Below are 112807 nucleotides of genomic sequence, written 5' to 3'. Positions count from 1 at the left end.
GAGATCGCCCAGGGTGCCTCCGGGGTGGGACCGAAGCTGGCCCTGGCCATTGTGTCGGTGCTGGGGTCGGGCGACTTCCGGCGCGCCGTCCAGAGCGAGGACCTCAAGCGGCTGACGTCGGTGCCCGGGGTCGGTCTCAAAGGCGCGCAGAAGATGGTCATCGAGCTGCGCGAGAAGGTGCTGGTCCTCGAGGATTCGGCGGGCGGCGACCGCGAAGCGCCCGAACGCGCCGACGACGCCTGGCGGGCCCAGGTGTCCGAGGGCCTGCAGGGGCTCGGGTGGTCGGTGCGTGACGCGGACGCCGCGTGCGACAACGTCGCCCACCTCGTCGAGGAGGATCCCTCGATCGGCATGGGCACCCTGCTGCGGGCTGCTCTCAATTCGCTGGCGAGGCGGTAGTGGAGCACTCCGACGTCGACCCGACCGCGCAGGTCGAGGACCGGGACTACGAGGCCGCGCTGAGGCCCAAGAGGCTCACCGAGTTCGAGGGTCAGCCCCGCGTGCGCGAGCAGCTGGGGCTCGTCCTCGACGCGGCGCGGCACCGGGGTACGTCGCCCGACCACGTCCTCCTGTCGGGCCCGCCCGGCCTCGGCAAGACCACGCTCGCGATGATCATTGCCGCCGAACTCGGCGTCAACCTGCGGATCTCATCTGGGCCCGCGATCCAGCACGCCGGGGACCTGGCCGCCATCCTGTCCGGGCTGGACGAGGGCGAGGTGCTGTTCCTCGACGAGATCCACCGCCTCTCCAGGCCGGCCGAGGAGATGCTCTACCTCGCGATGGAGGACTTCCGGGTCGACGTCATCGTCGGCAAGGGCCCGGGCGCCACCGCCATCCCCATCGAGCTGCCGCCCTTCACCCTGGTCGGAGCCACGACCCGCGCGGGCCTGCTGCCGGGCCCGCTCCGGGACCGGTTCGGCTTCACAGCCCAGCTCGACTTCTACGACGCGGCGGACCTGGCCGGCATCGTGGCCGGCTCGGCCGCCAAGCTCGGGGTGCCCATCGACTCCCACTCGCAGGGCGAGATCGCGCGCCGTTCCCGCGGCACCCCGCGCATCGCGAACCGGCTGCTGAGGCGCGTGCGTGACTTCTCCCAGGTGAAGGGACACCCGGAGGTGACGCGCGACGTCGCCAGGGCCGCGCTCGAACTCTACGAGGTCGACGAACGCGGGCTCGACCGGTTGGACCGGGCGGTCCTCGACGTGCTCACGCGGCTCTTCGACGGCGGCCCGGTGGGGTTGTCCACGCTGGCGCTCAGCGTGGGCGAGGAGATCGAGACCGTCGCGGAGGTCGCAGAGCCGTTCCTCATCCGCGAGGGACTGCTGGTTCGCACCCCCCGCGGACGGGTCGCCACCCGCGCTGGCTACGCCCACCTCGGCCGGCGCCCGCCGGCTGCGAATCCGGCCCTGTTCGACTAGGCGCGCTGATCGTCTCCTCCGCCGGGTTCGGCTCTCGCCAGCGGCTCCGCTATCCTGAGCGGTGCTTCACTGACTTGTCGGAAGATTGACCCATGCTTGAAATGCTCCTGATGATGGCCGCGCTGTTCGCGGTCATGTACTTCCTGCTGATCCGTCCCCAGAAGAAACGGATGGAACAACACCAACAGATGCAGGCTGCCCTGCAGCCGGGGGAGCGCGTGCTGCTCACCTCCGGCATCTTCGCCACCATCGTGCACACCGGAGAGAAGCAGCTCATCGTCGAGCTGGCCCCCGGCCTCGAGGTGACGGTGCTGAAGGGCAACGTGGCCCAGCGGGTGACGCCGGACGACGAGGAGTTCGAGTTCACCGAGGACACGGTCCCTGCCTCCTCCGTGGAGGACGCACCGCAGACGACCGACGGCGACTTCTCCGGCCAGTTCGACGACCTGCGCCCCGAGGACTTCCAGCGCCCCGACACCCCGGACGATCACCGCGCGGGTGATAAGTAGTGGCGACAACAGCTCGCCGGGGCCGTCCCGGCGTCGTCCTCGCCGTCTTCCTTCTCGTCATCGCGGGCCTCTACACCCTCATGGCGGCGACCAGCTCATGGACCCCGAAACTGGGCCTTGACCTTCAGGGCGGGCAGACCATCACCCTGACCGCCACCAACGAGACAGTCCCGATCGATTCACTCGAACTGGCCAAGGACATCATCCAGCAGCGGGTCGACGGCCTCGGCGTCGGCGAAGCGACGGTCGCCGTCTCCGGTGACCGCAACATCGTGGTGTCCGCGCCGAACGTCGACCGGGACGACCTCGTCGAGCTCGTTGGTGCCACCGCCCAGCTGGCGTTCCGTCCAGTCCTCACCGTCGGGGCGGGCACCGGACCGGGCGCACCCGAAACGACTCCCTCCGCGGGCGAATCCGAGGCGCCGCTGCCCGGTCTTCCCACGGCCCCCGCGTCGCCTGCCCCCTCCACGGAGGCAACCGCCGGCGCCGGCGACGAGGTCATGCCGATCCAGGAGGTGCTGGCCTACCAGCCCACCCAGGAGGATCTCGACGCCTTCAACGCCTACCAGTGCGGCGATCCGATGGAGGAGTCGCCGCGCAGCGCCATCGTCGCCTGCGACGACCAGGGCCTGCAGAAGTTCCTCCTCGGACCCACCGCGGTGCGCGGCCAGGACCTGGAGACCGCCTCGTTCGGCATCCCGCAGGGTGAACTCGCCTACGCCGTGACGCTGTCGTTCAACTCCACGGGCACCGCCCAGATGTCGGAGCTGACCGGGGCCCTCGTCGGCCAGGCGGAGCCCCGCAACATGTTCGCGATCGTGCTCGACGGGATCGTCGAATCGGCCGCCACGGCCCAGGACCGCATCCTCAACGGCGAAGCGATCATCCGCGGGGGATTCACTGCTGACACCGCCGCCGCGCTGTCCAACGTGCTGAAGTTCGGTTCGCTCCCGCTGTCCTTCGAACCGTCCCAGGTGGAGACGGTCTCCGCGACCCTGGGCGGCGAGCAGCTGCGCGTCGGCATCATCGCCGGCATCATCGGGCTTCTCGTCGTCGCGCTCTACGCGTTCGTGTACTACCGCGCGATGGGCATCGTGGTCGTCGCCTCCCTGGCCGTTGCGGCCGCGGCGACCTACTCGCTCATGGTGCTGCTGGGCCAGGCCGTCGGCTTCGCCCTCAACCTGCCCGGCATCGCCGGAGCCATCGTGGGTATCGCCGTGACGGCCGACTCGTTCGTCATCTACTTCGAGCGCATCCGAGACGAGATCCGGGAAGGGCGCAGCCTCAAGTCGGCGCTCCAGGCAGGCTGGGAGAAGGCGCGCGGCACGATCATCATCTCCGACATGGTGTCGCTGCTCTCGGCGCTCATCCTGTTCTTCCTCGCCTTCGGCGGGGTCAAGGGGTTCGCCTTCACGCTGGGGCTCACCACCCTGCTGGACCTCGCGGTGGTGTTCTTCTTCACCAAGCCGCTCGTTGAGCTGATGGGCCGCACCAAGTTCTTCGGACAGGGCCACAAGCTCTCCGGTCTCGACGCCGAACACATGGGGGTCAGCCGCGACTCCCTGCTCGGCCGGAGGCTTCGGCGCAGGCCCACCACCCTCACCACCCCGCAGGAGGCCTGATGTCGACGACGAAGCGATCGATCGCCGAGCGGCTGTACACCGGCCAGCTCAGCTACGACTTCATCAAGAACCGCAAGCTGTGGTTCATCATCTCGGCCGTCCTGTTGTCGGCGTCGCTGCTCCTCATCCTCGTGCGGGGGCTGACCCTCGGCATCGAGTTCCGCGGCGGCACCGACTTCCAGGCGCCCATGCAGGTCCAGTCCACCACTGTCGATGACGTGCGAGCCCAGGTCGGCGACTTCGAGATCGAGGACCTCGACGCGCAGGTCTTCGCCGTCGGCGACGACGCGATCCGCGTCCAGACGCGATCGCTCAATCCGGAGGAGACGACCACAACGCGGGCCGACATCGGCGAGTTGGCCGGTGTCGCACCAGAAGAGGTGACCTACAACGCCATCGGCCCGTCCTGGGGCGAGCAGATCTCCCGCCAGGGGCTGGTGGCGCTGGTGGTCTTCCTCGTAGCGGTCATGCTGCTGATCGCGGCGTACTTCCGTGACTGGAAAATGTCGATCGCCGCCATCGTCGCCGTGTTCCACGACCTCATCATCACGGTCGGGGTCTACGCGCTGGTGGGCTTCACCGTCACGCCGGCCACCGTCATCGGCGTCCTGACGATCCTCGGCTACTCCCTGTATGACACCGTCGTTGTGTTCGACAAGATCCGCGAGAACGTCAAGGGCATCGGGCACACGAACAAGACCTACTCCCAGCAGGCCAACTATGCGGTGAACCAGGTCATCGTCCGCTCGATCAACACGACGATCATCGGCGTCCTGCCCGTGTTGGCGCTGTTCATCGCCGGTGCCACCCTGCAGAGCGGGCCGCTGGCGGACCTTGGGCTGGCGCTGCTCGTCGGCATGATCGCCGGCGCGTACTCGTCGCTGTTCATCGCGGCCCCGTTGCTCGCCTGGCTGCGCGAGCGTGAGCCCCGGATGATCGAGCACCGCGAGCAGATCGCGCGGCGCGCGGCCCGCGCTGAGCAGAAGCACGCGCGCTCCGCCGCAAAGGCTGAGCCCGCCTTCGCCGCGGCCGGCAGCCCCGCTGCTCCGCCGACCACCGAGCCGACCGGCCCGGTGGTCCGCAACCAGCGCCGCACCGCCTCGACCCGCGCCGAGCGACGGGGACGCAAGTGATGTCCGAAGCGGCCTACCGGCGCGAGTTGGTGGGCAGCCTCATCCACGATGTACCCGACTTCCCCAAGCCGGGGGTCGTGTTCAAGGACATCACCCCGCTGTTGGCGTCCCCGCACGGGTTCCAGGCGGCGGTCACCGAGCTCGTCACCACCGCGCCGCGCCAGATCGACATCGTGGTGGGAATGGAGGCGCGGGGCTTCATCTTCGCCGCCCCCGTGGCCCTGGCGCTTGGCGCCGGCTTTGTGCCGGTGCGCAAGCCGGGGAAGCTTCCGGGGGAGACGATCAGCGAGTCGTTCGAGCTGGAGTACGGCTTCGAGACCCTGACCATGCACCGCAACGCGATCCCCGCCGATGCGCGTGTGCTCGTCGTCGATGATGTCCTGGCCACGGGCGGCACGGTCGGGGCCACCGCCGCGCTGCTCCAGCAGATGGGGGCCGAGCTGGTCCACGTCAGCGTCGTCATGGAACTGGGCTTCCTCGGGGGTCGGGCGCGACTCGCCGAGCAGGGGATCGACAACTTCTCCGCAATTTTGACAGTCTGAGCGCATGGCCAAGATGCAGCCTGGAGGGCGGGGCGGAGCTGTCTCGCTCGTCAGCCTGCCCCGGATCGAGATCTCCCCGTTCAAGGAGCTCGCCCGGCGCGCGGTCATCGCCCTGGCGCTGCTGGGTCTCACCACGCTGATCGTCTGGCTCGACCGCGACGCCTACATCGACAACACGGGCCAGGACGGGGTCAGTCTCATCGACGCGCTCTACTACGCGACGGTGACCGTCACCACCACCGGCTACGGCGACATCACGCCGATCGCTCCGCACGCGCGGCTGCTCAACGCGTTGATCATCACACCGTTGCGCGTCAGCTTCCTGGTGGTGTTGGTCGGCACGACCATCGAGGTGCTGGCCAACCAGGGCAGCCGCAGCATCAAAGACTCAATGTGGAGGAAGCGCATGCGCAACCACGTCGTCGTCATCGGGTACGGCACCAAGGGCCGCAGCGCTGTCAACACGCTGAGGCGCCAGGGCACGCCCGCCGACAAGATCGTCGTCATCGACACCGACCCCAACTCCATCTCCGACGCCAACTTCGACGGGCTGGCCGCCTTCCAGGGCGACGCAACGCGCCGCGACCTGCTCCGCCGAGCGGAGATCAGCAAGGCCAAGGGCGTCATCATTTCGCTGGACAAGGACGGCACCTCGATCCTCGCGACGCTGACCGTGCGCCAGCTCAACCCCACCGCCGGCGTGGTCGTCTCGGTGAGGGAGCACGAGAACGTCCCGTTGGTGCGCCAGTCGGGCGCGTCGTCGGTGGTGACCAGCTCCGAGACGGTCGGCCGGTTGCTGGGTCTGTCCGCCATCGGCCCGGACCTCGGCGCGATCATGCAGGACATGCTCACCGGCGGCGAGGGTCTCGAGGTGCACCAGCGTCAGGCGGAGCCACACGAGGCCGGGCAGCCGCCGTCCGCGGTGCAGGGGGAGCGGGTGATCGGGCTCATCCGGAACGGGACTCTTCGACGGTTCTACGACCAGACGGCCTCCCGGATCGAGCTCGGCGACGAACTCATCGTCGTGCGCCGGGCGCAGGCCCCCACGTCGAAGGATCTGCTGCGCTTCGCCGCCGAAGAATAGTTGCCGCGAAGCACTAGCATGGGTGCCGAGGGTGAAGGGAGACCGCGATGACCGACGAGCAGCTCATCGGTGCCTCCCGGCTTGTCACCGGACCGGAGCAGCCGCGCCTCAGGATGCGCCACCGCATCGCGCGCCTCGGTGCGGTACGACCTAAGTCGGCGGTGCTGGATCCGCTGTTTAGGATCGTGAAGTCGAACCATCCCAAGGCGGATCTCGACGTCATCGAGCGGGCCTACCGGATCGCCGAGCACCACCACCAGGGGCAGACGCGCAAGTCGGGTGACCCCTACATCACGCACCCGTTGGCCGTGGCCACCATCCTCGCCGAACTGGGCATGACCGAGCCCGTCCTGGTGGCCGCGCTGCTGCACGACACGGTCGAGGACACCGAGTACACCATCGAGCAGCTGCGCGCCGACTTCTCCGACGAGGTCGCGCACATGGTCGACGGCGTCACCAAGCTCGACAAGCTGACGTACGGAGAGACGGCCAAGGCCGAGACCATCCGCAAGATGATCATGGCCACCAGCGAGGAGGTTCGGGTCCTCGTCATCAAGCTGGCGGACCGCCTCCACAACATGCGCACGATCAGCTTCCTGCGGCCCGAGAAGCAGGTGCGGATCGCCACCGAGACCCTCAACATCTTCGCGCCCCTGGCGCACCGCCTCGGCATGAACACGATCAAGTGGGAGCTCGAGGATCTCTCGTTCTCCTGCATCGAGCCGAAGGTCTACGCCGAGATCGTCGAGATGGTCGCCCAGCAGGCCCCCTTCCGCGAGCGCTACCTGCGTGAGCTCATCGCGGAGTTCCAGCAGCTGCTGGCGGAGTCCAAGATCACCGCGACGGTCTACGGCCGCCCCAAGCACTACTACTCGATCTACCAGAAGATGATGGTGCGGGGCCGCGACTTCAAGGACATCTACGACCTCATCGGGCTGCGCGTCCTCGTCGACACGCCCGCGGACTGCTACGCGGTGCTCGGCGTCGCGCACGCCGCCTGGAAGCCGATCCCCGGTCGGTTCAAGGACTACATCGCGGGCCCGAAGTTCAACATGTACCAGTCGCTGCACACGACCGTCATGGGCGCCAACAACGAGCCGGTCGAGCTGCAGATCCGCACGCATGAGATGCACCGTCGCGCCGAGTACGGCGTCGCGGCGCACTGGAAGTACAAGCAGGACCTGCGCGACGGCGTGACCCCTGAGCAGGCGGGCCTGCGGGCGATCCACCAACTGGGGGTGATGAGCAAGGAGACCGAGGATCCCAGCGAGTTCCTCGACTCGGTGCTGTTCGAGATCAACGCCGACGAGATCTACGTGTTCACCCCCAAGGGCGAGGTCATCGCGCTGCCCGTCGGTGCCACCCCGGTCGACTTCGCCTTCGCGGTGCACACCGAGGTGGGCTACCGCTGCATCGGGGCGCGCGTCAACGGGCGGCTCGTGGCGCTCAGCACCAAGCTGGTGCAGGGCGACAAGGTCGAGGTGCTGACGTCCAAGGCGCAGGGGGCCGGCCCCAGCCGCGACTGGTTGGGCTTCGTCGTGTCCAGCCGGGCCCGGCAGAAGATCCGCCAGTACTTCTCGCGCGAACGCCGCGACGAGGCCATCGAGCAGGGCAAGGAGACACTGGCCAAGGATCTGCGCCGCACCGGCATCCCGCTGCAGCGCCTGCTGACCCTGGAGAACCTCACGGCGGTGGCGAACGAGCTGGGGCACAAGGACGTCCCGAACCTCTACAACGCGATCGGCGAGGGGCACCTCGGCGCCCAGGGTGTGGTGGAGAAGCTCATCGCGCTCCACGGGGGCGAGGACGAGACCGTCGACACCGTGACCGAGGATGTCGTCGTCAGGCAGCGGCGCCGTCCGGTCGACGACGGTGCCCAGGTATTGGTCGACGGAGACAACTCCGTCGTGGCGAAGTTCGCCAAGTGCTGCTATCCGCTGCCTGGCGACGAGATCGTCGGGTTCGTGACCCGCGGCGACGGCGTGTCGGTGCACCGGGCGGACTGCACCAACGTGCCCGCGCTGCTCAAGGAACCCGACCGGATGGTCCCGGTGGCCTGGTCGGCCCGCACGCCGGGGGCGTCGTTCCTGGTCACCGTCCAAGTCGAAGGCATCGACCGAGCCCGCCTGCTGTCCGACGTCTCCTCGGTGCTGTCCGAGCAGCACGTTGACATCGTCAGCGTCAACATCAACACGAACAAGCAGCGGCAGTTCAGCGGCAAGATCACGTTCGAATCGGCAGACCCCACGCACCTGCAGCATGTGATGGCGCAGGTGCGCAAGGTGCCCGGTGTCTACGACGTCTTCCGAGTAGCCGGCTGAGCCGGCCGTCGCTGGCTACTTGCTGAAGTCGGCGAGGGTCTCGCGGGCCTGCTCCAACCAGCTCTCATACGTGGCGATGGACTGCTCGGCATCCTTGACGCGCTTGGCGTCGCCGCGCTCCTGCGCGGTGGCCAGATCCTCGCGGAGCCGGCCGATCTGACCCTCGAACAGCTGGACCGTCTCCTCGGCGCGTCGGCGCGCCTCCGGATCGGTGCGGCGCCATTCCGCGGCCTCCATCTCGGCGACCTTGTCGGAGATGGACCGCACCCGGGCGTCCAGGTCGCGCATCGCGTTCCTCGGGACGTGGCCGACCTCGTTGAACTTGGCCAGGAAGTCGCGGTGGGTGGCCTTGGCCGTCTCGACGTCGGTGACGCCCTGGAGGTCGGCCTCCACCTGTTCGACGAGCTTCTGCTTCGCGGCGAGGTTCTCCGACTGCTCGCCGTCGACGGCGCTCTGAGCCGCCGTGCGGGCATCGAAGAACTTGTCCTGGATGGCGCGGAAGCGCGTCCACAGCGCGTCGTCGTCCTGGCGGCGGGCGCTGCCGGCTGCCTTCCACCGCTGCATGAGGTCGCGGAAGGCCCCGGAGGTGGGTCCCCACTCGGTGGAGTCGGCGAGAGGCTCGGCCTCCGCGATGATCGCCTCCTTGAGTGCCTTCGCCTCATCGCGGCGCTGGTTGAGATCGGAGAAGTGGGCCTTGCGTCGCCTGGTGTACTGCGTGCGTGCGCTGGAGAAGCGGTGCCACAGCTCGTTGTCGGTGGTGCGGTCGATGCGCGGGAGCGCCTTCCACTCGTCGAGCAGGGTCCGGAAACGGTCCACCCCGCCGCGCCAGTCGTCGCCCTGGGCGAGCTGCTCGGCCTCCTGGACCATCGCCTCCTTCGCGGCGACGGTGGCCGCGTTCTGCTCGGCGCGCTGAGCCTTGCGTGCCTCGATCTGGGCGGGCAGCAGTTCCGCGATGGCGTCGAGGCGCGCGGTCAGGGCCGCGAGATCGCCCACCGCGTTGGCCTCATCGACGTTGGTCCTGGCCGTCGCGATCGCAGCCTTGGCCTCCTCGGGCGACATCGCCTGAGCCTTGACCCTCGATTCGAGCAGGGTCACCTCGGCCGCGAGGTTCTCGAATCGGCGGACGTAGAACGCCATGGCGTCTTCTGGGGTGGAATCGGGGATCTGCCCGACACTTCGCTCTGTGTCACCCACACGGACGTAGACGGTGCCGTCGGGGTCGACGCGGCCGAAGTCTGCGGGCGCTTGCTGTTCGCTCATGCCCCTAATCTATCCCGATAGGGTGGTCGGGTGCTCATCCAGCCCATCCAGGTATCTCCCTGGCAAGCCAACTGTTATCTCGTGGCCGCACGCGAGGATGCTGATCAGTGCATCGTGGTGGACCCCGGCATCACCGGGGCCGACGCGATCAACGCCGCTCTCGCGGAGCGGAGCTGGCTGCCAGCGGCCATCTTCTGCACCCACGGCCACATCGACCACGTCGGTGACGCCCACGTGCTGGCGGGGGACCGGCGGGTTCCCGTTTATCTCGCGCAGGCAGATCAGCACCTGCTGACGCGACCAGCCGACGGGCTGGGTGACCAGAGCGTCGGGTTGTTGCAGCAGCTGCTCGGCTCGGAGGTCCTGCCCCGATCGCCGATGTGCGCAACCTCGACGAGCGAGTGGACGTTGCGGGGCTCACCATCGTGCCCACCAGCGCCCCCGGCCACACCAAGGGGTCCACCCTGCTCACGGTCAGCACCGCGGCCGGGTCGGTCGTCTTCACCGGGGACGTCCTGTTCGCCGGCACGATCGGGCGCACGGATCTACCCGGCGGTAGCATGGCCGAGATGCGCGAAACGCTGCGGCGCATCGTCGCGAACTTCCCGGAGGGCACACCCCTGCTGCCGGGGCACGGCCAGCCGACCATCCTGGCCGACGAGATCGCCGGCAACCCGTATCTGCAGCCTGAATCTCTGTGAGGTCCCGTGTCCCGACCCAAGCCGCTCAGCGGTTTCCCCGAGTTCCTCCCCGCGGGGAGGATCGTCGAGAACCGCGTCCTCGAGATCGTCACCTCCACCTTTGAACTCCACGGCTTCGCTCCCATCGAGACCAGGGCCGTCGAGCCGCTCAGCCAGCTGGCGCGCAAGGGCGACATCGCCAAGGAGGTCTACGTCGTGCGCCGCCTCCACGCGGACGCCGCGGATGCCGACGAACTCGGCCTCCACTTCGACCTGACCGTCCCCTTCGCGCGCTACGTGCTGGAGAACGCGGGACACCTGGCGTTCCCCTTCCGCCGCTACCAGGTACAGAAGGTGTGGCGCGGCGAGCGACCCCAGGAGGGCCGATACCGCGAGTTCACCCAGGCCGACATCGACATCGTCGGACAGGATGCGCTGGCGGGCCACCACGACGTCGAGATCCCGCTGGTCGCGCTCGACGTCTTCGAGAAGCTGCACCGCGACCTGGGCCTGCCGCCCGTCCAACTCCACGTCAACAACCGCAAACTGGCCGAGGGGTTCTACCGGGGTCTCGGCATCGAGGACACCGCCGGGGTCCTTCAGCGGGTGGACAAGTTCGACAAGGTCGGGCCCGACGCCGTGACCCAGCTGCTCACCGCAGAGATGGGTCTCAGCGAGGCGCAGGCGCGCGCATGTGTGTCACTGGCGGGCATCTCGGCCACGGACGAGTCGTTCGTCGACGACGTGCGTGCGCTCGGCGTCGAGGATCCACTGCTGGACGCAGGTCTCGAGGAGCTGTCCGCGTTGGTGCGCGTGGCGCGCCGCAGCGTCCCCGACCGTGTCGTGGCGGACCTCAAGATCGCCCGCGGGCTCGACTACTACACAGGAACTGTGTACGAGTCCTTCCTGGTGGGCTCGGAGAAGTTGGGGTCGGTGGCCTCCGGCGGTCGCTACGACTCGCTGGCCTCCGACGGGCGCCTCACGTTCCCGGGCGTCGGGTACTCGTTCGGTATCACCCGGATCCTCGCGCCGCTGATCTCGAAGGGACGCATCACCGCCTCGCGCAGCGTCCCCAGCGCAGTCCTCGTCGCCGTCGACGCCGAAGAGTCGCGCGATCAGGCGATCGCCGTCGCGGGTGCGTTGCGCAGCCGTGACATTCCCGTGGAGGTGGCGCCGAAGGCAGACAAGTTCGGCAAACAGATCCGCTACGCGGAGCGTCGAGGCATCCCGTTCGTCTGGTTCGGTGCCGGCTACGACGACTCTGTCAAGGACATCCGCACGGGGGCTCAGACTGCGGCCGATCCAGCCATCTGGTCCCCGCCCGACGGCGATCTCAGAGCATCCGTGAGCATGGACGGAAACGAGCGCTGATCAGGCGTTATCCCTCAGAACGAAGCGGGGGACCTGCGCGGCTGCGGTGCTGAGCAGCTGGAGATGGCCGTTCAACTCGGCGGCGGACACATCCGCGTCGGCCCAGGAGATGACCCAACCGTCGGCGAAGTCCACCCGGTGAATATCCGGGGAGGACTGCACGAACAGCTCCATGAGTGAGGCGTGCACCATCTGGGAGGCGTACCTGGGGTCCTTGGCGATCACGCGCCACCGCTCGTTGAAGTGCACGGATTCGAACTGCTGACCGGGACGCACCCAGAGTTCGTCATTGTGGCGATCCGTGACCGATAGTGCTGGCAGCCGGTGGCCGGACCGCAGTGCAACGAAGCGGCTCCGCAGGACCGGCGCCGGAAGCCCGCTTGCCGTGGCGACGACGACGTCACCAGCCCCCTCGAGCCGACCCAGGACGACGTCGTCGAACCGCTTACCGTGCGGCGAGGAGTCCCGCCAGAGCTCCAGTCCAAGCTCGGCGTCGTGGGCGATCAGTGCGGCCAACAGTCCGTTCACCGGAAGCGTGTCATCCCCGAAGATCCCGTCGACCTTGGGCAGGAACCGGAACCCCTGTGCGCTGGCCCACAGCTGCAGTTCGGGGCGGGACCGCGCGGCGGCGGCGGCGAACGACGCAGTCCGCACGCCCTTCGCGACGAGGAAGGGCACCCCGAACACGATCACCCCCACGAGACCGGCCACGGCGAGCCATACGATCGCATTGCCGACGTGGGGCATCGCCAGGTGATCGCTCAGCCCGAATGCCGCCACCAGCATCATGAGCGAGCCGGTGGTTGTCGTCGCCAGGACCTTGGTGATGGTCCGTTCGCTCCGCCGGATCGCCACAGAGAGGGAGTTCCGACGCGTGGGGACGTCCGCGTGGATCACGCGTGGGGCGGGGGCGCTCAAGCTGCGGGGACGCCGAGGTCGTCGATGTGGGCCAGGACCTCCGCCGAGCCCTCGAGGACGAGCGAGTGGAGGACGACCGTCGCCTTCTCTTCCGAGGCTCCGGTCGCCAGCGCGATCTCGGCGAGCAGGGGAGCGGAGGCTTCCTTGAGCAGGTCGCGCTCGGCGAGCGACATCCCCTTCTCTTCGCGGCGGCGGATGAGGTCGCGCACGACGGCGGCGATGCGGAGCGGGTCGCCGGTGGCGGCCTCCATCCGCTGCGCCTTGTACCGGCGCGCCCACTGGTTCTCGATCTGACCGGTGGGGGCGGTGAGGACGGCGCAGATGTCGGCGAGCATCGAGCTGCCGGCGACTGCGCGGATGCCGACCGTCTCGCATTTCGTCAGCGGAATGCTGACGGTGAGCCCGGTATCGCACACCGTCAACTCGAGGTACTCGATGACCTTGCCCTTGATGGTCCGGCTCAACAACCCGGTGACCGTGGCCGGCCCATGATGAGGATGGATGACGGTCTGACCCTGGTTGAATTGCATGTGCGCTCCGCTCGTATCGTCCGTCTTAGTTTTCCTTGCGTCAGCGCGCGCCCGGCGAACGGGCGGGGTGTGACACGGTCTGTCTAGTCTATCATCCGGGCGCCCGGTGCCCATGGTCTAGAGTTGGTCCGCCGAACGAGCGCTGCACCGTCTATGCAGTGCCGAAGAAAGGAATATGCCGTGATCCGCACTCACGACGCTGGCGCGCTCCGCGCCGAGCACGCCGGCCGGGAAGTGGTCCTCGCCGGTTGGGTGGCCAAACGCCGCGACCACGGGGGACTCGCCTTCATCGACCTGCGCGACGCCTCGGGCCGCGTCCAGGTGGTCATCCGGGACGAACTCCTCGACGCCACCGGGGCGCACGACCTGCGCAACGAGTACTGCATCAAGGTGACCGGCGTCGTTGAGGTGCGACCCGACGGCAACGAGAACCCCGATCTGCCGACCGGCGAGATCGAGGTGGCCATCTCCGAGCTCGAGGTGCTCAACACGTCGGCCCCGCTGCCGTTCCAGATTGACGAGCGGGTCACCGTGGGCGAGGAGGCCCGCCTCAAGTACCGCTACCTCGACCTGCGCCGCCCCGCGCCCGGCGCCGCGATCCGTCTCCGGTCGAAGGTCAACCAGGCCGCACGCACCGTGCTGGCCGAGCGCGACTTCGTCGAGATCGAGACGCCGACGCTGACCCGGTCGACCCCCGAGGGCGCTCGCGACTTCGTCGTGCCAGCGCGCCTGTCGCCGGGCTCCTGGTACGCCCTGCCGCAGTCGCCCCAGCTGTTCAAGCAGCTGCTCATGGTGGCGGGCATGGAGCGCTACTACCAGATCGCCCGCTGCTACCGCGACGAGGACTTCCGGGCCGATCGGCAGCCGGAGTTCACCCAGCTCGACATCGAGATGAGTTTCGTGGACCAGGACGACGTCATCGAGCTGGGCGAGGCTCTGGTCACCGAGATCTGGAAACTGATCGGGGTTGAGCTCAGCACCCCGTTCGAGCGGATCACCTACCTCGACGCGATGGACCGCTACGGCTCGGACAAGCCTGACCTGCGCTTCGACCTCGAGCTCACCGAACTCACCGACTACTTCCAGGACACCTCGTTCCGGGTGTTCCAGGCCCCCTACGTGGGCGCGATCGTCATGCCGGGCGGGGGTTCTCAGCCCAGGCGGACCTTCGACGCGTGGCAGGAGTGGGCGAAGCAGCGCGGCGCCAAGGGGCTCGCGTACGTGACCCTCGACGACAGCGGGGAACTCGGCGGTCCGGTCGCCAAGAACCTGACCGACGCCGAGCGGGCCGGCCTCGCGGCCGCGACCGGGGCCAAGCCCGGCGACTGCATCTTCTTCGCCGCCGGTGGCCGCGCCCCCTCGCAGGCGCTGCTGGGGGCCGCCCGCAACGAGATCGCCGAGCGATGCTCGCTCATCGACGAGGATGCCTGGAGCTTCCTGTGGGTGGTCGACGCCCCGCTGTTCAAGCCCACGTCCGAGGCGACGGCCGAAGGCGACGTCGCGGTGGGGGGCGGCGCGTGGACGGCAGTGCACCACGCGTTCACCTCGCCGAAGCCCGAGCACCTCGACACGTTCGACACGGATCCGGGCAGCGCGCTCGCCTACGCCTACGACCTCGTCTGCAACGGCAACGAGATCGGGGGCGGATCCATCCGTATCCACCGACGCGACGTCCAGGAGCGGGTGTTCAAGGTGATGGGGATCGGTGCCGACGAGGCCCAGGAGAAGTTCGGCTTCCTCCTCGACGCCTTCCAGTACGGCGCGCCGCCGCACGGCGGCATCGCGTTCGGGTGGGACCGCATCGTCGCGCTGCTCAGCCGCTCGGAGTCGATCCGCGACGTCATCGCGTTCCCCAAGAGCGGCGGCGGGTATGACCCGCTGACCCAGGCACCTGCCCCGATCTCCGCGCAGCAGCGCCGGGAGGCCGGAGTGGACTTCAAGCCCGAAGCGAAGAAGGACGCCGCGGGGGCGTGACCGGGGCGCGCGCCGCCTCGGGGATCAGAGGAGGACCTCGTCCCCGAGGCGGTGCGGCCGCACGACGAGCCACAGCATCGCCACTGCCAGGACGGCGCAGGCGAGCATCACCGCACCCACCGGCAGCGCGCTGGTGACGTGGAAGACGCCGATGAGCGGACCGACGACGCTGCCCACCACCTGGTTGCTGGCTCCCAGCAGGGAGGCCGCAACCCCCGAGTTCTCGCGGTGGTGCTGCAGCCCGAGCACACTCACGCACGGCGCGCCCAGCCCGAACGCCAGCGTGTAGGAGAAGAACGCGGGCACCAGGGCCCGATAGGGCAGCGAGGCGGCGTAGACGAGCAGCACTCCGAGCGAGCCCACCACCAAGAGCGCGGTGGAGTAGGCCAGCACCCGGTGGGGGCCGTAGCGTGCGGCGAGCCTGCCGCCGGCCTGGACCCCGACGAAGACGCCCACCGAGCAGATTGCGAAGACCGCTCCGAAGCCCCGCGGCGTGAGCCCGTAGACCTCCTGGAGCAGCACCGACGAGCTCGACACGTAGCTCAGCAGCCCGCCGAAGGAGAAGGCCGAGACCAGCAGCACCCCCACGTACAGGCGGTCGCCGACGACGTGGCGGTAGGCAGCCCGCAGCCGTCCGCGCCCGGCAGGGGCGCGTTCGCTCGCCGGGCGGGTCTCCACCGTGAGCGTGACCACCAACAGCACGACCCCGACGCCGTAGACCGCGAGCCCCCAGAAGATGCCGCGCCAGTCCATGACCAGCACCATCCACGACCCGACGATCGGCGCGACGATCGGCGCCAGCCCAGAGATGAGCGCGAGCCGGGACAACATGATCACGAGCGGCTTACCCCCGAACAGATCGCGAGCCATGGCCATCGCGACGACCGCTCCGCCCGCCGCGCCGATGCCCTGCAATGCCCGCATGGCGGTGAGGAAGACGAGGGAGGGTGCCACCGCCACCAGCACGCTCGCCACGACGTGGAGCAGCGTCATCGCCACCAGTGGAAGCCGCCTCCCGACCCGGTCGCTCAGCGGCCCGACGACCAACTGCCCGACGGCGAAGCCGAGGGTGGTCGCCGACAGGGTCAGCTGCACCTGGGCGTCGTTGATGCCCAGGTCGGACTTCAACGCCGGGAAGGCAGGCAGATACAGATCAATGGTGAACGGTCCAAGACCGGTGAGCAGGCCCAGCGTGACGATGATCGCGATCCGGCGGCGCCTGCTGTAGCGATTGCCGAGATGTTCCATGGGGCTCCAATGGGGGCAGAGTTCGAGCCGAAGAAAAGCCCGCGGCTCACACTGTGGAGCGGCGGGCGTCGGTGCACCGCAAATAGTACGCCCAGACGACCAACTCGGGCCAGCGCAGGCACGCGGCTAGAGTGGTCCGCGTGTCGTACGACCTCTTCGGTACCCCGGACCCGGCGCCTCCAACGCGCGGCGGATCGCTGAGCGACGCCACGAACCCGCAGGCACCACTGGCCGTCCGCCTCAGGCCGCGTACCCTCGATGAGATCGTCGGACAGCAGCACCTGCTGGCCCCCGGGTCCCCGCTGCGCAGGCTCGCCGACGGTCAACCGATGTCGGTCTTCCTATGGGGACCGCCCGGCGTGGGCAAGACCACCATCGCGTCGGTTGTGTCCCAGGCCACCCAGCGCCGATTCGTCGAGCTCTCCGCCGTGACCGCGGGGGTGAAGGAGGTGCGCGCCGAGCTCGAGGAGGCGCGGCGCGAACTCGCCAGGGGCCAGGCCACGGTGCTGTTCGTCGACGAGGTCCACCGCTTCTCCAAGGCGCAACAGGACGTGTTGCTGCCCGCGGTCGAGAACCGTCTCGTCACGCTCATCGCGGCGACGACCGAGAACCCCTCCTTCTCGGTGATCTCCCCCCTGCTCAGCCGCTCCCTCCTCCTGCGCCTCGTGCCGCTGACCGACGAGGATCTGGGCGGCCTCCTGGACCGGGCCCTGACCGACGACCGCGGCCTCATCAACGCCGACGGTCAGCGGTTCACCCTCGACGCGCAGGCCCGCGACCTCATCGTGCGGCTCGCCGGCGGCGACGCGCGGCGGGCGCTCACGTACCTCGAGGAGTCCGCCGCGGCCGCCGAATCCCTGGGTGCCACCGCAATCGATCAGGCCGCCGTCGAGTCGTCGGCGGACCGCGCGGCGGTGCGCTACGACAAGGACGGCGATCAGCACTACGACGTCATCAGCGCGTTCATCAAGTCGATCCGGGGATCCGACGTGGACGCGGCTCTGCACTACCTGGCCCGAATGCTGGAGGCCGGGGAGGATCCGAGGTTCATCGCAAGGCGTCTCATGATCTCGGCGTCCGAGGACATCGGCATGGCCGCCAGCGGAGTCCTCCAGACCTGCGTGGCCGCGGCGCAGGCCGTGCAGCTCCTCGGCATGCCGGAGGCCCGCCTCACCCTGGCCCACGCGACCGTTGCGGCGGCGACGGCTCCGAAGTCCAACGCCGCCTACCTCGCGATCACCGACGCCGTGGCCGATGTCAGGCGTGGCAAGGGTGGGCTCGTACCGGCCCACCTGCGCGATGCCCACTACTCCGGGGCGCAGGCGCTGGGGCACGGCGAGGGCTACAAGTACGCGCACGACTACCCGCACGGCGTCGCGCAACAGACCTACCTGCCCGACGACCTGACCGACGCCCGGTACTACCGGCCGACCGACCACGGGCAGGAGGCCGCCATCGCGGATCGGGTAGCGGTGCTGCGCAGGCTGCTTGGTCGGGAGCCGTCGGCTAGAGTTGCGCCGTCAAAGTCTACGGAAGGCCCCACACATGACCCCAGGTGAGATCGCAGGCCTCATCGCCGCCATTGCGCTGTGCGTGTTCGTCGCGCTCGCGGCCGTTCCCCTCCTGAAGCTCGGCCGCGTGCTGGACGAGGCGCGCATCGCGGTGCGCGACCTCGGCCACAACGCCGTCCCCGTGCTGCAGGAGCTCAAGGGCACCGTCGGGCTGACCAACGAGGAACTGGCCAAGCTGAGCGTCGTCACCGACGACGTGAGCCGCGTCTCGGGCCACGCCACCGTGGTCAGCGAGAACGCCGCCCAGATGTCGACCCTGTTCGCCGCCACCCTCGGTGGCCCGCTGGTCAAGACGGCCGCGTTCAGCTACGGCGTCCGCAAGGCGCTGAAGGGTCGGAAGAACCGATGAGGCGGCTGTTCTGGATGATGGTCGGGGCCGGGCTGGCCGTGTACCTCGTGCTTCGCGGGCGCGATCTGCTGCACCGCCTGACACCCCGCGGGGTCCAGGAGCAGGTCGCGGCGAAGGGACATCAGGCAGCCGCGGGCTTCGGCGACTTCGCCGCCACGTTCCGCGCCGCCATGGCCGAGCGCGAAGCCGAGCTGCGGCGTGAGCTGAACATCCCCGCCACGACCACCACCTGAGGACCACCATGAAGACCTCCGAGATCCGGAGCCGTTTCGTCGACTTCTTCGCCCGCGAGGGCCACACGGTCGTGCCGAGCGCCTCGCTGCTCTACAACGACCCGACTCTCCTGTTCGTCAACGCGGGCATGGTGCCGTTCAAGCCCTACTTCCTCGGCGACGAGCCTGCCCCCTTCCCGCGGGCCGTCTCCTCCCAGAAGTGCGTCCGCACCCTCGACATCGAGGAGGTGGGCAAGACCACCCGCCATGGCACCTTCTTCCAGATGCTCGGCAACTTCGCCTTCGGCGACTACTTCAAGGAAGGCGCGATCGACTACGCCTGGCGCCTCGTCACCGGCGCGGAGTCCGACGGCGGCTGGGGCTTCGATCCGGACAAGGTCTGGGTGACCGCGCTGCACGGCGACCAGGAGACGATCGATCTGTGGCAGTCGGTGGGCGTACCGCGTGAGCGGATCCAGGAGAGAGGTCTCAAGGACAACTACTGGCACATGGGCGTGCCCGGCCCGGGCGGCCCCTGCTCCGAGATCTACATCGACCGCGGTCCCGAGTTCGGCGCCGACGGTGGCCCGGAGGCCGACGAGGACCGGTTCCTGGAGATCTGGAATCTGGTGTTCCAGCAGGAGGAGCTCTCCGCGGTGCGCGCGAAGGACGACTTCGACGTGCTGCGGCCGCTGCCGAGCCGCAACATCGACACCGGCTCCGGCCTCGAACGCGTCGCGCTGCTCAAGCAGGGCGTGGCCAACATGTACGAGATCGACGAGGTGTACCCCGTCATCGCGAAGGCGTCGGAGCTCTCCGGGCGGCGCTACGGTGCCGACGCCGCCGACGACATCCGGTTCCGCGTCGTCGCCGACCACGTCCGCTCCTCGCTGATGCTCATGAGTGACGGGGTCACCCCCGGCAACGAGGCCCGCGGCTACGTGCTGCGCCGCCTCCTGCGTCGCGTGATCAGGTCGATGCGACTGCTCGGCGTCGGCGACCCCGTGCTCGGGGAACTCCTCCCCGTGTCGAAGGAACAGATGACGGCCTCCTACCCCGAGATCGAGGAGAGTTGGTCGCGCGTGTCCCAGGCGGCCGCTGCGGAGGAGGAGTCGTTCAGACGCACCCTCCAGGCCGGAACGGTGATGTTCGACACTGCGGCGGGCGAGGCGAAGGCCGCGAAGGCGTCGAGCTTCGGCGGGGCCCAGGCCTTCCAGTTGCACGACACCTACGGCTTCCCGATCGACCTGACCATGGAGATGGCCGCCGAGCAGGGGCTGAGCGTCGACCGGGCGAAGTTCGACGAGCTCATGAAGGAGCAGAAGGACCGGGCGCGGGCCGACGCGAAGGCGAAGAAGGGTGGCGCCGCCAGCATGGAGGCCTACCGCCAGCTGCGCGACACCGGGGAGGTTCCCTTCCTCGGCTACACGGACCTCTCGGTCGCGACCGCCGTGCGCGGGATCATCGCCGACGGCGCGGCGGTCGACCGGGCCTCCGACGGCAGCGTCGTCGAGATCGTGCTGCGCGAAACGCCCTTCTACGCCGAGGCGGGCGGTCAGGACGCGGACCGGGGGACCATCACCGGGGACGGCTTCTCGCTCGAGGTCCTGGACGTGCAGCGTCCGGTGCCCGGGCTGATCGTCCACCGCGTCTCGGTGCTCGGCGAGCTGGGTCTCGGCGCTGCGGCGCAGGCTGAGGTCGACGCCGTCGCCAGGCGCGGCGCGTGCCAGGCCCACACCGCCACCCACATCGTGCACGCCGCGCTGCGGGAACTCGTCGGGTCCAACGCCACCCAGGCGGGGTCGTACAACAAGCCGGGCTACATGCGGTTCGACTTCTCGTCCCCCCACGGGCTCTCGGACCAGCTGAAGGCGGAGGTCGAGGCGCGCGCCAACGAGGCGATCGCGACGAACTTCGAGGTCACGGCCACCGAGATGAAGCTCGAGGACGCCAAGGCACTGGGCGCCATGGCGATGTTCGGCGAAAAGTACCCGCCGATCGTGCGCATGGTCGAGCTGGGGGGCCCCTGGTCCAGGGAGCTCTGCGGCGGCACCCACGTATCGGGCACAGCCGAGATCGGCGTGCTCAACCTCATCAGCGAGGCCTCGATCGGGTCCGGTGTGCGACGGGTCGAGGCGCTGGTCTCCGGCGACGCCTTCGCCAAGTTCGCCGCCGAGCGGGCGCTCGTCTCCGAACTCACCGACACCCTGCGCGTGCAGCCCGACCAACTCGTCGGACGGGTCGAGCGGCTCGTGGCGCAGCTCAAGGAGGCGGAGAAGCAGATCGCGGCCCTCAACTCCGAGAAGGTGCTCGGCAGCGCGGCAACGCTCGCGGCCCAGGCTGTGGACGTGGCCGGAGTCCGGTACCTGGGGGCGGAGGTCCCGGGCGTGTCGGGCGGAGACCTGCGGACGCTGGCGCTCGACCTGCGGGAAAGGCTCGGCTCCCACCCCGCCGTCGTGGCGCTGGTCGGTGGCGTCGACAAACCGGCCGCCATCGTCGCCACCAACGACGGCGCCCGCGGACTGGGGCTGAGCGCCGGCTCGCTCATCGGCATCGCGTGCGCCGAACTCGGCGGCAAGGGCGGCGGCAAGGCTGACCTGGCCCAAGGCGGGGGTACGGACCCGTCCGCCGCCCCGCAGGCCCTCGCGGCGGTGCGCCAGGCGCTGGCTGCGCGTGGCTGATGGGGTGCGCCTCGGCGTCGACTGGGGCAAAGCTCGCATCGGCGTGGCCGCCTGCAACGCCGGCACGACGTTCGCGTACCCCGTTGAGACGGTCCCGGCCGGTCGCGATGAGATGCGCTCTCTGACCGCCATCGTGAAGGAGTACGCCCCGGACATCGTGTACGTGGGCCTGCCGCTGACGCTGGCGGGGGAGCGGGGAATCGCGGCCGGCCAGGTGACCGCACGGGCAGCTGCGCTGGCAACGGCGATCGCTCCGGTGGAGGTGCGACTCATCGACGAGAGGATGAGCACCGCCTCAGCATCACGTAGCCTTGGAGATGCCGGGCGCAGGTCGCGGCAGCAGCGTCGGGTCATCGATCAGGCCGCTGCGGTGGAGATCCTGCAGCGGGCAATCGACGCCGAGGCGCGTGAGAACGCGCCCGTCGGTGAGCCCGTACCGGCGAAGGAGGAGGATCTGTGAGCCCCGCGTTCATCGACAATGACGGCCGACTCGACTGGCGGAAGGTCGGCTACCACGCGCGCAGCGCGTTCGCCGTCCTGCTGTCGCTGAGCATCATCATCGGCGGCGGCTGGTTCGTCTACGACAGGGCCAACGACGCCTACGTCGCGTGGCGCACAGCCGACGACTACGCCGGCGAGGGCACCGGCGAGGAGGTCCAGGTCCTCATCCCGAGAGGCGCGGGCGTCAACCAGATCGGCGACATCCTCGTCGAGGCGGGCGTCGTCAAGTCGATCAAGGCGTTCCGCAAGGCGGCCCAGGAGAGCGGCGAGTCGGATCAGCTGTCCTACGGTCGCTTCAACCTGACCAAGGAACTGCCGGCCCAGACGGCGTTCGAGATGCTGCTGGACCCGGAGAACATGGTGGTCCTGACGGTGACCTTCCCCGAGGGCACGCCCAACTCGCAGCAGTGGGACATCATCACGCGCGATCTCGAGGTCCCTGCCGACGCGATTGCTGCCGCTGCCGCCAACATCGACTACTTCGACCTTCCCGAGTACGCCGAGGGCAACCTCGAGGGGTTCCTCTTCCCCTCCACCTACAACGTGGCTGAGCCTCCGAACCCGTCCTGGATCATGGCGTCCCAGGTGCGCCAGTTCAAGACGGTGGCCGAACGGTTGAGCCTCGAGGGCCGGGCGGAGGAGCTTGGCTACACGCCGCTGGAGGTGGTGACGATCGCCTCCATCGTGGCGCGTGAAGTATCCACCCCCACCGACCAGCCGATGGTCGCGGGAGTGATCTACAACCGTCTGGCGCAGGGCATGAAACTCCAGATGGACTCCACCGTCCACTACGCGCTGGGCAAGTACGGCAAGGTCACCACCACCGCGGAGGACCGGGCGAACCCGTCGCCGTACAACACCTACTACCACGAGGGTCTGCCGCCGGCCCCCATCAGCAACCCCGGGCTGACGGCGCTCGAGGCCGCCATCACACCGGCCACGACCGACGCACTGTTCTTCGTCACGGTCGACCTCGACACGGGGGAGACGCGCTTCGCCGCCACGGCCGAGGAGCACGCGGCCAACGTCGCGCTCTTCCAGCAGTGGTGCCAGGCGAACACCGGCCGGTGCTGAGGCGCGCCGGCGTCGTCGGCGACCCGGCTGCGCACTCGCTCTCGCCCGCGATCCACCGGGCGGGGTACGAGGCGCACGGGCTCTCCTGGGCCTACGACGCCTTCACGGTGCCGCCCGACGAGCTGGAACCCTTCATCGCCCAGCGGGCCGGCGACCCCGCCTGGGCGGGCCTCAGCGTGACGGCCCCCCACAAGGAGGCGGCGCTCTCTTTCGGGGAGGCCGACGAGCCCACCCGGCTGGTCGGGGCGGGCAACACGATCGTCTTCGGGCCGGGACCGCGCGTCTACAACACCGACGTACCCGGGTTCGTGCGCGCGTGGCGGGCCCGGGGCCTCGAGCCTCCCCGCACCGCCGCGGTGGTCGGCAACGGAGCCACGGCGCGGTCGATCGTCCTCGCGCTCGCCGGACTCGGTACCCGCGAGGTCACCGTGATCGCCCGAGATCCGGGGCGGGCCTCGGCGTTGGTGGAACTGATCCGCGCCCTCGGCCTGGCGGCGGCGGTGTCGCTCCTGGGCGAGCCCGTGGAGAGCGTGGATCTGGTGGCCAACACCATCCCCGCCGCGGCCACCGAGCCCCACGCCCAGTCCCTGGCCGGCGCGGGCCGCGTCGTGTTCGACGTCGTCTACGACCCGTGGCCGACCCCGCTCGGCAGGGCCGCGTCGGCCGAGGGCGTCGTGGCGCTCAACGGGCTGGACCTCCTGGCCGGGCAGGCGGTCGACCAGTTCTACCTGCTCACGGGCCACACGGTCACCTTCGACGCATGCCGCTCGGCTGCTGAGCGTGAACTGAGGCGCCGCGGCGCTCTCTGACACAATGGCGGTCATGCTTCGATACCTCACGGCCGGGGAGTCCCACGGCCAAGCGTTGATCGCCACGATGGAGGGGATCCCCGCCCACGTGCGCGTCGGTGTGCCCGAGATCTCCACCAACCTGGCGCGCCGTCGCCTCGGGGTGGGACGCGGGGCCCGCATGAAGTTCGAGGCCGACGAGGTCACGCTACTCGGTGGATTCCGTCACGGCGAGACGCTCGGGTCGCCGATCGCCATCATGATCGGCAACACCGAGTGGCCGAAGTGGGAGCAGGTCATGGCGCCCGGTGAGGTGGACGCCGAGGAGGTCGGCAAGCTGGCACGCAACGCCCCGCTGACCCGCCCGCGCCCCGGACACGCCGACCTCGCCGGCATGCAGAAGTACGACTTCGACGAGGCCCGTCCCATCCTCGAGCGCGCCTCGGCGAGAGAGACGGCCGCCCGCGTGGCGCTGGGTACGGTGGCGCAGGCGTTTCTGCGGCAGGCGTTCGGCATCACGGTGCTGAGCCACGTGGTGGAACTCGGCCAGATCAGAGCCGACCGGGCGGAACTGCCCACGATCGAGGATCTCGACGCCATCGACGCCGACCCCGCCCGGTGCTTCGACCCCGGGGCGTCGGCCGCGATGCAGGCTGAGGTCGACGCCTGCCGGCGCGACGGTGACACGCTCGGGGGAGTCGTCGAGGTTGTGGCGTGGGGGCTCCCTCCCGGCCTGGGATCGCACAGCCAGGGCGACCGGAGACTGGACGGACGCCTCGCGGGCGCGCTCATGGGGATCCAGGCGATCAAGGGCGTCGAGATCGGCGACGGCTTCGACCTGGCCCGCAGCCGCGGCTCCGCCGCCCACGACGAGATCGTGCCTGGCGACGCGGGAATCGCCCGTGCCTCGCACCGCTCCGGCGGCACCGAGGGTGGCATGTCCACCGGCGAGGTGCTTCGCGTGCGAGCGGCGATGAAGCCGATCGCCACGGTCCCGCGAGCGCTGCGCACCGTCGATACGGCCACGGGCGACGCGGCGACCGCGCACCACCAGCGCAGCGACGTCTGCGCGGTGCCCGCGGCCGGCGTCGTCGCCGAGGCGATGGTCGCCCTCGTGCTGGCGGAAGCTGCACTCGAGAAGTTCGGCGGCGATTCGGTGGCCGAGAGCCGCCGCAACCACGCCGCCTACCTCGCCGATGTCGAGGCTCGAGGACTGAGGATCGGCCGATGACGATCGTGCTCATGGGGGCCCCCGGGGCGGGCAAGACCTCCACCGGCAAGCGTCTCGCCCGCAGGCTCGGGAAGACCTTCGTCGACGTCGATCAGCGGATCGAGGAGGTCATGGGCAAGCCCGTGGCCGAGATCTTCGCCGACGAGGGCGAGGCCCACTTCAGGGAGTTGGAGGAGGAGGCCACCCTCGAGCTGCTCGAGAGTCACGACGTCGTCGCGCTCGGGGGCGGCGCGGTGATGAACCCGTCCATCCAGGAGGCCCTCCGCGGGCACGACGTCATCTGGCTCAAGGTGTCGATCGGGCAGGCCACCCGCCGGGTGGGCATGAACAAGGCGCGGCCCCTCTTGCTCGGAAACGTCCGCGGGAAGCTCATCGAACTCCTGCGCGAGCGCACCCCGGTCTACGAACGCCTCGCCACCCAGGTGATCGACACCGACGGCCGCGGCAGCGTGGAGGTGGCGGACCAGTTGGCCGCCGAGCGGGGCGCGTCATGAGCGTCCGCGTGGAGTCCGCGCAGGGCCCCTACGAAGTCCACATCGAGTCGGGAGCTCTCGCCCGCCTCCCGCACCTGGCTGCCGGCGCTGACCAGGTGGCCATCATCCATCCGGCCTCGCTGAGGGCGCTCGCCGAGCGGACCGCGGGTCTCCTCCACCGGCCCCCGACGCTCATCGAGGTGCCCGACGCTGAGGCGGCCAAGACGGCGTCGGTGCTGACGCGCTGCTGGGATGCGCTCGCCGCAGCGGGATTCACGCGCAGCGACCTCGTCGTCGGCCTGGGCGGCGGCACCACCACGGACCTGGCCGGCTTCGTCGCCGCGTCCTGGCTCCGCGGGGTCGCCTACGTGTCGGTGCCGACCACCGTGCTGGGGATGGTCGACGCCGCCGTCGGCGGCAAGACCGGCATCAACCTGGGTGCCGGCAAGAACCTCGTCGGGGCGTTCTACGAGCCGGTCGCCGTGCTGTGCGACCTGGACCTCCTGGCGTCCCTCCCTGCGCGCGACGCCCGTGCGGGTCTGGCGGAGGTGATCAAGTGCGGGTTCATCGCCGACCCCCGCATCCTGGAGCTGGCCGGGGAGAGCCTCAGCGAGTCTGTTGACTCCACCACGCTTCGATTCGCAGAGCTCGTCGAGCGGGCCGTCCGGGTCAAGGCCGAGGTCGTCGCCGCGGACTTCCGGGAAGCGACGAGCACGGGCGCGAAGGTCGGACGGGAGGCACTCAACTACGGCCACACCCTCGGCCATGCCATCGAGGCCCACGCGGGCTACACCTGGCGCCACGGGGACGCCATCGCCGTCGGCATGGCGTGGATCGCACGCGTGTCGAGGGACCTGCTGGGGCTCGACCGCGACACCGTCGAGCTGCACGACGAGCTTCTGGGCGGCCTGGGGCTCCCGCTGCGCTACGACGCGCGCTTCGAGGAGCTGAGGCCGATCATGAGCCTCGACAAGAAGGCGCGGGGCAACGCCCTTCGGCTGGTCGGGCTCGCCGGGATCGGGCGCCCCGTCATCCTTGACGCGCCGGACGAGCGCACGCTGGCGCTCGTCTACGACGAGCTGTGATCCGGTCCTTCTCCGGCTCGATTGCGCGCTCGCCCGGACAGGGCGGGCCTGGTTCGGCATAGTAGGGGCCCATGAGCAACCCTGAGCAGCCCCCCGCCCGACCCGCGAAACCGCCGCGGGAGCCGGGACGCCTCCGAAAGGGCCTCGCCTCCGGCAGGAAGCTGCTCCAGGAGGTCAACTACCCCCACAACATTCACCCGGCCCTCGTACCAGGCGTCTCGATCGAGGACCAGCGGGTGAAGTACCGGGTGGACACCCCGATCGTGGCGGTCGTCGGGGTGCTGATCCTCAGCTTCATCGTGTGGGGGATCGTTCGCCCCGACAACGTGCTCGAGGTCTCCAGCGCCGCGCTCACCTGGGTGATGTCGAACCTCGGCTGGGTGTTCACCGCCATGGCCGCCGGGCTGGTCGTCTTCCTACTCATCATCGCCTTCTCCCGCTACGGACGCATCCCGCTGGGGCTCGACGACGAGACCCCCCAGTACTCGACTCCCTCGTGGGCCGCGATGCTGTTCGCCGCCGGCATCGGGATCGGCATCATCTTCTTCGGCGCCTACGAGCCGCTCACGTACTACCTCGCGCCGCGGCCCGGCGCCTATGAGCCGGGCTCCATGGACGCGATCACCGGGGCGATGGCCCAGGGCGCCATGCACTGGGGGATCAACGCCTGGGCCTTCTACGCCGTCGTGGGGCTGGCCGTCGCCTACGTGTCCTACCGCAGGGGCCGGGTGCCGCTGATGAGCTCGATCCTCGCGTCGATCACCGGCGGGGATTCCAGCAGCCCCGCCGCCCGCACCATCGACGGGCTGGCCATCATCGCCACGCTGTTCGGAACCGCCTCGTCGCTGGGGATCGGCGCGCTCCAGATCGGGCGCGGGGTGGAGATCGTCTCAGGGTGGAGCTTCGCCGGCAACACCATGGCGATCCTCATCATCGTCGTGCTCACCATCGGCACGATCATCTCCGCGGTCTCCGGCGTCGCGAAGGGGATCCGGAAACTGTCGAACATCAACATGTTCCTGTCGATGGGACTCGCGTTGTTCTTCTTCGTCGTAGGGCCCACCGCGTTCCTGCTCAACGTCATCCCCGCCGTGATGATCGACTACCTCGGCAGCATGCCCGAGATGCTCAGCGCCAACATGTCGCAGGGCCCGGAGATGCAGGCGTTCCTGTCGTCCTGGACCATCTTCTACTGGGCGTGGTGGGTGAGCTGGGCGCCGTTCGTGGGCGTGTTCGTCGCCAAGATCTCCCGGGGCCGCACCATCCGGCAGTTCATCCTCGGGGTGCTGTTCATCCCGTCGACCATCATCATCGTCGCCTTCACCGTCCTGGGCGGGACGGCGATCTGGCTGCAGCGCGAGACGGGTGCGCTCGCACCCGACGGCACCGCCGCCTCGCTGCCCGCACCCGCCGAGATCTTCTACGCGGTGCTGGAGATGCTGCCCGGCGCCAGCATCGTCGCGCCGCTCGTGATCCTCATGCTCGCCATCTTCTTCATCACGAGCGCCGACTCGGCGTCACTGGTCAACTCGCAGTTGTCGCAGGGCGGCAACCCCGAGCCGAACCGGTTGGTGACCGCGTTCTGGGCCATCTGCATGGCGGGGATCGCGGTGGTGATGCTGCTGACCGGCGGCAACAGCTCGCTGCAGGGCCTGCAGAACCTCGTCACCGTCACGGCACTGCCGTTCTCCGTCATCATCGTGCTCATGTGCCTGTCGCTCTACCGCGAGCTGCGCCACGACCCGCTGGCCATTCGCGACCAGTACGGCCGCTGGGCCCTGGAGAAGGCCGTGCGGCGCGGCGTCAGGCAGGAGGGGGACAACTTCGCCCTCGCGATCGTGCCCACCCAGCCCGATTCCGAGTACGCGACCGGCGCCGCCTTCGACTCCACCGCCGAGGAGGTCACCGGCTGGTACGCCCGCACCGACGAGGAGGGGGAACCGGTGGAGTACGACTACACCACCGGCGAGTACCTGGAGCCCGGGGCGGAAGTGGAGCCGCCGCCGATCGACCGGCTCGAGGAGGCGCTGCTCGGACCGGACACGGACGAGCCCTTGGACAAGCCCCATCGGGAGTAGGAACAACGGGGCTACGTCGGGTAAAGTGCCACGTTGGCCGCACCTGGCCACGACACCCGAAGACCGAGGAGTGCCAGCATGGCGTCAACCAATGATCTGAAGAACGGAATGGTGCTCGACCTGGACGGTCAGCTCTGGCAGGTGCTGTGGTTCCAGCACCACAAGCCGGGCAAGGGCAACACCGTCGTGCGCTCGAAGCTCAAGCACGTGCTGTCGGGCAAGATCATCGACAAGACGTTCAACTCCGACACCAAGGTCGACACCGCCACCGTCGACCGGCGCGAGATGCAGTACCTGTACATGGACGGCGACGACTTCGTGTTCATGGACAACTCCACCTTCGAGCAGTTCCACGTGAGCGCCGAGACCGTCGGCGAGGCGAAGGACTACATGCTGGAGAACCAGAACGCGATCGTCGCCACGCACGAGGGGAACCCGCTGTTCATCGAGCTCCCCGCCAGCGTTGAGCTCGAGGTCACCTACACCGAGCCGGGCCTACAGGGCGACCGTTCGACCGGTGGCACCAAGCCCGCCACGCTCGAGACCGGGAAGCTCATCCAGGTGCCCCTGTTCATCACCACCGGCGAGCGCATCAAGGTCGACACCCGCGACGGCTCCTACCAGGGCCGCGTCAACTAAATGGGCGTCGCCCCGCACTACAGCGCGCAGACGAAGGCCCGCAAGGCCGCCTTGGACATCCTGTTCCAGGCCGAGCTGCGCGGGGATTCGCTCGCCGAGACGTTCGCCGAGCAGCGGACGTTGGCCGGCGGTACCGTGCGCGAGCTCACCAGCCGCATCGTGCTGGGGGTCGCGCAGCACCAGCTCGCCATCGATCAGCGCATCGCGGAATCCACGTCCCAGACCTGGCCGCTGGAACGCATGCCCGCGGTCGATCGCAATCTCGCCCGGATCGCCGTCTATGAGATGGACTACACGGACGTACCGGCCGAGGCCGTAATCTCTGAGGCCGTCCGGCTCGCCGGCGACCTCTCCACCGACGATTCTCCGTCCTTCCTCAACGGACTCCTGTCCAAGGCCCTGGCCGCCAGGCCCACCACACACTGACCCGAAAGAGGTACGCATGAGTTCCCTTCCTGCGATTTTGGTATTGGAGGATGGGCGCGTATTTCGTGGCCGGTCCTTCGGCGCGGCCGGAGAGACCTTCGGCGAACTGGTGTTCTCCACCGGCATGTCGGGCTACCAGGAGACCCTCACCGATCCCAGCTACCGCGGGCAGGTGGTCCTCATGACCGCCCCCCACATCGGCAACACGGGCTGGAACGACGAGGACGACGAGTCCGGCCGCATCTGGGTGCAGGGGCTGATCGTCCGCGACCCCGCACCCCGGCCCTCCAACTGGCGCTCCCGGCGCTCCCTCGACGAGGAACTCGCGCGCCAGGACGTCGTGGGGATCAGCGACATCGACACCCGCGCGCTGACCCGCCACGTCCGTGACCGTGGCGTGATGCGGGTCGGTATCTCGACCGAGACCCAGGACCCGGCGCTGCTGTTGGCGCGCGTGCTCGAGCAGCCGACGATGGCCGGAGCCGACCTCGTCGGCGACGTCACCACCGACTCCCACTACCTCGTGCCCGCCGTGGGCCAGAGGCGCGCGACCGTGGTGGCCGTCGACCTGGGCATCAAATCCATGACGCCCGTCCAGTTGGCCGCGCGCGGCTTGGACGTGCACGTGGTGCCCGCCCACACCACCTTCGAGCAGATCAAGGGCTACGCCCCGGACGGCGTGTTCTTCAGCAACGGCCCCGGCGATCCGGCGTCGGCCACGGGGCCGATCGCCGTGCTGGAGGAGGTGCTGGCCTCGGGACTGCCGTACTTCGGTATCTGCTTCGGCAACCAGCTCTTCGGTCGCGCCCTCGGCCTCGACACCTACAAGCTGAAGTTCGGCCACCGCGGCATCAACCAGCCCGTGATCGACCGCACCACCGGGAAGGTCGAGATCACCGCGCACAACCACGGGTTCGCCGTCGACGCGCCGCTGGACCGGGCCACGTCCACCCGCTTCGGGGAGGTGACCGTCAGCCACGTCTGCCTCAACGACGACGTGGTGGAGGGCCTCGAGCTGCACCGCGACGGGCGCCTGCTCGGCTTCTCCGTCCAATACCACCCCGAGGCGGCCGCAGGGCCCCACGACGCCAACTACCTGTTTGACCGCTTCGCCGACATGCTCTCGGCCGGAAAGGACGCCTGATGCCCCGTCGCACAGACATCTCCTCGATCCTCGTCATCGGTTCTGGCCCGATCGTCATCGGCCAGGCGTGCGAGTTCGACTACTCCGGCACGCAGGCGTGCCGGGTGCTGCGGGAGGAGGGGTACCGCGTCGTCCTGGTCAACTCCAACCCGGCCACCATCATGACCGACCCTGACTTCGCCGACGCCACCTACGTCGAGCCAATCACGCCGGAGTTCGTCGAGCGCGTCATCGCGAAGGAACGACCCGACGCGGTGCTCGCCACGCTGGGTGGGCAGACCGCGCTCAACGCCGCGGTCCGGTTGCACGAGTCCGGCGTGTTGGAGAAGTACGGCGTCGAGCTCATCGGCGCCTCCATCGAGGCGATCCAGCGCGGCGAGGACCGCGAGCAGTTCAAGCAGATTGTGCTCGGCATGCGCGGTATCCCGGGCGGAGACCCCGAAGTGGCCCGATCGGCCATCTGCCACACGATGGACGAGGTGCTGGCCGCAGCCGACACGCTCGGGTACCCCGTCGTCGTGCGCCCCAGCTTCACGATGGGCGGTGTCGGCTCGGGTTTCGCCCACGACGAGGCCGAGCTCCGCAACATCGCGGGCGCGGGGCTGAGCGCCTCGCCGACCACCGAAGTCCTCATCGAGGAGTCCATCCTCGGTTGGAAGGAGTTCGAGCTGGAGGTGATGCGCGACAAGGCCGATAACGTCGTGGTCATCTGTTCCATCGAGAACTTCGACCCGATGGGCGTCCACACCGGAGACTCCATCACCGTGGCCCCGGCCATGACGCTGACCGACCGGGAGTTGCAGCGGATGCGCGACGTCGGGATCGGCATCATCCGCGCCGTCGGGGTCGACACCGGAGGCTGCAACATCCAGTTCGCCATCAACCCCGACGACGGCCGCATGATCGTCATCGAGATGAACCCGCGTGTCTCGCGGTCCTCCGCGCTCGCCTCGAAGGCCACGGGCTTCCCGATCGCTAAGATCGCCGCCAAGGTCGCCGTCGGCTACACGCTCGACGAGATCCCCAACGACATCACGAAGCAGACCCCGGCGAGCTTCGAGCCGTCCCTGGACTACGTGATCGTGAAGCTGCCGAGGTTCGCGTTCGAGAAGTTCCCGGCCGCCGAGAGCACGCTGACCACCCACATGAAGTCCGTGGGCGAGGCGATGGGCATCGGCCGCAACTTCACCGAGGCGCTGGGTAAGGCCCTGCGCTCGCTCGAGGACCCGAAGGCGCCCTTCGACTTCACCAGCGGCGTGACGGCCCCCGTCGAGGAGATCCTCGCCGAAGCAGCCCGCCCACACGACGGCCGCCTGCAGCTCGTCATGCAGGCGCTGCGCGCCGGGGCGAGCGTCGAGCAGGTGTTCGACGCCACGAAGATCGACCCCTGGTTCCTCGATCAGCTCGTCCTCATCCTCGAGATGGCCAGGGAGGTACAGGAGGCGCCCGAGCTCACCGCGGAGGTGCTGAGGCGTGCCAAGCGGCACGGGCTCTCCGATGCGCAGATCGCCGGCCTGAGGTCGCTGTCGACCGACGTCGTGCGCGGCGTGCGGTGGGCGCTCGGGATCCGCCCCGTCTACAAGGCGGTCGACACGTGCGCCGCGGAGTTCGAGGCGTCGACTCCATACCTCTACTCGTCGTACGACGACGAGACTGAGGTGCCCACCCGGACGAAGGAGGCTGTGCTCATCCTGGGCTCGGGTCCCAACCGGATCGGCCAGGGCATCGAGTTCGACTACTCCTGCGTGCACGCCACGATGGCGCTGCGGGAGGCCGGGTACGAGACCATCATGGTCAACTGCAACCCGGAGACGGTCTCCACGGACTACGACACGGCCGATCGCCTCTACTTCGAGCCGTTGACCGCCGAGGATGTGCTGGAGATCTACCACGCGGAGCTGAAGGCCGGCCCAGTCGCCGGCGTCATCTGCCAGCTCGGTGGGCAGACCCCGCTCAAGCTGGCGCAGACCCTGAAGGACGCCGGCGTCCCCATCGTCGGCACGTCCCCGGAGGCGATCAACCACGCCGAGGAGCGCGGCGCGTTCGGTCGGGTGCTGGCCCGCGCGGGACTCCCCGCGCCGAAGCACGGCATGGCCGCTTCGGCCGAAGAGGCGACGCTCATCGCCGGCGAGATCGGCTACCCGGTGCTCGTGCGGCCCAGCTACGTGCTGGGTGGACGAGGGATGCAGATCGTCTACAACGACGAGGCGCTCGAGACCTACGTCACGAAGGCCACCGAGATCAGCGAGGACCAGCCGGTCCTGGTCGACCGGTTCCTCGACGACGCCGTGGAGATCGACGTGGACGCCCTTTACGACGGCGAGGAGCTGTACGTCGGCGGCATCATGGAGCACATCGAGGAGGCAGGGATCCATTCCGGCGACTCCGCCTGCGCCCTGCCTCCGATCACGCTGGGCGACGCGGTGATCGAGCAGATCCGCCACTACACCCGCGAGATCGCAGAGGGGGTGGGCGTCCGCGGGCTGCTGAACATCCAGTACGCGCTGCACAGCGACACGCTCTACGTGCTCGAGGCCAACCCTCGGGCCTCGCGGACGGTCCCGTTCGTGTCCAAGGCCACCGCACGTCCATTGGCGAAGGCTGCCGCCCTCATCATGCTGGGCAGATCCATCGCGGATCTGCGCGCCTCCGGGATGTTGGAGGCCGTCGGCGACGGCTCCACGCCCCGGCCGGGCAGCCCCGTCGCGGTCAAGGAAGCGGTGATGCCGTTCAACCGGTTCCGCACGTCGACCGGTGCCTTCGTCGATACTCTGCTGGGGCCAGAGATGCGCTCCACCGGCGAGGTGATGGGGCTCTCCGACAATTTCGGGACCGCCTACGCGAAGTCGCAGGCCGCCGGGGGCGGGCCGCTGCCGACGTCGGGCACCCTGTTCGTGTCGATCGCGGACCGGGACAAGCGCCACGCCATCTGGCCGATCAAGCGGCTCGTCGATCTGGGATTCAAGGTCCTGGCGACCAGCGGCACCGCGTCGGTGCTCCGGCGCAACGGGGTGGAGGCGCAGGTGGTCCACAAGCTGTCCGAGATGACCGATGATTCTGAGCCCAGCATCGTCGACCTCATCAAGTCCGGCGGAATCGATCTCATCTTCAACACGCCGGAGGGTTCCAGCTCGGGTGAGAGCACCCGCGAGGACGGCTACCTCATCCGTACCGCGGCGGTCCTGGCCGACATCCCGCTGGTCACCACGGTCCCCGGCCTCGGTGCGGCCACCCAGGGGATCGAGGCACTCCAGCGCGGCGAGGTGGAGGTGCGCAGCCTCCAGGACTGGGCCGCCCAGTGATCACCTCCGGCCTGCGAACGGGCTACCACCTCGTGCGGTCCGGGCTCTTCCGCTACGGCGGGGGAGACCCCGAGCGGGCTCACGAGGCGATGATCGGCTGGTTGGGGCGCCTGCCGGCCACCACCCGGGCCACGGTCCGCGCTCCGGTCGACGTCGCCGGCATCCGATTCCCCAACCGGGTCGGGCTGGCCGCGGGGATGGACAAGGACGGCACCGCGGCAGCGGCCTGGACGAGGTTCGGGTTCGGCTTCGCCGAACTGGGCACCGTCACGGCGCTGCCCCAGCCGGGCAACCCCAAACCCCGCATCTTCCGCGCGGTGGCCTCACAGGGCATCGTCAACCGGATGGGGTTCAACAACCACGGCGCCGGCGCGCTCGCGGAGACGCTCCGCGCCAAGGGCGTGGCCCGTGGGAACAGGGCGCTCGGCATCCCGCTGGGCATCTCGATCGGAAAGTCCAAGGTCACCCCGTTGGAGGGCGCCGTCGACGACTACCTGACGTCGCTGCGCGCGCTGGCACCCCTGGCGGACTACGTCGCGGTCAACGTCTCGAGCCCCAACACCCCCGGACTTCGAGCCCTGCAGTCCGCGCGCGAACTGGCCCAGCTGCTCAGTGCGCTGACGAGCGAGGCCGCCGCGCTCTCACCGCGGCCCGTTCCCATCTTCGTCAAGCTCGCCCCCGATCTGGTGGGAGACGACTTCGCCGAAACCATGGCGGCGATCAACCACTCAGCGGTCGCCGGCGTCATCGCCACGAACACCACGCTCGCCCGCGACGGGCTTGCGCCCAGCGACCGGGGCCTGGTCGACGAGCCGGGCGGCCTGAGCGGGCGCCCCCTGACGCGACGCGCGCTCGAGTTCGTCGAGGCAGTGGCGGGCGCCACCGACCGGCCGGTCATGGGCGTCGGCGGCATCATGAGTCCGGCTGACGGCGCGCGCATGTTCGGTGCCGGGGCCACCCTGCTGCAGATCTACACCGGCTTCATCTACGAAGGCCCGGCCCTGGTGAGGGGCCTCAATGAGTTGGAGGGCAACCCGTGAGCACCTACGCCGAGAGGCTGAACGCCGTCACGTCCAAGCGGGGCAGGCTCTGCGTCGGCATCGACCCGATGCCGTCGGTGGTGGAGGCCTGGGGCCTCCCGAACTCCGTGGCCGGCCTCGAGGCGTGCGCGCGCGGGATCGTCGAGGAGCTCGGCGGGCTGGTCGCAGTGTTCAAGCCACAGTCCGCCTTCTTCGAGGCGTTCGGCTCACGCGGCGTCGCCGTCCTCGAACGCGTTCTCGCCGACATTCGGCAGGCCGGTGCCCTCAGCATCCTCGACGTCAAGCGCGGCGACATCGGCTCGTCGATGGCGGGCTACGCGAGTGCCTTCCTCGGCGATGATGCGCCGCTGCGCGCGGACGCCATCACCGTCAGCCCCTACCTGGGCGTCGGGGCGCTCCGGCCTGCGATCGACGCGGCCGTCGCCGGGGGACAGGGCCTCTACGTGCTGGCCCGCACCTCAAACCCGGAGGGAGCCCCGATTCAGCTCGCCACGTCCGGGTCCGCGACGGTCGCCCAGCACGTCGTCGACGAGGCGGCACGCATCAACCTCAGGGCGGATCGCGCGGTCGGCCTGGTCGTCGGTGGCACCCACAGCGACGTCGGGTGCTCCTTGGAGTCGTTCAACGCGTCGATCCTGGTGCCGGGCATCGGTGCCCAGGGCGGCTCGATCGCGGGCCTCGCCGACGTCTTCGGCCCGGCTCTCGCCCACGTGCTCCCGACGGCGAGCCGCGACGTCATCGGCGCCGGCGCCGCTGAACTGTCGAGCAGGGCCCATCGGTTGCTGGATGAGGCGAGGGTCCTGGGCTGAGCCGACACGCCCAATGCTCATTTCCGGACCCGAATGGGGTCTGGTAACGCCGTCAGGTATTGTTTCCCACACTAAAGGGTGTAGTAAACGACCCTTCCCCTGGTTTGGAGGAAACTGATGGCAATTCCGCAGTTGAGCAGCGCACAGCTCGAGGCCGCCCGCTCGGCGGCTACCGAGGCACGGCGTCAGCGCGCCGACCTCAAGGACCGGGTGAAATCCGGCGAGCTGTCGTTCACCGACGCACTGGACAAGGCGGTCGATGACGACTCGCTGTCGCGCATCAAGGTCGTGGACCTGCTGCGCGCCATCCCGCGAGTCGGCATCACGCGCGCGACCGAGATCATGGAGAATCTCGACATCGCGCCCAACCGCCGTATCCGCGGCCTCGGCCGGCACCAGATCTCCCGGCTGAACGAGCTGCTCAAGTAGCCTGCGCTAGGCTCCCTCGGTGGCTTCCTCCGATGTCTGGGTGATCTCTGGTCCGAGTGGTGTGGGCAAGGGCACTGTCTGTGCCCGCCTCCGCGAACTCCATCCCGAACCGTTCTACTCGGTCTCGATGACCACGCGCCCCCCGAGACCGGGGGAGCGTGAGGCTGGCAGCTACCACTTCGTCAGCCCCGAGGACTTCCGGCGGCTCATCGAGACGGACCAGTTGCTGGAATGGGCCGTTGTCCACGGCACCCACTACTACGGCACGCCGAAGCAGCCGGTTGTGGACGCCGTTGAATCGGGTCGTCCAGTCGTCCTCGAAATCGACCTCCAGGGCGCTCGGCAGGTGAAGCAGAACCTGCCGAGCTCGAAGCTCGTGTTCCTGCTGCCGCCCACCTGGGACGAGCTGGTCTCCCGGCTGAAGGGCCGCGGCACCGAAGACGAGGAGGCTCAACGCCGGCGCCTCGATACCGCGAAGGTGGAGCTCGACGCGGTCGCGGAGGCGGACCACGCAATCGAGAATGTCGAAATCGAGGAAACCGTGGCTGCTTTGGTAGGCTTGATGGGCTTGTGACTTCCGAGCCACCTCTCACCAAAGGAACACCTTGAGCATCCATCCCGAAGGCATCACGAACCCGCCGATCGACTCCCTCCTGGAGAACATCGACTCCAAGTACCGTCTGGTCCTGTTCGCCGCCAAGCGCGCCCGCCAGATCAACGCGTACTACTCCCAGCTCGGCGAGGGGCTCCTGGAGAACGTCGGCCCCATGGTGGCCGCGGCCCCAGAGGAGAAGCCGCTGTCCATCGCCCTTCGCGAGATGAGCGAAGGTCTCCTCCAGTACACCGAGATCGATCCCGCCGTCGAAGAGGCGCAGCGCACGGCCGACATCGACCCCGCATTCACGTTCGTGGACCCGTTCGCCGAGTCCACCGACGACGCAGAGGCCGATCCGGCTTCCTGACCCCACCCCCAGGGGGCGGCTTGTTGCCGCCACTGATTCCCTGCCGATGCGGCTTGTCGCCGCGCTAGGAGCTCCTCATGAGCCGTTTGTTCACGTCCGAGTCCGTCACCGAGGGCCACCCGGACAAGATTGCCGATTCCATCTCCGACGCCGTCCTCGACTCGCTGTTGGCGCAGGACCCCAACGCGCGGGTGGCGGTCGAGACCCTCATCACAACCGGAATGGTGGTCGTCGCCGGCGAGGTGTCGACCGTCGGTTACGTCGACGTCGCGAGCCTGGCCCGCCAGCGCATCCTCGACATCGGGTACGACTCCTCCCGGAAGGGCTTCGACGGGGCGTCCTGCGGTGTCGCGATCGCCATCGGGGCGCAGTCTCCCGACATCGCGCAGGGCGTTGACGACGCCTACGAGCACCGCGTCGAGTCCGACGGTGACGCCGCGAGCCACCAGGGTGCCGGCGACCAGGGGCTGATGTTCGGGTACGCGTGCAACGAGACGCCCCACCTCATGCCGCTCCCGATCGACCTCGCGCACCGCCTCGCCGAACGGCTGAGCGCGGTTCGCAAGGACGCCACGCTCGACTACCTGCGGCCCGACGGCAAGACCCAGGTGACGGTTCGCTACGACGACGAGGGCCGGCCCGAGGGCATCGACACGGTCGTCGTGTCGACCCAGCACCGCGACGACGTCGACCTCGAACAGATCGTCCCCGACCTCAAGCGCGAGGTCATCGCACCCGTCCTCGAGCGCTACGGCCTCAGCGCCCCCAACCGGGTTCTGGTCAACCCGACGGGGAAGTTCGTCATCGGCGGACCGATGGGCGACGCGGGCCTGACCGGGCGCAAGATCATCGTCGATACCTACGGCGGCATGGCCCGCCACGGCGGCGGGGCCTTCTCCGGCAAGGACCCCTCCAAGGTTGACCGATCGGCGGCCTACGCCATGCGCTGGGTGGCCAAGAACGTCGTGGCCGCCGGGCTGGCGGACCGCTGCGAGGTGCAGGTGGCCTACGCGATCGGCAAGGCGCACCCCGTCGGGTTCTACCTGGACACCTTCGGCACCGGCGCCGTGCCCGAGGACCAGATCCGCGACGCCGTGCTGGCGACGTTCGACCTTCGACCCGGCGCGATCATCCGCGACCTCGACCTGCTGCGGCCGATCTACAGCGAGGTGACCGTCTACGGCCACTTCGGCCGGGATCTGCCCAACGCCACGTGGGAGCGCACCGATCGGGCCGAGGCACTGGCAGCCGCAGTCCGGGGCTGACCATGGTGGCCCGGGTCGCCGTCGACGTGCCGCTGGCCCATCTGGACCGGCTGTTCGACTACGCCGTGCCCGAGCCGCTGGCCGACGCCGCCGTCGTCGGGGCGCGCGTCAAGGTCCGCTTCGCCGGGACGACCCGGGACGGGTGGATCGTCGAGATCGCCGACCACAGCGAGCTGGACAGGCTCGCGGACCTGTCGAAGGTCGTCTCGAGCGAGCCGGTCGTTACGCCCGAGGTGTACTCGCTCATCCGCGCGGTGGCCGACCACTACGCGGGCACGTGGTCCGACGTGGCCCGGTTGGCCATCCCGCCGCGGCACGCCACCACCGAGAAGGCCCCCCAGCGCGAATGGCCCGCGCCGAAACCCGCTGGCGAAGCGCGCGTGCTGCCGGCCTACCCCCACGGTGAAGAGCTGCTCAGCGCGCTGGCTGCCGGGCACTCGCCACGCGTCCTGTGGCAGGCCGCCGCCGTGCACGGCGGCCCGGGCGACCTCATCGGCGGGGTGATCGAGGCGGTGTCCGCGACGGTGAGCTCGGGGCGGTCCGCCGTCGTCGTGGTGCCGACGGTGCGCGAACTCGACCCCACGGTCACGCGGTTCAGGGCTGTCTTCGGTCATGGGGCCGTCGGCTCGCTCGCGGCGGAGGCGGGCCGCTCGGCGCGTTACCGCACCTACCTGGCCGCCTCCCGCGGCGAGGCCCGGATCATCGTCGGCACCCGCAGCGCGGTGTTCGCTCCGGTGCGGGATCTCGGCCTCGTGGTGGTGGTCGACGACGGTCACGACGCGCTGGAGGAGCCCCGCAGCCCGCACCCCCATGCGCGCGCGGTGGCGGTTCTCCGCGCGGCGCGGCAGAACTGCGCCATCATCCTGGCCGGTCACGGCCGCAGCACCGAGGCCCAGGCGCTCGTCGAGCGGGGGTGGCTGCGCGATCTGTCGCTCACCCCGGCCGCGGCGCGCCGGGTCTCGGTCCCCGTGCGAGCGGTGAGCGAGGACGACCGGGAGCGGGACCCCACCGCCGCCCGGCTGCGGATCCCGTCCCTGGCCTTCCGTTTCCTCCGCGACCACCTGAGCGCCGGCCCGGTGCTGGTCCAGGTGCCGATGGTCGGGCACTCGGCCTCGCTGACCTGCCAGCGCTGCCGCAACCGTGCCCTGTGCGCCAAGTGCTCCGGGCCCATGCGTGAGCGCACCAAGGGCGTGCCGGAGTGCGCGCTCTGCGGGCACCGGCCCGTCCGGTGGAGTTGTCCCCATTGCCACACCTCGGCCCTCAGCACACCGTTGCCGGGGGCGGCCCGCACCGCGGAGGAGCTCGCGCGGGCCTTCCCGGGGGTCCTGGCCGTCAACAGCTCGGCCGACCGGATCCGGGACGCGGTCCCGGACGAGCCGGCCATCGTGGTCGCCACCCCCGGTGCGGAACCTGCTTCGCCTTCGGGGTATGCGGGGGCGCTCGTCCTGGACGGGGAGGTCACGCTCCAGCGCGCGGATCTGAGGGCGGCCGAGGAAGCCGTCCGACGGTGGTCCAATGCGGCGTCGCTGGTGCGCGCTCCGGCCGACGGCGGCTCCGTCCTCATCGTGGGTCCGTCGGCACACCCCGCCGTGCAGGCTCTCCTGCGCGCCGACCTCGCCGGGTTCAGCAGCAGAGAACTCGCGGATCGGGCGGCCGCCGGCCTGGCACCAGCGGTGAAGCTGGCCCGGCTCGTCGGCGACGCCGAGGCGCTACGCGAGTTCCTCGACAACGACGACTGGGCGGGCATTGAGATCCTCGGCCCCACGGAGGTCGGCCCCGACCGCTGGGCCGCGCTGTTGCGGACGCCGGTCGAGAACGGCCGCGAGCTCGCACGTCGGGTCAAGAGCGCGTCGGCCATCCGCTCAGCGCGCAAGGAGCGCGGACTGCTCAGCATCCACATCGACCCGGAATCCTTGGAGGACCGATGAAGCTCGTATTTGCAGGCACCCCGGACGTGGCGGTGCCGTCCCTGGAGGCGCTGGTCGAGTCGCACCACGAGGTGCTGGCCGTCATCACCCGCCCGGACGCGCCTGCCGGGCGCGGCCGCCGTCTGACACCGTCCCCGGTCGCAGCCCGCGCGGAGGAACTGGGCCTGCACGTGCTGAAGCCCGCCCATCCGCGCGATGAGGACTTCCAGGCTCAGCTCCGCGCGCTGGCTCCCGACGCCTGCGCCGTCGTGGCCTACGGTGCGCTCCTACCGCAGTCCGCGCTCGATATCCCGCGCCACGGATGGATCAACCTGCACTTCTCGCTCCTCCCACGCTGGCGGGGCGCAGCGCCGGTGCAGCGGGCCATCATGGCGGGCGATCCGGCGATCGGCACCGCGACGTTTCGCATCGTCAAGGAACTGGACGCGGGCGACGTCTATCTGAGCCAATCCATGGCGACCCCCGAGGAGACCGCCGGCGAACTCTTCGGGCGGCTCGCCCGCTCCGGCGCCACGCAGCTGGTCCAGACGATGGATCTGGTGGAGGCAGGGCAGACACCGACGCCCCAGCGTGAGGATGGCATCACCGTGGCCCCGAAGATCACGGTCCCCGAGGCGCGCATCGACTGGACGCGGGGCTCCGAAGAACTGCGCAACCACATCCTGGGGTGCTCGCCCGACCCGGGAGCCTGGTGTGAGCTGGCGGGGGAGCGGTTCAAGATCTACCGGGCGCGCCTGGCGGAGTATGCCGACCTGGCACCGGGCGAGGTGGCTGCGACGAAGCGGCAGGTGTTCGTCGGCACTGGTCAGGGGGCGCTCGAACTCCTCGAGGTCCAGGCTCCCGGCAAGCGGCGCATGTCGGCCATCGATTGGGCGCGGGCTGGAGTCAGTGGGAGGGTGTTGTCATGAACGCCCGCCGAACAGCCTTCGACGTCCTCCGCCAGGTCACGGCTGAGGACTCCTACGCCAACCTCGCTCTCGCCAAGCGCCTCGCCACCGCCGGCCTCGACGCCCGCGACGCCGGCCTGGTGACCGAGCTGGTGGCGGGGACCTGCCGCTCGATGGGCACCTACGACGCCATCCTGGAGGAGGCCGCCGGGCGGAAGCTCAGCTCGCTGCAGCCGGCCGTGGTGGACCTGCTCCGGTTGGGCGCCCACCAGATCCTCGGCATGCGGCTGAAGAAGTACGCCGCGGTCGGAGCCACCGTCGACCTGGCCCGCGCGACCGTCGGCCAGCGGGTGACCGGCGTCGTCAACGCGGTGCTGCGGAAGGTGGCCGCCAGAGACCTTGACGGATGGCTGGACCTCCTCGCCGAGGGCGAGGACCGGATCGGGGCGTTGGCGGTGCGCGGGCGCCATCCCCACTGGATCGTGGAGGCCTACGCCGAGGTGCTTCCGGCCGACGAGTTGGAGGCGGCGCTGACCGCCAACAACGTCTCCCCGCAGCCCACCCTGGTGGTGCGGCCCGGTCTGGCCGATCTGGGTGACCTCGACGGGGCCACCCCCACCCGGTTCTCACCGTTCGGTGCCACCGTCGCCGGCAGCCCCGCCGATCAGGAGGCGGTGCGCCAGGGGCGGGTTGGCGTGCAGGACGAGGGATCGCAGTTGGTGGCGTGGGCGCTGGCGCGGACCCCGGCGCCCGAGGGCCCGTGGCTCGACACCTGCGCAGGACCCGGCGGAAAGGCCGCCCTGCTGACGGGGCTCGCCCGCGAGGCCGGCACCTGGCTGCTGGCGAGCGAGGCGCAGGAGCACCGCGCCCGTCTCGTCCGGCAGGCACTGGCCGGTTACCCGGACGGCGCCGCCGTCATCGCGGCCGACGGCACCGCTCCGGCCTGGGACCGCGCGTTCGCCCGGGTGATGGTGGACGTGCCCTGCTCAGGGCTCGGCGCCCTTCGCCGTCGCCCGGAGTCGCGGTGGAGGCGGAGCCCCGCCGACGTCGCGGCGCTCGGCCAGCTGCAGCGCGACCTCCTGCGCCGCGCCATCGACTCCACCGTCGATGGGGGAGTGGTCGCCTACGTGACGTGTTCACCGCACCGGGCCGAGACCGTCGACGTGGTCGACGACGTCCTGGCCGAACGGCCCCAAGCCCGACGGTTGCACGCCCCCGACGCCCTGCCCGACGTGCCGGACTGCTCGTTGGGCGACGACGTCCAGCTCTGGACGCACCGCCACGGCACCGACGCGATGTACATGTCGCTCATCCGCTGCTAAGCTCCTATTCAGCCGGGACGGGCTCCACCCCGTCCCGGTCTTTTCATGCCCGAACGCTAGGGTTGGCTCATGCGCATCACGCCGAGCATCCTCAACGCAGACTTCGCGAACCTGGCCGCCGAGATCTCCCGCATCCCCGACGCCGACGCGGTGCACGTCGACGTGATGGACAACCACTTTGTCCCCAACCTCACGCTCGGGCTGCCCGTGGTCGAGTCCCTCCGACGCGCCACGGACAAGATCCTGGACATCCACCTCATGATCGAGGAGCCCGACCGGTGGGCACCCGCGTACGCCGAGGCAGGGGCCGAATCGGTGACCTTCCACGTCGAGGCGTGCGCCGCGCCCATCCGGCTCGCGAGGGAGCTCCGCCGGCTTGGCGCCCGCGCCGCGATGGCCCTCAAGCCCGCCACCCCCATCGACGGTTTCGCCGACATGCTCGACGAGGTCGACATGGTGCTCCTGATGACCGTCGAGCCTGGCTTCGGCGGCCAGTCGTTCCTCGACCTGGTGCTGCCGAAGATCCGCCGCACCCGCGAGCTGCTGGGGGACCGGCCCATCTGGCTGCAGGTCGACGGCGGCGTCAGCCCGGACACGATCGAGCGCTGCGCCGAGGCCGGCGCGGACACGTTCGTGGCGGGGTCGGCCGTCTACTCCGCCGACGATCCCAACGCCATGGTCAACCGGTTGCGCACGCTCGCGGTTGCGGCCTGTCGGCACTGAACCCTAGGGCTGCGGCTCGTCGTCGCCCTGCTTGCGGAGGAACTTCTCCAACTCGGCGGCGATCGTGTCGCCCGTGGCACCCTCGACCTCCTCGGCGTCGCGCGCCTCCTCGAGTTGCTCGATGTACTCGGCGATGTCGGGGTCCTGCTGGCTCAGCTGGTCCACGGCGGTCGCCCACCGCTCCGCGTCCTCCGGGATGCTCGCGTGGTCGAGGCTGATCTTCAGCAGCGTCTCCAGCTCCGTCAGCAGGGCGTCCTGCGCCTTCGGGTTGGGCGGCGTCGACACGTAGTGGGGCACCGACACCCACACCGAGGCCGCCGGGACCCGCTCGTGGAGCATCAACTGCGACACCACGCCGATCATCCCTGTGGGCCCGGCGTAGTCGCTGATCTCCATGCCGAAGCGACGCTCGACGTGCGGGTCGGAGGTGTAGGTGCCCACGGGGAGCGGGCGCGAATGGGGGGTGTCACTCAGCATCGCCCCGAGGAACACGACGAGTTCGGGGGAGAACTCCTTGATCTTCCCGACAATCTCGGCGGAGAACGTGCGCCACAGCAGGTTCGGCTCGGGCCCGACCACGACGACGAGGTCCCGATCGGGGTGCTGCACGACACGGAAGCGGATGGCGGGCCACTCTATCCAGGGGCCGTCCGCGGCCCGGTGGAGCATCGGGCGGGCGGCCTGGAAGTCGTAGTACCGCTCGCCGTCGATCGTGCCGACGTCGAAGCCGGGGTAGGCGGCGATGAGGTGCGCGACGATGTCGCTGGCAGCGTTTCCAGCGTCGTTCCAGCCGGAAAACGCAACCACGACGGCGGGGTTGCGAAGAGCGTCTGGAGAGGAGTGCTGCATGCGTCCAGTCTATCCGGGCCGGACGCGCGTTCGCTGATGGCGGGTGGTCACGGCGCGGTCGCCGCGGCGGAGCCCGGTAGCCTGACCTGGTGCCTATCACCTTGTCTGAACTGCTGAACACCCGTGTCCTCGTCGCCGATGGGGCGATGGGGACCATGCTTCAGTCCTTCGGCGAGCTCTCGCTGGAGGACGACTTCCAGGGGCTCGAGGGATGCAACGAGATCCTCAACGTCACGCGACCCGACGTCGTGGCGCAGGTCCACCGCGCCTACTTCGAGGCGGGGTCAGACGCCGTCGAGACCAACTCGTTCGGCACCAACCTCGCCGCCCTGGCCGAGTACGACATCGTCGATCGGCTCGAGGAGTTGGCAGAGGCAGCGGCCCGCATCGCGAGGGGAGTGGCCGACGAGTTCTCGACCGATGAGCGGCCGCGGTTCGTGCTGGGTTCGGTCGGCCCGGGGACCAAGCTGCCGACCCTCGGCCACGTGTCCTTCGCCCAGATCCGCGACGCCTACCAGGCGCAGATCGAGGCCATGGTCCGCGGCGGGATCGACGGCGTCCAGATCGAGACCTGCCAGGACCTGCTGCAGGCCAAGGCGGCGGTCATCGCCGCCAAGCGGGCCCGCACAGCGCTCGGGGTCGACCTGCCGATCCTCGTCAACGTGACGGTCGAGACCACCGGCACGATGCTGCTGGGGTCCGAGATCGGCGCGGCCCTGACGACCCTCGAAGCCCTCGGCGTGGACTGCATCGGGCTGAACTGCGCCACCGGGCCCGCGGAGATGAGCGAGCACCTGCGCCATCTCGCGCGCCGCGCCGGGGTCGCGATCGGCGCCATGCCCAACGCCGGACTTCCCGAACTCACCGCCGACGGTGCCCGCTACCCGCTGGGGCCCGAGGGGCTCGCCGACGCACTCGGCACCTTCATCGACGACTACGGCCTCGCCGTCATCGGCGGCTGCTGCGGGACCACCCCCGAGCACATCCGCCTGCTCGCCGATCGGTTCGGCGGCCGCGAGGTGGTGGCACGCGAGCCACAGGACGAGCGCTCGTGCTCGAGCCTCTACATCGAGGTGCCCTTCGAACAGGATCTCAGCTATCTCAGCATCGGGGAGCGGACCAACGCCAACGGATCGAAGGCGTTCCGCGAGGCCATGCTCGCGGAGAACTGGGACGAGTGCGTCGACATCGCGAAGGCGCAGGCCCGCGACGGCGCCCACGTCCTCGACCTCTGCGTCGACTACGTGGGCCGCGACGGAGTGGCGGACATGTCGGTGCTCGCCCATCGACTGGCCACCGCGGTCACGCTGCCTGTGGTCCTGGACTCGACCGAGCCCCCGGTCCTGCAGGCCGGCCTGGAGCGCCTGGCTGGGCGCTGCGTCATCAACTCGGTCAACTACGAAGACGGCGATGGGCCCGAGTCCCGGTTCGGCCGGATCATGCCCATGGTGCGTGAGCACGGGGCCGCCGTCGTCGCACTCACCATCGACGAGGAGGGCCAGGCCCGCACCGCCGACTGGAAGGTGCGCGTCGCGTCGCGGCTCATCGACGACCTCGTCGGTAACTGGGGCATGCACGTCGGCGACATCCTCGTCGACTGCCTCACGTTCCCGATCGCCACCGGCCAGGAGGAAACCCGGCGCGACGGTATCGAGACGATCGAGGCCATCCGCGAACTCAAGCAGCGCTACCCCGGTGTGCGCACGACGCTGGGTGTCAGCAACGTCTCGTTCGGCCTCAATCCCGCGGCCCGCATCGTCCTGAACTCGGTGTTCCTGCACGAGTGCGTCCAGGCCGGACTCGACTCGGCCATCGTGCACAGCGCCAAGATCCTGCCGATGGACCGCATCCCCGACGAGCAGAAGAACGTAGCGCTCGATCTGGTCTACGACCGGCGCTCCGACGGCTACGACCCGCTGCAGCGGTTCCTCGAGCTCTTCGAGGGCGTGACGGCCGCCTCCGCCCGGGCTACCCGCGCAGCCGAGCTCGCCGCCCTGCCGCTGGCCGAGCGGCTCGGCCGCCGGATCATCGACGGCGAGGCCAAGGGTCTGGAGGCCGACCTTGACGAGGCGCTGGCGGACAAGCCCGCCCTCGACATCATCAACGACGACCTGCTGGCCGGCATGAAGGTGGTCGGCGAACTCTTCGGCTCCGGCCAGATGCAGCTGCCGTTCGTGCTTCAGTCGGCCGAGGTGATGAAGACGGCCGTCGCCTACCTCGAGCCCCACATGGAGAAGAGCGAGTCGAGCAGCGGCAAGGGCACGCTGGTGCTCGCCACCGTCCGCGGCGACGTCCACGACATCGGCAAGAACCTCGTCGACATCATCGTCAGCAACAACGGCTACACGGTGGTCAACATCGGCATCAAGCAGCCGATTCAATCAATCATCGACGCGGCCGAGCAGCACGGCGCGGACGCCATCGGCATGTCCGGCCTCCTCGTGAAGTCGACCCTGGTGATGAAGGACAACCTGACCGAGCTCAACCGGTTGGGGCTCGCCGACAAGTACCCGGTGCTCCTTGGCGGCGCGGCGCTGACGCGCACGTTCGTCGAACACGATCTGAACGACATCTTCGACGGGGAGGTGCGCTACGCCAAGGACGCGTTCGAGGGGTTGGCCCTCATGGACGCGGTGATGGCGGTCAAGCAGGGGCTGCCCGGCGCCGCCCTGCCGGAGCCCAGGCGACGCCGGCACGCCAAGGTGACGGTTGACGAGCCTGCAGAGCCGGGGCAACGCTCCGAGGTGGCGCGCGGCGTCGATGTGCCGGCCCCGCCGTTCTGGGGCACCCGCGTGGTCAAGGGCATCCCGCTGGCCGATGTGGCCGCCTGGCTCGACCACCGGGCCACCTTCATGGGCCAGTGGGGGCTGAAGTCGCTGCGCGGCGGACCGAGCTTCGACGAGCTCGTCGAGACCGAGGCCCTGCCGCGGCTGCGCTCGTGGATGGACCGGATCAAGACCGAGAACCTCGCGGAGTTCGGCGTGGTGTACGGGTACTTCCCCGTGCACTCGGAGGGCGAGACGCTCGTCGTCGGCCATCCGGACGAGCCCGGCCGCGAGCTCACCCGCTTCACGTTCCCTCGGCAACGGCGCGACAAGAGGCTCTGCCTGGCCGACTTCTTCCGCGATCGGGAGGAGGCCGCCGAGCTCGGGCCTGACGTGCTCGCCATGCAGCTTGTCACGATGGGCAGCCGGGTGGCCGAGGCCACGCAGCGGCTGTTCGACGACAACAAGTACCGCGACTATCTGGAGCTGCACGGGCTGTCGGTGCAGCTCACCGAGGCGCTGGCCGAGCACTGGCATTCACGAGTGCGGGAGGAGCTGGGCCTGGCCGGCGACGGGTCGATCGACGCGGCCATCAGGGACCAGGCCTACCGGGGTTCGCGCTACTCGTTCGGCTATCCGGCGTGCCCGAACCTGGAGGACCGCGCGAAGCTGGTCGAGCTGCTCGAGCCGGCGCGCATCGGCGTCGAGCTGAGCGAGGAGCTTCAGCTGCACCCCGAACAGTCCACCGACGCGATCGTCGTGCATCACCCGGAGGCGAAGTATTTCAACGCTGGCTAGACCCAAGGCAGTCCTGTGGGACTTCGACGGCACCCTCGTCGACACCGAGCCGCTATGGGCAGCGACCGAGCAGCTCATGATGGCCGAGCGGGGGCTCGCCTTCACCGCCGACCAGATGAAGTCGATGCACGGCCAGTCGGCGTGGCTGACCGCCGAGATGATCGCAACGGCCTTCGGTGAGCCGCACCTCGTGGCCGACGTCTACGACGAGCTCCACCGACGCATGGCTACCCACCTGCGCACCAACGATCTGCCGTGGTTGCCCGGGGCCAGGGAACTCCTCTCGGAGCTTCACGCTGAGAACGTGCCGTGCGCGGTGGTGACCGCGAGCAACAACGTGATCGTCGACGCGGCGCGCGACCGCCTGCCCGACAATGTGGCGTTCATCGTCACCTCCGACGACGTCCAGCGCACAAAGCCACATCCGGAGCCCTACCTGACCGCGATGGAACGGCTCGGCGTCGCCGGTGCGGACACCGTGGTGCTGGAGGATTCGGTGCCCGGCACCACATCGGGGCTCGCGGCGGGCGCCGTCGTCTACGCTGTACCGACGCTCGTGAAGCTCGAGCCCCAGCCCCGCATGGTGATCTCACCGACAGGGCTGGCGGAGACCTCGTGGGCTGACCTGATCCAGGTGTGGAAGGACTATTCGTGAATCTCTCCGGTGTGAAGACGGGCCCGCTGCAGGCGGGGGAGCGCGTGACGCTCACCGACGGCAAGGGGCGCCGCAAGTCGGTCCTGCTCAAGGACGGCGGTGTCTGGCACACGACGAAGGGCGCGGTCCGCCACGACGACCTCATCGGGGGCCCCGAGGGGGTGACCGTGACGTCGGCGGGCGGCATGCAGTATCTGGTGCTGCGGCCGATCCTCAGCGAATTCATGGTGTCCATGCCGCGCGAGGCGGCGGTGATCTATCCGAAGGACGCCGCCCAGATCCTCATGTGGACCGACATCTTCCCTGGCGCCCGGGTGTTGGAGGCGGGCGTCGGGTCCGGCGCGCTCAGCCTCGCGTTGCTGCGCGCGATCGGCCCCGATGGGCACCTGCATTCGTACGAGCGCCGGCAGCAGTTCGCCGACGTGGCCGCCGCCAACGTCTCCACGTGGATCGGCGGGCAGCATCCCGCCTGGGAACTCACGGTGGGCGACCTCGTCGAGGTGATCGAGGACGAGCCGATCGACCGGGCCATCCTCGACATGCTGGCCCCGTGGGAATGCATCGACGCGGTGGGGGAGCGGATGGTGCCCGGCGGCGTGCTCTGCTGCTACGTGGCCACCGCCACCCAGCTCGGTCGCGTGGCGGACACACTGCGTGCCCACGGCGGCTTCACCGAGCCTCACGCAACGGAGACCACGGTGCGCGACTGGCACGCAGAGGGCCTGGCGATCCGGCCGGGGCACGGGACCTCGGGCCACACCGGGTTCCTCATCATCTCCCGGCGGCTGGCGCCGGGGCAGACCGCCCCCATGCGCAAGCGCCGCCCTGCGCCGGGTGCCTACGGCCCCGATTACCAGGGCCCGCGCCCGGCCAATATCCCCGCGGAGTTAGGCGGGGCGGTAGCGCCTTCTCCGGAGCAGGTCGACGACGCGCCAGCCCCCGAAAGCGCCACCGAGGAATAGGGTCGCGACGATGAAGAACGCCGGGGCTGCGGTGTCCCCGCTCGCGATGCGCAGCGCCATGCCGGCCAGCAGCGTGGTGAGCCACACGATGATGGCGGCACGGGCGCCGCGACCGTCGTTGCCCAGCGCGCCGAGCGCCACCCAGGCGATGAGGCACGCCGCGAGAAACGGCCACGCCGTCGAGACCACGCCCAGGGGGTCCAGACCGTGCGATGCGCGGCCGATGACCGCGAAGACGACGACGGCCGTGAGGTCGAGTGCGATTGGCACGAGGCGCTTCATGAGCGCCACTATAGGAGGATGAATTCGATGGGAGGGGCCGTGAACGTCCTCATCCTCGGCGCCGGTCTGGTCGGTTCGTCGCTGGGCCTGGCGCTGACGCGTGCTGGTTACGCCGTGCGCCTGTGGGACATCGTGTCGTCCCACTCGCTCGTGGCCGCCGGCCTGGGGGCCGGTGAGGTCTCGAACGAGGCCACCGACAATCCGGACATCGTCGTCGTGGCCACGCCTCCCGCGGTCATCCCGGAGTTGGTGGCGGAGGTGCTGCAGAAGTTCCCCGGCGCGGTCATCACCGACGTCGGCTCGGTGAAGGCGCCGATCCTCGCCGCCGTCGCTGAGCTCGCGCCGGAGCACTCCCGCTACGTCGGCTCGCACCCGATGGCCGGTTCGCAGTTCACCGGCCCGCTCACCGCATCGGCCGATCTGTTCCGCGACCGGACCTGGGTGGTCACCCCTGAGGGCGGCAACTCCGAGGCCGACGTCGCGGTCGTCACCCGCCTGGCCACGGACGTCGGTGCCCGGGTGGTGGTCATGCCGCCCGACGAGCATGACGAGGCGGTCGCACAGGTCAGCCACGTACCGCACCTGATGAGCATTCTCACCGCCAGCCATCTCCGGGAGGTACCGACCGACAATCTGCGGTTGGCTGGCCAGGGCATCCGCGACGTGACCCGGATCGCCGGGTCCGACCCGGGGCTTTGGCGCCAGATCCTCACGTCGAACGCCGAGGCGGTTCGCCATGAGTTGGAGGAGGTTGCCGCGGACCTGCAGCATCTCATCGGCGTGCTGGATCGTCCGGAGGAGTTGGAGCGGTTCCTGGCCATCGGTCAGCATGGTGCGCATTCGCTCACCGGCAAGCACGGCCACGATCCCCTCGAGTTGGTGACTGTGACTGTCGAGATTCCGGACGAGCCCCGTGCGCTGGCGCGGCTGTTCACCGACATCGGCGAGGAAGGGTTCAACGTGGAGGACTTCGAGCTCAACCACGACCCGGCGAGGGAGATCGGGTACCTGTCGATCTCGGTGGAGACCGACGTGGCCGAGCAGTTCCGCGCCAACATCATCGCGCGCGGTTGGACCGTGTGGGCTGCGCACCGGGGAGGTAACTGATGCTGATTGCCATCGATGGGCCGAGCGGGTCGGGCAAGTCGACCACGGCCAAGCTGCTGGCCAGGCGCCTTGGCCTCGGCTATCTCGATACCGGGGCCCTCTACCGCGCGGCCACGACGGAGTACCTGCGCTGCTTCCCCGAGGGCGCTTCCGGCGACGAGGTGGCCCGCCTGGTCAGCGATGCGCACCTGGTGTGCGACACCAGCCCGGACGCCCCGTGCTTCTCCATCAACGGAACCGACGTGACGGCTGAGATCCGGGAACCACGCATCTCGGCGGCAGTCTCGACAGTGGCCACGAACCTCGAGGTACGCCGCCTGCTGACCGCCCACATGAGGCGGGTCATCGACGAACACGGGCGGCGCATCGTCGTGGAGGGCAGAGACATCACCACGGTGGTGGCGCCAGACGCTGACGTCCGCGTGCTGCTCGTGGCCGATCCGGAGGCGCGGGTGGCCCGGCGTGCGGCCGAGGTTGCGGGGAAGGCGAACCGCGATGAGGTCACCGACCAGGTGCTGCGGCGCGACCGCGACGATTCCACCGTCTCCAACTTCACCGACGCGGCCGACGGGGTGACGGTCATCGACTCCACGTTCCTCAGCCCTGACGAGGTCGTCGACCGCATCATCGCACTGCTTCCTTGAGCCCCGATAGGATGGGGCATTCCCCAATCTGAAGGAGCCCCCGTGACCGAGCTTGCCAAGCCGATCGTGGCCGTGGTCGGCCGCCCCAACGTCGGCAAGTCCACGCTGGTCAACCGCATTCTGGGCCGCCGCGAGGCGGTGGTGCAGGATCAGCCGGGCGTGACGCGTGACCGGGTGTCGTACGACGCGAACTGGAACGGCCGGGAGTTCGTGCTGGTCGACACCGGCGGCTGGATGTCCGATGCGAAGGGCATGGCTGCTGCCATCGCCGAGCAGGCCGAGTTGGCCATCAGCATGGCTGACGCAGTGCTGTTCGTCGTCGACGCGACGGTGGGCACCACAGACGAGGACGAGGCCGTCGTGCGCGTGCTGCGGCGCTCCAAGAAGCCCGTCGTCCTCGCGGCCAACAAGGTCGACGACCAGCGCCACGAGGCGCTCGCGGCCACGATGTGGAATCTCGGGCTGGGGGAGCCCTACCCGGTCTCCGCCATGCACGGTCGCGGCTCGGGTGACCTGCTCGACGCGCTCCTGGACTCCATCCCGGAGGCTCCCCGCGAGCAGGACGTCGAGGAGGCTGGCCCGCGTCGTGTCGCGATCGTCGGCAAGCCCAACGTCGGCAAGTCGTCCCTGCTCAACAAGCTGGCCGACCAGCAGCGGGTGGTCGTGTCGGATGTCTCCGGCACCACCGTCGATCCCGTCGACGAGATCGTCGAGGTGGGCGGGCAGGTGTACCGGCTGATCGACACGGCTGGCATCCGACGCCGGGTGAAGGAGGCCAGCGGGCACGAGTACTACGCCAGCCTGCGCACCCAGGCCGCCATCGAACGGGCTGAGGTCTGCATCATGGTGGTCGACGCCTCGGAGCCGTTGACCGATCAGGATCTCCGCATTCTCAGCTCGATCGAGGAGGCTGGGCGTGCGCTCGTCATCGCGTTCAACAAGTGGGACCTGACAGACGAGGAACGCCGCCGCTATCTGGAGCGCGAGATCGAGCGCGACCTCGTCGCCTTCCGCTGGGCCCCGACCGTCAACATCTCGGCGCTGACCGGCCGCAACGTCGACAAGCTGAGCAAGGCCATCGAGGCCGCCGCGGCGGGCTGGGAGACCCGCATCTCGACCGGCAAGCTCAACGCCTTCCTCGGCCGTCTCGCTGCGGCGCATCCCCATCCTGTACGCGGCGGCAAGCAGCCCCGGATTCTCTTCGGCACGCAGGCGCAGACCAGTCCGCCGACCTTCGCCCTGTTCACCAGCGGACAGATGGACGCGACGTACCTGCGCTTCATCGAGCGGCGTCTCCGTGAGGACTTCGGCTTCGTCGGCAGCCCCGTGCACGTCGAGATCAGGGCGCGCGAGAAGCGCAAGGACCGCTAGGTCAGGGCCTCGGTACCGGTCAGACCGCGAGGGCATGGGCATGCTCCCGCCTTGGCTGACGGCCGGGTGGGGAGGAGACCGACCGGGAGTCGGCACCGGATTCGCGGAGCCGACGCGGCGCGGCTATGCACGGCCGCCCGGACTCCTCGTCGATCCAGAGACGCCATCGGTCTTCGCGCCGTCGGGCCCGGTCCGGTTCGACAAGGGCGTGATGGTGCGGGCACAGGAGCGCCAGATTGGAGAGCGCCGTTTCACCGCCGTCGATCCACGGCACGACGTGATGGGCGTCGCATCCCGTGTCTGGGATGTCGCAGTTGGGGAAGACGCAGCCCCGATCCCGGAGGCTCAGGGCCCGTCTGATGGCGGGGGTCACGAGTCGGCGCGACCGTCCGACATCCAGGATTTCCGACCGCGCCCCCAATACCACCGGAACCAGGTCTGCGTCGCAGCAGAGGCGCCGGAGCTCACCCGCGCTCAGTTTGTCGCCGGAAGGCAGAATCCCTGCGCCATCGGCTCGCGATTGGAGCGCATCAAGGCTTACCGTCACCACGAGCCTCGGCCGATCCCCGACAGTGGTGGGAGTGTCGCGCACGTGCCGGCTCAGTTCCACCAACGCATCGGCCCGGCGCTGGGCGGGGGTACGGCGGGCGTCCACCCCACGCTGCTCGCGGAACTCAGCGGGGCCTGCCCCTGCGTCACGGAGATCCCGCTCCCTGTTCCGTGCGGCTCTGCGGTCGCGTTCCACGAAAGCCTCGATGCTGCGGATGAACGGAGTTGCCTCCGCTTCGGGCAGCGATCCGCGAAACCACACTGACCCATCACCGTCGTCGCCGTACTGGAACGACCGGCGCGCGACGGCTCGCGCGCGGCGTGCCTCTGTGGCGTTGGCTTCGGCCGACTGGTCGGGAATCAACTCGGGCGCTACCTCTGCCAGCACAGCGGGAGCGAGTCTGCCCAGTTGCCTCGGGGTGTGGGAACCAGCCTTCGTCACCAGGATCTCTTCGGCCCTCTTTCGCGCGAGCGGAGTCAGACCGTCGGGCAACTCGGCCATGGCGCGGCTGATCGCCGCGGCGTGCCGATCGGAGATGTCACCTGCCAGAGCGGCGTCACGAGCGGCTTCATGCTTGTTGACGGCCGAGGCGTGGAACACCTGGCTGGCGGCCTCCTTGTTGTCCCTGTGTTCGTCGAGCGCGATCAGAGAGGTGATAGGCGTGCCGGTGGCGGGGAGGGCCGCGTTCGCCTGGTCCACCTCATCGATGAGCACATGGCTGAGGGTGGCCATCCTCTCCACCACTCGACGCGCCAGCCGCATGAGATGCACCCGCTCCTCACAAGACAGCGTTTGGCGCTGGGTGTGGTCGACGGACGACAGCAACTGATCGGCCGCTTCCAGGACCGCCAGGGTGCTGCGTCGGGTGTCATTCATGGAACGATTCTAACCGAACACCTGTTCCATACATACGTTCTAATGTATCCGTTATCTAATCGTTACCTTGAGGGTTGCGTGATGCGTGCGCCGCGCATGGGGCCCGATGTGCCAACCGGCGCAGAACTCGCTAAGCTAAGCGAGTTGCCTCAGGGCAACGGCGGGCTGTAGCGCAGCTTGGTAGCGCACTTGACTGGGGGTCAAGGGGTCGCAGGTTCAAATCCTGTCAGCCCGACAAGGTGTTTGTCCTTGTCAGATGGACATTGAGTTGTCTGTAGGGACGCCGTGCATGACTCAGCGTTGGGCCGGCGGCTCAACAAGTCAAATCGACCGAAGGAGAGCTTCTCCCGGTCTCTCTGGAACGGTCTGCAATCGAACAACTGGTGAGGTGAGCGTGAAAGCGAGGGGGCGTGAGATCATTCTTGCTCTGGCCTCGATCTCGCTGGGGCTCTTGGCTCTCGCATTGTCCACGACATTCACCTGCTCGGAAGTGTCGTGCGGTCCAACCTTGGACCCCTTTGCCCTCTTCTTCGCTGTTGTAGCTTTCATCGTCGCGGGGCTGCTTCTCTTCGGGAGGCGACGCCGCTGACCGAGTGGTGGCACCGTGACGGTTGCCGTGGACGGTTCGTCACGGCGCCGCACACACAGCAGCCGTGAATGAACCAGTCACCGCGGCCCCGCCCCCAGCTGTCATCGCGTTCGAACGCGTCGGTGTCACAAAGGAACGTTGCAACCTGAACCACACCCACCAGCGGGTAGTAGTTTCGCAGCACCCCGACGCATAAAGTGCCTTGTCAGACCATCAATTGGTTGGGCAGGGCCCTTTCGCATGCCAGAGGGCGTTCAGCCGCCCAGCGGGTATGCGTGGCGTGCTCGGCCTGCACGGCGAGGGCCGCCAGGCCCGCACCCAGACATGAGAAGAGTCTGGAACTCCAAGAACGTGAGCGTGCGGGGCGCGGGTCGCCGCCTGCGCCCCAGTGCGCCTCCGCATCACCCAAGGAGCGACTGCAGCTCAGGTCAACTTTGGTATTGGGGTAGAACTAACTCCTTGACGAACCGAGACCCCTACGTAAGTTTCACAGCACAACCAATTGTGGTCGTCGCCACGCGAACCGCGTCCCAGTCCCAATGGTGGGGCCAAGGGTCCGTCGCGAGCGGGGGAGGAGGTGCGCAGACCCATAGCTCGATGGCCAGCGGGCATCACCGAGCGCAACGGGGCGCTCACGCCGTTCGGCCAGTCACTCCCGGACATCAACCCATTCCGCCTCGAAAGGCATCACCATGAGAAAACTCATCGCGTGCGCCATCGGCATTCTGATGGCATTCAGCTTCGCAGCACCTGGCAACGCCATGCCGGTTGCGAGCGGCAACAACGTACACACCTTCCAGGCCGGGGCCTTTGAGGCCCACGACGGCTGGTACTCCGGCGAGATCCTCGTCGGGTGGCACGGCAACGGCAACAACACCACCGACCTCACGTTCACGGGCAACACGGGTGACGTCGTCGCCACCCCCTTCACCGTGGAGAGCAACAAGCAGCGGGAAGGCGCCGTGGGCGTCGAGATCGAGATGACGGCAGAGGAGCAGGAAGTCGTCTTCACCCTCACCAGAGTGAACGGCAAGAGCCTCACCACCACTGTCGAGGTACCCGCGCTCTACGCGGACACCGTGACGACCCATGCTCTGCGCACTGCGATCAACCCCGGCTACTACTATTCGGGGGCCCTCATCGACGCGGGCATCACCATGACCGCCGGTTCCGTGGACAAGGACTCCTTCCTCGCCAAGGCACGCGTCACCGAATACAACGGCGACGTGCAAGGTGGGTTCGGCAACTTCGGCTGGGACCCCGAGAAGTCGGACTATGCGCTCGGCGATGGCTGGGCGATGTGGAACGTCGTTGACGCCTACGTGTCCGACGCCGACGGAAACAGGGTGGAGAAGGGCCAGTACGTGAAGCTCGACATCGAGTGGGGCACGAGGACCGTCGAGGCCGGGAACGCGGCGGAACGCTACGACGTGCCTGCGACCCGGGCTGCCTGGTACGTCGGAGCGAGCCCCTGGACCTCCTACATGTCCTTCGCGACCGTCGACCTGGAGATCGAGCCGACGGCGTCGGCCCCGGTCGGCCTCCTCGATGCCGACTTCGTCCAGGGCGAGACGCAACACGATCCCCTCTTCGATCAGTTCCAGCTCAGCGAGGCCCCCGGCGGCGGCATGGCCGCGCTCTACACGCCCGACAACGCAACGGCTGACAACAGGCGCCCGCTGCTCGTCTGGTTCCACGGCACCGGCGAGCGCTACAACGGCGGAAACGCCGGCGGCAATCTGGTCGGCAACAGGGCTCTGTCCTTCGCCGACGAGGAGTTCCAGTCCGCTCTCGACGGCGCCTACGTCCTCGCACCTCAGTCCACCACCAGTGGGTGGAACCAGTCGCGCCTCGCCGACATGGAACAGCTGATCCAGTCCGTGATCGACAACAACCATGTCGATCCCGACCGGGTCTACGTCGGAGGTCTGTCGATGGGAACAGGGATGACCACGCCCCTGATCACGTCGCTGAATGAAGGCGCGATCGACTTCGCGGCTGCCATGCTCGTCTCTGGCGGCGGCCTGAGCGCGGCCCAGGCCGGAATCGTTGCAGACAAGGGCATCGCCGTGTACCTCGTGGGCAACACGTCGGACGGTGCCGCAAACAACCAGCCGGCGGCCCTGGAGAACCTGCTGGCCGCTGGTGCGGATGCCAAGATGATGCGCTACCCGGCGGGACCGGTCTTCGACGGGACGTACTACTACGGCGCGCACGATTCCTGGAACTACGTCTACAACAACCTGGTGGTTGACGAAGAGGGAGTGACCATCTTCGAGTGGCTCGCCAATCAGAGACGCTGAGTTCCTGACATCTGCCACGGCGGAGGTCGCACGCGCGACCTCCGCCGTTCGCCGCGCCAATCGGCCGCCGGGCGTCGGCGCATCGGGGGCCCGAGGGGACGAGCAAATAGAGTAGGAAGACCTCGTTCCAAGGAGTGGGTGATCGCATGAAATGGCTGATTTTCGGTGCCTATGGGTACTCTGGCGCGCTCATCGCACGAGAAGCCAAGGCGCGTGGGCTGACGCCGGTGCTCGCCGGCCGCAACCCTGACAGGCTCCGTCCGCTGGCCGACGAGCTCGGCCTGGACTGGCGCGCTTTCGCCCTGGACCGACCAGACGATCTCGACGGCGGCCTCGAGGGAATCGGATTGGTACTGCACTGCGCCGGACCGTTCTCCCGAACGAGCGCACCCATGATCGAGGCCTGCCTGCGCAACGGTGCCCACTACCTCGACATCACCGGCGAGATCGACGTCTTCGAGCACGCCCACGCCCAGGCCAACCGTGCGCGCCTGGCCGACGTCGTCCTGTGCCCCGGAGTGGGCTTCGATGTGATCCCGACCGACTGCGTGGCGCGCGTTCTCGCCGATGAACTGCCCGACGCCACCCACCTCCTGCTCGGGTTCGACGCCGCCTCCGGCCTGTCGCCTGGCACGGCGAAGACAGCGGCCGAGTCCGCCGGCTACGGAGGCCGGATCCGACGCGACGGCAGGCTGGTCGCGGTGCCCCTGGGTCACGCACCTCGCCGGATCGACTTCGGCCGCGGAGCCACGACGGCGATGACGATCCCCTGGGGGGACGTGGCCACCGCGTACTACAGCACCGGCATCCCGAACATCGCCGTCTACGTGCCCGCATCGCGTCGAGCGATCGCCGCCGCGAAAATCGCCGACTATCTTCGCCCGCTCCTGCGCACCGGTGCCGTGCGCGCGATGCTCACGGGTCTGGCTGAGAGGTACGTGACCGGGCCCGACCTCGCCGCCCGCGAGCGTGGATCGACGTACGTCTGGGGCGAAGCGCGCAACTCACTCGGCGAGGTCCGGACCGCACGGGTGAAGACGGCCAGCGGCTACGCCGTGACGGTGACCGGCTCCCTCGCCGTCGTCCAGCACCTGCTGGAGACCTCCGTCGCCGGCGGCAGTTACACCCCGTCGCTGCTGCTGGGGCCACGGTTCTTAGAGACCCTGCCGGGCACCGACGGGCCGATCGTCGTCTCGGATCAGTCCATCTGAGCTGGGACGCTCAGGTGCCGCAGAAGGTCTCGTAGGGGCCGAAGGTCGAGGGGGCGGGGGCTGCGTAGCGTTCCAGGCCGGCACGCTCGTGGAACGGGTTCGCCACCGCCTCAAGTAGCCGTGCCAGCGGGTCCAGGTTCCCCTCGGTCCCTGCTGCGAGAGCCTCCTCGACCAGGTGGTTCCGGGGGATGTAGACGGGGTTGACCCGGTCCATCGCGTCGGCTTGCGGACGCAGGTCCCGCCAGCGCCCCAGCCAGGCATCGAACGCCGTGGCGTCGTCGAACAGCCCACGGGCGGGGCCATCGTCGCCTCGGGCTGCGGCAGCGAGATGGCGGAAGAACGACGTGTAGTCGACCTGATCCTTCTGGAGCAGGGCGAGCAGATCGTCGATGAGCGGCGAGGCGACCGCGTCGTTCAGCTCGTCGGGCAGACCGAGCTTCGCCCGCATGCCGGCCAACCAGGCAGCGGCATACCGGCCGGGGAAGGCGGTGAGACGCTCCACCACGAGCGCGACGGCCTGCTGCTCATCCTCGTGCACCAGCGGCAGGAGGGCTTCGGCCAGGCGCGCCAGATTCCACTGCGCGACCATCGGCTGCCTGCCGTAGGCGTAGCGTCCACCCCCGTCGATCGAGCTGAAGACCGTGGCCGGGTCGAACGCCTCCATGAAGGCGCACGGCCCGTAGTCGATGGTCTCGCCTGAGATCGTCATGTTGTCGGTGTTCATGACCCCGTGGATGAAGCCGACGAGCATCCACTGCGCCACCAGCGACGCCTGCGCTGAGAGCACCGCCTCGAACAGCTCCAGATAGGGATTGTCGGCTTCCGCGGTGTTGGGGTAGTGACGGGCGATCGCGTGGTCGGCGAGACGCTGCAGAAGGTCGATGTCGCCGGTTGATCGGGCGTACTCGAAACTGCCCACCCGCAGATGGCTGCTCGCTATCCGGGTGAGCACTGCTCCGGGCAGCAACGCCTCGCGGCGCACGGTCTGCCCCGTCGCCACCACCGCCAGGGAGCGGGTGGTCGGAATGCCGAGGGCATGCATCGCCTCGCTGATGACGTACTCGCGGAGCATCGGCCCGACCGCGGCAAGACCGTCGCCGCCGCGGGCGAACGGGGTGCGCCCCGACCCCTTCAGGTGGACGTCGAGCCGCTGCCCAGCATCATCGACGATCTCCCCGAGCAGGAGAGCGCGGCCGTCACCAAGGAGAGGGGAGTACCCGCCGAACTGGTGCCCTGCGTAGGCCTGCGCCACCGGCGTGGCGCCCTCAGGCACGACGTTGCCGAGCAGCAGGCGGAGCCCGTCGCCGCTGCGAAGCCCCTCGGGGTCCCAGCCCAGCTCGACGGCCAGCGCCTGGTTGAGCACCAGCAGTCGCGGGTCGGGCACCGGCTGCGCCTCCCAGGGCACACCCATCTCCGGGACATCGCGGGCGAAGCTTCGGTCCAGGGCGATGGCCGAGGGCGGCACGAGTTTCATCCAGACGAGGATACGTCGATCCACGGGTCGCTCTGAGACATTGACTGAGCGCATACGTCCGCAGGCGCCGGTGGAAGGGGGCCCGGAACCGCGCCGACTACTCCAGCCGAGGTGAGTTCAATGACGATCTCCCGCCGCACATTCCTGACCTGCACCGCCGGGGGCACGCTTGCCCTCTGCGTCATCGATCCCGCCACGGGTGCTCGCACCCTGGTGACAGCGAAGCTGCCTGGAGGCGCGCTGCCGGCTGGTTCCATCCGACAGTTCGTGACGCCGCTCGTGGTGCCCCGACCATGCCGAGATCGCGTCGGCTCAGCCGCCCGGCCGGCCCGATCGACTACTACGAGATCTCCGTCCAACAGTTCGAGCAGCAGATCCTGTCGGGCGAACACCCCGCGACGACGGTCTGAGGCTACGGCCCGGCGGAGGCGAGGGTCGGCACCTCCACCACGCGCCGTCGATGACCATCGAAGCGGAGCACGGTGTGCCGGTCAGAGTCCGGTGCATCAACGACCTCGTCGACGACTGCGGACGCCCATCCCGTCCATGTGCACGAGACCCCCTTCCAGGTCCTCGGCCGCGCCCAGATCACGCTGGAGGGTTCGGAGTACGTCGTCGGGGTCGGTGATCCGATCGCGCAGCTGCCGAGCGGGAACACGGCCTCAAGGACACCGTGATCGCCTACCCGGAGATGGTCACCCGCATCCGGATGACCTTCACCAACCCGGGACAGTTCGTCTGGCACTGCCACGTCCTCGAACACGAGAACAACGAGATGATGCGACCGTTCAGAGTCGGCCCCCCGCAGCCAGGGCAGCCGTAGCACCACCACTGAGCCGTGTCTCCAGGCAGGATGGGGGGTGTGGACATCAACACCTTCTGGGAACACTCCCGCAATGGCGCCAACCTCAGCCCGTTGGCCGAGTGGATCGGTCAACGGGTGAGGGGTACCGTACCCCCGCCAGCAGTAGCGTTCGGTCAGACACCGGCGGAGGCGGAACAACTCGCACGGGCTGTGTTGGCGGGGCAGAAGACGACAGCGACCAGCATGCTCTGGCAGTACGACGACGACATCCCGCTTCCGGAAATGGGGGACCTGGCGATCGTCGTCGACGGTGCTGGCACGCCACGCGCGCTCATCCTCACCACCGAGGTCAGGGTTGTCCCATTCTCCGACGTGGACGAGGCGCACGCGCTGGGGGAGTCCGCCTCTCTGGAGGCCTGGCGCAACGAGCAGGCGGCCGCGGCTACGGCTGCCGACGATGGGAACCACCCGCTGACTCCGGACACTCCCATGGTGCTGGAGAGGTACGAGCTCCTCTATCCGGTCAGCGGGTGACTCCCGAGGGGTGGGCTCAGAGCGCGGCCAGCAGGTCGCGACACGCCTTCTCGCAGCGGCGGCAGCTCTCCGCGCATACCTTGCAGTGTTCGTGGTGACCGGCGTGCTTCTCACATTCCTCCGCACACGCGGCGCACGCGGCGGCGCACAGCTCAAGCGCCTGGCGAAGGAGCTGGACATTCGGCTGTGTCTGCCTCGTCAACAGAGCACCGGTCATGGCACACACGTCAGCGCAATCCTGATTGAACCGGATACAGGCGCGCAGGTCCGCCACCATCTCCTCGGCAAGGCAGGCGTCGGCACAGGCGGTGCAGCACTGGGCGCAGTCGAAACAGGCGTCAAGGCACTCGGCGAGTTGGGAAGCGCTGAGCAGCGGTTCACCGGGATAGGTCTCAAGCATCCTCGCGGCGGTCGACATGGTCATTCCTCCAATCGAGGGAGTCGCTTCAACTCCCAGACCCCCATGCTAAACCGAGAATCCCTCGCTGAATCGTTCGCCACGAAAAGCACCCAAAGGGGTGGGCTCAGAACAGCCCGGTGATGAGGCCGTCGTCAAGGCCGATCGTCTCGGCCGCGGGGCGGCGGGGGAGACCGGGCATCGTCATGATCTCGCCGCACAGCGCGACGACGAACCCGGCGCCGGCGGCCAGCCGTACCTCGCGGACCGGGATCTCGTGCCCGTTGGGTGCCCCGATGAGGCGAGCCTCGGCCGTGAAGGAATACTGCGTCTTGGCCATGCACACCGGCAGGTGCCCGTAGCCGGCCTCCTCCCATGCCTGCAGGCGACGGCGCACGGACTGGGGCAGGTACACCGACTCCGCACGGTAGATGCGCTTAGCCACCGTTTCGAGCTTGTGCGCCAGGGAGAGGTCGTCGGGGTACAGAGGACGAAAGTCGGCCTCGCCGGACTCGGCGATCTCCGACACCGCCGTTGCGAGTTCGGCGGCTCCCGCTCCCCCCTTCGCCCAGTGGTCGGCCACCACAGCGCGCACTCCGTTGCGGGCGCAGAGCGACTGGACGGCTCTGAGCTCGGCGTCGGAGTCGCCGTCGAAGTGGTTGAGCGCCACCACCAGCGGAACGCCGAAGAGCTTGAGGTTCTCGACATGGCGCTCCAGGTTTGCGCACCCCGCCAGCACGGCCTCGACGTTCTCGCGGCCGATGTCGGCGAGCGGCACCCCACCGTTGGCCTTCAGAGCGCGGATCGTCGCGACCAGCACCACCGCGTCCGGCCTGAAGCCCGCCACCCGGCACACGATGTCGAAGAACTTCTCCGCTCCGAGATCCGCCCCGAACCCGGCCTCGGTCACGACGTACTCGGAGAGGTGGAGCGCTGTGCGCGTGGCGATGAGTGAGTTGCAGCCGTGGGCGATGTTGGCGAAGGGCCCGCCGTGCACGAAGGCCGGGTTGTTCTCCAGGGTCTGCACGAGGTTCGGCTGCAACGCATCTTTGAGCAGCACCGTCATCGCACCCTCGGCGCCCAGATCGGTGGCTGTGACCGGTGTGCGATCAAACGTCTCAGCGACGACGATCCGCCCTAGCCGGCGTTCCAGATCCTCGAGATCCGTTGCGAGACAGAGTATGGCCATGACCTCGCTCGCGGCGGTGATGTCGAAGCCCGTCTCGCGCGGCTGGCCGTTGCCGGGGCCGCCCAGAGCCACGACGGCCTCGCGGAGCGCCCGGTCGTTGACGTCCATCACGCGACGCCACGTCACCCGCCGAGGATCGATCCCCAACGAATTGCCCCAGTGGATGTGGTTGTCGAGCAGTGCGGCCAACAGGTTGTGGGCGCTGGTGACCGCGTGGAAGTCGCCGGTGAAGTGGAGGTTCATGTCCTCCATCGGCACGATCTGTGCGAGCCCGCCACCGGCGGCGCCGCCCTTCATACCGAAGTTCGGACCGAGACTCGCCTCACGGATGCAGACCGTAGCCTTCCGGCCGATGCGGTTGAGCCCATCCGCCAGCCCCACAGTCGTGGTCGTCTTCCCCTCTCCCGGGGGAGTTGGGCTGATCGCGGTCACCAGCACGAGCTTGCCCACCGGTGCCTCCTGCACGTCGACGAGGGCCTTATGCGACACCTTGGCCTTGTCGTGCCCGTAGGGGAGGAGGTCAGCCGGGCTGAGGCCCAGGCCGGCACCGATCTCGTTGATCGGCTGGAGGTCAGCTTCGCGAGCTATCTCGATATCGGTCTTCATTGCCCGTTCTCTGTCCGGAGATCTCAAGGGGGTTAACCCCCGAAGGTGAGGCTAGCGCGTCGGGAGGGCGGGGTTAGAGTGGAGGATGGACATCATCCTCATCCCAGGCCTGTGGTTGGACGAATCGTCGTGGGACCGGGTGGTCCCGCTTCTGAGGGAGGCGGGCCATCGTGTGGTTGCCGTCAACCCCCCAGGCCACGACGGGCAGGACCCCTCCACCGTGACCTACGGCGACCTCGTGGCCACCGTCGTCAACGAGATCGATCACGCGCACGGGAGATGTCTCGTCGTCGGGCACTCGGCCCACTGCGCTGCAGCATGGGCGGCCGCGGATCGGCGCGTCGACCAGGTGGCAGGGGTTGTCCTCATCGGCGGTTTTCCCATCCCGGACGGCTCGGAGATCCTCGACGGCTTTGAACCCTCGGACGGAGTTCTGCCGTTCGTGGGTTGGGACGCCTTCGACGGGCCGGACACCGCAGACCTTGATCAGCAGGCGTTGGCTGAGCTTGAGGGCGCGATGTCGCCGGCCCCCGCGGCCTATGCCGTCGGTCCCCAACACCTCCAAGACGAGAGGCGCTACGACCTCCCTGTGACGCTCGTGTGCCCTGAGTACACACAGCAGGATCTCCAAGCATGGGCCCAGAGCGGAGCGCCCCACCTCAGCGAGTTGTCGCGGCTTCGACGGGGCCGCTACGTCGATCTCCATTCCGGCCACTGGCCCCAGTGGTCGATGCCCCGGAAACTCGCCGACGTCATCTTGGACTGCACCGACTGACCGACGACGCGCAGATGGGGCCCCGCGCATGCGGAGCCCCATCGATCGCGATGGCCGCGCTACCGGCTGTAGCCGCCGAACATCACGATGTGGTTGAGCGCCCACTGGTTCTGCTGACCGAAGGTGTACCCGCCGGAGCTCGTGGGCTTAGCGAAGTAGACCGTTGTCAGGCGGTAGGCACGGCAACCGTTGCCGCCCGTGGCTGCCGTGTTGCACTCGGTGCGCCACTGCGCGCCGTCTCCACCGACGAAGGTGCCGGGGCGGCCCAGCGGGTTGTTCGCCCACTGCGACTGCTTCATGAAGGGCAGGTAGGTCAGGTTGTTGAACGCCCAGCCCCGCTCCAGGGTGTAGGTCGACCCGGTGCGCTTCACGACGCTCGCCCAGATCTCCGCGCGGCAGCGCTCCGTCTGCGAGTACGGCTCGCAGGTGGTCCGCCAGTCACGCCCGCCGACCTCGTGTGTACCGGCCAGCGTGTATGGCGCCGTCCGGGTGAAGGAGGGGGCTGGCGACGGCGATGGTGACGGGGACGGTGACGGCGATGGTGACGGGGACGGTGACGGCGATGGGTCCGGCGCCTCCGTCACGGTGTACACCAGGTGCCTCCATGAGTCCCACTGGCGGTCGGAGCAATCGAACTGCAGCGTGATCGGGCCGGGTTGAAGAGCCACCTGCTGGGGGCCCTCGGGGTGCAGGTCGGCAAGGAACTCGTGGGGAAGCACGAAGCTGCCACTGAAGGTCCCGTCCCCAGCGATGGTCGCGGTGTCGACGAGCACCGGGTAGCGCGACTGTCCGTAGTTGGCGGTGAAGCCCACCCGCACGCGATCTGCCGTCGTGCCAAGGACAGAGACGCAGCCCTCCCCTGAGTAGTGGATCACCGTGTCCGGCGGCCCCGACGTCGGCGTGACGGTGACTCCCGGCGCACCGTGCGCACTGCCCCAGACCGCAGCGCCAAGTACCAGACCGCCCAGCACGACCACGGTCGCCCGGGTGCGTAACGATCGACCAACATTCATGTTGCCCCCCTTAAGATCTTCCCGTCGGATTTGACATAGAAGTGAGGAGATGCTATCTCGTCGGGGATCGGCGAGTCTAGCCTTCGCTTCACACGCAGCCTGAGGTGAAACGGATGGGGCCCCGCGATTGCGGGGCCCCATCGTCGTCAATACCTTGCTACCGGGTGTAGGTACCGAACATCACGATGTTGTTGAACACCCACTTGTTCTCCTGTCCGAAGGTGAAGCCGCCCACGCCGTCGGGCGAGGCGTGGTACACCGTCGTCATGCGGTGCGAGCGGCATCCGTTCCCACCGGTGGCGGGGCTGTTGCACTCAGTGCGCCACTGGGCGCCGTCCGGCGACTGGGCCGACGAGGCCTGTCGCCGATCCGACCGCCAGCGCTGCTGTGAGCAGCGCGCTGACGAGAGCTGGTCGTTTCATCATTGAACGCTCCGTGGTGGCTGAGAATCTTGCCTCCCCAGTTCGCCATGGTCGGACCAAGCCCGCCAGCCATACCGCTCAGGCGAGCACTCTCACTGAGCGACGAGGTCCGCAGCCGGGGATCTTGCTGACGGCGAAACGGACACCCGTTGTGGAGCGTCGTCTTGCCGCTAGGTTGACGCGCATGAACTACCGCCCAGAAACCCTCGCCGTCCACGCCGGGCAGGAAACCGCGGACCCCGCGACGAACTCCCGTGCGGTGCCTATCTACCAGACCACCAGCTACGTCTTCGACGACGCTCAGCACGCCGCCGACCTGTTCGCGCTGCGCACGCCGGGCAACATCTACACCCGCATCATGAACCCGACGCAGAGCGTCCTCGAGACGAGGGTCAACGCCCTCGAGGGAGGCGTCGGCGCACTTGCCACCGCCTCCGGTGCGTCCGCGGTGACCTACTCGGTGCTCAACCTCACCTACGCCGGCGACAACATCGTCGCCCTCTCCACCCTCTACGGCGGCACCTACGCGCTGTTCGCCCACACGCTCGCGCAGTTCGGCATCGAGGCCCGCTTCGTCGATCCCTCGAAGCCGGAGGACCTCGCGAAGCACGTCGACGAGAAGACCAAGCTCGTCTTCGGCGAGACGGTCGGCAACCCGGCTCTGAACGTCATTGACCTCGACGCCTGGAGCGCGGCGGCCCACGAGCTCGGCCTTCCCTTCATCCTCGACAACACGGTGCCGACCCCCGTGCTGACGAGGGCGTTCGACCACGGCGTCGACGTGGTGGTCCACGCCGCGACCAAGTACCTCGGGGGACACGGCACGAGCCTCGGTGGGGTCATCGTCGACTCGGGCAACTTCGACTGGGCCGCGCACTCCGAGCGCTTCCCGGGCCTCACCAAGCCCGACGATGCGTACCACGGCGTCGTCTGGACAGAGGCAGCCGGGCCGGCCGCCTACATCATCCGCGCGCGCACGGTGCTCCTGCGCAACACCGGTGCAGCCATCGCGCCGATGAACTCCTTCCTGCTGCTACAGGGCATCGAGACGCTGCACCTGCGCATGGAGCGCCACAGCGAGAATGCGGCCAAGGTGGCGCAGTTCCTCGTCGACCACCCCAAGGTGACGTGGGTCAACTACCCGGGCCTTGAGTCGAGCCCGAGCCACGAGATCGCCAAGCGCATCCTCAAGGGAGGATTCGGCGGGCTCGTCTCGTTCGGTGTCGACGGCGGCAGGGATGCCGGGCAGAAGGTAGTGGAGTCCTTCGAACTGTTCAGCCATCTCGCCAACATCGGTGACGTGAAGTCACTCGCCATCCACAACGCCTCCACCACCCATTCCCAGCTGGGGGAGGACGAACTCGCCGCCGCGGGCGTGCCCGCCGAAATGGTGCGCCTGTCGGTGGGTATCGAGAACATCGACGACATCCTCGCCGACCTCAGCCAGGCGCTCGACCAGATCTAGCGCCGACGCCAGCCCGGGGGCGGAGACGCCAACCGGGAGACGCACATGCCAACGGGTCGCTGGAAACGCCAACAGCTAGACGGAAACGCCAACTGACAGAGCCTAAGGCCGACGAAAACCATCGACGCCCGCGAGATATCGCGGGCGTCGATGGGTCTCGGGGGCGTCACTGGATGTCGGTTGGCGTTCCGCGGCGCCCGTTGGCGTTCCGCGCCGCCGGTTGGCGTTCCGCGTCACCCGTTGGCGTTCCGCGCCGCCCGTTGGCGTTTCGCGCCGACGGTTGGCGTCGGGCTCGCCCCTCACGCCTCAGAGGTCGTCGGTGGCTTCGTTCGAGACCCGCTGCCGAGGTGAGTTCGCCTCGTGCTGCCGGTGCGCCTCGATCTTGTCCTCCGGCACGGCGCCGTCGGAACCGTGGGCGAATTCCTCGCTGGAGTCTGGTGCCTGCCCGGAATCCTCGACGGGCTCGTCGATGTAGGTCTCTTCGTTGGGTCCCGGGACCGCGTCGTGGGGTGAGTTGGCGTCGTAGCCGTCGTCAGTCATGTCTTCTCCTCGAGGTTGACGTTCCTGCCTGTCAGGGTAGCCTTCCCTGCCTAGACGACGCGGCGGAAACAGTGATCGAATTGGGTCATGAGCACCGTCGTCGAGCCCCAGATCGAGTCAGCAGCGCTGTCGGGCAGGCTGAACTGGCTACGCGCCGGGGTCCTCGGCGCCAACGATGGGATCGTGTCGATCTCTGCCACTGTGGTCGGTGTCGCCGCAGCCACCAACACAGTCACGCCAGTCCTCCTCGCCGGCGTCGCCGCCGTGGTCGCCGGGGCCATCTCCATGGCACTGGGGGAGTACGTGTCGGTCTCGAGCGCCGCGGATTCGCAGCGCTCCATCATCGCTACTCTTCGGCGTCTCCTCACATCCGACCGCCCCCTGGCCGACGGAGCCCTCGTGGCCGCCTACGAGCGGCAGGGGCTGAGCCGGGACACAGCCGAGCGGGTCGTCGCCGAGATCGGTGAGCACAACGTGATGCGGGCGCACCTCTCGCAGCGATACCACCTCGCCGAAGACGAGGTGGTCAACGCCTGGCACGCGGCCATCGCGTCCGGCATCTCGTTCCTGGCGGGCGCGCTGCTACCGTTCCTCACGATCATCCTGACGCCGGTGCCCCTGCGGATCCCCGTCACCGTGGTGGCAGTGCTCGTCGCGCTTGCGCTGACGGGTGGCCTCGGCGCCAAGCTGGGTGGAGCACCCGTTCGGCCCGCGATGGTGCGCGTGATGGCCGGAGGCATGTTGGCGCTCGCCGCCACCTATGCGATCGGACTCGCCTTGGGCGTCAGCGTCGCCTGACGCCGGCCGCTCACCGCTGGTGGTCAGCTCAGCGAGGCCACCTGGGCAGCCCTGCCACAATGGGGGCGTGAAAGCCGCAGCAAGTCCCAGCCTCGGTGTCGTCGAGACCCACAGCGCGACCGTCTTCGACGCCGCGCGGCCGCTTCACCTGCGGTCAGGGGCGACCCTCGATCACGTCGAGGTCGCCTACGAGACCTACGGCACCCTCAACGAGCAGCGCTCCAACGCGGTCTACATCTGCCACGCCCTGACCGGCGACGCCCACGCCGCCGGCTACCACGACGGCGACGACAAGCCAGGGTGGTGGGACAACATGATCGGGCCGGGCAAACCCATCGACACCGATCGCTGGTTCGTGGTGTGCGCCAACATCCTCGGTGGCTGTCAGGGCACCACCGGCCCCGCGTCCATCAACCCGGCGACGGGGGAGCCCTACGCGCTGGACTTCCCTCTCCTGCACGTGGCCGACTTCGTCGAGGTGCACCGAGCCCTCGCCCGCCACCTCGGCATCGCACGCTTCGCGGCCGTCGTCGGCGGGTCGTTGGGGGGCATGCAGGTGCTCCAGTGGGCGATGCTCTATCCGTCCGAGCTGGGGCGCGCGCTCATCTTTGCCGCCTCGTCCCGGCTCACGGCCCAGAACATCGCCTTCTCCGCGGTGGGGCGCCAGGCGATCATGCGGGACTCAGGTTTCAGCGAGGGGAAGTTCCTCAGCCGCGGCACAGCGCCCCGCAAGGGCCTGGCCGTAGCCCGGATGATGGCCCACATCACCTACCTCTCGGAGGAGGCCTTCCAGGAGAAGTTCGGTCGCCAATCCCAGCGGGACGAACTGAAACCCAACTTCGGCGTCGACTTCGCGGTGGAGAGCTACCTCGAGTACCAGGGCCAACGGTTCCTCAGCCGCTTCGACGCCCTGAGCTATCTCTATCTAACCCGAGTGATGGACTACTTCGACCCCTTCGCTGACGAGGGAGCCCTCGACGCTCTGATCGCCGAGCCCGTGCGGTTCCTCGTCGTCAGCTTCGACTCCGACTGGCGCTTCTCCACCGAACATTCACGCAGGATCGTGCGCCACCTGGAGGGCGCGGGGTTGCCGACGTCCTTCAGGGAGATCCGCTCCTCCTGGGGGCACGACTCGTTCCTGCTCGAACTTCCGGACTACCACGCCACGGTGCGGGCCTATCTCGACCGGGCAGCGGAGGAGTTGCTGTGAGGCGGGATCTGGAGCTCATCTCGACGCTGATCCCGGAGGGGTCTCGGGTGTTGGACCTCGGGTGCGGCGACGGCACGCTGCTTGCGATGCTGCGCGACCGCGGCTGCTCAGGCACCGGTGTGGATGTGAACCCCGACGACGTCATCGCCGCGCTGCGGGCGGGCGTCGACGTGATCGAGCTCGACCTCGATTCCCAGCTGGGCGAGTTTGCCGACGACTCCTACGACTTCGTGGTGCTCTCGCGCACGCTGCAGACGGTGCACCGGCCACGGGCGGTGCTGGCGGAGATGGGGCGGATCGCGGTGCACTCCGTCGTGTCGATGCCGAACTTCGCGCATTGGCGAAACCGCCTGCGCCTGCTGCGCGGACGGATGCCCATGTCACGGGACCTCCCATTCGACTGGTACGACACGCCCAACCTCCACCACGCGTCGCTACCCGACCTCGAGCCGCTCTTCGCGTCGGTGCGGATGAAGATCGACCGGCGCATCCCGCTGGACGCCGAGGGGCGCCCGCACCGGCTCGGCAACGTCGCGGCGAACCTCGCCGCTAGTTCGTCCCTGTATGTGCTGCACGCCGAGAGATGAGGGCTGACAGCCTGCCCATCGACCCGCCGAGCCCGAGGGTCTCGGTGAGCTCGGCGATCCGGGCCTCGTCCGCGGGCGTCGCCTCGAGCGTCGGCAACGCGAGCGTGTCCACGGCCGTCACCACCTCACGGGCCCGCGCGAGGTAGTCGACGTCGGCCAGCAGCTTCGAGCGCATCGAGGGGGACATCCCGGAGCCGGCGTCGATGGCCGCCTCCACCATCGCCTCGAGGCTGGGGTAGCGGTTGACCAACGTTGCTGCGCTCTTGTCGCCGATCCCCTTGACCCCCGGCAGGCCGTCGGAAGGATCGCCGCGCAGCACCGCGAAGTCGACGTAACTGTCGGGCGCGAGCTCGTACTTCGTGGCCAGCACCTCGGGGGTGACCAGCTCATGCTTGGCCACGCCGCGCGCGACGTAGACGACGCTGGTGTCCGGCCCCACCAGCTGGAACAGGTCCCGGTCACCGGTGACCACCAGGCTCTGCCCGTCGTGTTGGCGCGCCAGGGAGGCGAGGACGTCGTCGGCCTCGTGCTCGGCCACCCCCACGACAGGGATGCCGAGCGCGTCCAGACAGTCTCGGATCATGGGCACCTGGATCGTCAGGTCGTCGTCGACGATCTCAACGCTCTGAGTGGCTCCCTCGATGACGCGGTGCGTCTTGTAGCTCGGCACCAGATCCACGCGCCAGGACGGGCGCCAGTCGTCGTCCCAGGCGCACACGAAACGATCGGGTGAGTACTGCTCAACCAGACGGGCGATGAAATCGAGCGTTCCGCGCACCGCGTTGACCGGGCGGCCATCTGGGGAGCGAAACGTCGCGGGCACTCCGAAGAACGCCCGGAAATACAGGTAGGAGGTATCGAATGCCATGAGGGTGCTCACCCGGCCATCGTGGCACACCTCCGCGGGTCAGTACTCTGGGCTGCGTGATCACGCGCCCTCCACTGCCCCTGCTCGTCTCGGTCGCGCTAGCCGTCCTGACGGGGATCCTCATCGGCGCCGGACAGGCACCCCTGGGCGTATGGCCCGCCACGATCCTCGGGGTCGGGCTCTTCACGTGGCTGACCGCCGGGTGCCGTCCCCGTGCCGCATTCGGACTCGGTTTGCTGACGGGGCTGGCGATGAACACGCTGACAGTGTCCTGGGTCTCGGTGCTCGGAGTCTGGGTGGGCGTCGCGCTCGTCGGGTTCCTGGCGCTGTGGTGGGGACTCCTGGGCCTTGCGGTGAGCCGTCTCACGCTGCTGCGACCGTGGGTGCTGCTGGTTCCAGCGGCCTGGGTCGCGATGGAGTTCGTGTCGGGAAAGATCCCGTTCGGCGGATTCTCCTGGACGAGGCTGGCCTACACCACGATCGACCAGCCGCTGGCCGGCTGGCTGCCCTGGCTGGGCGTAACGGGCGTCGGTTACCTGGTGGCCCTGGTCGCCCAGCTCGGGCTGCAGGCCATCGTGTCCCGCCAGGCCCGCCTTCGCGCGGTCGTGACCGCGCTGGCCGCCTTCCTGATCGGGGGTCTCGCCAACCTCGCCCCCCTCGCGGCGGCCTCGGGTGAGGTGAGCGTCGCCGTGGTGCAGCCGAACGTCAACCGGCACGAACACGGGACCGCCTCGTACGCTCGTTCGGTCACCAACAATGCCTTGAGCGAAACCGTCTTCGCCCTGGCCGAGGCGCGCGCCACGGGCGTCGAGCTCGACTTCGTGGTGTGGCCCGAGAACGCCACCGACGTCGATCCGACCACCGACGCCACGACGCGTGGGCTCGTCGAACTGGCGGTCGAGATCGCGGACCTCCCCATCTTCGTGGGGGCGGTCATGGACGGACCGTCCCCCGACACCCGACAGACGTCGAGCATCTGGTGGGACCCGGCGACAGGCCCCGGGGCTGAGTATCACAAGCGCGACCTCGTCCCCTTCGGCGAGTGGATCCCCTTCCGTGACGTCCTCCTGCCCCGCCTGCCGATCCTCGAACAGATCGGGCGCCAGTCGATCCCGGGGGAGGGCCCGGGCGTCGTGCCGGCGCCTGTGGCGGATCGGCCGGGCCTCGAGGTGGGGACCATCATCTGCTTCGAACTCGCCTACGACGACACCTCCTACGACGTGGTGCGCCACGGCGCGCAAGCCGTCGTCAGCCAGTCGAACACGAACACCTACGGTGCCACCTTCCAACCGCACCAGCAGCTGGTGATCAACCGCGTGCGCGCCAAGGAGATGGGCCGCGACATCGCCGTCGCCACGCTCAACTCCCTGACGGGCTACGTGGACGCCCGGGGCAACGTGCACGATGTGACCGATGAGTTCGTGTCCGCCACACGCTTCATGACGCTCGGGCTGCGCGACAACGTCAACGCGTCGGTCAGGCTCAGTCCGTGGCTCGCCTGGATCGCCACCATCGCCACCGTCGCGGGAGTGGCGGCATCCCTGCGCCGGACCGGTGGGACCGAGCGCTAGCATGGCTCGCATGACTAGCCAGGACGCCCTCGACTCGGTGCTCGTGATCATCCCGACCTACAACGAGTCGCAGAACATCGAGAGCATCACCACCCGGCTCCGCCGCGCCGTGCCGGACGCCCACATTCTGATCGCCGACGACAACTCGCCCGACGGCACCGGCGAGATCGCCGACCGGCTCGCCTCGGACGACGACCACGTCCACGTGATGCACCGCAAGGGCAAGGAGGGCCTTGGCGCCGCCTACCTTGCGGGATTCCACTGGGGACTCGACCGCGGCTATGGGGTCCTCGTCAGCCACGACGCCGACGGCTCGCACCAGCCCGAGCAACTGCCACGTCTCCTCGAGGCCATCCGCGCCGGGGCAGACATGGTCAAGGGCTCCCGGTGGGTCAGCGGTGGCTCCGTCGTCAACTGGCCCAAGTCCCGGGAGCTGATCTCGCGGGGAGGATCGCTGTGGACCCGGCTCTGGCTCGGGATCCCGGTCAAGGACGCCACCGGTGGGTTCAACGCGTACCGCGCCTCGACGCTTCGGGGCATCAGCCTCGATGAGGTCGCCTCGGCCGGCTACTGCTTCCAGATCGACCTCGTGTGGCGAGCGCTGAAGAACGGCTTCCGCGTCGTCGAGGTGCCCATCGAATTCGTCGAGCGTGAGTTCGGTGACTCCAAGATGAGCCGACACATCGTCGTCGAGGCGCTCATCCGTACCACCCTGTGGGGGATCGAGCATCGGCTCGGTCAACTCACCCGGCTCGGCCGGCGGACGCTGACCCGCGGGGACGGAGCCTCATGAGCGGGCGGGCCAGGTTCGGCCTGCTCGGCCTCGGCGTGCTGCTCCTCATGGTCGCGGAGATCGCAGCCATCGTGTGGGTCTCGAGCGAGATCGGCTGGTGGACCGTCCTGATCCTCATCCTGACCACCCTCCTGGGCTTCTACCTGCTGCAGCGGGAATGGCGCAAGGCGTGGGGGGCGCTGGCCGACGCCGCACGCTCCGGGACGATGCCGGCCGGGAAGCTGACCGATGCCTCACTCATCCTGGTGGGCGGCATCCTGCTCGTGCTCCCAGGGCTCCTGACCGACGTCGTCGGCGTAGTTCTGCTTCTGCCGTTCACGCGCCCATTCGCGCGCTCGGCCATCACGTGGATGTTCTCCAAGCTGGTCAACCCGGTTGCGGTGGCCCCGACGGTGATCAGGGGTCAGGCTACCGATGACGACACACTCGTCCCCGGCATCGACGCCGAGCCCACGGTCATCGAGGGCACGGTCGTCGACGACGATCAGTAGATCCGGTCGGACTCGCGCAGCTTGGTCAGCTGCTCGGCGAGGATATCCTCCAGCTCGGGGATCGAGCGACGCTCCCGCAGCATGTCCCAGTGGGTGCGGGCCGGCTTCACAGCCTTCTCTTCGCCCACCACTCCATCGGAACGAACGGCCAGCGAGCCGCACTTCTTGCACTCCCACTCGGTGGGGAGTTCCGCCTCCACAGAGAACGTCACCACGAAATGGTGACCCTTCGGACAGTCAAAAGCGAGTTCTTGACGTTCGGCGAACTCGATTCCCTGCTCGTCCTCGAACGTCTTGGATCCAAGTCCAACGCCTCGTAGTGCACGGTCGGCCATGTTTGCCTCCTTCGTCTTTCCCCTACTAGAACGATTGGAATCCCTGGATCGTTCCTCTAGCGAGTAGACCACATCCCTCGGGCCCTGAGAACCTCTTTGAGCAAATCGGGTCGATCCGTGATGATCCCGTCAACCCCCCAGTCAATGAGGCGATGCATGGTTGTGGGGTCGTCGATGGTCCAGACATGGATCTTCATCCCCGCCGCGTGGATCCGCGCGATGCTGCGCGGCGTGACGAGGTCGACGGTCACTGGCCCCACCTGGTGGCTCAGCGGCACCTGGAACACCTTGCCTGCCGTCCTGAACATCCCCGCACGCATCGCCATCACACCGCTCGGAGAAACCGCGGTGGGTACGCGGGGCTGGAGCGCCCGGAAGAGGCGAATTCGCGAGCGCGAGAACGAGCCGACACACACGCGCCTCTCGGCGCCGTGCCGACGGAGGGCCTCGTCCAGCGGGCGTACCGCGGCATCGCCCTTGATGTCGATGTTGAAGTTGATGTGCGGGAAGGTCTCCAGAAGTTCGTCGACGGTGGGGATCGGTTCACGCTCGCCGACGCGGAGCTGTCGGATCTCTTCAAGGCTGAACTCGGAAATGGAGCCGGTGACGTCGGTGACCCTGTGGAGGTCCTCATCGTGGAAGGCCACCAGCGCACCGTCAGCAGTGACGTGGACATCGGTCTCGAGGTACCGATATCCGAGATCCACAGCAGCGGAGAAGGCGCGCAGGGTGTTCTCGATGCCCAGGTTCGCTGTCAGCAACGCGCCGCCGCGATGGGCCATCGGGATGAACTCAGGCGACAGATAGTCGTCGTGCACACCGGCCATACCCACGCATCCTATGGGAGCGATGAGAACGTTCGCCAGCCGCGATCAGCCTATGGCCGAAGCTTGCGAAAATGATGCAAAGATGAGCGGGTGACAACCGTGATGTCGATCCAGTCCGCCGTGGCCTACGGGCACGCAGGCAACTCCTCAGCCGTCTTCCCGCTTCAGAGGCTGGGAGTTGACGTGTGGCCGGTGTACACCGTCAACTTCTCCAACCACACCGGCTACGGTGCCTGGCGCGGCCCGCTCATCCCTGCCGCCGACGTGTGGGAGGTGGTGCAGGGGGTCAACGACCGGGGCGTGCTGAATCAGGCGGATGCGCTGCTGTGTGGCTATCTGGGCACACCCGAGGTGGGGCAGGTCATCCTCGATTCCGCGGCGCTCATCCGCGAGCAGAACCCGGACGCAGTCTTCTGCGCGGATCCGGTCATGGGCGACGCGGATCGCGGCTTTTACGCCCGCCCCGGAATCCCGGAGTTCTGGCGCGACCACGTGGTGGCGCGCGCCGACATCATGACTCCGAACCTGTTCGAGCTCGAATTCCTCACTGGACACCCCACCTCGACCCTGTCCGAGGTGCTGGGGGCCGTGGACGAGCTGCGGCAGCGCGGGCCGTCGGTCGTCGTGGTCACGTCGGTGGTGGGGGAGGACCTCGGCGACGATGCGATGCGGATGATCGGCGTGAGCGACGACGGCGCGTGGATCGTCGAAACTCCAGTTCTCGACCGCACGTTCACCGGGTCGGGAGACCTCACCACAGCGATGTTCCTCGCCCACTGGCTGCGCAGCCGGGACGTCTCGGAGGCGCTGGGCGCCACGGCGTCGATCGTCTACTCGATCCTGGAACACACCACGCGCGTGGGTCACCGAGAGCTGCGCCTCGTGGCTGCGCAGGACGACATCGTCGCCCCGCGCCACCGCTTCGAGGCCCGGCCGCTGCGGTGACGCCGTCGCGGACGACGGTCGGGCTCAGTCCCCGGACGTGGGGCTGCCCCAGAAGACGTTGATCTTGGCGCCAAGCTTGTTGAGCCGCTGCGGCAGATCCTCGTAGCCACGGTTGATCACGTAGACGTCCATGAGGTTGGTCGTGCCGCGTGCGGCCAACGCGGCCAGCAACAGACAGACCGCGGGACGCAGAGCCGGGGGCGACTCGATGTTGCGGCCGCGCCACCGGGTCGGGCCGATGATGAGAAGGCGGTGGGCGTCCATGAGCTGAACGTTCGCACCCAGGTCAGCCAGCTTCTTGAGGTGGATGGCCCGGTTGTCGTAGACCCAGTCGTAGATGGTCGACTGGCCCGTCGCCGTCGCGCAGATGACCGCGAAGAACGGCAGATTGTCGATGTTGAGGCCGGGAAACGGCATCGGGTGGACCTTGTCGAGGGGAGCGGTCAGCGACGAGGGCTTGACGGTCACGTCCACAAGCCTGGTCTCCCCGTTGTGGCTGCGGTATTCCGGCGACAGCTCGAGACGCTGACCCATCTCGTCGAGGACGGCGAACTCGACCTCGAGGAACTCGATCGGGCAACGGCGCACGGTGATCTCCGAACCGGTGACGATGCCGGCAGTCAGCAGCGTCATCGCCTCGATCGGGTCCTCGGAAATGTGGTACTCCACATCGGTGTCGATGCGCTCGACGCCGGTGATGGTCAGGGTCGTCGTGCCGATCCCGTCGATCTCGACGCCGAGCCGCCGCAGGAAGAAGCACAGGTCCTGCACCATGTAGTTGCCAGACGCGTTGCGCAGCGTCGTGACGCCGGGGGTGCGGGCCGCTGCCATGAGCGCGTTCTCCGTGACGGTGTCGCCGCGCTCGATGAGCGTCACGCTGCGGGTGGGCTCGACGTTGGTGCTGACCGTGGCGTGGTAGTTGCCCTCGGTGGCCTCGACGTCCAGGCCGAGCCGCTTGAGCGCCGAGAGGTGCGGGTGGACCGTGCGCGCGCCGAGGTCGCAGCCGCCGGCGTAGGGCAGGAGGAACTCGTCGAACTCGTGCATGAGCGGGCCGAGGAACATGAGGATGCTGCGCGTGCGTTTCGCGGCGCGCTCGTCGATGGTTTCCGGGGTGAGGCGCGCGGGGCGCACGATCTCGAGGTCGTTATCGCCTATCCAGTTGAGGCGCACGCCGATCGATTTGAGCACGTCGCTGATGCGGTCGACCTCCTCGATGCGGGCGATGCCGCGCAGGACTGTCCGACCGTTGTTGAGCAGGCTGGCGCACAGAATCGCCATGGCCGCGTTCTTGGAGGTACGCACATCGATCTGGCCCGACAGGCGCGCCTCGCCCTGGATCTCGAAGTTGACGCTGCCCTCGGTGGCGGTCTGGATGAGGGGCATGTCCAACGCCTCCGCGAGACGGTCGATCATGTTGAGGGAGAGGTTCTGCTGGCCGTTCTCGATGCGGTGTACCGCGCTCTGGACCGAACCAAGTTCGTCCGCCAGTTTCTGCTGCGACCATCCGCGCGCGATGCGCGCATCGCGGATCATTCGGCCGATCGACTCACTCGTAGCACTCATCGCAACAGGTTATCTCATGCATGAGATAAATCCAGGTTCTACGGGTGGCGCGCAGTCTGCGAACGCCTCCGAAGAGCACTAAGGTGGTGCCATGAGCTCTGAATATGACGTCGTTGTCCTCGGCGCTGGCCCCGGCGGCTATGTGGCCGCCATCCGCGCCTCGCAGCTAGGCCTCAAGGTGGCCGTGATCGAGAAGCGGTACTGGGGTGGAGTCTGCCTCAACATCGGCTGCATCCCGACGAAGTCGCTGCTGCGCAACGCCGAACTGGCCCACATCTTCAACCACGAGGCCGACACGTTCGGGATCGAGGGGGAGGTCAGCTTCAACTACGCCAAGGCGTACAAGCGCAGCCGCCAGGTCTCGGACCGGATGACCAAGGGCATCCATTACCTCATGAAGAAGAACAAGATCACCGAGATCGACGGCTGGGGCACCTTCCTCGACGCCCACACGATCGAGGTCGAACTGAATGGCGGCGAGAAGGAGAAGGTGACCTTTAAGAACGCCATCATCGCGGTGGGCGCCACCACCCGCATGCTTCCCGGCACTGAGCGCTCGGCCAACGTCGTCACGTACGAGGAGCAGATCCTCGCCGACGAGGTCCCGGGATCGGTCATCGTCGGCGGCTCCGGCGCCATCGGCACCGAGTTCGCCTTCGTGATGAGCCAGTTCGGCACGGACGTCACGATCGTCGAGTACCTCGACCGCATGGTTCCCACCGAGGACGCGGAGATCTCTGCGGAACTGGCCAAGGCCTACAAGAAGCTCGGGATCAAGGTGCTCACCTCGACGAAGGTCGAGTCGATCGAGGACACCGGCTCCGGGGTGAAGGTGACTGTAAGCCCTGCCGACGGTGGGGAGCAGAAGGTCCTCGAAGCCGACCGCTTCCTGTCCGCCATCGGCTTCGCGCCGCGCATCGACGGGTTCGGCCTCGAGAACACCGGCGTGGAAGTCACCGAACGCAAGGCCATCGCGATCGACGACTTCATGCGGACCAACGTCGAGCACATCTTCGCTATCGGAGACTGCACGGGCAAGCTCATGCTCGCGCACACCGCCGAGGCCCAGGGCGTCGTCGCGGCCGAGACGATCGGCGGCGCGGAAACCCAGCCCATCAACTACGACATGATCCCGCGCGCCACCTACTGCCAGCCGCAGGTGGCCTCTTTCGGCTACACGGAGCAGCAGGCGAAGGACAAGGGGTACGACGTCAAGGTCAGCAAGTTCCCGTTCGCCGCCAACGGCAAGGCCTGGGGCCTGGGCGACGGCTCGGGCTTCGTCAAGATCGTCGCCGACGCCCGCTACAACGAGATCCTCGGCGCGCACATGATCGGTCCCGACGTCACCGAACTCCTGCCCGAGCTGACGCTCGCCCAGGCCTACGACCTGACCGCCGAGGAGATCGGCCGCAACATCCACGCGCACCCGACCCTGTCCGAGGCGCTCAAGGAGGCCGCCGAGGGCATCGCGGGCCACATGATCAACTACTGATCAGCTCTCGCTACAACCTCGAGCCCCGCGCCGCAGTGAGCGGCGCGGGGCTCTATTGTCGTCAGTGAATCAACGAAAGGCGTGCTGTGGCTGACAAGGTGTCGTTCTCGCTCGAGGGGAAGGTCGCCCTAGTCACCGGTGCGTCCAAGGGGATCGGTCAGGCCATCGCCCGTGCGCTGGCCGATGCGGGTGCGCTGGTCGCGTGTACGGCACGCTCCAGGAGTTCGCTCGACGAGACCCTGCGGCTGATCTCCGACGAGGGAGGAATCGCGATCCCGGTCGAGTGGGACGTGCGCGACCCGCACGCGGCGCAGCCCGCCGTCGACCTCGTGGAACGCGAGCTCGGGCCCCTCGCCTTGGCCGTCAACAACGCTGGCATCGGAGCGGGCACACCAGCTCTTGACATCACGCCGGACCAGTGGCGATCGGTGTACGAGACCAACGTGGACGGCCTGTTCTGGTCCTGCCAGGCCGAGGGGCGGGCCATGATCGCCAACGGTGGGGGAGCGATCGTCAACATCGCATCCATCTCCGGCTCCATCGCCAACCGGAATCTGACCCAGGCGCAGTACAACTCTGGCAAGGCCGCTGTCATCCACCTGACGAAGTCGCTGGCGGTCGAGTGGGCTCCAGTGGGGATCAGGGTGAACTCCGTCAGCCCGGGCTACACCCGAACGCCGATGAACGAGCGCCCTGAGGTGGCCGACCTCGTGGCGGAGTTCGCGGACACGACGCCGCTGGGGCGCCTTGCCGAACCCGGCGAGATCGCAGGCCCGGTGACATTCCTGCTCAGCCCCGCCGCCAGCTACATCACCGGAGCGGACCTGCTCGTCGACGGCGGCTACTGCTGCTGGTGATCGCGCGTCAGACGAGACGGAAGAGCACCCTTCCGGCGTCGACGTCGTGGTTCACCTCGTCGATCCTCAGCGAGTCGGGTTCCTGATCCATGACCGCGACGATGACGGTGTCGCGCATGTCCGGGTCGGTGATCGACCCGGGATCCCAGGAGACGACCGGAGTGCCGGCCTCCACGCGATCGCCCTCGGCAGCCAGGAGCTCGAATCCCTCGCCGTCGAGGCGGACCGTGTTGATACCGATGTGGACGAGCACGCCGATCTCGTCGTCGACGAGGACGATGAAGGCGTGTGGGCTCAGCTTGATCAGCACTCCGTCGACGGGGGAGACCACCGCCGTCTGTCCCGGCCTCGGCTCGATTCCAACGCCCGGGCCGACCGCCCCGACGCTGAAGACAGGATCGTCGACCTCGCTCATCGCGATGACATGGCCAGGGCAGGGTGCGAGAACCTCAAGCATCACCCGAGCATACGATTCAGAGCCCATGCGTGTGCGCGCAGTCCCAACTAGTGCCCGGGATCAGGCGAGGTGTCGAAGCGTCTGACCTCCTGCAGCACGAGCTGCTGGGCCGAGGGGGAGACGAGGGGGCGAAAGTGGCCAGCCATCTCTAGGGTGATGTTGTGGGCACCTTCCAGATGGGTTCCGTTCGGAACCATCTCGTCGTAGGACGAGCCGATCGAGACAATCTTGGCGTTGACAGCCTGCTCGGCCGCCAGTGCGGTCAGCGCCGAGTTGGCGGGGGAGAAAAGTCCGAGCGGCGTGCGCGCGAGGACCGGTAACGAGAGCGTTGAGCCGCCGAACGGGCTGCACAGGGCGACCAGACCGGCGACCCGGTGGCCGACCTTCGGGTGCAACATGAGCTGCTTGCCGACGAGCCCACCCTTGCTGTGGGCAACCAGCACGACACGGGGGGCGTCGTGCTCGGAGAGTGCCTCGGCGACCTTCTCGGCCGACGCATCGAGCGGGGCCCCGTTCAGCCGCAGACCTGGGACCGGATAGATGGGGTGACCCTCAGCGTGGAGGACCTTCGCGAGGGGGAGCATGAACCGCCACGGCTCCCAGATCCCCGGTAGCACGATGACGGGGACTCGGTCGCCGTTGTCGTAGGCGTCCGGGGGAGTCCGGTCCAGGATCGAGCGTGGCCACCGAACGGCCACGTTGAGCCAGTCCGCCGCAATCGTCGCGAGCCTTCTCATGCCGTCTCACACACATCGAGTGCGGCCGCCACGACCCAGTCGGCATGGTCCACCACCACCTGGTGGGACGCTCCCTCGACCAACGTCGTCGTCACCTCGCAGCCGCGGGCAGCCCGTGCGAGCTCATCGACCCATTCGTCGGTGCAGAGGACGTCCTCGTCGCCCCGGAGGATTGCGAGGCGACCCTTGAGCCCCTCGATCCTACGTTCGATTCTGTACTCGAGCATCGCCGGGAAGACGGCGGCGACCCACGACGGTGCCGTTTGGAGGTACCCCTGCACTGACAGCATCGCCGCAGGGAGGCGCTCAGAGAAGCTGGACCGGATGAAGTCGGCGAGAACGGTCCGCGTGTCCCGGCTGCCCGGAGGCACGACGGGGGCCACCAGGACAACGCGTCCACCGAACTCGGGTGCCAGGAGCGCCAACTCGACGACGAACTGGGCACCCATCGAATGACCGATCATCACCACTCGAGACGCCTTCAGCGCCTCGAGGCCGGATCGGATCACCCGGGCGAAGCCCTCGACGTCGAGGTCGTCCTCGGGCTGCGGAACGCCCCCGAAGCCCGGCAGATCCATGAGCAGGACGCGGCCGTGTGCGGCGAGCTTCTCCGCGAGCGGAGCCATGTAGAGCGAACTGACTCCGATGCCATGCACCAGCACAAATGTCGGCACCGTGCCGCCCGGGCCGTCGAATTCCAGGATGCGCAGTTCATAGTCATCGCAGATGAACCAGTGCTCAGCGGACTGGTGGGTGATCTCCGGAGCGTCGCTGTCTGGCACACGCCTAGCTTAATCGGGTCCGCGGGCCACTCGTCGACGTCCGATGAGCCGTGTTGATACCACAGTGATACCATAGAGCCATGGCAATGACCTTGCGACTGTCAGAAGAGGATGAGCGAGCCTTGGCGGCCTTGGCCGAAGCCCAAGGGGTGAGCCGTCAGGAGGCGACCGTGCGCGCCATTCACGAGGCTGCCGAGCGGCGTGGCCACGAGGCCAGGATGACCGGGGCATCCGCTAGAGCGCGGGCGCGGTACGCAGACCTTCTGGATCGCCTCGGCCAGTGACTGAATATCTGACACTCGAGGATCTGTTGCTCCTGATCGACGATTTGGGAGTGGGCCCGGTCCGCGATGTCGGATTGCTGGAATCAGCGGCGCATCGGCCGACGTCGAGCCTCTGGGGCACCGATGCTTATCCTGACATCAGTGTTAAGGCAGCGGCCATCATGGAGTCGCTTGTCCGCAACTACGCCCTGATCGACGGGAACAAACGTCTCGGGTGGCTGGCGGCGATCGTGTTCCTGGACATCAACGGGCTTGAGGTGGATGCGCCCGACGACGACGCGTACGACCTCGTCATCGCCGTCGCGTCGGGACAGGCCGACCTACGTGAGATCGCTGACGCACTGCGCAGGTGGAGTCACGAGCGGCGGTGAGCTAGGCGCCAGGCAGACCTCTTACGCTAGTCCGATAAGCTGCATTATGTCACTTTGTCTCGATCAAGGGCCGCGCGAGAGCTCCCCCTGTGAAGTGCCAGATCAAATGGCATTTTGACATCACTCGTGGCAATCGGTGACACGGTCGTGGCATCCGTGACGGCTCGATGGCATTTCGTTTCAGCAGCACGGCGTGTCGCCTGTCACTCCCCCAGCCCGGTCCTGCAGAGTCTGTCGGTGTTACCGGCGAACTTGTCAGACCATCGGGTCAGTTTCAGCACATGGAGTGCGGGAGGACGAGACGCAACGTTCTACGCGACGGCAGCCCCCGGGTGGAATAGTCGCTAAGAATGGATCAGCTCCGCGAGCTCATCAAGATCATCGGGCGTAATTTGCAGCTCGGGAGACACTAGAGAACGGTAACCACCTTCACCATCGGACGCGAACCGTGCCTGTGACCCCAGGATCACGTATCGATCCTCAGAAGTCGCGTCGAGGAACAGGAGTTCGACCTCTGTCAATTCCGGTCGACCCACCGCTTCGTACATAACGCCATCAACCTCGCCGCCCGCTTCCAAGATCACAATCTCATCTCCTGGGCTGAGGTCGCCCGCGGCTACCGAAACCACTCGAACATGATGGAAGGTTCCCGGTCGTCCGGCGGTCTCTTCCCGACTCGGAGTGAAGTCAGTCCCCGCGTAGGGGTTGATCATCGGATCGTCAGAGGACCAGTCCGGATAAACAAGACCATACTCCGTCTCCAGCAATTCGAAAGTCACCACCGCGACGCTATTAGCTGCCATCTGCTCTAGGGTCTCGTACCATACTTCCTCCGCAACCATCTGGACCGTAGAGGAAGCAGATGGTTCTGGACTCACTCGGCCGCCGCGTTCAGAGCCGGCCGATGTATGATCCTCACTTGCAGGCAAGCTCGCTCGGTCAGCTTGATTCGTACAAGCCGACAGCGCAAAAGCCGACACCATCAACGATACAACGCACACAACCCATTTTTCTGCGCTCATCCGACGCCTCCTCAGCTGTAACGTTCGGTGACATTTTGACGGTCGTACGACTGGGGCATGAAGATAGTATGCCGATCGCGAGGCACTGCCACGCCCAGGGGCCGAGATAGAACATCGTGACCATGACGATCGCGGTGAAGATCGCCGCGTCTCCACGCTCGACCTCCCGGGCCGCCAGCTCGAGCTGCTGCAGCGGGTCCACGCCACGGGCACCCCGATGGTGGTGCTCGTGATGTCGGGCCGCCCGCTGGACCTGCGCTGGGCCGACGCGAACGCCGACGCCATAGTCCAGATCTGGTATCCGGGGGTGCGGGGCGGAGACGCCGTCGCCCGGGTGCTGTTCGGCGACGTCTCCCCCGCCGGCCGGTTGCCCTTCACCTGGCCGCGGCATGTGGGCCAGGTGCCGATGGTGCACTCGCACTACCGCACGTTCCAGCCCGAGGAGGCGGACAAGCGCTACTGGGACGAGGAGAGCACCCCGCTCTACCCGTTCGGTCACGGCCTCACCTACGCGACGGTGGAGTACTCGGACCTGCGGGCGCCGTCGAGTGTCGCCGTCGGGGAGACGGGCACGGTCGCGGTGACGCTCACCAACACCTCTGAGGTGGACTCGGACGAGGTGGCGCAGCTCTACATCCACCAGCGCTACGGCACCTCTACCCGGCCGGTTCGCGAGCTCAGGGCCTTCCGTCGGGTGCACGTGCCGGCGGGTGCGTCGGTGGACGTCGAGTTCGAGCTCGGTCCGGACCAGCTGCGCTACTGGAGCGCCGCGACCCGCACCTGGGTGCAGGACCCCACGGTCATCGACCTGTTCGCCGGGGGCAGCTCTGTCTGCGACCTGACGACGTCGCTTGAGGTCACCGCCTGACCCCTCGCTCGTCCGACGCCGTTAGTGAGGGAAAACCGACCCCCGCGTCTAGGTCGTGAACCGTGTCCGCGCGTGCATCTCTCCCAGTCAGGGACGACGCGCGGTTGCCAGGAAGAGGCCGAATGAACGCCCGGCTTTGTGGACTTCCCCGCAGTCGTCGAACCTCACGTCGACGAATCCGGCCGCTTCCAGCCGACTGCGGAGGTCGTCGCGATCGAATCCGTTGTGGCCGTCGAAGTCGTGCAGGTGTTCGTGGAACGAGCCGTCCTCACGATCGAGGTCCGCGATGGCGACGCTGCCGCCAGAGCGCAACAGGCTCCAGAACCCCTCCAGGACGCGATCCAGCTCGCCGATGTGGTGCAGCACGAGGCTGCTCGCGATGAGATCGAAAGCCTCCCCCGCCGGCACCTCGTCGGTCGACAGGTCCAGGTCCCACACCCGAGTGGCCGCTGGAAGCGTCCCTCGCTCGACCTTCGTCGTCATCGCCGCCCGCATGCCGGCCGATGAGTCCGCCAGCGTCAGCGCGCCGACCCCCTCCCCGAGCGCCTGCGCGACGAGACCCGTGCCGGCGCCGTACTCCAGGACCCGCTCATCGCCGTTCAGCCGAAGGCTCTCGACGATGGCGTCGGCGATCGTGCGCGCCCGCTCGATCTTGGACTGGTCCTCGTCCCACGTGGCGGCCTGATCGTCGAAGTGATTGTGCATGCAGGAAGTCTAGGCAACCGCTCGTCTAGAGGTGCAGCCGCCGGCGGAGCGCCGACCCGAGTTGGCGCGGCCGGATGATGAGGATGAGTGACACCACCAGCAGGCTGAACCCCACGCAGATCAACGCCGGTAGAGGTGTTGCGACCCACCCGAAGAGGACGAACAACCCCGGCACGAGGCCGATCAGCCCGACGAGGAGCGCCTTCGCCAGATGCTCCTGCGGGTCGAGGCGGACGATCCAGACGATGACGCCGAGGGCGAGGTTGGCGGCCGTACAGATGGCTGGGACGACCCATGTCGTGGCCCAGAAGTCGGGGCCGTCGTACTGGTTCCAGACGACGGCAGCGACGGACAGCAGCAGGACGAGCCAGCCCACCAGGCTCCCGACGTTACGTCGGCGCTGGACGGCCGCGATCACCACGAGCCAGACCACCGCGACCGACAGCCACACGGTGCGCACGGGAGCGACGAGGCCCGGAACCAGCGCCGGTGCGGCGAATGAAAAGATGAGGACCAGCACAGACAACGCCACCACGGCCGCCCAGACCTGTCGTCGATCGAAGCGAAGCGGGGGCGCCGGGAAGATCTCCCTGCTGGCCAGCCTCGCCTCAACGTGGTCGAGTTCCACACGGCACAGCGGGCATTCGGCCCACTCCCCCGCCACCTGTCCCCCGCAGGACGCGCACAGCCTCATGCGTCCGTCGCCTCCATGTCGTGGTCTGTCGGCCCGGCCACCTCGGCCAGTTCGTCGGCGGTGACCCGGCTGGCGGTGATCTCCACAGGGATCCCCGCGCTGGTCAGGTGCCGGACGAACGCGGCGTGGTAGTCGGTCTCGATGAACGGGGACGTGAACGAGATGGTGAGCTGGCCGCCGAACGCGGCCTCACCCTCACCGAACTCGCGGAGAGGGTGGGGATCTCGCTGGTCAACCTCTCGGTCCTGAAGAACGACCGAGCGAGGGCGATCAGGTTCACCACCCTGATCGCCCTCTGCGACGCCCTGGGCTGCCAGCCGGGCGACCTGTTCGAGCTCGCCCCCTGACCCCGGCCCCGGCCGGACCTCAGGCGGCCTCGCGGCGGAAGGTCCACCAGACGCCGCCCACCAAGGGAAGGACCACCCAGAAGACGGAGGCGACGAGCAGCTGCGGCCACATGCCCGGGTCGCCGCCCATCTGCATCTGCTGCGCGACACCGTTCATGTCGACCCACGCGAAGGTCTCGCTCATCCACTCGCTGAACTGGCGCAGGATCTGGATCGCCATCGGTCCGACGAGGACGATCGCGATGGCGGCGGCGCTGTTCTGCACGAGCAGCCCGATGCCGAAGGCGCTGGCCATGAAGAGGCAGAACGCCAACAGGTCCAGGAGGACGTCCTTCGCCGGAATCCACATGCCGGCAGTGTTCATACCAGCCACATCGCGACCCAGGTAGGTGGACGCGATACCGAGTGCGGAGGCCAGGCCCCAGACCAGCAGTGTCGCCACCGCGGTGACTATGGCCTTGGCGGCGATGACCAACCCTCGTCGCGGGACCAGGGTGAACGTGGTCATCACGGACCGGGTGCCCCACTCGGACGTGGTGAGCAGCACGATCAGCGGCGCGAACAGGTACTGCACCGGCATGCGGATGAGGAAGGCGCTCACCAGCCAGTGGTTCGCCGCGCTTTCGAAGAGGGAGTCGTAGAAGGCGGCGATGAGCCCCGCCACGAGCAGCGCGGAACTGAGCGTGAGCAGCGCCAACGTCTGGTTGGAGCGCGTGGCCAGGAACTTCCGGAACTCCACGACGAGGACGTTGCGGAAGCGCAGGGGCGCGGCCTCGCCCCGTCGGAACTGGGTGTGGGTGCGGTCGAGGGGTGCGGTGGTCATGACAGTGCTCCTTCACGGGACGTGGTTGCGGTGCGGGTGATGAACATCTCCTCGAGATCGTCGCCGGAGGCGAGCAGTTCGGCCAGGGTGCCGTGGGCGACGATGCGGCCCTGGCCGATCATGACCAGCTCGTCGGCGATCTGCTGGACCTCGTGGAGGAGGTGGGAACTGAGCAGGACGGTGCCGCCCCGGGTGGCGAAGTCGCGCAGCAGGCCGCGCATCCAGCGGATGCCGGCGGGATCGAGGCCGTTGGCCGGCTCGTCGAGGACGAGGACCGACGGGGACCCGAGGAGCGCGTGGGCGATGCCCAGCCGCTGGCGCATGCCGAGCGAGTACTTCCCGACGCGGCGCTTCGCCTCCTTGGCCGTGAGGCCGACGAGGTCGAGCACCTCGCGGACCCGGGTGCGGGGGAGGCCGAGGACGATGGCGCCCTGGGTGAGGATCTCGAGGCCGGTGCGGCCGGGGTGCAGGGCGGACGCGTCGAGCATGGTGCCCACCTGGGCCGCGGGAGCGGTGAGGTCGTGGTAGCGCTGGCCGAGGACCAGGGCGGTGCCGCCGGTCGGTTCCGCCAGGCCGACGAGGCAGCGCATCGTCGTGGACTTGCCGGCGCCGTTGGGGCCCAAGAAGCCGCAGACGTTGCCGGGGGAGACGGTGAACGAGATGTCGTCGACGGCGAGGACGTCGCCGTAGCGCTTGGTCAGATTCTGGATCGTGATCATGGCTTCATCACACGCTGGCCGGCCGGGTACGCGCGAGGGGCAGAGGTAGCAACTTCCGGCTCTCCAAAGTTGCGCCGACGAGAGACTTTGGATGCTGTGGCCGACGCCTCGGCAAGCCCTAGGCTTGCGGGATGGAGCGGACGAAACGCGCGTGGCTGCCGGAGGCGGCGAGGATCGTGCCGATCGCCTTCTTCACCGTCGTCGGACAGCTCCTGCCGCTGGGGCTCGAGGGTCGGTACTGGGCGCTCGTGGCGAATGCCGTCGCGCTGGTGCTGGGCCTCGTGGCGATGCGCTGGCGCCGTCGCCACCCCGTCACCCTTACGGTGGCGCTCAGCCTGCTGATGCTCCCGTTCCCGTCGCTCTGGCTGGTGTCGGGGTGGGCGTATCTCAGTCTGGCCACCCACCTCCGGACGCGGGCGACGGTACTGGTGGGCCTCCTCGACGTAGTCTGCTTCACCCTCGGCACCGTCGTGGAGTCGGAGCTGCCCACGCCGTCGGACGTCGCCGGCGCCGTCGTGCTGTCCGGGATCTCCGTCGTCGCCCTGGGCGCGCTCGGCAGCTACCTCGGGTCGCGGCGCCGCGAGGAGGCCGCGATCCAGGCCCGGCTCGAGCTGGCGGAGCGCCAGCAGCGGTTGGAGCGCGAGAACGCCAAGGCCGAGGAGCGCAACCGCATCGCCCGCGAGATGCACGACGTCCTCGCACACAAGATCACCCTCATCTCGCTGCACGCCGGAGCGCTGGCGTACCGCGACGACCTCGCGCCCGACGAGGTGCGGCAGGCCGGCGAGACCATCCGAGCCAGCGCCCACGACGCGCTCGCCGAACTCCGCATGATCCTCGGGCAACTGCGCCAGACCGACGGCGGCGCCCCCGCCAAGCCGCAGCCCACGCTCGCGGACCTGCCCGCGCTCGTCGAGGGGCACCGCGAGGCCGGCCACCAGGTCGTCCTCGACGACCGGCTCGAGGCCGAGCCCCTGCAGACCGTCAGCCGGCACGCCTACCGCATCGCGCAGGAGGCGCTCACCAACGCCGCCCGGCACGCGCCCGGCACGCCCGTCGAGATCGTCATCGCCGGCGGCCCGGAGATGGGGTTGTCCCTGAGGATCAGCAACCCGCTGAGCCTCGTCGCCGCCACGTCGCCCGGCGCCGGGCTGGGACTCGTCGGGCTCGAGGAGCGGGTCGACCTGGCGGGGGGCCACATGACCGCGGGCGAGGTGGACGGCCACTTCGTCGTCGACGCCTGGCTCGCGTGGGCCCCGGCGTAGGCTGACGACGTGCACACGATCCGGTTGGTCATCATCGACGATGACGCGCTCGTTCGCGCGGGGCTCGGCATGCTGCTGGGCGGCGGCCGGTCCGGCTTCGAGATCGTCGGGGAGGGCGCCGACGGGGCCGACGCGGTCCCGCTCGTCGAGGCACACCGGCCGGACATCGTCCTCATGGACATCCGCATGCCGCGCGTCGACGGGGTCGCCGCCACCCGGCAGGTGCTGGCGCTCCCGGACCCACCCAAGGTGATCGTCCTCACGACTTTCTCGTCCGACGACCTCGTCGTCGAGGCGCTGCGGGCCGGCGCCCACGGATTCCTGCTGAAGGACACCGCCCCGCCGGAGATGGTGGAGGCGATCCGCCGGGCCGCGGACGGGGAGCGGGCGCTGTCGCCACAGGTGGTGTCGGCGGTGATCGCGGCGGCCACGTCGCATCCCGGCGACGAGCGGACCCGGCGGGCCCGGGCGGAGCTGGACGGCTTGTCGGAGCGGGAACTCGAGGTGGCGGTCGAGCTCGGCCGCGGGCTGTCGAACGCGGAGATCGCCACGAAGCTCTACCAGTCGGTGGCGACGGTGAAGGCCACCGTGACGCGAATCCTGGCCAAGCTCGGCTGCACCAACCGCACCCAGGTGGCGCTCCTGGTGCACGACGCGGACCTGGTGGACTGATTTCGGGGTGGGATTTCTGCCACTAAGGCCTCCCCAGTGGGCTCAGTGGCAGTGAGCGCACTCCATAATTTCGGCACCGCGCCCGACGGCGTCCTCAGTCGCTGTAGAGCCAGCGGTGGCGCAGGTTCACCGCACAATAGGCGGCCGCGAGGATGCCGAGCAGGGTGATGCCGACGTTGGCGGCCAGGGGGAGGTCGACGGGCGCGGTGTACTCCCAGCGTGAGACCGCGTCGAACCATTCGGCTCGCGTCACCCACTGGACCGACTGCGTGACCTCCAGGAACAGGGCCGCCAGCAGCAGGATGGCCGCGACGACGACCCCGGCGACCGCGAGCGCGGGCTGCCGGGCGGAGAACTTCGCCCGCCGGTACTCCCACGAGCCCTTCAGCGGCGTCATCTCCCGCTCGCCCTCGGCGGTGACGACGTGGGCCCGTCGCATCCCGAACGTTCAGCCGAAGGCTCTCGACGATGGCGTCGGCGATCGTGCGCGCCCGCTCGATCTTGGACTGGTCCTCGTCCCACGTGGCGGCCTGATCGTCGAAGTGACTGTGCATGCAGGAAGTCTAGGCAACCGCTCGTCTAGAGGTGCAGCCGCCGGCGGAGCGCTGACCCGAGTTGGCGCGGCCGGATGATGAGGATGAGTGACACCACCAGCAGGCTGAACCCCACGCAGATCAACGCCGGTAGAGGTGTTGCGACCCACCCGAAGAGGACGAACAACCCCGGCACGAGGCCGATCAGCCCGACGAGGAGCGCCTTCGCCAGATGCTCCTGCGGGTCGAGGCGGACGATCCAGACGATGACGCCGAGGGCGAGGTTGGCGGCCGTACAGATGGCTGGGATGACCCATGTCGTGGCCCAGAAGTCGGGGCCGTCGTACTGGTTCCAGACGACGGCAGCCACGGACAGCAGCAGGACGAGCCAGCCCACCAGGCTCCCGACGTTACGTCGGCGCTGGACGGCCGCGATCACCACGAGCCAGACCACCGCGACCGACAGCCACACGGTGCGCACGGGAGCGACGAGGCCCGGAACCAGCGCCGGTGCGGCGAATGAGACGATGAGGACCAGCACAGACAACGCCACCACGGCCGCCCAGACCTGTCGTCGATCGAAGCGAAGCGGGGGCGCCGGGAAGATCTCCCTGCTGGCCAGCCTCGCCTCAACGGGGTCGAGTTCCACTCGGCACAGCGGGCATTCGGCCCACTCCCCCGCCACCTGTCCCCCGCAGGACGCGCACAGCCTCATGCGTCCGTCGCCTCCATGTCGTGGTCTGTCGGCCCGGCCACCTCGGCCAGTTCGTCGGCGGTGACCCGGCTGGCGGTGATCTCCACAGGGATCCCCGCGCTGGTCAGGTGCCGGACGAACGCGGCGTGGTAGTCGGTCTCGATGAACGGGGACGTGAACGAGATGGTGAGCTGGTCGCCGTGGCTGACCGCGCCGAACTGCGGCCGGACGGCCGCGACATGGAGGTAGAGACGGCCCGTGTGCCGCGCCACCGGCTCGGGTAGCACCACGCGCCCCAGGTTCGAGATGGCCAGCGTGATGCCGCGGTTGGACAGGGCGTTGACCGACGCGAGGATCACATCCTTGAGCGGCCGCGGGATGATCCGCAACGCAGGGTTGCGCTCGAAGCGCACGAGGCGACGGATCTTGCGGGCAAGCCCTTCCTTGGTGAGGACCTGGCGGAACTGCCGGTCGAGGTCTGCGCACACGCCCGAAATGGAGTCCTCGCCGCTGTCGCCGGTGTATGTGTGCGCGAGCAGCGTGGTGGCGAAGAAGTTGCGTCCGGACGCGGTCGGAAAGAACTGCCGGAGGTTCACCGGGACCGAGCACGTGAGCGTGCGGGGCAGCGACTGGGCCGGTACCTGTGTCCGTCGCACCGAGTCGAAAAAGACTGCCAGGAGGTAGATCGTCAGCGAGACGCCCTCGGCCTTGGCCAGCCGCAGGACGGGGCCCACCGGCATGGACAGCTCGATCACCCGTGTGCGCAGGTCTGGGGAATGGGTGCCGCGCAGCACGTCGCGACGCCGGTGGCGGCGTCGGGTCGTCGTGGGCGGCCCGTCGTCGACCTCGGCCGGCAGTTCGGTGGACGGGGACTCGACAGCGGCAGTGGCGTCGTCCTCGAAGGTCACCGGCGCCGAGGATGAGCGGAACCAGTGCGTGAACGCGTCTACGGTGAAATCCTGCTTCAGCTCGGTTGCTCCTTGCACCGTGCGGAACTCCTCGACGTGCCGTAGGCCCACGTACTCGGTCAGAAGATCCTCGAAGAACCACAGTGCGCCCGTGCCGTCGGTCAGGGCATGGAAGACCTCTACCGAGATCCGTCGGCCTCGGTACAGCACCCGGAACAGCAGGTCATGGCGCTGATGGTGGTAGAGGTGCTGCACCGGCGGCCCCGTCTCCTCCGCGACGCTGGGGCGCAGGTCCGACTGTTGGAGGTAGTACCAGAACACGCCCTGCCGCAGCACCGCGCTGAAGAGGGGGTACTGCGCGTACACACGGTCCAGCGCTTCCTGCAGCACCTCCGGGTCGATTGGCTCGTCGAGTTCTGCGGCCAGGCGGAAGACTTTGCTGTCGACATCGCTGCGGGCGGCGAGGAAGATGTTGGCGGCGTTGTCGAGCCGCACCCATGGCCGGCGCTGAGCTGAGACCCTCGTCATCCACGTCTCCCCGCTGACGGAGATGGCGGGGGCCGGCTGTCCGCCAGGTTGCCGTCGAGGAAGTCCGTGACGAGCTGATACGCCGTCGTGACGTGCCGCGAGAGGCGCGGCAGCCCGATGAAGCCGTGCAGAGCGCCGTCGATCCGCTCGATGCGGGTGGGTGTGCCGGCCGCGCGGAGGGCGTGGCCGAAGGCCTCCCCCTCGTCGCGGAGCAGGTCGTACTCCGCGGTCACGACCAGCGCCCGCGGCAGCCCGGACAGATCCTCGGCGAGTAGGGGCGAGATGAGCGGCGACAGGCGCAGCTCGGGATCGGGCTGGTACATGGCGACGTAGTCCTGCACCTCGACGGCCGTCAGCCGCAGGCCGGTGCCGTAGTGGGCGACAGACCGGTACGGCGAGGTGGCCGGGTCGTGGTCCCACTGGGTGACGGGGTAGAACAGGATCTGCGCCCCGGGCAGCGCGCTCCCCCGGCCCCGCAGCGCGAGCGCGACGGCGGCAACGAGGTTGCCCCCGGCCGAGTCCCCGATGAGCGTGATGTCTTCGGGCCGCGCAGCGCCAGCGAGCGCGGGATCGGTCAGCAGCGTCTCCGCTACCTCGAGGCAATCCTCGAGAGCGGCCGGATAGGGATGCTCCGGCGCCAGCCGATAGCCGACGGAGCACACCACCCGACCCGTGAGCTCGGCCATGGTGCGGCAGGTGGCGGAGTAGGTGTCGATGTCGCCGATGGTCCACCCTCCGCCGTGGAAGAACAGCAACACCCCCTCACCCGTGCTGGACTTGGGCAGGAAGATCCGCAGCGGGATCTTGTGCCCGGCCTGAGCCGTCACGGACCGATCGAGGATCCGGTCAGGATCCCTCGGCACCCACGACAGGGCCCGTTGTGCGCGGCGCACCTTCTCGTAGTCCTCACGCATGTTGATCCGGGGGGCGGAGAAGAGGCCGAGGATGGCCCGCATCAGCGGGTTGACTGGCGGATTCGCGTCGTCCGCTGCTGCACCCATGCGGCAACCTTACGGCGTAGCGTCAGCGCCTTCAGGCCAGCTCGCGATCATGGTCGTCGGGGCGGTAGCGGGAGCCCGTGTAGATCCGCACCGTCACGGCCGTGAGCACCGCGAGGTAGGCGACGACCAGCACCGGGAACCACCAGGCGGGCACGACGCCGCCGGGTTCGTGCGCGGCGTAGCCGATGATCAGGCTGATGGCCACGAAGAGGCCGAGCGTCAGGGCGACGATCACCATGAGGTCTTCGCGCAGCAACCGTTCGAAGCGGATGAGCCTGCGGGGTCGCCCGAGCCACCACTCCTTATGCGGCGCGTTGATGCCGTCCGGCCAGACAAGGACGAGCCGCGAGATCCAGAGCATCGGCGCGACGGTCGCAAGCGGCAGGAGCAGTGCGAATCCGACGGCACTGGTCCTGCTCGACCACCCGTCCGGCACTCCCCCGCCGGACCAGTGCGTCGGGACCCGCTCGGGCAGCGTCAGGTTCAGCCAGACCAGGCTCAGGAGCCACCCAACAACGGCTGCGGCCAGCACCAGTCGCCGCCAGCCACCCGCAGGTTCCCGCTGCAGAAGTTTGGCCTCTGCCGCCACCCTCCGACGGTGCGCCTCCCGTTCTCGCCAGGAGTCTCCCGACCCAGTCACCGCGCTCCCCCTCGCTCCGCATCATGCCTTCGAAGAATTGACCCTATTACCTGTGAAACGGTTTCCCGTAAGGTCATGCATGGGCCATGGTCCGCGAAGAAGCGCAACGACCCGAAGGAGGAAACATGAGAATGCATCACCAAGCGCCCGACGACGCCCCCGTCGGCGGCAGGAAACTGAGGACGCGATTACTCGCTGTAGTCAGCGCCGCCGCACTCATCGCCAGCGGCCTCGGGGGATGAGTGAAGCGAGCGCCGAGACGATCCCCGTCGGCTCCGGCAGTTTCACCACTGACCCCGTTGGGCCCGCCCCGCAGGGCTGTGCCCCGCTCGCGACCAACGCCCGTGCCTACCTGACGGACACCGCACCTGCTGGCGCCGTACCCACCAACGACTGGTGGTCCTCGCTCGTGTTCAAGAAGTACAACTGCGTCGGTAGCGAGCCGCTGCACGCTCACCCCATGTCCTTCCTTCCAGACGCCACCGGGCTCGGAGTCTCCTACACGCAGACCCCGTCCATCGTGGGCGGAAGCGCCGACTACCCCTGGCCCGGGGAATTCCACTACGTCTACGGCCAGGACGTTAAGGTCGGGGTTCAGGGCCTCACCGCGCCGGTCGTCGAGGTCGCCGATTGGACCGACTGGACCGTGACGCCTTCGTGGAGCGATGGCACTCGCTCGATGACCGCAACGATCGGCCATGGGCTCCCCATCGCGTGGTTCGACATCACCGGTGGCGACGCGGTCCTCACCGCCGCAGCCGACCTGCGCGTCTGGCTCAACGACGGGGCTCGTCTCGGGTTCAGCGCCGGCGGCGCCGACTACGTCGCGTTCGCCCCGACCGGAGCTGACTGGACGGTCTCCGGCACCCTGCTCACGAGCGACCTCGGGGGCAAGGGATATCTCTCGCTCGCCTCCCTCCCAACGAGCGCCACCGACACCGATGCTTCCCGCGTCAGCCTCGCGGACCTCTACAGCCCCTACGCCCACGCCAAGGTGGTCGACACCCGCGCCGACTACGCCTATGACGAGGCGACCAGCACGGTCGAGACCGTCTACAGCGCCGTGACCGAGGCGCGAGAGGGGACCAACACCGGCACGGTTCTCTCGCTCTACCCGCACCAGCAGGTTTACCTCGACGGTGTCACCGGCGACGGCCCTTCTGCAGGAGCGGCCCTCGACCGGGCCTACATCTCCCCACGCGGTGAGATGGAGACGCTGGTGGGAGCGACCTCCTTCACCACGGCTACCCCCTTCACCGGCGTGCTTCCGGAGGTCCCCGCCGTCCTCACCGGTGACGGCGACGCGAACGCCCGGTTGGACGCGTTGCTCGACCGTGTCGCCGCCGACCCGATGAGCCCTGACGACGACGACACCTACTGGACCGGCAAGGCCCTCGGCCGAGCGGCACGGATCGTTGAGATCGCCGACCAGCTCGACCGCACCGCGGTCCGCGACACGGCGCTCGCCCAGATCGAGGAGACCCTCACCGACTGGTTCACCGCCTCGCCGGGCGAGACCGAGCAGCTGTTCGCCTACAACGAGAACTGGCGCACCCTCGTCGGATTCCCGGCCTCCTACGGCTCGGACACCGAGCTCAACGACCACCACTTCCACTACGGATACTTCGTCGTCGCCGCAGCAACGCTGGCGCGCTTCAATCCGGACTGGGCGGCCGATACTGCGTTCGGCGGCATGGTCGACGAACTCATCGCGGATGCCAACGGCTTCGACCGTAACGACGACCGCTACCCCTACCTGCGCGACTTCGACATCTACGCTGGCCACGACTGGGCGTCGGGGCATGGTGCGTTCTGGGCCGGCAACAACCAGGAGTCCAGCTCCGAAGGCCAGAACTTCGCCAACGGGCTCATCCAGTGGGGAGCTGCCACCGGAGACACCGCAACGCGCGACGCCGGAATCTACCTCTACGCCACTCAGACGGCTGCAATCCAGCAGTACTGGTTCAACGAGTCGGGCGGCATGCCCGACGACTTCCCGCACGACGTCGTCGGCATGGTCTGGGGCGACGGTGGCACCTACACCACCTGGTTCAGCGCGGACCCGGAGATGATTCAGGGCATCAACACCCTCCCCATCACCGGCGGCCACCTCTACCTCGGACTTCGACCCGACAACGTGGTCGAGAACTACGACCACATGGTCGACCTCAAGCCCAGCGCACCTACCGTCTGGCACGACATCATGTGGTCCTACCTGGCTCTCGGCGACGCTCCTCGGGCACTTGCCTACCTGGACAACGACCGCGAGTACCCGGAGGAGGAGGGCGAGAGCCGTGCGCACACCTACCACTGGATCGCGAACCTCTCTGCACTTGGAAACCTCGACTCCACCATTACCGCGGACGATCCCATTGCAGCGGTGTTCAATAAGGACGGAGCTCGTACCTACGTCGCAAGCAACATCACCCAGGAACCCCTGACGGTGACCTTCTCCGACGGAACCACCCTCTCTGTCCCCGTGGGACAGACGGTGACGTCCGGCGCGCACGCGTGGAGTGGCGGCGGTGCACCGAGCGGAACAGAGGAGCCGACAGATCCGACGACGCCCCCGGTCAGCCCCACCACCACGTTCTACCTCGGCGCTGACGGCTCGCTGCTCACGGAGCCCGGTACGGAACCGACAGTCACGATTCCCGTTGCCCCCGGGCAGGGCATCACCTTCATCCAGGATGAGCTCAACGGATCGTTCCAAGGTGCCCGCACCGTCTTCGATATCGGGGTGGACACGACTGGAGTCGGCAACGCCACCGCGGTCAGGGTCTCCTACGACCTGACCGGTGATGGGGCCTTCGACCGCATCGAGACCTACAACTACTTCGCCACCGACCCCGTGCCCGGCTTCGAGCACTACACGCAAGAGCGTGGGCTGCAGAGCACCGAGGGTGCCCTGGGTGACATGGTCAACGGCACGATGAAGGTTGAGATCTGGAACGTTTTTGGACCCGAGTCCGCCACCATCGATCTCTCCACCTCCGTCGTCAAGGCGCCCTTCCCGGGCATGACCGTCGGCACGCCGACGCCGACGCCCACGCCGACGCCGACCCCCACACCGACGCCGACCCCCACACCGACGCCGACCCCCACACCGACGCCGACCCCGACGCCGATGCCGACAGATCCGACGACGCCCCCGGTCAGCCCCACCACCACGTTCTACCTCGGCGCTGACGGCTCGCTGCTCACGGAGCCCGGTACGGAACCGACAGTCACGATTCCCGTTGCCCCCGGGCAGGCCATCACCTTCATCCAGGATGAGCTCAACGGATCGTTCCAAGGTGCCCGCACCGTCTTCGATATCGGGGTGGACACGACTGGAGTCGGCAACGCCACCGCGGTCAGGGTCTCCTACGACCTGACCGGTGATGGGACCTTCGACCGCATCGAGACCTACAACTACTTCGCCACCGACCCCGTGCCCGGCTTCGAGCGCTACACGCAAGAGCGTGGGCTGCAGAGCACCGAGGGTGCCCTGGGTGACATGGTCAACGGAACGATGAAGGTTGAGATCTGGAACGTTTTTGGACCCGAGTCCGCCACCATCGATCTCTCCACCTCCGTCGTCAAGGCGCCCTCCCGGGCATGACCGTCGGCACGCCGACGCCCACGCCGACGCCGACGCCCACGCCGACGCCGACGCCGAGCGAGCCGACCACCCCGGTGTTCGTGCCCACCGCGCCCTACACCAAGCCCGGACTGCACACCATCAACGGCCGTCAGTGGTAGACCACCTGCGAGCCCTACTCGCAGACCGAACGGTGCCGCACCGAAATCTGGGCCTCCGTTGTCAAGCGCACCGGCGACACGTTCACCATCGAACGGGGCTGGGCGTTCAACAACCTGACCTACCTGCCCTACATGACCAGGGCACAGTGGGCCACCAACCCGCTGGGCCACACCGGCCAGTGGACCGCCGCTGACGGATCCAAGTGGCGCACCGAGTGCGACACCCCCGCCACCGGCGGCAACGGCTGCCGCACCTACCGCTGGACCACCGTGTACAACGCGGTGAGGTCCGAGAAGGGTGGAGGCTACGACTTCACCCAGGAGAACAAGTGGGTGGTCAACAACATCGTGATGTTCAAAGCGAACTGATCGACCACGACAAACGGGGGCCCGGTGCATCGCACCGGGCCCAGGCCTGTTGACGGGGCTATCTCACGGCTCGCGGCCTTGTCTCGTGCGGAATCCGCTGATGTGCAGCAAACTGGAGGGTGCTCGGAGCCGACGACATCGGCAGCGGACGAAGGAGACCTCCATGCGACGACGCACACTTCTCACCGGTTTTGGCGGGATCGCCGCGACAGGCGCACTGAGCGCATGCGGTGGCGGTGAAACACAGCAGAATGAGGCCCCGGCTGAGATCGGCGAGGACACCGAGGCCACTTTGGAGCTCGCGTACTGGGACCGGAACCAGTCCGTCACCGTCGAGGCGCTCATCGCGAGCTTCACCGAGAAGTACCCGCGCATCACCGTCACGCCCGCGCTGACTGGCCCCAGTGAGTACTGGACGCGGCTGCGCACCCAGGCCGAAGGCAACAACCTGCCAGACGTCTTCTGGATGAGCGGGCTACACGTTCAGCTCTACGCCAGCAACGGCATGCTCGCGCCGGTGGCCGATGACGTGAACTTCGACGTGTTCCCACAGGCCATGACCGACCTCTACACGGTCGACGGCGTGCGCTACGGCATCCCCAAGGACTTCGACACCATCGCCTGCTGGGTGAACCAGCGCCTCGTCGAGGAAGCGGGCGTATCGCTTCCCGACCCCGAGACCTGGACGTGGGAGGAGTTCGGCGAGACGACCCGCGCTATCGCCGCCGGTCTGGGTGATCGCGGCCACGCCGTGGTCACCGACCTCAACATCGGCGGCCAGCAGAACTGGTACAACACGGTCGCCCAGGCGGGTGGCTACATCATTCGCGACGGCCGCTCGGGCTACGGCGATCCCGACACCATCCGCGGCCTGGAGTTCTGGTCGAACCTTGTCGCCGACGGCGTCGTTCCCCATCCGCGAGTGATCGCCGACAACCCGCCCCAGACCGTCTTCAACTCGGGCCGCGCCGCTATCCACCACACGGGGTCGTGGGAGACCGCCGGCCTGCTGGCCGACTACCCGGATCCGGGTGAACTCGTCGTCGTGCCGCTGCCCCGGGACAAGGAACGCGCGTCCACCATCCACGGCCTCGCCTACGTGGTCGCGGCGAATTCCCCCAACCTTGCCGCCGCAGCCGCTCTGCAGCGCCATCTGACCTCGGAGGAAGCGGGACGCACGGACGCGGCCAACGGCACCGCCATCCCGGCGTGGGAGGGAACGGCTGACACGTGGCACGAGGTGAAGCCCGAGTGGAACCTCGAGGTGTTCACCACAGCGGCTGAGGAGTACGCGGTGCCTTACCCGGTCTCGCGCAACACGGCCGCCTGGAACCAGTTGGAGGCCGACATCCTCACGCCCGCCTTCGCGGGCGAGGTGCCCATGGCGCAGGCTGCCGAGCAGTTGGCCGAGCAGATGGACGCCCTGCTCGCCGCTGAGAACTGATGCCGGTGGCGGCGGCGGCCGCGCGCCGCAAGCACCCCACGAGTGTGGGGTGGTGGCCAGTCCTCTTCATCGGGCCGCTGTTGGCAGGGGTGGCGGTCTTCTACTACTACCCCATCGTCGCCAACGCCTGGACCTCCCTGACGAGCTCGAACGCCTTCGGCCAGAATCCGGAGTTTGTCGGGGTGGACAACTATGCGGAGGTGTTCGCCAGCGGTGAGCTGGGCTCGGCGCTCGGCAACACCATCGGCTACACGCTCATCGTGCTGCTGGGGATACCGCTCGCGGTGCTCGCCTCGGCACTCATCGCGCTGCCGGGGCTTCGCTTCGCCGGGTTGTACCGGGCGCTCTTCTTCATGCCCTATCTGGCGATGCCGATGGCCATCGCGCAGGTGTTCCGGCTGGTCTTCAACGGCGACTTCGGCCTGGTCAATCAGGGGCTGCGCGCCCTCGGGGTCTCGACGACGCCCTACTGGCTGACCACCCCTGGTTTCGCCCTGCTCACCGTCGCGCTCTTCGGGCTCTGGGCCTCCATCGGTTTCAACGTCATCATCTTGTCCGCTGGGCTCAAGGGCATCCCCGTCGACCTCTACGAGGCAGCATCCCTTGACGGGGCCGGCCCGATCCGGCAGTTCTTCAGCATCACCGTCCCGCTGCTCACGCCGTCGATCTTCTTCCTCACCATCATCCAGACGATCAATGGGTTCCAGCTCTTCGACGCCCTGTTCGCCCTCATGGGGTGGACGAACCCCGCACTCCCCCAGACCCGCTCGCTGGTCTACCTCTTCTACCATCAGGGCTTCATTGTCAATGACAAGGGCACCGCCGCGGCCGTCGCCATGGTCATCCTCGTCCTCGTGGCGGGTGTGACCCTGGTGCAGTTCGTCGGGCAGCGCAGGTGGGTGCACTATGGCTGATCCATCGGCGCGACGGCGCTCGCGCGGGCCCCGCTATCCGTGGGCACACGTCCTGCTGATTCTCGGGGCACTGCTCATGACGTTCCCTTTCTTATGGCAGCTCCTCATGTCGGTGTCGACCAACGCGGAGATCCAATCGGTGCCCCCGCAGCCCATCCCGGACCGGCTTCACTTCAGCAACTACGCGGAGGTGTTCGAACGGCTCCCGTTCCTCAATCAGTTCGGCGTGTCGGTGCTCATCACGGTCGCGCGCACGGCGGGCCAGGTGGTCCTGTGTTCGATGGCCGGCTACGCGTTCGCCCGGATGCGGTTCCCGCTGCGCAACGTCTTGTTCATCGCGCTGCTGCTCATCCTGATGATCCCGTCGCAGGCCTACATCATTCCCCAGTACGGCCTCGTTCAGGCCTGGGGACTGTTGGAGACGCCGTGGGCGATCATCCTGCCGGGGCTGTTCTCGGCCTTCGGAACGTTCCTGATGCGGCAGCAGTTCATGAGCCTGCCCATCGAGCTCGAGGAGGCCGCGCGGCTCGACGGCGCCAACCCGTTCCAGGTGTTCTCCCGCGTCATGCTCCCGCTGGCCACCCCAGGAATCTTCGCGGTGGCGATCACGACGGTGCTCTACTCGTGGAACGACCTGCTGTGGCCCCTCATCGTCACCACGCGCGAAGAGTCGATGCCGCTGAGCGTCGGCATCGCCACACTGCAGGGACAACACACCACGGACTACGCCGTCATCATGGCGGCGTCGGTCATGGCGATGGCCCCCATCTTCGTCCTGTTCATGCTCATGCAGCGCCGGGTCATCGAGGGGCTGGCCACGTCGGGCCTGAAAGGCTGACCCGCCTGGGTCACCGGAGCAGCGCCCTCAGGGTGTCGATGGTGTCGGCCTCGGCGGGGGCCTTCTCGTCGGCACCGGTGCGGTAGCGCTTCACCCGCGCGAACCGCAGCGCCACTCCCCCTGGGTAGCGGCTCGAACGCTGGACGCCGTCGATGGCGATCTCCACCACGGTGGTCGGGGCCACCGTGATGCCCCACTCGGTGCGGCCGGTCTCGAGGGCGGCGAAATGCTCGGTCTGCCAGCGCAGAATCTCGTCAGTCATGCCCTTGAAGGTCTTGCCGACCATGACGAAGCCGCCAGGCTCCCCGAACCGTCCTTCGGGATCCCTGGCGCCCAGGTGGATGTTCGACAGGGTCCCGGCGCGCCGACCCGATCCCCATTCGATCCCGAGCACCACCAGGTCGTAGGTGTAGACGGGCTTGACCTTCACCCAGTTGTTGCCCCTGCGTCCCGCCGCGTAAGGGGCGTCGAGCGACTTGACGACGATCCCCTCCTGCCCCGCGGCCAAGGCATCATCGAGAACGCGCTGCGCCTCGCCGGGGACGGAGGTCTCGGCGCCGCGGATGAGGCGGTCCCCGACGATCCTCGCCAGAACGGCCCGCCGCGTTTCGAGCGGCTCGTCGATGAGGGTCCGCCCCTCGGCGTGCAGCACATCGAAGAACCACACCGCGAGGCTGCCCTCGCCGCCGTGACTGCTCAGTCGGCTCATGGACTCCTGAAAGGGCCGCGCGCTGCCATCCTCGTCCAGGGTAAGCGTCTCGCCGTCAAGGATGAGATCCCCGCCCGGAAAAGCCGCCACGGTCGCCACCACCTCTGGAACTCGGGCGGTGATGTCGGCGAGGCTTCGCGTGTAGGCCCACACCTCGTCCCCGGTGCGGTGCACCTGCAGGCGGGCCCCGTCCAGCTTGTGCTCGACCGAGGAACGGCCGGTGGCTGCGATGGCCTCCGCGGCCGTCGCAGCCGTCGAGGCGAGCATCGGGAGGACCGGCACGCCCGGCGTCAGCCCGATGCGTTGCAGGTCGTCCCCCGCCATCGCCCTTCGCGCGGTCTCTGCCAGATCACCGGTGAGCATCGCCGCGCGTCGCACCAGCTCCTTGGGCTGCCCAGCGGCGGCGGCCACGGCGTCGGTGAGGATTCCCTCCAGAGCGCCGCTTCGAACGTCGCCCAGGATGACGCGCGCGAGATGGTCCTGCTCGCTACGGGTGGCCGAGGCCATGAGGCCAGCCAGCGTCGAGGCGCGCACGGCGGTCGACCCTGGCCCCGAGGCCTCGGCCAGGGTATCGAACGCCTCACCGACGTCCCCGAGACCCAGCGTGGGCCGATCGGCCGCCCGTTGCCGGTGGGCCTGCAGGCCCCTGGCACCGACGCCCAGCCGTCCCTGCGGCGGCTTGCCCACGAGCAACCCGATGGCTGTGCGCAGATCCTCAGGCTCCACCTGACGCAGGAAACTCGCGAGCAGCTCGATCTTCGCCGTGCGCGACCGGGTGCTGGCCACCTCGGCGACCGCGTCCACCAGGGTCTTCAACTGCATGGTCACGATTGTGCCCCTCGTCGCCGTCTCCTGAGCGAGACTGTGGAGATGGACGCAGACGACGAGGAGATTCTGGCCCGGCTGGACGAGAAGTCCGCGGAGCTGAGGGCTCGGCTGGGCGAGCTCACAGCGCCGGTGGACGCCGACAGCGTCATCGGCTTCGGCAAGAGGATCGGCGATGGCACCACGCAGGCCATCCAGCAGATGGGCGACGCGTCGATGGCCCAGAACGCTTCCCATCTGCTCGACCAGGTCGAGAAGGCACGCGCCAAGGTGGCGGCCGGCACCTGGGGCACCTGCGATGTGTGCGGGGAGCCGATCGGGGAGGGCCGCCTCGAGGCGAGGCCGTGGTCGCTGACCTGCATTCGCCACGCACGATGACCCATCCCACCTAGGATGGTCAACACCGAGAGAAAGGCGAGCACCATGTCAGGCGAGATTTCAGAGACCGCGCGCATGACTCCCCGCGGAGACGCGGATGGAAGCGGCCCCGGCCAGAACGAACAGATCCCCCCGGCCGTCGACGCCGGGCACGAGGCCCAGGGTGAGCCGCGGGACTACTCCCCCGGCCCCGGCAGCGAACACCCCACGGACCGCGCGATCGCCGACCCGGACGAGGAACTCTGACATGAGCGATCTGTTCCCCATCAACGCCGGAGTCACCGAGCAGAACCTCGTCGAGGAGGTCACGGGCCGCACCCCGCAGGTCGAGGACGACCACGCCCCCGACACGCGCGAGCCGGGCGACCCCGTCGAGTCCCCGGGCCCGGACGACGAGATCCAGGTGGGCGGCCGCGTCGAGGGCGAGGACCCGCGCGACAACGCCTGATCAGGTCTCCGGATAGGTGATCGTCGTCCCGTCCACGACGGCGAAGTCACGGAGCGTTGCGGGGGTTGCGCGGCCGTCGGGCATGATGTGACTGACCTCGTGCCCGCGCACCAGCATGGCCTCAGCCACGAGCGAGCGGTGGCAGCGCCACCACACGGCCTCCGCGCACATGATCGCGACCGTGTGCTGCTGCGTGCGGGCGGTCAACTCTTCGATGCCCTCGGCGAACTCGGCGCTCAGCATGTGGTCGGCGTAGGCCTTGAAGGACTTGTTGCGCCAGGCACCGTTCGGCGAGTCGGGTACGCCCTTGCGGAGCCCTCCGAGCGACGCCAGGTACTCGTGCCCGATCCCCTGAGCGGCCAGCGAACCGGGGAGCGAATCGAGGTTGTACTGGGGATTGGTCCGCGAGCGTGGCACTGTGCGAATGTCCACCAGCAGGTCCACAGCGTGCTGTCGCAGCAGAGCGACGAACTCCTCCAGCGTGTGGGTGGAGTGCCCGATGGTGAACAGCATTGCCACTTCCCTCCTTGATGGGTCAGACTCCCAGCTATGAAGCTCACGGTGACGAGGGCCCGGACCCCTCGAGACCTCTACGCTACCGGCTCGGATCTCATCGACGTCGAAGTGTGTGACGGGGTGATCGCAGCGATCCGCCCGTCGGGAGGGCAGGTGGCCGGTCGAGTCCTCGACGCCGACGGCGCCACGATTCTGCCGGGACTCTGGGATGCCCACGTGCACCTCGCGCACCACGCGATGGTGGCCTCGGCTATCGACGTGTCGGGGACGGACAGCGCAGAGGCCACCGTCGCCATCCTGGAACGCGAGGCCGCCCGACGGCCGGGTGAGATTCTCCTCGGGTTCGGGTTCCGCGCGGGGGGCTGGGGCGACCCGCCGTCGGCGTCGCTCCTCGACGCCGTGACGAGCCAACCCATCGCCTTGATCTCGGGCGACGCGCACTCTTTCTGGGCCAACACCGCCGGTCTGGCGCTGGCAGGGTTTGCGGGCCACCCGAGCGGGTTCCTTGTCGAGCACGAGGCTTTCGCTGCCCAGGTGCAGCTCATGGACGCGGCGGCGGACCACATCGACGAGGCCGTTCGGAGCGTGTCCCTCGCCGCGGCACGGCGCGGCGTGGTGGGCGTCGTCGACATGCAGATGGGGTGGACCATCGGTGCCTGGCGGCGCCGCGCCGCCACTCCCCCACCCCTCAAGGTGCTGGCGGCGATCTACCCGGACGACCTCGATCGCGCCGTCACCTCCGGCCTGCGGAGCGGTGACCGGATCGCGGAGAGGGTGTGGGTCGGCCCGCTGAAGATCATCGCCGACGGCTCCCTCCACTCCCGGACGGCGCTCTGCACCGACGAGTACCCCGACCCCCTGCCCCACCTGCCGCACGGACAGGCCAACTATGACCAGAGCGAGCTGGAGCGACTGTTGGGCGTCGCGGCCGGCCACGGCCTTGACGTGGCCGTCCACGCCATCGGCGACCTCGCCGTCACCCGCGTCCTCGACGCCTTTGCGGCCACGGGTGCCCGAGGCAGCGTGGAGCACGCCCAGTTCGTCACCCCGGCGAACATCTCCCGGTTCGCGCACCTCGGCGTCGCGGCGAGCGCACAGCCGGCCCACCTGCTCGACGACGCTGGGTCGCTCGACGACATCTGGCCCGGCGCAGGCGGGCAGGCGTTCCCGTTGCGGTCCCTCCTCGACGCCGGCGCGACGCTGCGGTTCGGGTCCGACGCGCCCGTCGCCCCACTCGATCCGTGGCTGGCCATGGACGCCGCGGTCAACCGCACCCATCACCCGGAACAGTCGATCACCCCGGGCGAGGCCATCCTGGCGAGCGTCCGCTCGTCGCTGGCGGTCGGTCAGCCGGCCGACCTGATCCTGGTCGACGCTCCCACCGAAGCTCTGGCGGAGGGACGATTCGGTGCCGTCCAGGTCATGGCCACGATTCTCGACGGGGCGATCACGTTCGCGAACTAGGCTGAGGCATGGCCCCAGACATCCAGCCCCTCTCCGACGACCAGTTCCAGCGCATCCTCATCGTCGTCGCCCATCCCGACGACGTCGAGTACGGCATGTCCGCCTGCGTTCACAAGTGGGTAGCACGCGGCGCGACGGTGGCGTACCTCCTCCTCACATCCGGCGAGGCCGGCATGCAGCGACCTCCGGCCGAGGTGGGCCCCCTGCGCGCGGCGGAGCAGCGTGAGGCCTGCCGACGCGTGGGCGTCGACGACCTGACCATCCTCGACCACCCCGACGGCGTCCTGGAATACTCCCTCGCGCTCCGCAGGGACGTCGCCCGCCGCATCCGCGAGTTCCGGCCGGACACCGTCGCCACGTCAGCCTTCGACGTCGAGGTGGGGTGGGGCCTCAACCAGGCCGACCACCGGGTGGCGGGCCTGGTCGCCCTCGACGCGTGTCGGGATGCCGACAACACGTGGGTCTTCCCCGAGCTGGCCGAGGAGGGCCTGGAGAAGTGGGGAACCCGCCGCTTCCTCGTCTTCGGCGATCCCAACCCCAGCCATGGCGTCGTCCTGACGCGGGAGGACGTGGACGCCGGGATCGCCTCGCTGACTGCCCACGAGGCCTACCTCGCCGACCTCCCCGGCCATCCCGCCCCGGAGCAGTTCCTCACTGAAGGCTTGAGCGCCCAGGGTGAGGCGATGGGCGTGGAGTTCGCGGCGCTCTTCCGCGTCCATGAGCTCGCCGGCCCCGCCTGACCCGACCGGGCTTCCCTGAGTGGTGTTTCCGCACGCGAGAGGCCGCGGTTGGGTAGCTTGACTAGGTGGGCACCGCCCGGTGCCACCTCAACGAAGGAGCGATCCACAGGTGTACGACTACAACGAACTCCTCAACAGCCTTCCGATCGATCAGCTCGCCTCTCGGGTGGGCGAAAGCCCGGCGGAGGTCGAAAGCGCCGTGCGCAACGCCCTGCCCACCCTCCTCATGGGAATGGGCGCGAACGCCCAGGACCCGGCGGGTGAGGCATCACTGCGCAGTGCGCTCAGCCAGCACGACCCCAGCCTGGTGCAGGGTGGCGTCGACCTCGGCAGGGTCGACCCCGAGGATGGCCGCAAGATCACGCACCACATCTTCGGATCCAACGAGGACCAGGTCATCAACCAGCTGGGAGGACTCGGCGGCGGGAACGCGCTCATTCAGAAGCTCCTGCCCATCCTGGCCCCCATCGTGATGTCATGGCTGGCCGGCAAGCTCATGGGACGAGATGAGGCACAGTCCCAGACGCAGCAGGCTCCCGGTGGTGGCGGTCTGGGCGACATCCTGGGCCAGATCCTGGGCGGCGGGCAGGCCGCGCCCCAGCAGCAGGCGCCCCGGGCTCAGCAGCCGAAGTTCCGCACGCCCGACTTCAGCGATCAGGGGGGCGCTGAGCCCCAGATGCGGATGCCAGAGCCGGACGCGCCGCGAGCCCAACCCCGCCAGGACCAACAGGCCGCCGACAACCCGCTCGGCGGCGGTGTCCTGGGTCAGATCCTCGGCGGACTCCTCGGCGGCGGACGCCGCTGACCGTTGCAGGCGGCGCCACCGTCCTTCGCGGACGGTGGCGCCGTGCGCGCGCAATGGCCTTGCGCACCAACCTGCCATGCATGGCGCGATCGCAGTGGTCCGCGAACCCGCTCGGGTTCGCGGGAGCGTGGACTGGGGCGGACGGTGCCCGGTGGAGGACCGAGTGCGACACCCCCGCCACCGGCGCCAACGCCTGCCGCTCCTACCGCCTGACCACCGTCTATTCAGCGGAGCCCCGACCCACCGGGGGCTACGACTTCGCGCAGGACAACCAGTGGGTCTTCAACAACATCGTGATGTTCCGCTAGGAGGGTGCTGAACCCAGCTCCTAGACCTCGAAGGGCCCCGGGTCCCCGGCACCGAGCCGCACGATCTCGGGCTCGTCCCCCGTCAGGTCGACGACCGTCGTCGGCACGCTGCCCGCGTCGCCCGAATCGATGACCGCGTCGATCTGATGATCGAGTGCCTCCTTGATGGTCCAGCCGTCGGTGAGCTGGTCATCGTGGTCAGGGAGAATCAGCGTCGACGAGAGCAGCGGTGAGCCGACGGCGTCGAGGAGGGCCAGCGTCGTACGGTGATCGGGGATTCTGACCCCGATCGTTCGTTTCTTCGGATGCTGCATCGCCTTCGGCACTTCGCGAGACGCTTTGAGAATGAACGTGTAGGGACCGGGGGTGGCCGCCTTCACGGCCCGGAAGACCCAGTTGTCCATCTCGACGTAGGCTCCCAGCTTCGCGAAGGAATCCACGACCAGCGTGAAGTGGTGCTTGTCGTCGAGGTGGCGGATACGCCGGATCCGGTTCAGCCCCTCAGTGTTGCCAAGGAGGCAGCCCAGCGCGAAGCAGGAGTCGGTCGGGTAGGCGATGAGGCCCCCCTCCTCGAGCAGGCGCGCGGCCTGCGCCATCGTCCGCGGCTGCGGATTCTCGGGGTGGACGTCGAAGTACTGCGCCATCTACAACACCGCCTCGGAGATCTCCTGCGTCTCCTCGTCCGATAGCTCGAGCCTCATGGCCTTGGCTGAATCGGTGATCGACTCGGGGCGGGAGGCGCCCGGGATCGGGATGACGTGGCTGCCCAGCGACAGCTCCCAGGCGAGCGTCACCTGCTGGGGGCTGACCCCGCGCTCAGCCGCGATCCGGGCGATGACGGGGTACTTCGAGTCGAGCTGCTTGGCCGCGCCGCCGGTGCCGCCCAGCGGCGACCACGGCAGGAAGGCAATCCCGTGCTCGGCGCAGAAGTCGAGCTCCGGCTTGCTGGTGTGGTTGAACTTCGGTGAGAACTCGTTCTGGACCGCGGCGAGCTCCCCCTCCCCCAGCACGTCGATCGCGATCCGGATCTCCTCGACGTTGGCGTTCGAGATTCCGATCTCTGAGATCAGGCCCTCCGCCTTTAAGGTTCCGAACGTCTCCATGACGGTCGAGTACACACGGGAACGATCGGGGCGATGCAGGTAGAACAGATCGAGACGATCGACGCCCAGGGTGCTGAGCGCTTCCTCCAACCGCCGGCGTAGGTACTCCGGTGACGAGTCCCTGCCCCACGACTCCCCCTCGCCCCGGGTGATCCCCGCCTTCGTCGCCACGCGCACGCGGGACGTGTCACCGTCGTAGCTCCGAAGCGCCTTGGCGACAATGCGCTCGTTGTGCCCCATGGAGTCCCAGGACGGTGCGTAGATGTCGGCGGTGTCGATGAGGGTCACGCCCGCATCCAGTGCCGCGTGAACGGTGGCGATGGCCTGCTCCTCGCTCGGCTTCTGGTTGCCGCCCATGGACAACGGCATGGCCCCGAGTCCGATGGGAGATACCTGGTGCTGTCCGATGCGTCGCTGAAGATTCATGTCTGACAGCCTATCGGCCGCGCAACGGGTCCACCGGGGAGTTGCGGCTGGCAGCTACGGTGATCGTCCCCGGAACACCGGGCAGTGAGACGTCAGAGAGATCGACGCTGCACTGGACGGTGACCCCCACCGCGGCCCGTTCACCGAGTCCCCTGGCAACCCCTGAGGAGTCCACGACGACGGCCGTGTGTCGACAGGGGGTGCCGTGCTGCGCCAGCACACGGCCCGCGGCCGTGGTGGCCGCTTCACGGGCCGGTCCAACCGTCCGCTCCAACGACGCCGCGCGCGCACCCGCTGCAGCCGCCGCACCCACGTGTTGCTCGGCGATGGCAACCCGCGCGGACGTGATCACCAGGCCGACGAAGAGCAGCAGCACGGGAATGATGACGGCGGCCTCGACGGAGACCGAGAGCCCCCTCTGGTCCCACCTCACGAGAGACGCTCTGTCGGCACGACCACGGTCCTCGTCACGTCGCGCGGCCAGACGACGACGAGCGCCCGGCCCGAGACGGTCGCCGTGGTGGTGGCGCCGCCCCGCTCCACGGTGACGGAGACAGACTGGAGCGCGGCCGTCCGGGCCGCACCCGTCGCCGCGGCCTCTCCCGCAGCGGAGCTGCCGTCCAGCGCGGCCGCGACCGCCGCGCCGTGCTGTGCGGCGGACAGTGCCGTCGCCTCCGCCCAGGACACCATCGCCCACTGGAGCACAGCGAGCAGGACCGCGAAACTGAACGGCAGCAGCACCGCCACCTGCACGGAGTTGCTCAGTCCGCGTTCGCCCGGCCGCATCTTCACGGGCACATCCTGCCAAGAGCCGGGGTCATCCGCGCACCACTGTGGACAACCACGGTTGCCGCCCCACCGGCGTACGGGGCAGATGCGTGCAATAAGCTGTCGAAGGACGCTGTCCGCGTCGACAAGTTCAAGAAAGGACACTCATGGTCAAGAAGGTAGCCATCCTCACGGCCGGCGGCTTCGCTCCCTGCCTTTCCTCGGCGATCGGTGGGCTCATCGAGCGCTACACGCAGGTTGCGCCCGACGTCGAGATCATTGCCTACCGTCACGGGTACCAGGGACTCCTCAAGGGCGACTTCCTCGTCGTCGACGAGACCGTGCGCGCGAACGCCGCCCTCCTCCACAAGTTCGGCGGGTCGCCCGTCGGCAACTCGCGCGTCAAGCTCACCAACGCGAAGGATCTCGTCAAGCGGGGCCTGGTGAACGAGGGCGACAACCCCCTGCAGGTTGCGGCCGACCGCCTCGTCGCGGACGGCGTCGACGTCCTGCACACCATCGGCGGTGACGACACGAACACCACCGCCGCCGATCTGGCCGCCTACCTCGCCGAGCACGACTACGGCCTCACCGTCGTCGGGCTGCCAAAGACCATCGACAACGACGTGATCCCGATCCGTCAGTCGCTGGGGGCCTGGACCGCGGCCGAGCAGGGAGCGATCTTCGCGCAGAACATCGTCGCCGAGCACAACTCCGGTTCGCGCATGCTGATCGTGCACGAGGTCATGGGCCGCCACTGCGGCTGGCTGACGGCGGCCACCGCCCAGAAGTACCGCGAATGGCTCGACACCCAGGAGTGGCTGCCGGAGATCGGCCTCAGCAGGGAGGCGTGGGACATCCACGGCGTGTACGTGCCGGAGGGCGTCATCGACATCGCCAAGGAGGCTGAGCGTCTCCACACGATCATGGACGAGGTCGGCAACGTCACGATCTTCCTCTCCGAGGGTGCGGGTCTCGACTCGATCGTCGCTGAGATGGAGGCCGCCGGCGAGGAGGTGCCGCGCGATCCGTTCGGCCACGTGAAGCTCGACAAGGTCAACCCGGGTGCGTGGTTCGCCGACAAGTTCGCGGCCAAGCTTGACGCGGAGAAGGTCATGATCCAGAAGTCCGGCTACTTCTCCCGCTCCGCCGCCGCCAACGACGCCGACCTGGCGCTCATCAAGCAGTGCACCGACCTCGCCGTCGACTGCGCGCTGCGCGGCGAGCCCGGCGTCATCGGCCACGACGAGGAGAACGGCGACGTGCTCACCGCGATTGCCTTCGACCGGATCAAGGGCGGTAAGCCGTTCGACATCAACCAGCAGTGGTACAAGGACATGCTCGAGGCGATCGGCCAGGAGTTCCCAGCCGCGGCCGAGGCCCACTGACCCGGCAAACCAGGCGCAATGCCCGTCCCGTCAGGGGCGGGCATTGTTCTTGCGCAGTGCCCTGGCGACGACGCCGATCGCGGCGGTCAGGAGGGCCCCCAGGCCCAGCCCGGTGGCCGCCCCCATCGAGTAGCCGACCGTGAGGCCGGCCCCCACAGTCCGGGCCGCGACGTCCTCACGGACGTAGCGCGTGGTGCTCGGTTCGACCACAGCGTCAGCCCGTCGCAGGTCGTCAAGGCTCTTCGCGGCGGCCCAGCGTCGGCTCGCGCGCCGGCCGACGAGCTCGAGTTCCTCGTCAGGGTCCAGGCCGGAGTCGTCGAGCCCACCCGGCTGCTTGTCGGCAAGCTTCGCAGTGCGCTCCGCCCGCCAGGTCCCGTCGGTCCCCACCCACGCCGCGGTCATGAGGATCAACGTGGCGAGGATGTTGAACAACAGCATGACGATGATGGTTGGCCCGAAGACCTGCGCGGCCGGGTTGTTGGAGAACAGACGCATGATCCGGCCCGCCAGCGACTGGATGATCGTCACGACGAAGGCTCCGATCAGCGTGCCGATCAGCCAGGCCTTGAGCCTCACCCGCTTCTGCGGCAACACCGTGAACAGGAACGCGAAGAGAATCCAGCTGACCAGGAAGGTCAGCCCGACCGTGAGTGCGCCCCACAGGAATCCGATCCCGGGGACGTCCTCCCAGCCGAGGAACTCGACCACCTGCCGGCTGAATGCGTTGCCCACCTGCGCCACACCGACGCCCAGGATGACGCACAGCAGCACGCCGAGGAAGATCGCCAGGTTGATTGCGAGCTCCAGGAAGAAATTCTTCTTCTCGGACGCGTCGGAGAACTTGTCGTACCACATCACCCGGACGGCGCGTTTGAGGTTGCCCACCCAGTTGGACCCGGAATAGGTGGCGGTCAGCAGCGCGAAGCCCACGATCCCACGCCAGTTGTTCAGCGCGTTCTCGATGACCGTGGTGATCTTCTGTGCCAGATCGCCGTCGCCCAACTGCCCGACGACGGCGTCCTGGATCTGGTCGAGGAGCTCCGGCCTCAGGACCGTGAGGGTCAACCCCAACGCGGCGAAGCTCAGCATGAGGATCGGCACGAGCGACAAGATGGTGAAGTAGGTGGCGGCAGCGGCGAACTGCGGGCCGAGGCGCTTGTTGTAGCGGTCGAGGGCGGCGAGGATGTGGGCGACGACAGAGTTGTTCACGACTCTGTCGAGGATGGTCTTCACGCTCGCACTCTAGCGATCGCGTCGAGTTGCTCTGGCGTCGACGCCCAGCTCAGCCGACCCTGGCGCGTCGACGAGCGGCCAGTTCGTCCGAGGGATCCTCGGCGGGAGCTTCGTCGGCGGTCCGTTCGCCTGGGAGGGACGCCAGCGTCCCCTCGAGTTCGCGCCAGACGCTGCTGACCGAGATCATGAACATGCCCTGCCCGCCTCGGCTCAGGTCGAACAGCTCGTTGGCCGACGTGACCTCGTAGACACTGAATCCATCGCTGACCAGCGTCAGTTCGGTGAGGTC

The 112807-nt window shown here is 68.4% G+C and carries 112 protein-coding genes, 1 tRNA gene and 2 pseudogenes (2 of these 115 cut by a window edge); 78 read left to right on the top strand and 37 right to left on the bottom strand.

The genetic code is table 11. The features are described from left to right. The 8 genes from ruvA to RPIT_RS06235 all read left to right on the top strand — a co-directional run. Positions 1-399, top strand: the 3' portion of a protein-coding gene (ruvA, locus tag RPIT_RS06270; protein WP_077341630.1) for a Holliday junction branch migration protein RuvA. 213 nt of this gene lie to the left of the window's left edge; 399 of the gene's 612 nt are visible here — the last part of the coding sequence; the start codon falls outside the window, past its left edge; the stop codon is at positions 397-399. After that, complete coding sequence (gene ruvB / locus RPIT_RS06265; protein ID WP_077341629.1) at positions 399-1418, top strand: Holliday junction branch migration DNA helicase RuvB; 1020 nt, start codon at positions 399-401, stop codon at positions 1416-1418. The genes ruvA and ruvB overlap by 1 nt, the downstream gene beginning before the upstream one ends. Positions 1419-1510: 92 nt before the next feature. Next, the gene (yajC, locus tag RPIT_RS06260) at positions 1511-1927 is read left to right on the top strand and encodes a preprotein translocase subunit YajC (RefSeq protein ID WP_077341628.1); all 417 of its coding nucleotides are present in this window, start codon (positions 1511-1513) and stop codon (positions 1925-1927) included. Next, positions 1927-3549: a protein translocase subunit SecD gene (gene secD / locus RPIT_RS06255; RefSeq protein WP_418361373.1), complete on the top strand. Its 1623-nt coding sequence runs from the start codon at positions 1927-1929 to the stop codon at positions 3547-3549. The genes yajC and secD overlap by 1 nt, the downstream gene beginning before the upstream one ends. Next, on the top strand, positions 3549-4682 hold the full coding sequence (gene secF, locus RPIT_RS06250; RefSeq protein WP_077341627.1) for a protein translocase subunit SecF: 1134 nt from the start codon (positions 3549-3551) through the stop codon (positions 4680-4682). The genes secD and secF overlap by 1 nt, the downstream gene beginning before the upstream one ends. Continuing rightward, positions 4682-5224, top strand: coding sequence for an adenine phosphoribosyltransferase (locus RPIT_RS06245; protein WP_077341626.1), 543 nt, complete (start codon positions 4682-4684; stop codon positions 5222-5224). Before secF ends, RPIT_RS06245 begins: the two co-directional genes overlap by 1 nt. 4 nt (positions 5225-5228) lie before the next feature. Beyond that, complete coding sequence (locus RPIT_RS06240; protein ID WP_077341625.1) at positions 5229-6308, top strand: potassium channel family protein; 1080 nt, start codon at positions 5229-5231, stop codon at positions 6306-6308. A 47-nt stretch (positions 6309-6355) separates the two neighbouring features. After that, positions 6356-8629 (top strand): RelA/SpoT family protein, encoded by a 2274-nt coding sequence (locus RPIT_RS06235; protein ID WP_077341624.1) that lies wholly within the window; start codon positions 6356-6358, stop codon positions 8627-8629. Between the two features lie 15 nt (positions 8630-8644). On the opposite strand, the gene RPIT_RS06230 is transcribed toward RPIT_RS06235, so the two are convergent. Continuing rightward, positions 8645-9889, bottom strand: a complete 1245-nt coding sequence (locus tag RPIT_RS06230; RefSeq protein WP_077341623.1) for a DUF349 domain-containing protein — start codon at positions 9887-9889, stop codon at positions 8645-8647. Positions 9890-9919: 30 nt separating this feature from the next. On the opposite strand from RPIT_RS06230, the pseudogene RPIT_RS16100 reads away from it, so the two are divergent. From RPIT_RS16100 to hisS, 3 genes and pseudogenes are all read left to right on the top strand, one after another. Next, positions 9920-10162 (top strand): annotated as a pseudogene (locus RPIT_RS16100) (MBL fold metallo-hydrolase); the annotation flags it as partial. Positions 10163-10269: 107 nt separating this feature from the next. Continuing rightward, positions 10270-10590 (top strand): MBL fold metallo-hydrolase, encoded by a 321-nt coding sequence (locus tag RPIT_RS15915; protein ID WP_162274509.1) that lies wholly within the window; start codon positions 10270-10272, stop codon positions 10588-10590. Positions 10591-10596: 6 nt separating this feature from the next. Further along, the gene (hisS, locus tag RPIT_RS06215) at positions 10597-11940 is read left to right on the top strand and encodes a histidine--tRNA ligase (RefSeq protein WP_077341621.1); all 1344 of its coding nucleotides are present in this window, start codon (positions 10597-10599) and stop codon (positions 11938-11940) included. On the opposite strand, the gene RPIT_RS06210 is transcribed toward hisS, so the two are convergent. Beyond that, complete coding sequence (locus tag RPIT_RS06210; RefSeq protein WP_143028212.1) at positions 11941-12795, bottom strand: hypothetical protein; 855 nt, start codon at positions 12793-12795, stop codon at positions 11941-11943. It abuts the gene before it with no gap. A gap of 59 nt (positions 12796-12854) precedes the next feature. Next, positions 12855-13388 (bottom strand): CarD family transcriptional regulator, encoded by a 534-nt coding sequence (locus RPIT_RS06205; RefSeq protein WP_077341618.1) that lies wholly within the window; start codon positions 13386-13388, stop codon positions 12855-12857. Between the two features lie 180 nt (positions 13389-13568). Here RPIT_RS06205 and aspS point away from each other — a divergent pair, with 180 nt between their 5' ends. Continuing rightward, complete coding sequence (gene aspS / locus RPIT_RS06200; RefSeq protein WP_077341617.1) at positions 13569-15362, top strand: aspartate--tRNA ligase; 1794 nt, start codon at positions 13569-13571, stop codon at positions 15360-15362. A gap of 24 nt (positions 15363-15386) precedes the next feature. Here aspS and RPIT_RS06195 read toward each other — a convergent pair whose 3' ends face one another. After that, positions 15387-16610, bottom strand: coding sequence for a multidrug effflux MFS transporter (locus tag RPIT_RS06195; RefSeq protein WP_077341616.1), 1224 nt, complete (start codon positions 16608-16610; stop codon positions 15387-15389). Between the two features lie 140 nt (positions 16611-16750). Here RPIT_RS06195 and RPIT_RS06190 point away from each other — a divergent pair, with 140 nt between their 5' ends. The 25 genes from RPIT_RS06190 (at position 16751) to rpe (ending at position 43529) form a co-directional block, all read left to right on the top strand. Then, a complete protein-coding gene (locus RPIT_RS06190; protein ID WP_077341615.1) occupies positions 16751-18169 on the top strand; it encodes a replication-associated recombination protein A in 1419 nt (472 codons plus the stop codon). Then, a complete protein-coding gene (locus RPIT_RS06185) occupies positions 18156-18530 on the top strand; it encodes a DUF948 domain-containing protein (protein WP_077341614.1) in 375 nt (124 codons plus the stop codon). Before RPIT_RS06190 ends, RPIT_RS06185 begins: the two co-directional genes overlap by 14 nt. Then, a complete protein-coding gene (locus tag RPIT_RS06180) occupies positions 18527-18763 on the top strand; it encodes a DUF6167 family protein (RefSeq protein WP_077341613.1) in 237 nt (78 codons plus the stop codon). The genes RPIT_RS06185 and RPIT_RS06180 overlap by 4 nt, the downstream gene beginning before the upstream one ends. A gap of 8 nt (positions 18764-18771) precedes the next feature. Next, a complete protein-coding gene (alaS, locus tag RPIT_RS06175) occupies positions 18772-21423 on the top strand; it encodes an alanine--tRNA ligase (protein ID WP_077341612.1) in 2652 nt (883 codons plus the stop codon). A 4-nt stretch (positions 21424-21427) separates the two neighbouring features. Continuing rightward, positions 21428-21883, top strand: coding sequence for a Holliday junction resolvase RuvX (ruvX, locus tag RPIT_RS06170; RefSeq protein ID WP_418361380.1), 456 nt, complete (start codon positions 21428-21430; stop codon positions 21881-21883). Continuing rightward, positions 21880-22998, top strand: coding sequence for an endolytic transglycosylase MltG (gene mltG / locus RPIT_RS06165; protein ID WP_077341610.1), 1119 nt, complete (start codon positions 21880-21882; stop codon positions 22996-22998). Before ruvX ends, mltG begins: the two co-directional genes overlap by 4 nt. Then, positions 22992-23807, top strand: coding sequence for a shikimate dehydrogenase family protein (locus RPIT_RS06160; protein WP_077344234.1), 816 nt, complete (start codon positions 22992-22994; stop codon positions 23805-23807). Before mltG ends, RPIT_RS06160 begins: the two co-directional genes overlap by 7 nt. Before the next feature lie 13 nt (positions 23808-23820). Continuing rightward, positions 23821-25017 (top strand): chorismate synthase, encoded by a 1197-nt coding sequence (aroC, locus tag RPIT_RS06155; protein WP_077341609.1) that lies wholly within the window; start codon positions 23821-23823, stop codon positions 25015-25017. Continuing rightward, entirely contained in the window at positions 25014-25511 is a 498-nt protein-coding gene (locus RPIT_RS06150; protein WP_077341608.1) for a shikimate kinase, read from the top strand. The genes aroC and RPIT_RS06150 overlap by 4 nt, the downstream gene beginning before the upstream one ends. After that, positions 25508-26575: a 3-dehydroquinate synthase gene (aroB, locus tag RPIT_RS06145; RefSeq protein ID WP_077341607.1), complete on the top strand. Its 1068-nt coding sequence runs from the start codon at positions 25508-25510 to the stop codon at positions 26573-26575. Before RPIT_RS06150 ends, aroB begins: the two co-directional genes overlap by 4 nt. A 71-nt stretch (positions 26576-26646) precedes the next feature. Further along, positions 26647-28653 (top strand): BCCT family transporter, encoded by a 2007-nt coding sequence (locus tag RPIT_RS06140; protein ID WP_077341606.1) that lies wholly within the window; start codon positions 26647-26649, stop codon positions 28651-28653. Positions 28654-28731: 78 nt separating this feature from the next. Next, positions 28732-29292 carry an elongation factor P gene (gene efp, locus RPIT_RS06135; protein ID WP_077341605.1) on the top strand — a complete coding sequence of 187 codons (561 nt, stop codon included), beginning with the start codon at positions 28732-28734 and terminating at the stop codon, positions 29290-29292. Further along, positions 29293-29718 (top strand): transcription antitermination factor NusB, encoded by a 426-nt coding sequence (gene nusB, locus RPIT_RS06130; protein WP_077341604.1) that lies wholly within the window; start codon positions 29293-29295, stop codon positions 29716-29718. A 16-nt stretch (positions 29719-29734) separates the two neighbouring features. Beyond that, a complete protein-coding gene (carA, locus tag RPIT_RS06125) occupies positions 29735-30862 on the top strand; it encodes a glutamine-hydrolyzing carbamoyl-phosphate synthase small subunit (RefSeq protein ID WP_077341603.1) in 1128 nt (375 codons plus the stop codon). Continuing rightward, complete coding sequence (carB, locus tag RPIT_RS06120) at positions 30862-34164, top strand: carbamoyl-phosphate synthase large subunit (protein ID WP_077341602.1); 3303 nt, start codon at positions 30862-30864, stop codon at positions 34162-34164. The genes carA and carB overlap by 1 nt, the downstream gene beginning before the upstream one ends. After that, positions 34161-35204 carry a quinone-dependent dihydroorotate dehydrogenase gene (locus tag RPIT_RS06115; RefSeq protein ID WP_093664826.1) on the top strand — a complete coding sequence of 348 codons (1044 nt, stop codon included), beginning with the start codon at positions 34161-34163 and terminating at the stop codon, positions 35202-35204. The genes carB and RPIT_RS06115 overlap by 4 nt, the downstream gene beginning before the upstream one ends. Then, entirely contained in the window at positions 35201-36013 is an 813-nt protein-coding gene (gene pyrF, locus RPIT_RS06110; protein ID WP_077341600.1) for an orotidine-5'-phosphate decarboxylase, read from the top strand. Before RPIT_RS06115 ends, pyrF begins: the two co-directional genes overlap by 4 nt. 117 nt (positions 36014-36130) lie before the next feature. After that, a complete protein-coding gene (mihF, locus tag RPIT_RS06105; RefSeq protein ID WP_077341599.1) occupies positions 36131-36442 on the top strand; it encodes an integration host factor, actinobacterial type in 312 nt (103 codons plus the stop codon). A gap of 19 nt (positions 36443-36461) precedes the next feature. Beyond that, entirely contained in the window at positions 36462-37016 is a 555-nt protein-coding gene (gene gmk / locus RPIT_RS06100) for a guanylate kinase (RefSeq protein WP_077341598.1), read from the top strand. Positions 37017-37047: 31 nt separating this feature from the next. Beyond that, positions 37048-37404 (top strand): DNA-directed RNA polymerase subunit omega, encoded by a 357-nt coding sequence (rpoZ, locus tag RPIT_RS06095; RefSeq protein ID WP_077341597.1) that lies wholly within the window; start codon positions 37048-37050, stop codon positions 37402-37404. Positions 37405-37481: 77 nt separating this feature from the next. After that, positions 37482-38669, top strand: a complete 1188-nt coding sequence (gene metK / locus RPIT_RS06090) for a methionine adenosyltransferase (RefSeq protein WP_077341596.1) — start codon at positions 37482-37484, stop codon at positions 38667-38669. Positions 38670-38671: 2 nt separating this feature from the next. Continuing rightward, entirely contained in the window at positions 38672-40597 is a 1926-nt protein-coding gene (locus tag RPIT_RS06085) for a primosomal protein N' family DNA-binding protein (RefSeq protein WP_077341595.1), read from the top strand. After that, a complete protein-coding gene (gene fmt, locus RPIT_RS06080; RefSeq protein ID WP_077341594.1) occupies positions 40594-41505 on the top strand; it encodes a methionyl-tRNA formyltransferase in 912 nt (303 codons plus the stop codon). The genes RPIT_RS06085 and fmt overlap by 4 nt, the downstream gene beginning before the upstream one ends. Continuing rightward, positions 41502-42806, top strand: a complete 1305-nt coding sequence (locus RPIT_RS06075; protein WP_077341593.1) for an RsmB/NOP family class I SAM-dependent RNA methyltransferase — start codon at positions 41502-41504, stop codon at positions 42804-42806. The genes fmt and RPIT_RS06075 overlap by 4 nt, the downstream gene beginning before the upstream one ends. Before the next feature lie 69 nt (positions 42807-42875). After that, the gene (rpe, locus tag RPIT_RS06070) at positions 42876-43529 is read left to right on the top strand and encodes a ribulose-phosphate 3-epimerase (RefSeq protein ID WP_077341592.1); all 654 of its coding nucleotides are present in this window, start codon (positions 42876-42878) and stop codon (positions 43527-43529) included. Positions 43530-43532: 3 nt separating this feature from the next. On the opposite strand, the gene RPIT_RS06065 is transcribed toward rpe, so the two are convergent. Continuing rightward, on the bottom strand, positions 43533-44378 hold the full coding sequence (locus RPIT_RS06065) for a proteasome assembly chaperone family protein (RefSeq protein WP_077341591.1): 846 nt from the start codon (positions 44376-44378) through the stop codon (positions 43533-43535). A gap of 95 nt (positions 44379-44473) precedes the next feature. Between RPIT_RS06065 and metH the strand changes: the two genes are divergently transcribed. Continuing rightward, complete coding sequence (metH, locus tag RPIT_RS06060; protein WP_077344233.1) at positions 44474-47941, top strand: methionine synthase; 3468 nt, start codon at positions 44474-44476, stop codon at positions 47939-47941. Then, a pseudogene (locus RPIT_RS16095) lies at positions 47907-49558 on the top strand (HAD-IA family hydrolase). The gene metH and the pseudogene RPIT_RS16095 overlap by 35 nt, the downstream one beginning before the upstream one ends. Here the strand turns inward: RPIT_RS16095 and RPIT_RS06045 are convergent. Continuing rightward, positions 49484-49840 (bottom strand): DUF3054 domain-containing protein, encoded by a 357-nt coding sequence (locus tag RPIT_RS06045; RefSeq protein ID WP_077341588.1) that lies wholly within the window; start codon positions 49838-49840, stop codon positions 49484-49486. The pseudogene RPIT_RS16095 and the gene RPIT_RS06045 sit on opposite strands and share 75 nt — an antisense overlap. Before the next feature lie 27 nt (positions 49841-49867). Between RPIT_RS06045 and RPIT_RS06040 the strand changes: the two genes are divergently transcribed. The 3 genes from RPIT_RS06040 to der are packed head-to-tail and all read left to right on the top strand — an operon-like array spanning position 49868 to position 52962. Further along, positions 49868-50947, top strand: coding sequence for a prephenate dehydrogenase (locus RPIT_RS06040; RefSeq protein WP_226996356.1), 1080 nt, complete (start codon positions 49868-49870; stop codon positions 50945-50947). Further along, the gene (gene cmk, locus RPIT_RS06035; protein WP_077341585.1) at positions 50947-51591 is read left to right on the top strand and encodes a (d)CMP kinase; all 645 of its coding nucleotides are present in this window, start codon (positions 50947-50949) and stop codon (positions 51589-51591) included. Before RPIT_RS06040 ends, cmk begins: the two co-directional genes overlap by 1 nt. 6 nt (positions 51592-51597) lie before the next feature. Continuing rightward, entirely contained in the window at positions 51598-52962 is a 1365-nt protein-coding gene (gene der / locus RPIT_RS06030) for a ribosome biogenesis GTPase Der (RefSeq protein ID WP_077341583.1), read from the top strand. Between the two features lie 19 nt (positions 52963-52981). On the opposite strand, the gene RPIT_RS06025 is transcribed toward der, so the two are convergent. Then, entirely contained in the window at positions 52982-54388 is a 1407-nt protein-coding gene (locus RPIT_RS06025; protein WP_077341581.1) for an HNH endonuclease signature motif containing protein, read from the bottom strand. Between the two features lie 161 nt (positions 54389-54549). On the opposite strand from RPIT_RS06025, the gene RPIT_RS06020 reads away from it, so the two are divergent. From RPIT_RS06020 to RPIT_RS06005, 3 genes are all read left to right on the top strand, one after another. After that, positions 54550-54623: transfer RNA gene (locus RPIT_RS06020), tRNA-Pro, on the top strand. 1046 nt (positions 54624-55669) lie between these two features. Beyond that, positions 55670-57280, top strand: coding sequence for a carboxylesterase family protein (locus tag RPIT_RS06010; RefSeq protein ID WP_077341577.1), 1611 nt, complete (start codon positions 55670-55672; stop codon positions 57278-57280). A gap of 146 nt (positions 57281-57426) precedes the next feature. Beyond that, positions 57427-58491 (top strand): saccharopine dehydrogenase family protein, encoded by a 1065-nt coding sequence (locus RPIT_RS06005; RefSeq protein WP_077341575.1) that lies wholly within the window; start codon positions 57427-57429, stop codon positions 58489-58491. A gap of 10 nt (positions 58492-58501) precedes the next feature. Here RPIT_RS06005 and RPIT_RS06000 read toward each other — a convergent pair whose 3' ends face one another. Then, complete coding sequence (locus tag RPIT_RS06000; RefSeq protein ID WP_077341573.1) at positions 58502-59965, bottom strand: protein adenylyltransferase SelO; 1464 nt, start codon at positions 59963-59965, stop codon at positions 58502-58504. A gap of 548 nt (positions 59966-60513) precedes the next feature. Between RPIT_RS06000 and RPIT_RS15945 the strand changes: the two genes are divergently transcribed. The 3 genes from RPIT_RS15945 to RPIT_RS05990 are packed head-to-tail and all read left to right on the top strand — an operon-like array spanning position 60514 to position 61304. After that, complete coding sequence (locus tag RPIT_RS15945; RefSeq protein WP_257787343.1) at positions 60514-60642, top strand: hypothetical protein; 129 nt, start codon at positions 60514-60516, stop codon at positions 60640-60642. After that, on the top strand, positions 60639-60788 hold the full coding sequence (locus tag RPIT_RS15625; protein ID WP_218121569.1) for a multicopper oxidase domain-containing protein: 150 nt from the start codon (positions 60639-60641) through the stop codon (positions 60786-60788). The genes RPIT_RS15945 and RPIT_RS15625 overlap by 4 nt, the downstream gene beginning before the upstream one ends. A 39-nt stretch (positions 60789-60827) precedes the next feature. Then, on the top strand, positions 60828-61304 hold the full coding sequence (locus RPIT_RS05990; protein ID WP_162274508.1) for an ASCH domain-containing protein: 477 nt from the start codon (positions 60828-60830) through the stop codon (positions 61302-61304). Positions 61305-61320: 16 nt separating this feature from the next. On the opposite strand, the gene RPIT_RS05985 is transcribed toward RPIT_RS05990, so the two are convergent. Together RPIT_RS05985 and RPIT_RS05980 are read right to left on the bottom strand one after the other, a co-directional pair. Beyond that, positions 61321-61728, bottom strand: coding sequence for a four-helix bundle copper-binding protein (locus RPIT_RS05985; RefSeq protein WP_077341569.1), 408 nt, complete (start codon positions 61726-61728; stop codon positions 61321-61323). Positions 61729-61828: 100 nt separating this feature from the next. After that, entirely contained in the window at positions 61829-63496 is a 1668-nt protein-coding gene (locus tag RPIT_RS05980) for a formate--tetrahydrofolate ligase (protein WP_077341567.1), read from the bottom strand. 85 nt (positions 63497-63581) lie between these two features. Here RPIT_RS05980 and RPIT_RS05975 point away from each other — a divergent pair, with 85 nt between their 5' ends. Next, positions 63582-64271 (top strand): alpha/beta fold hydrolase, encoded by a 690-nt coding sequence (locus RPIT_RS05975; RefSeq protein ID WP_077341565.1) that lies wholly within the window; start codon positions 63582-63584, stop codon positions 64269-64271. A 59-nt stretch (positions 64272-64330) separates the two neighbouring features. On the opposite strand, the gene RPIT_RS15235 is transcribed toward RPIT_RS05975, so the two are convergent. Then, positions 64331-65284: a hypothetical protein gene (locus tag RPIT_RS15235; RefSeq protein ID WP_162274445.1), complete on the bottom strand. Its 954-nt coding sequence runs from the start codon at positions 65282-65284 to the stop codon at positions 64331-64333. Positions 65285-65890: 606 nt separating this feature from the next. Between RPIT_RS15235 and RPIT_RS05965 the strand changes: the two genes are divergently transcribed. Then, positions 65891-67171, top strand: a complete 1281-nt coding sequence (locus RPIT_RS05965) for an O-acetylhomoserine aminocarboxypropyltransferase/cysteine synthase family protein (RefSeq protein ID WP_077341561.1) — start codon at positions 65891-65893, stop codon at positions 67169-67171. A gap of 306 nt (positions 67172-67477) precedes the next feature. Here RPIT_RS05965 and RPIT_RS05960 read toward each other — a convergent pair whose 3' ends face one another. Next, positions 67478-67711 (bottom strand): hypothetical protein, encoded by a 234-nt coding sequence (locus RPIT_RS05960; protein WP_077341559.1) that lies wholly within the window; start codon positions 67709-67711, stop codon positions 67478-67480. An 87-nt stretch (positions 67712-67798) separates the two neighbouring features. Between RPIT_RS05960 and RPIT_RS05955 the strand changes: the two genes are divergently transcribed. The 3 genes from RPIT_RS05955 (at position 67799) to metW (ending at position 70306) form a co-directional block, all read left to right on the top strand. Beyond that, complete coding sequence (locus tag RPIT_RS05955) at positions 67799-68509, top strand: VIT1/CCC1 transporter family protein (protein WP_077341557.1); 711 nt, start codon at positions 67799-67801, stop codon at positions 68507-68509. A 67-nt stretch (positions 68510-68576) separates the two neighbouring features. Continuing rightward, positions 68577-69719 carry a homoserine O-acetyltransferase MetX gene (metX, locus tag RPIT_RS05950; protein ID WP_226996354.1) on the top strand — a complete coding sequence of 381 codons (1143 nt, stop codon included), beginning with the start codon at positions 68577-68579 and terminating at the stop codon, positions 69717-69719. Beyond that, on the top strand, positions 69716-70306 hold the full coding sequence (gene metW / locus RPIT_RS05945) for a methionine biosynthesis protein MetW (protein ID WP_176789310.1): 591 nt from the start codon (positions 69716-69718) through the stop codon (positions 70304-70306). The genes metX and metW overlap by 4 nt, the downstream gene beginning before the upstream one ends. On the opposite strand, the gene RPIT_RS05940 is transcribed toward metW, so the two are convergent. Then, positions 70269-71186 carry a 5'-3' exonuclease gene (locus RPIT_RS05940; RefSeq protein WP_226996353.1) on the bottom strand — a complete coding sequence of 306 codons (918 nt, stop codon included), beginning with the start codon at positions 71184-71186 and terminating at the stop codon, positions 70269-70271. The two genes, metW and RPIT_RS05940, sit on opposite strands and share 38 nt — an antisense overlap. A gap of 44 nt (positions 71187-71230) precedes the next feature. Here RPIT_RS05940 and lnt point away from each other — a divergent pair, with 44 nt between their 5' ends. Genes lnt through RPIT_RS05925 form a run of 3 tightly spaced genes read left to right on the top strand, consistent with a single transcriptional unit; the run spans position 71231 to position 74029 of the window. Then, on the top strand, positions 71231-72745 hold the full coding sequence (gene lnt, locus RPIT_RS05935) for an apolipoprotein N-acyltransferase (protein WP_093664822.1): 1515 nt from the start codon (positions 71231-71233) through the stop codon (positions 72743-72745). 1 nt (position 72746) lies between these two features. Next, a complete protein-coding gene (locus RPIT_RS05930; protein WP_077341551.1) occupies positions 72747-73538 on the top strand; it encodes a polyprenol monophosphomannose synthase in 792 nt (263 codons plus the stop codon). Then, on the top strand, positions 73535-74029 hold the full coding sequence (locus tag RPIT_RS05925; protein ID WP_077341549.1) for an FxsA family protein: 495 nt from the start codon (positions 73535-73537) through the stop codon (positions 74027-74029). The genes RPIT_RS05930 and RPIT_RS05925 overlap by 4 nt, the downstream gene beginning before the upstream one ends. Here RPIT_RS05925 and RPIT_RS05920 read toward each other — a convergent pair. Together RPIT_RS05920 and RPIT_RS05915 are read right to left on the bottom strand one after the other, a co-directional pair. Beyond that, positions 74023-74364 carry an RNA polymerase-binding protein RbpA gene (locus tag RPIT_RS05920; RefSeq protein WP_077341547.1) on the bottom strand — a complete coding sequence of 114 codons (342 nt, stop codon included), beginning with the start codon at positions 74362-74364 and terminating at the stop codon, positions 74023-74025. The genes RPIT_RS05925 and RPIT_RS05920 overlap by 7 nt on opposite strands. Before the next feature lie 56 nt (positions 74365-74420). After that, positions 74421-75191, bottom strand: coding sequence for a glycerophosphodiester phosphodiesterase family protein (locus tag RPIT_RS05915; RefSeq protein WP_226996352.1), 771 nt, complete (start codon positions 75189-75191; stop codon positions 74421-74423). A 90-nt stretch (positions 75192-75281) separates the two neighbouring features. Here RPIT_RS05915 and pdxY point away from each other — a divergent pair, with 90 nt between their 5' ends. Further along, complete coding sequence (gene pdxY / locus RPIT_RS05910) at positions 75282-76136, top strand: pyridoxal kinase PdxY (protein ID WP_218121568.1); 855 nt, start codon at positions 75282-75284, stop codon at positions 76134-76136. Between the two features lie 24 nt (positions 76137-76160). On the opposite strand, the gene RPIT_RS05905 is transcribed toward pdxY, so the two are convergent. Then, positions 76161-77699 carry a helix-turn-helix domain-containing protein gene (locus tag RPIT_RS05905; protein ID WP_077341545.1) on the bottom strand — a complete coding sequence of 513 codons (1539 nt, stop codon included), beginning with the start codon at positions 77697-77699 and terminating at the stop codon, positions 76161-76163. A gap of 91 nt (positions 77700-77790) precedes the next feature. On the opposite strand from RPIT_RS05905, the gene lpdA reads away from it, so the two are divergent. Continuing rightward, a complete protein-coding gene (gene lpdA / locus RPIT_RS05900) occupies positions 77791-79191 on the top strand; it encodes a dihydrolipoyl dehydrogenase (protein ID WP_077341543.1) in 1401 nt (466 codons plus the stop codon). Between the two features lie 86 nt (positions 79192-79277). After that, on the top strand, positions 79278-80048 hold the full coding sequence (locus tag RPIT_RS05895) for a glucose 1-dehydrogenase (RefSeq protein ID WP_093664820.1): 771 nt from the start codon (positions 79278-79280) through the stop codon (positions 80046-80048). Between the two features lie 7 nt (positions 80049-80055). On the opposite strand, the gene RPIT_RS05890 is transcribed toward RPIT_RS05895, so the two are convergent. Genes RPIT_RS05890 through RPIT_RS05880 form a run of 3 tightly spaced genes read right to left on the bottom strand, consistent with a single transcriptional unit; the run spans position 80056 to position 82024 of the window. Further along, positions 80056-80505 carry a PTS sugar transporter subunit IIA gene (locus RPIT_RS05890; RefSeq protein WP_077341541.1) on the bottom strand — a complete coding sequence of 150 codons (450 nt, stop codon included), beginning with the start codon at positions 80503-80505 and terminating at the stop codon, positions 80056-80058. A gap of 47 nt (positions 80506-80552) precedes the next feature. Beyond that, a complete protein-coding gene (locus tag RPIT_RS05885) occupies positions 80553-81242 on the bottom strand; it encodes a lipase family alpha/beta hydrolase (protein WP_077341539.1) in 690 nt (229 codons plus the stop codon). Further along, on the bottom strand, positions 81239-82024 hold the full coding sequence (locus RPIT_RS05880) for an alpha/beta fold hydrolase (protein ID WP_077341537.1): 786 nt from the start codon (positions 82022-82024) through the stop codon (positions 81239-81241). Before RPIT_RS05880 ends, RPIT_RS05885 begins: the two co-directional genes overlap by 4 nt. A 280-nt stretch (positions 82025-82304) precedes the next feature. Here RPIT_RS05880 and RPIT_RS05870 point away from each other — a divergent pair, with 280 nt between their 5' ends. Then, positions 82305-82679, top strand: a complete 375-nt coding sequence (locus tag RPIT_RS05870) for a type II toxin-antitoxin system death-on-curing family toxin (RefSeq protein ID WP_077341533.1) — start codon at positions 82305-82307, stop codon at positions 82677-82679. 344 nt (positions 82680-83023) lie between these two features. Here the strand turns inward: RPIT_RS05870 and RPIT_RS05865 are convergent, their stop codons facing one another. Continuing rightward, positions 83024-83701 (bottom strand): hypothetical protein, encoded by a 678-nt coding sequence (locus tag RPIT_RS05865; protein ID WP_143028210.1) that lies wholly within the window; start codon positions 83699-83701, stop codon positions 83024-83026. 85 nt (positions 83702-83786) lie between these two features. Between RPIT_RS05865 and RPIT_RS05860 the strand changes: the two genes are divergently transcribed. Further along, positions 83787-84569 carry a glycoside hydrolase family 3 C-terminal domain-containing protein gene (locus tag RPIT_RS05860; RefSeq protein WP_077341529.1) on the top strand — a complete coding sequence of 261 codons (783 nt, stop codon included), beginning with the start codon at positions 83787-83789 and terminating at the stop codon, positions 84567-84569. A gap of 87 nt (positions 84570-84656) precedes the next feature. On the opposite strand, the gene RPIT_RS05855 is transcribed toward RPIT_RS05860, so the two are convergent. Then, positions 84657-85274, bottom strand: a complete 618-nt coding sequence (locus tag RPIT_RS05855) for a class I SAM-dependent DNA methyltransferase (protein WP_077341527.1) — start codon at positions 85272-85274, stop codon at positions 84657-84659. Positions 85275-85299: 25 nt separating this feature from the next. Continuing rightward, positions 85300-85968, bottom strand: a complete 669-nt coding sequence (locus RPIT_RS05850; RefSeq protein ID WP_143028209.1) for a DUF6320 domain-containing protein — start codon at positions 85966-85968, stop codon at positions 85300-85302. 20 nt (positions 85969-85988) lie between these two features. Here RPIT_RS05850 and RPIT_RS16010 point away from each other — a divergent pair, with 20 nt between their 5' ends. After that, complete coding sequence (locus RPIT_RS16010) at positions 85989-86315, top strand: helix-turn-helix domain-containing protein (RefSeq protein ID WP_418361372.1); 327 nt, start codon at positions 85989-85991, stop codon at positions 86313-86315. A gap of 19 nt (positions 86316-86334) precedes the next feature. Here RPIT_RS16010 and RPIT_RS05840 read toward each other — a convergent pair whose 3' ends face one another. Together RPIT_RS05840 and RPIT_RS05835 are read right to left on the bottom strand one after the other, a co-directional pair. Beyond that, on the bottom strand, positions 86335-87138 hold the full coding sequence (locus RPIT_RS05840; protein ID WP_077341521.1) for a hypothetical protein: 804 nt from the start codon (positions 87136-87138) through the stop codon (positions 86335-86337). Beyond that, positions 87135-87857: an ABC transporter ATP-binding protein gene (locus RPIT_RS05835; protein ID WP_077341519.1), complete on the bottom strand. Its 723-nt coding sequence runs from the start codon at positions 87855-87857 to the stop codon at positions 87135-87137. Before RPIT_RS05835 ends, RPIT_RS05840 begins: the two co-directional genes overlap by 4 nt. Positions 87858-87988: 131 nt before the next feature. Between RPIT_RS05835 and RPIT_RS05830 the strand changes: the two genes are divergently transcribed. Together RPIT_RS05830 and RPIT_RS05825 are read left to right on the top strand one after the other, a co-directional pair. After that, positions 87989-89122 (top strand): sensor histidine kinase, encoded by a 1134-nt coding sequence (locus RPIT_RS05830; RefSeq protein WP_077341517.1) that lies wholly within the window; start codon positions 87989-87991, stop codon positions 89120-89122. 9 nt (positions 89123-89131) lie between these two features. Continuing rightward, entirely contained in the window at positions 89132-89794 is a 663-nt protein-coding gene (locus RPIT_RS05825) for a response regulator (protein WP_226996351.1), read from the top strand. 94 nt (positions 89795-89888) lie between these two features. Here the strand turns inward: RPIT_RS05825 and RPIT_RS05820 are convergent, their stop codons facing one another. The 5 genes from RPIT_RS05820 to RPIT_RS05800 form a co-directional block, all read right to left on the bottom strand. After that, on the bottom strand, positions 89889-90233 hold the full coding sequence (locus RPIT_RS05820) for a hypothetical protein (RefSeq protein ID WP_077341515.1): 345 nt from the start codon (positions 90231-90233) through the stop codon (positions 89889-89891). Between the two features lie 140 nt (positions 90234-90373). Beyond that, positions 90374-91042: a DUF6320 domain-containing protein gene (locus tag RPIT_RS05815; protein ID WP_143028208.1), complete on the bottom strand. Its 669-nt coding sequence runs from the start codon at positions 91040-91042 to the stop codon at positions 90374-90376. Next, positions 91039-92457, bottom strand: a complete 1419-nt coding sequence (locus RPIT_RS05810; protein ID WP_077341511.1) for a hypothetical protein — start codon at positions 92455-92457, stop codon at positions 91039-91041. Before RPIT_RS05810 ends, RPIT_RS05815 begins: the two co-directional genes overlap by 4 nt. Continuing rightward, the gene (locus RPIT_RS05805; protein WP_077341509.1) at positions 92454-93458 is read right to left on the bottom strand and encodes an alpha/beta hydrolase; all 1005 of its coding nucleotides are present in this window, start codon (positions 93456-93458) and stop codon (positions 92454-92456) included. Before RPIT_RS05805 ends, RPIT_RS05810 begins: the two co-directional genes overlap by 4 nt. 31 nt (positions 93459-93489) lie before the next feature. Beyond that, on the bottom strand, positions 93490-94098 hold the full coding sequence (locus RPIT_RS05800; RefSeq protein ID WP_077341507.1) for a DUF1648 domain-containing protein: 609 nt from the start codon (positions 94096-94098) through the stop codon (positions 93490-93492). 238 nt (positions 94099-94336) lie between these two features. Between RPIT_RS05800 and RPIT_RS05795 the strand changes: the two genes are divergently transcribed. The 6 genes from RPIT_RS05795 to RPIT_RS05775 all read left to right on the top strand — a co-directional run bounded on the left by RPIT_RS05795 (position 94337) and on the right by RPIT_RS05775 (position 101407). After that, a complete protein-coding gene (locus tag RPIT_RS05795; RefSeq protein WP_226996350.1) occupies positions 94337-97702 on the top strand; it encodes a glycosyl hydrolase in 3366 nt (1121 codons plus the stop codon). Further along, a complete protein-coding gene (locus tag RPIT_RS14930) occupies positions 97699-97842 on the top strand; it encodes a hypothetical protein (protein ID WP_176789306.1) in 144 nt (47 codons plus the stop codon). Before RPIT_RS05795 ends, RPIT_RS14930 begins: the two co-directional genes overlap by 4 nt. Before the next feature lie 132 nt (positions 97843-97974). Continuing rightward, entirely contained in the window at positions 97975-98211 is a 237-nt protein-coding gene (locus RPIT_RS05790) for a hypothetical protein (RefSeq protein ID WP_077341505.1), read from the top strand. Positions 98212-98374: 163 nt separating this feature from the next. Next, positions 98375-99655 (top strand): ABC transporter substrate-binding protein, encoded by a 1281-nt coding sequence (locus tag RPIT_RS05785; protein ID WP_077341503.1) that lies wholly within the window; start codon positions 98375-98377, stop codon positions 99653-99655. Beyond that, the gene (locus RPIT_RS05780; protein ID WP_077341501.1) at positions 99655-100569 is read left to right on the top strand and encodes a carbohydrate ABC transporter permease; all 915 of its coding nucleotides are present in this window, start codon (positions 99655-99657) and stop codon (positions 100567-100569) included. Before RPIT_RS05785 ends, RPIT_RS05780 begins: the two co-directional genes overlap by 1 nt. After that, positions 100562-101407, top strand: a complete 846-nt coding sequence (locus RPIT_RS05775; RefSeq protein WP_077341499.1) for a carbohydrate ABC transporter permease — start codon at positions 100562-100564, stop codon at positions 101405-101407. The genes RPIT_RS05780 and RPIT_RS05775 overlap by 8 nt, the downstream gene beginning before the upstream one ends. Positions 101408-101417: 10 nt before the next feature. On the opposite strand, the gene RPIT_RS05770 is transcribed toward RPIT_RS05775, so the two are convergent. Then, entirely contained in the window at positions 101418-102938 is a 1521-nt protein-coding gene (locus tag RPIT_RS05770; protein WP_077341497.1) for an ATP-dependent DNA ligase, read from the bottom strand. Positions 102939-102986: 48 nt separating this feature from the next. Here RPIT_RS05770 and RPIT_RS05765 point away from each other — a divergent pair, with 48 nt between their 5' ends. The 3 genes from RPIT_RS05765 to RPIT_RS05755 are packed head-to-tail and all read left to right on the top strand — an operon-like array spanning position 102987 to position 103767. Further along, positions 102987-103319 carry a TraR/DksA family transcriptional regulator gene (locus RPIT_RS05765; RefSeq protein WP_077341495.1) on the top strand — a complete coding sequence of 111 codons (333 nt, stop codon included), beginning with the start codon at positions 102987-102989 and terminating at the stop codon, positions 103317-103319. Between the two features lie 45 nt (positions 103320-103364). Continuing rightward, positions 103365-103565, top strand: a complete 201-nt coding sequence (locus RPIT_RS05760; RefSeq protein WP_143028207.1) for a hypothetical protein — start codon at positions 103365-103367, stop codon at positions 103563-103565. A gap of 1 nt (position 103566) precedes the next feature. Beyond that, entirely contained in the window at positions 103567-103767 is a 201-nt protein-coding gene (locus RPIT_RS05755) for a hypothetical protein (RefSeq protein ID WP_077341491.1), read from the top strand. Here RPIT_RS05755 and RPIT_RS05750 read toward each other — a convergent pair whose 3' ends face one another. Beyond that, a complete protein-coding gene (locus tag RPIT_RS05750; protein ID WP_077341489.1) occupies positions 103768-104280 on the bottom strand; it encodes a DUF488 domain-containing protein in 513 nt (170 codons plus the stop codon). It abuts the gene before it with no gap. Between the two features lie 36 nt (positions 104281-104316). Between RPIT_RS05750 and RPIT_RS05745 the strand changes: the two genes are divergently transcribed. The 4 genes from RPIT_RS05745 to RPIT_RS05730 all read left to right on the top strand — a co-directional run bounded on the left by RPIT_RS05745 (position 104317) and on the right by RPIT_RS05730 (position 107600). After that, positions 104317-105747 (top strand): amidohydrolase, encoded by a 1431-nt coding sequence (locus RPIT_RS05745; protein WP_077341487.1) that lies wholly within the window; start codon positions 104317-104319, stop codon positions 105745-105747. An 8-nt stretch (positions 105748-105755) separates the two neighbouring features. After that, positions 105756-106487 carry a PIG-L deacetylase family protein gene (locus RPIT_RS05740; RefSeq protein WP_077341485.1) on the top strand — a complete coding sequence of 244 codons (732 nt, stop codon included), beginning with the start codon at positions 105756-105758 and terminating at the stop codon, positions 106485-106487. A gap of 109 nt (positions 106488-106596) precedes the next feature. Continuing rightward, on the top strand, positions 106597-107292 hold the full coding sequence (locus RPIT_RS05735) for a DUF937 domain-containing protein (protein WP_077341483.1): 696 nt from the start codon (positions 106597-106599) through the stop codon (positions 107290-107292). 80 nt (positions 107293-107372) lie between these two features. Further along, the gene (locus RPIT_RS05730; protein ID WP_143028206.1) at positions 107373-107600 is read left to right on the top strand and encodes a hypothetical protein; all 228 of its coding nucleotides are present in this window, start codon (positions 107373-107375) and stop codon (positions 107598-107600) included. 20 nt (positions 107601-107620) lie between these two features. On the opposite strand, the gene RPIT_RS05725 is transcribed toward RPIT_RS05730, so the two are convergent. Genes RPIT_RS05725 through RPIT_RS15220 form a run of 4 tightly spaced genes read right to left on the bottom strand, consistent with a single transcriptional unit; the run spans position 107621 to position 109921 of the window. After that, positions 107621-108244 carry an L-threonylcarbamoyladenylate synthase gene (locus RPIT_RS05725; protein ID WP_077341479.1) on the bottom strand — a complete coding sequence of 208 codons (624 nt, stop codon included), beginning with the start codon at positions 108242-108244 and terminating at the stop codon, positions 107621-107623. Continuing rightward, entirely contained in the window at positions 108245-109129 is an 885-nt protein-coding gene (locus RPIT_RS05720; RefSeq protein ID WP_077341477.1) for an aldo/keto reductase, read from the bottom strand. Positions 109130-109139: 10 nt separating this feature from the next. Beyond that, positions 109140-109562 carry a TadE/TadG family type IV pilus assembly protein gene (locus tag RPIT_RS15225; RefSeq protein ID WP_162274507.1) on the bottom strand — a complete coding sequence of 141 codons (423 nt, stop codon included), beginning with the start codon at positions 109560-109562 and terminating at the stop codon, positions 109140-109142. Further along, positions 109559-109921, bottom strand: a complete 363-nt coding sequence (locus RPIT_RS15220; RefSeq protein WP_162274506.1) for a hypothetical protein — start codon at positions 109919-109921, stop codon at positions 109559-109561. Before RPIT_RS15220 ends, RPIT_RS15225 begins: the two co-directional genes overlap by 4 nt. 143 nt (positions 109922-110064) lie before the next feature. On the opposite strand from RPIT_RS15220, the gene RPIT_RS05710 reads away from it, so the two are divergent. Further along, positions 110065-111285 (top strand): pyrophosphate--fructose-6-phosphate 1-phosphotransferase, encoded by a 1221-nt coding sequence (locus tag RPIT_RS05710; protein WP_077341473.1) that lies wholly within the window; start codon positions 110065-110067, stop codon positions 111283-111285. Positions 111286-111315: 30 nt separating this feature from the next. Here RPIT_RS05710 and RPIT_RS05705 read toward each other — a convergent pair whose 3' ends face one another. Both RPIT_RS05705 and RPIT_RS05700 read right to left on the bottom strand, forming a co-directional pair. Further along, on the bottom strand, positions 111316-112518 hold the full coding sequence (locus tag RPIT_RS05705; RefSeq protein ID WP_077341471.1) for a YihY/virulence factor BrkB family protein: 1203 nt from the start codon (positions 112516-112518) through the stop codon (positions 111316-111318). A gap of 49 nt (positions 112519-112567) precedes the next feature. Next, positions 112568-112807, bottom strand: partial view of a MerR family transcriptional regulator gene (locus tag RPIT_RS05700; protein ID WP_077341469.1) — the end only. It continues 312 nt past the right edge of the window; the window shows 240 of its 552 coding nt (coding positions 313-552); the start codon falls outside the window, past its right edge — the gene reads right to left on this strand; its stop codon occupies positions 112568-112570.

It is taken from the genome of Tessaracoccus flavus (assembly GCF_001997295.1).
Classification (GTDB): domain Bacteria; phylum Actinomycetota; class Actinomycetes; order Propionibacteriales; family Propionibacteriaceae; genus Arachnia; species Arachnia flava.
This window is presented reverse-complemented; position numbering and strand designations above follow the sequence as displayed.

What these genes read in the sequence shown, in the direction of transcription:
- yajC (WP_077341628.1), top strand. Translation starts at nt 1,511, where the DNA reads ATGCTTGAAATGCTCCTGATGATGGCCGCGCTGTTCGCGGTCATGTAC.
- secF (WP_077341627.1), top strand. Translation starts at nt 3,549, where the DNA reads ATGTCGACGACGAAGCGATCGATCGCCGAGCGGCTGTACACCGGCCAG.
- RPIT_RS06245 (WP_077341626.1), top strand. Translation starts at nt 4,682, where the DNA reads ATGTCCGAAGCGGCCTACCGGCGCGAGTTGGTGGGCAGCCTCATCCAC.
- RPIT_RS06240 (WP_077341625.1), top strand. Translation starts at nt 5,229, where the DNA reads ATGGCCAAGATGCAGCCTGGAGGGCGGGGCGGAGCTGTCTCGCTCGTC.
- RPIT_RS06235 (WP_077341624.1), top strand. Translation starts at nt 6,356, where the DNA reads ATGACCGACGAGCAGCTCATCGGTGCCTCCCGGCTTGTCACCGGACCG.
- RPIT_RS06230 (WP_077341623.1), bottom strand. Translation starts at nt 9,889, where the DNA reads ATGAGCGAACAGCAAGCGCCCGCAGACTTCGGCCGCGTCGACCCCGAC.
- RPIT_RS06205 (WP_077341618.1), bottom strand. Translation starts at nt 13,388, where the DNA reads ATGCAATTCAACCAGGGTCAGACCGTCATCCATCCTCATCATGGGCCG.
- RPIT_RS06195 (WP_077341616.1), bottom strand. Translation starts at nt 16,610, where the DNA reads ATGGAACATCTCGGCAATCGCTACAGCAGGCGCCGCCGGATCGCGATC.
- RPIT_RS06185 (WP_077341614.1), top strand. Translation starts at nt 18,156, where the DNA reads ATGACCCCAGGTGAGATCGCAGGCCTCATCGCCGCCATTGCGCTGTGC.
- RPIT_RS06180 (WP_077341613.1), top strand. Translation starts at nt 18,527, where the DNA reads ATGAGGCGGCTGTTCTGGATGATGGTCGGGGCCGGGCTGGCCGTGTAC.
- alaS (WP_077341612.1), top strand. Translation starts at nt 18,772, where the DNA reads ATGAAGACCTCCGAGATCCGGAGCCGTTTCGTCGACTTCTTCGCCCGC.
- aroC (WP_077341609.1), top strand. Translation starts at nt 23,821, where the DNA reads ATGCTTCGATACCTCACGGCCGGGGAGTCCCACGGCCAAGCGTTGATC.
- RPIT_RS06150 (WP_077341608.1), top strand. Translation starts at nt 25,014, where the DNA reads ATGACGATCGTGCTCATGGGGGCCCCCGGGGCGGGCAAGACCTCCACC.
- aroB (WP_077341607.1), top strand. Translation starts at nt 25,508, where the DNA reads ATGAGCGTCCGCGTGGAGTCCGCGCAGGGCCCCTACGAAGTCCACATC.
- RPIT_RS06140 (WP_077341606.1), top strand. Translation starts at nt 26,647, where the DNA reads ATGAGCAACCCTGAGCAGCCCCCCGCCCGACCCGCGAAACCGCCGCGG.
- efp (WP_077341605.1), top strand. Translation starts at nt 28,732, where the DNA reads ATGGCGTCAACCAATGATCTGAAGAACGGAATGGTGCTCGACCTGGAC.
- nusB (WP_077341604.1), top strand. Translation starts at nt 29,293, where the DNA reads ATGGGCGTCGCCCCGCACTACAGCGCGCAGACGAAGGCCCGCAAGGCC.
- carA (WP_077341603.1), top strand. Translation starts at nt 29,735, where the DNA reads ATGAGTTCCCTTCCTGCGATTTTGGTATTGGAGGATGGGCGCGTATTT.
- carB (WP_077341602.1), top strand. Translation starts at nt 30,862, where the DNA reads ATGCCCCGTCGCACAGACATCTCCTCGATCCTCGTCATCGGTTCTGGC.
- mihF (WP_077341599.1), top strand. Translation starts at nt 36,131, where the DNA reads ATGGCAATTCCGCAGTTGAGCAGCGCACAGCTCGAGGCCGCCCGCTCG.
- metK (WP_077341596.1), top strand. Translation starts at nt 37,482, where the DNA reads ATGAGCCGTTTGTTCACGTCCGAGTCCGTCACCGAGGGCCACCCGGAC.
- RPIT_RS06085 (WP_077341595.1), top strand. Translation starts at nt 38,672, where the DNA reads ATGGTGGCCCGGGTCGCCGTCGACGTGCCGCTGGCCCATCTGGACCGG.
- fmt (WP_077341594.1), top strand. Translation starts at nt 40,594, where the DNA reads ATGAAGCTCGTATTTGCAGGCACCCCGGACGTGGCGGTGCCGTCCCTG.
- RPIT_RS06075 (WP_077341593.1), top strand. Translation starts at nt 41,502, where the DNA reads ATGAACGCCCGCCGAACAGCCTTCGACGTCCTCCGCCAGGTCACGGCT.
- rpe (WP_077341592.1), top strand. Translation starts at nt 42,876, where the DNA reads ATGCGCATCACGCCGAGCATCCTCAACGCAGACTTCGCGAACCTGGCC.
- RPIT_RS06065 (WP_077341591.1), bottom strand. Translation starts at nt 44,378, where the DNA reads ATGCAGCACTCCTCTCCAGACGCTCTTCGCAACCCCGCCGTCGTGGTT.
- RPIT_RS06045 (WP_077341588.1), bottom strand. Translation starts at nt 49,840, where the DNA reads ATGAAGCGCCTCGTGCCAATCGCACTCGACCTCACGGCCGTCGTCGTC.
- RPIT_RS06040 (WP_226996356.1), top strand. Translation starts at nt 49,868, where the DNA reads ATGGGAGGGGCCGTGAACGTCCTCATCCTCGGCGCCGGTCTGGTCGGT.
- cmk (WP_077341585.1), top strand. Translation starts at nt 50,947, where the DNA reads ATGCTGATTGCCATCGATGGGCCGAGCGGGTCGGGCAAGTCGACCACG.
- RPIT_RS06025 (WP_077341581.1), bottom strand. Translation starts at nt 54,388, where the DNA reads ATGAATGACACCCGACGCAGCACCCTGGCGGTCCTGGAAGCGGCCGAT.
- RPIT_RS06010 (WP_077341577.1), top strand. Translation starts at nt 55,670, where the DNA reads ATGAGAAAACTCATCGCGTGCGCCATCGGCATTCTGATGGCATTCAGC.
- RPIT_RS06005 (WP_077341575.1), top strand. Translation starts at nt 57,427, where the DNA reads ATGAAATGGCTGATTTTCGGTGCCTATGGGTACTCTGGCGCGCTCATC.
- RPIT_RS06000 (WP_077341573.1), bottom strand. Translation starts at nt 59,965, where the DNA reads ATGAAACTCGTGCCGCCCTCGGCCATCGCCCTGGACCGAAGCTTCGCC.
- RPIT_RS05985 (WP_077341569.1), bottom strand. Translation starts at nt 61,728, where the DNA reads ATGACCATGTCGACCGCCGCGAGGATGCTTGAGACCTATCCCGGTGAA.
- RPIT_RS05980 (WP_077341567.1), bottom strand. Translation starts at nt 63,496, where the DNA reads ATGAAGACCGATATCGAGATAGCTCGCGAAGCTGACCTCCAGCCGATC.
- RPIT_RS05975 (WP_077341565.1), top strand. Translation starts at nt 63,582, where the DNA reads ATGGACATCATCCTCATCCCAGGCCTGTGGTTGGACGAATCGTCGTGG.
- RPIT_RS15235 (WP_162274445.1), bottom strand. Translation starts at nt 65,284, where the DNA reads ATGAATGTTGGTCGATCGTTACGCACCCGGGCGACCGTGGTCGTGCTG.
- RPIT_RS05965 (WP_077341561.1), top strand. Translation starts at nt 65,891, where the DNA reads ATGAACTACCGCCCAGAAACCCTCGCCGTCCACGCCGGGCAGGAAACC.
- RPIT_RS05960 (WP_077341559.1), bottom strand. Translation starts at nt 67,711, where the DNA reads ATGACTGACGACGGCTACGACGCCAACTCACCCCACGACGCGGTCCCG.
- RPIT_RS05955 (WP_077341557.1), top strand. Translation starts at nt 67,799, where the DNA reads ATGAGCACCGTCGTCGAGCCCCAGATCGAGTCAGCAGCGCTGTCGGGC.
- RPIT_RS05930 (WP_077341551.1), top strand. Translation starts at nt 72,747, where the DNA reads ATGGCTCGCATGACTAGCCAGGACGCCCTCGACTCGGTGCTCGTGATC.
- RPIT_RS05925 (WP_077341549.1), top strand. Translation starts at nt 73,535, where the DNA reads ATGAGCGGGCGGGCCAGGTTCGGCCTGCTCGGCCTCGGCGTGCTGCTC.
- RPIT_RS05920 (WP_077341547.1), bottom strand. Translation starts at nt 74,364, where the DNA reads ATGGCCGACCGTGCACTACGAGGCGTTGGACTTGGATCCAAGACGTTC.
- RPIT_RS05915 (WP_226996352.1), bottom strand. Translation starts at nt 75,191, where the DNA reads ATGGCCGGTGTGCACGACGACTATCTGTCGCCTGAGTTCATCCCGATG.
- RPIT_RS05905 (WP_077341545.1), bottom strand. Translation starts at nt 77,699, where the DNA reads ATGAGTGCTACGAGTGAGTCGATCGGCCGAATGATCCGCGATGCGCGC.
- lpdA (WP_077341543.1), top strand. Translation starts at nt 77,791, where the DNA reads ATGAGCTCTGAATATGACGTCGTTGTCCTCGGCGCTGGCCCCGGCGGC.
- RPIT_RS05890 (WP_077341541.1), bottom strand. Translation starts at nt 80,505, where the DNA reads ATGCTTGAGGTTCTCGCACCCTGCCCTGGCCATGTCATCGCGATGAGC.
- RPIT_RS05885 (WP_077341539.1), bottom strand. Translation starts at nt 81,242, where the DNA reads ATGAGAAGGCTCGCGACGATTGCGGCGGACTGGCTCAACGTGGCCGTT.
- RPIT_RS05865 (WP_143028210.1), bottom strand. Translation starts at nt 83,701, where the DNA reads ATGAGCGCAGAAAAATGGGTTGTGTGCGTTGTATCGTTGATGGTGTCG.
- RPIT_RS05855 (WP_077341527.1), bottom strand. Translation starts at nt 85,274, where the DNA reads ATGCACAATCACTTCGACGATCAGGCCGCCACGTGGGACGAGGACCAG.
- RPIT_RS05850 (WP_143028209.1), bottom strand. Translation starts at nt 85,968, where the DNA reads ATGAGGCTGTGCGCGTCCTGCGGGGGACAGGTGGCGGGGGAGTGGGCC.
- RPIT_RS05840 (WP_077341521.1), bottom strand. Translation starts at nt 87,138, where the DNA reads ATGACCACCGCACCCCTCGACCGCACCCACACCCAGTTCCGACGGGGC.
- RPIT_RS05835 (WP_077341519.1), bottom strand. Translation starts at nt 87,857, where the DNA reads ATGATCACGATCCAGAATCTGACCAAGCGCTACGGCGACGTCCTCGCC.
- RPIT_RS05830 (WP_077341517.1), top strand. Translation starts at nt 87,989, where the DNA reads ATGGAGCGGACGAAACGCGCGTGGCTGCCGGAGGCGGCGAGGATCGTG.
- RPIT_RS05820 (WP_077341515.1), bottom strand. Translation starts at nt 90,233, where the DNA reads ATGCGACGGGCCCACGTCGTCACCGCCGAGGGCGAGCGGGAGATGACG.
- RPIT_RS05815 (WP_143028208.1), bottom strand. Translation starts at nt 91,042, where the DNA reads ATGAGGCTGTGCGCGTCCTGCGGGGGACAGGTGGCGGGGGAGTGGGCC.
- RPIT_RS05810 (WP_077341511.1), bottom strand. Translation starts at nt 92,457, where the DNA reads ATGACGAGGGTCTCAGCTCAGCGCCGGCCATGGGTGCGGCTCGACAAC.
- RPIT_RS05805 (WP_077341509.1), bottom strand. Translation starts at nt 93,458, where the DNA reads ATGGGTGCAGCAGCGGACGACGCGAATCCGCCAGTCAACCCGCTGATG.
- RPIT_RS05795 (WP_226996350.1), top strand. Translation starts at nt 94,337, where the DNA reads ATGAGTGAAGCGAGCGCCGAGACGATCCCCGTCGGCTCCGGCAGTTTC.
- RPIT_RS14930 (WP_176789306.1), top strand. Translation starts at nt 97,699, where the DNA reads ATGACCGTCGGCACGCCGACGCCCACGCCGACGCCGACGCCCACGCCG.
- RPIT_RS05790 (WP_077341505.1), top strand. Translation starts at nt 97,975, where the DNA reads ATGACCAGGGCACAGTGGGCCACCAACCCGCTGGGCCACACCGGCCAG.
- RPIT_RS05785 (WP_077341503.1), top strand. Translation starts at nt 98,375, where the DNA reads ATGCGACGACGCACACTTCTCACCGGTTTTGGCGGGATCGCCGCGACA.
- RPIT_RS05780 (WP_077341501.1), top strand. Translation starts at nt 99,655, where the DNA reads ATGCCGGTGGCGGCGGCGGCCGCGCGCCGCAAGCACCCCACGAGTGTG.
- RPIT_RS05775 (WP_077341499.1), top strand. Translation starts at nt 100,562, where the DNA reads ATGGCTGATCCATCGGCGCGACGGCGCTCGCGCGGGCCCCGCTATCCG.
- RPIT_RS05770 (WP_077341497.1), bottom strand. Translation starts at nt 102,938, where the DNA reads ATGCAGTTGAAGACCCTGGTGGACGCGGTCGCCGAGGTGGCCAGCACC.
- RPIT_RS05765 (WP_077341495.1), top strand. Translation starts at nt 102,987, where the DNA reads ATGGACGCAGACGACGAGGAGATTCTGGCCCGGCTGGACGAGAAGTCC.
- RPIT_RS05760 (WP_143028207.1), top strand. Translation starts at nt 103,365, where the DNA reads ATGTCAGGCGAGATTTCAGAGACCGCGCGCATGACTCCCCGCGGAGAC.
- RPIT_RS05755 (WP_077341491.1), top strand. Translation starts at nt 103,567, where the DNA reads ATGAGCGATCTGTTCCCCATCAACGCCGGAGTCACCGAGCAGAACCTC.
- RPIT_RS05750 (WP_077341489.1), bottom strand. Translation starts at nt 104,280, where the DNA reads ATGCTGTTCACCATCGGGCACTCCACCCACACGCTGGAGGAGTTCGTC.
- RPIT_RS05745 (WP_077341487.1), top strand. Translation starts at nt 104,317, where the DNA reads ATGAAGCTCACGGTGACGAGGGCCCGGACCCCTCGAGACCTCTACGCT.
- RPIT_RS05740 (WP_077341485.1), top strand. Translation starts at nt 105,756, where the DNA reads ATGGCCCCAGACATCCAGCCCCTCTCCGACGACCAGTTCCAGCGCATC.
- RPIT_RS05730 (WP_143028206.1), top strand. Translation starts at nt 107,373, where the DNA reads ATGGCGCGATCGCAGTGGTCCGCGAACCCGCTCGGGTTCGCGGGAGCG.
- RPIT_RS05725 (WP_077341479.1), bottom strand. Translation starts at nt 108,244, where the DNA reads ATGGCGCAGTACTTCGACGTCCACCCCGAGAATCCGCAGCCGCGGACG.
- RPIT_RS05720 (WP_077341477.1), bottom strand. Translation starts at nt 109,129, where the DNA reads ATGAATCTTCAGCGACGCATCGGACAGCACCAGGTATCTCCCATCGGA.
- RPIT_RS05710 (WP_077341473.1), top strand. Translation starts at nt 110,065, where the DNA reads ATGGTCAAGAAGGTAGCCATCCTCACGGCCGGCGGCTTCGCTCCCTGC.